Annotated in this window: 99 protein-coding genes and 2 tRNA genes (1 of these 101 running past the window's edge); 41 read left to right on the forward strand and 60 right to left on the reverse strand. The window is 70.4% G+C overall.

Features of this window, described 5'->3' with window-relative positions; genetic code table 11:
- The 4 genes from AC3A46_RS03360 to AC3A46_RS03375 all read left to right on the forward strand — a co-directional run.
- A protein-coding gene (locus AC3A46_RS03360; RefSeq protein WP_487663798.1) for a VIT1/CCC1 transporter family protein crosses the window boundary here: on the forward strand, window positions 1–148 show its 3' end. It extends 941 nt beyond the left edge of the window; the window shows 148 of its 1089 coding nt (coding positions 942–1089); the start codon falls outside the window, past its left edge; it ends in the stop codon at window positions 146–148.
- Window positions 149–229: 81 nt separating this feature from the next.
- Window positions 230–314, forward strand: a tRNA-Leu gene (locus AC3A46_RS03365).
- Window positions 315–372: 58 nt separating this feature from the next.
- A complete protein-coding gene (locus AC3A46_RS03370) occupies window positions 373–1668 on the forward strand; it encodes a M20/M25/M40 family metallo-hydrolase (RefSeq protein ID WP_487663799.1) in 1296 nt (431 codons plus the stop codon).
- A 57-nt stretch (window positions 1669–1725) separates the two neighbouring features.
- Complete coding sequence (locus AC3A46_RS03375; protein WP_487663800.1) at window positions 1726–2547, forward strand: undecaprenyl-diphosphate phosphatase; 822 nt, start codon at window positions 1726–1728, stop codon at window positions 2545–2547.
- A gap of 19 nt (window positions 2548–2566) precedes the next feature.
- On the opposite strand, the gene AC3A46_RS03380 is transcribed toward AC3A46_RS03375, so the two are convergent.
- Window positions 2567–3442: a PAC2 family protein gene (locus tag AC3A46_RS03380; RefSeq protein WP_045302364.1), complete on the reverse strand. Its 876-nt coding sequence runs from the start codon at window positions 3440–3442 to the stop codon at window positions 2567–2569.
- A gap of 92 nt (window positions 3443–3534) precedes the next feature.
- Between AC3A46_RS03380 and AC3A46_RS03385 the strand changes: the two genes are divergently transcribed.
- The 9 genes from AC3A46_RS03385 (at window position 3535) to lnt (ending at window position 13505) form a co-directional block, all read left to right on the forward strand.
- Window positions 3535–4242: an HAD family hydrolase gene (locus AC3A46_RS03385; protein ID WP_487663801.1), complete on the forward strand. Its 708-nt coding sequence runs from the start codon at window positions 3535–3537 to the stop codon at window positions 4240–4242.
- Window positions 4239–5267, forward strand: coding sequence for a tRNA (adenine-N1)-methyltransferase (locus AC3A46_RS03390; protein ID WP_487663802.1), 1029 nt, complete (start codon window positions 4239–4241; stop codon window positions 5265–5267). Before AC3A46_RS03385 ends, AC3A46_RS03390 begins: the two co-directional genes overlap by 4 nt.
- Before the next feature lie 9 nt (window positions 5268–5276).
- Window positions 5277–6242, forward strand: coding sequence for an FKBP-type peptidyl-prolyl cis-trans isomerase (locus AC3A46_RS03395; protein ID WP_487663803.1), 966 nt, complete (start codon window positions 5277–5279; stop codon window positions 6240–6242).
- A 44-nt stretch (window positions 6243–6286) separates the two neighbouring features.
- Entirely contained in the window at window positions 6287–7282 is a 996-nt protein-coding gene (locus tag AC3A46_RS03400) for a helix-turn-helix transcriptional regulator (RefSeq protein ID WP_487663804.1), read from the forward strand.
- Complete coding sequence (locus AC3A46_RS03405) at window positions 7279–8241, forward strand: helix-turn-helix transcriptional regulator (protein WP_487663805.1); 963 nt, start codon at window positions 7279–7281, stop codon at window positions 8239–8241. Before AC3A46_RS03400 ends, AC3A46_RS03405 begins: the two co-directional genes overlap by 4 nt.
- A 70-nt stretch (window positions 8242–8311) precedes the next feature.
- Window positions 8312–8575, forward strand: coding sequence for a Sec-independent protein translocase subunit TatA (tatA, locus tag AC3A46_RS03410; RefSeq protein WP_487663806.1), 264 nt, complete (start codon window positions 8312–8314; stop codon window positions 8573–8575).
- A gap of 66 nt (window positions 8576–8641) precedes the next feature.
- Window positions 8642–9403 (forward strand): twin-arginine translocase subunit TatC, encoded by a 762-nt coding sequence (gene tatC / locus AC3A46_RS03415; protein WP_487663892.1) that lies wholly within the window; start codon window positions 8642–8644, stop codon window positions 9401–9403.
- Window positions 9400–11898 (forward strand): DEAD/DEAH box helicase, encoded by a 2499-nt coding sequence (locus AC3A46_RS03420; RefSeq protein ID WP_487663807.1) that lies wholly within the window; start codon window positions 9400–9402, stop codon window positions 11896–11898. The genes tatC and AC3A46_RS03420 overlap by 4 nt, the downstream gene beginning before the upstream one ends.
- A 50-nt stretch (window positions 11899–11948) precedes the next feature.
- Window positions 11949–13505, forward strand: coding sequence for an apolipoprotein N-acyltransferase (gene lnt, locus AC3A46_RS03425; RefSeq protein ID WP_487663808.1), 1557 nt, complete (start codon window positions 11949–11951; stop codon window positions 13503–13505).
- Between the two features lie 24 nt (window positions 13506–13529).
- Here the strand turns inward: lnt and AC3A46_RS03430 are convergent, their stop codons facing one another.
- From AC3A46_RS03430 to AC3A46_RS03445, 4 genes are all read right to left on the reverse strand, one after another.
- Window positions 13530–13907, reverse strand: coding sequence for an RNA polymerase-binding protein RbpA (locus tag AC3A46_RS03430; RefSeq protein WP_487663809.1), 378 nt, complete (start codon window positions 13905–13907; stop codon window positions 13530–13532).
- A 126-nt stretch (window positions 13908–14033) separates the two neighbouring features.
- The gene (locus tag AC3A46_RS03435; protein WP_487663810.1) at window positions 14034–14822 is read right to left on the reverse strand and encodes a glycerophosphodiester phosphodiesterase family protein; all 789 of its coding nucleotides are present in this window, start codon (window positions 14820–14822) and stop codon (window positions 14034–14036) included.
- A complete protein-coding gene (locus AC3A46_RS03440) occupies window positions 14819–15820 on the reverse strand; it encodes an SPFH domain-containing protein (protein WP_487663811.1) in 1002 nt (333 codons plus the stop codon). The genes AC3A46_RS03435 and AC3A46_RS03440 overlap by 4 nt, the downstream gene beginning before the upstream one ends.
- Window positions 15817–16311 (reverse strand): NfeD family protein, encoded by a 495-nt coding sequence (locus AC3A46_RS03445; protein WP_487663812.1) that lies wholly within the window; start codon window positions 16309–16311, stop codon window positions 15817–15819. Before AC3A46_RS03445 ends, AC3A46_RS03440 begins: the two co-directional genes overlap by 4 nt.
- Before the next feature lie 42 nt (window positions 16312–16353).
- Between AC3A46_RS03445 and AC3A46_RS03450 the strand changes: the two genes are divergently transcribed.
- Together AC3A46_RS03450 and AC3A46_RS03455 are read left to right on the forward strand one after the other, a co-directional pair.
- Entirely contained in the window at window positions 16354–17127 is a 774-nt protein-coding gene (locus AC3A46_RS03450) for an SDR family oxidoreductase (RefSeq protein ID WP_487663813.1), read from the forward strand.
- Window positions 17128–17131: 4 nt separating this feature from the next.
- Window positions 17132–19111: a S9 family peptidase gene (locus AC3A46_RS03455; protein WP_487663814.1), complete on the forward strand. Its 1980-nt coding sequence runs from the start codon at window positions 17132–17134 to the stop codon at window positions 19109–19111.
- Window positions 19112–19179: 68 nt separating this feature from the next.
- Here the strand turns inward: AC3A46_RS03455 and AC3A46_RS03460 are convergent, their stop codons facing one another.
- The gene (locus tag AC3A46_RS03460) at window positions 19180–19737 is read right to left on the reverse strand and encodes an HdeD family acid-resistance protein (protein WP_487663815.1); all 558 of its coding nucleotides are present in this window, start codon (window positions 19735–19737) and stop codon (window positions 19180–19182) included.
- A 180-nt stretch (window positions 19738–19917) separates the two neighbouring features.
- Here AC3A46_RS03460 and AC3A46_RS03465 point away from each other — a divergent pair, with 180 nt between their 5' ends.
- Genes AC3A46_RS03465 through AC3A46_RS03475 form a run of 3 tightly spaced genes read left to right on the forward strand, consistent with a single transcriptional unit; the run spans window position 19918 to window position 21502 of the window.
- Complete coding sequence (locus tag AC3A46_RS03465) at window positions 19918–20511, forward strand: sulfite oxidase-like oxidoreductase (RefSeq protein ID WP_487663816.1); 594 nt, start codon at window positions 19918–19920, stop codon at window positions 20509–20511.
- The gene (locus tag AC3A46_RS03470; protein ID WP_487663817.1) at window positions 20508–21233 is read left to right on the forward strand and encodes a ferredoxin reductase; all 726 of its coding nucleotides are present in this window, start codon (window positions 20508–20510) and stop codon (window positions 21231–21233) included. Before AC3A46_RS03465 ends, AC3A46_RS03470 begins: the two co-directional genes overlap by 4 nt.
- Window positions 21230–21502 (forward strand): DUF6510 family protein, encoded by a 273-nt coding sequence (locus AC3A46_RS03475; RefSeq protein WP_487663818.1) that lies wholly within the window; start codon window positions 21230–21232, stop codon window positions 21500–21502. The genes AC3A46_RS03470 and AC3A46_RS03475 overlap by 4 nt, the downstream gene beginning before the upstream one ends.
- A 14-nt stretch (window positions 21503–21516) precedes the next feature.
- Here AC3A46_RS03475 and AC3A46_RS03480 read toward each other — a convergent pair whose 3' ends face one another.
- Window positions 21517–22437 carry an AEC family transporter gene (locus AC3A46_RS03480; protein ID WP_487663819.1) on the reverse strand — a complete coding sequence of 307 codons (921 nt, stop codon included), beginning with the start codon at window positions 22435–22437 and terminating at the stop codon, window positions 21517–21519.
- A gap of 89 nt (window positions 22438–22526) precedes the next feature.
- Here AC3A46_RS03480 and AC3A46_RS03485 point away from each other — a divergent pair, with 89 nt between their 5' ends.
- From AC3A46_RS03485 to AC3A46_RS03520, 8 genes are all read left to right on the forward strand, one after another.
- Window positions 22527–22976, forward strand: a complete 450-nt coding sequence (locus AC3A46_RS03485; RefSeq protein WP_487663820.1) for a pyridoxamine 5'-phosphate oxidase family protein — start codon at window positions 22527–22529, stop codon at window positions 22974–22976.
- A complete protein-coding gene (locus tag AC3A46_RS03490) occupies window positions 22973–23101 on the forward strand; it encodes a hypothetical protein (RefSeq protein WP_487663821.1) in 129 nt (42 codons plus the stop codon). The genes AC3A46_RS03485 and AC3A46_RS03490 overlap by 4 nt, the downstream gene beginning before the upstream one ends.
- Before the next feature lie 380 nt (window positions 23102–23481).
- Window positions 23482–24021, forward strand: a complete 540-nt coding sequence (locus AC3A46_RS03495) for a LysM peptidoglycan-binding domain-containing protein (RefSeq protein ID WP_487663822.1) — start codon at window positions 23482–23484, stop codon at window positions 24019–24021.
- A 10-nt stretch (window positions 24022–24031) separates the two neighbouring features.
- Window positions 24032–24541 carry a hypothetical protein gene (locus AC3A46_RS03500; RefSeq protein ID WP_487663823.1) on the forward strand — a complete coding sequence of 170 codons (510 nt, stop codon included), beginning with the start codon at window positions 24032–24034 and terminating at the stop codon, window positions 24539–24541.
- Window positions 24542–24856: 315 nt separating this feature from the next.
- On the forward strand, window positions 24857–25021 hold the full coding sequence (locus AC3A46_RS03505; RefSeq protein WP_487663824.1) for a hypothetical protein: 165 nt from the start codon (window positions 24857–24859) through the stop codon (window positions 25019–25021).
- 139 nt (window positions 25022–25160) lie between these two features.
- On the forward strand, window positions 25161–25304 hold the full coding sequence (locus tag AC3A46_RS03510; RefSeq protein WP_487663825.1) for a hypothetical protein: 144 nt from the start codon (window positions 25161–25163) through the stop codon (window positions 25302–25304).
- 153 nt (window positions 25305–25457) lie between these two features.
- The gene (locus AC3A46_RS03515) at window positions 25458–26822 is read left to right on the forward strand and encodes a DUF222 domain-containing protein (protein ID WP_487663826.1); all 1365 of its coding nucleotides are present in this window, start codon (window positions 25458–25460) and stop codon (window positions 26820–26822) included.
- Window positions 26823–26907: 85 nt separating this feature from the next.
- Window positions 26908–27777, forward strand: a complete 870-nt coding sequence (locus tag AC3A46_RS03520; protein ID WP_487663827.1) for an AraC family transcriptional regulator — start codon at window positions 26908–26910, stop codon at window positions 27775–27777.
- A gap of 22 nt (window positions 27778–27799) precedes the next feature.
- Here AC3A46_RS03520 and AC3A46_RS03525 read toward each other — a convergent pair whose 3' ends face one another.
- From AC3A46_RS03525 to AC3A46_RS03540, 4 genes are all read right to left on the reverse strand, one after another.
- Window positions 27800–28366, reverse strand: a complete 567-nt coding sequence (locus AC3A46_RS03525) for a TetR/AcrR family transcriptional regulator (protein ID WP_487663828.1) — start codon at window positions 28364–28366, stop codon at window positions 27800–27802.
- Window positions 28367–28496: 130 nt separating this feature from the next.
- Entirely contained in the window at window positions 28497–28937 is a 441-nt protein-coding gene (locus AC3A46_RS03530; protein WP_487663829.1) for a hypothetical protein, read from the reverse strand.
- A gap of 71 nt (window positions 28938–29008) precedes the next feature.
- The gene (locus AC3A46_RS03535) at window positions 29009–29770 is read right to left on the reverse strand and encodes a hypothetical protein (protein WP_487663830.1); all 762 of its coding nucleotides are present in this window, start codon (window positions 29768–29770) and stop codon (window positions 29009–29011) included.
- Between the two features lie 223 nt (window positions 29771–29993).
- Entirely contained in the window at window positions 29994–30257 is a 264-nt protein-coding gene (locus tag AC3A46_RS03540) for a DUF6458 family protein (protein WP_310246442.1), read from the reverse strand.
- A 264-nt stretch (window positions 30258–30521) separates the two neighbouring features.
- Here AC3A46_RS03540 and AC3A46_RS03545 point away from each other — a divergent pair, with 264 nt between their 5' ends.
- From AC3A46_RS03545 to AC3A46_RS03555, 3 genes are all read left to right on the forward strand, one after another.
- Window positions 30522–31811 carry an MFS transporter gene (locus tag AC3A46_RS03545; protein ID WP_487663831.1) on the forward strand — a complete coding sequence of 430 codons (1290 nt, stop codon included), beginning with the start codon at window positions 30522–30524 and terminating at the stop codon, window positions 31809–31811.
- A gap of 71 nt (window positions 31812–31882) precedes the next feature.
- Complete coding sequence (locus AC3A46_RS03550) at window positions 31883–32803, forward strand: pseudouridine-5'-phosphate glycosidase (protein WP_487663832.1); 921 nt, start codon at window positions 31883–31885, stop codon at window positions 32801–32803.
- On the forward strand, window positions 32803–33639 hold the full coding sequence (locus tag AC3A46_RS03555) for a carbohydrate kinase family protein (protein ID WP_487663833.1): 837 nt from the start codon (window positions 32803–32805) through the stop codon (window positions 33637–33639). The genes AC3A46_RS03550 and AC3A46_RS03555 overlap by 1 nt, the downstream gene beginning before the upstream one ends.
- A 6-nt stretch (window positions 33640–33645) precedes the next feature.
- Here AC3A46_RS03555 and AC3A46_RS03560 read toward each other — a convergent pair whose 3' ends face one another.
- Together AC3A46_RS03560 and AC3A46_RS03565 are read right to left on the reverse strand one after the other, a co-directional pair.
- The gene (locus AC3A46_RS03560) at window positions 33646–34092 is read right to left on the reverse strand and encodes an SRPBCC family protein (RefSeq protein WP_487663834.1); all 447 of its coding nucleotides are present in this window, start codon (window positions 34090–34092) and stop codon (window positions 33646–33648) included.
- Entirely contained in the window at window positions 34085–34474 is a 390-nt protein-coding gene (locus AC3A46_RS03565) for an ArsR/SmtB family transcription factor (protein WP_487663835.1), read from the reverse strand. The genes AC3A46_RS03560 and AC3A46_RS03565 overlap by 8 nt, the downstream gene beginning before the upstream one ends.
- 88 nt (window positions 34475–34562) lie before the next feature.
- Between AC3A46_RS03565 and AC3A46_RS03570 the strand changes: the two genes are divergently transcribed.
- Window positions 34563–35141 (forward strand): dihydrofolate reductase family protein, encoded by a 579-nt coding sequence (locus tag AC3A46_RS03570; protein WP_487663836.1) that lies wholly within the window; start codon window positions 34563–34565, stop codon window positions 35139–35141.
- 7 nt (window positions 35142–35148) lie between these two features.
- Here AC3A46_RS03570 and AC3A46_RS03575 read toward each other — a convergent pair whose 3' ends face one another.
- Genes AC3A46_RS03575 through AC3A46_RS03585 form a run of 3 tightly spaced genes read right to left on the reverse strand, consistent with a single transcriptional unit; the run spans window position 35149 to window position 38385 of the window.
- Window positions 35149–35910, reverse strand: coding sequence for an SGNH/GDSL hydrolase family protein (locus AC3A46_RS03575; protein ID WP_487663837.1), 762 nt, complete (start codon window positions 35908–35910; stop codon window positions 35149–35151).
- A 42-nt stretch (window positions 35911–35952) separates the two neighbouring features.
- Window positions 35953–37305: an MFS transporter gene (locus AC3A46_RS03580; RefSeq protein WP_487663838.1), complete on the reverse strand. Its 1353-nt coding sequence runs from the start codon at window positions 37303–37305 to the stop codon at window positions 35953–35955.
- 36 nt (window positions 37306–37341) lie between these two features.
- Window positions 37342–38385, reverse strand: a complete 1044-nt coding sequence (locus tag AC3A46_RS03585; RefSeq protein WP_487663839.1) for an LLM class flavin-dependent oxidoreductase — start codon at window positions 38383–38385, stop codon at window positions 37342–37344.
- Between the two features lie 91 nt (window positions 38386–38476).
- Here AC3A46_RS03585 and AC3A46_RS03590 point away from each other — a divergent pair, with 91 nt between their 5' ends.
- Window positions 38477–39106, forward strand: a complete 630-nt coding sequence (locus AC3A46_RS03590) for a phosphoribosyltransferase (RefSeq protein WP_487663840.1) — start codon at window positions 38477–38479, stop codon at window positions 39104–39106.
- Here AC3A46_RS03590 and AC3A46_RS03595 read toward each other — a convergent pair whose 3' ends face one another.
- Together AC3A46_RS03595 and polA are read right to left on the reverse strand one after the other, a co-directional pair.
- Window positions 39107–40780, reverse strand: coding sequence for a DUF885 domain-containing protein (locus AC3A46_RS03595; RefSeq protein ID WP_487663841.1), 1674 nt, complete (start codon window positions 40778–40780; stop codon window positions 39107–39109).
- Window positions 40781–40858: 78 nt separating this feature from the next.
- Complete coding sequence (gene polA, locus AC3A46_RS03600) at window positions 40859–43516, reverse strand: DNA polymerase I (RefSeq protein ID WP_487663842.1); 2658 nt, start codon at window positions 43514–43516, stop codon at window positions 40859–40861.
- A 65-nt stretch (window positions 43517–43581) separates the two neighbouring features.
- Between polA and AC3A46_RS03605 the strand changes: the two genes are divergently transcribed.
- Window positions 43582–44013: a hotdog fold thioesterase gene (locus AC3A46_RS03605; RefSeq protein WP_487663843.1), complete on the forward strand. Its 432-nt coding sequence runs from the start codon at window positions 43582–43584 to the stop codon at window positions 44011–44013.
- Window positions 44014–44081: 68 nt separating this feature from the next.
- Here the strand turns inward: AC3A46_RS03605 and AC3A46_RS03610 are convergent, their stop codons facing one another.
- On the reverse strand, window positions 44082–44705 hold the full coding sequence (locus tag AC3A46_RS03610; RefSeq protein WP_109209425.1) for an ANTAR domain-containing response regulator: 624 nt from the start codon (window positions 44703–44705) through the stop codon (window positions 44082–44084).
- Between the two features lie 47 nt (window positions 44706–44752).
- Here AC3A46_RS03610 and AC3A46_RS03615 point away from each other — a divergent pair.
- The 5 genes from AC3A46_RS03615 (at window position 44753) to AC3A46_RS03635 (ending at window position 47279) form a co-directional block, all read left to right on the forward strand.
- Window positions 44753–44835: transfer RNA gene (locus AC3A46_RS03615), tRNA-Leu, on the forward strand.
- 170 nt (window positions 44836–45005) lie between these two features.
- On the forward strand, window positions 45006–45365 hold the full coding sequence (locus AC3A46_RS03620) for a PadR family transcriptional regulator (protein WP_487663844.1): 360 nt from the start codon (window positions 45006–45008) through the stop codon (window positions 45363–45365).
- Between the two features lie 2 nt (window positions 45366–45367).
- A complete protein-coding gene (locus AC3A46_RS03625; protein WP_487663845.1) occupies window positions 45368–45736 on the forward strand; it encodes a DUF1048 domain-containing protein in 369 nt (122 codons plus the stop codon).
- Window positions 45733–46515: an ABC transporter ATP-binding protein gene (locus AC3A46_RS03630; protein ID WP_487663846.1), complete on the forward strand. Its 783-nt coding sequence runs from the start codon at window positions 45733–45735 to the stop codon at window positions 46513–46515. Before AC3A46_RS03625 ends, AC3A46_RS03630 begins: the two co-directional genes overlap by 4 nt.
- Window positions 46512–47279, forward strand: coding sequence for an ABC transporter permease (locus tag AC3A46_RS03635; RefSeq protein ID WP_487663847.1), 768 nt, complete (start codon window positions 46512–46514; stop codon window positions 47277–47279). The genes AC3A46_RS03630 and AC3A46_RS03635 overlap by 4 nt, the downstream gene beginning before the upstream one ends.
- A gap of 66 nt (window positions 47280–47345) precedes the next feature.
- On the opposite strand, the gene AC3A46_RS03640 is transcribed toward AC3A46_RS03635, so the two are convergent.
- From AC3A46_RS03640 to rpe, 15 genes are all read right to left on the reverse strand, one after another.
- Entirely contained in the window at window positions 47346–47735 is a 390-nt protein-coding gene (locus AC3A46_RS03640) for an SHOCT domain-containing protein (RefSeq protein WP_487663848.1), read from the reverse strand.
- A gap of 75 nt (window positions 47736–47810) precedes the next feature.
- Entirely contained in the window at window positions 47811–49259 is a 1449-nt protein-coding gene (pyk, locus tag AC3A46_RS03645; protein ID WP_487663849.1) for a pyruvate kinase, read from the reverse strand.
- A gap of 48 nt (window positions 49260–49307) precedes the next feature.
- The gene (locus AC3A46_RS03650) at window positions 49308–50774 is read right to left on the reverse strand and encodes a glutamate synthase subunit beta (protein WP_487663850.1); all 1467 of its coding nucleotides are present in this window, start codon (window positions 50772–50774) and stop codon (window positions 49308–49310) included.
- The gene (gene gltB, locus AC3A46_RS03655) at window positions 50767–55374 is read right to left on the reverse strand and encodes a glutamate synthase large subunit (protein ID WP_487663851.1); all 4608 of its coding nucleotides are present in this window, start codon (window positions 55372–55374) and stop codon (window positions 50767–50769) included. The genes AC3A46_RS03650 and gltB overlap by 8 nt, the downstream gene beginning before the upstream one ends.
- A 75-nt stretch (window positions 55375–55449) precedes the next feature.
- On the reverse strand, window positions 55450–56421 hold the full coding sequence (lgt, locus tag AC3A46_RS03660; RefSeq protein WP_310246485.1) for a prolipoprotein diacylglyceryl transferase: 972 nt from the start codon (window positions 56419–56421) through the stop codon (window positions 55450–55452).
- 65 nt (window positions 56422–56486) lie between these two features.
- The gene (gene trpA / locus AC3A46_RS03665; protein ID WP_487663852.1) at window positions 56487–57281 is read right to left on the reverse strand and encodes a tryptophan synthase subunit alpha; all 795 of its coding nucleotides are present in this window, start codon (window positions 57279–57281) and stop codon (window positions 56487–56489) included.
- Entirely contained in the window at window positions 57278–58543 is a 1266-nt protein-coding gene (gene trpB / locus AC3A46_RS03670; RefSeq protein WP_487663853.1) for a tryptophan synthase subunit beta, read from the reverse strand. Before trpB ends, trpA begins: the two co-directional genes overlap by 4 nt.
- Window positions 58540–59316 (reverse strand): indole-3-glycerol phosphate synthase TrpC, encoded by a 777-nt coding sequence (trpC, locus tag AC3A46_RS03675; RefSeq protein WP_487663854.1) that lies wholly within the window; start codon window positions 59314–59316, stop codon window positions 58540–58542. The genes trpB and trpC overlap by 4 nt, the downstream gene beginning before the upstream one ends.
- 2 nt (window positions 59317–59318) lie before the next feature.
- The gene (locus AC3A46_RS03680; RefSeq protein WP_045302461.1) at window positions 59319–59549 is read right to left on the reverse strand and encodes a DUF6704 family protein; all 231 of its coding nucleotides are present in this window, start codon (window positions 59547–59549) and stop codon (window positions 59319–59321) included.
- Between the two features lie 46 nt (window positions 59550–59595).
- Window positions 59596–60231, reverse strand: coding sequence for a Trp biosynthesis-associated membrane protein (locus AC3A46_RS03685; protein WP_487663855.1), 636 nt, complete (start codon window positions 60229–60231; stop codon window positions 59596–59598).
- Window positions 60228–60593: a phosphoribosyl-AMP cyclohydrolase gene (gene hisI, locus AC3A46_RS03690; protein WP_487663856.1), complete on the reverse strand. Its 366-nt coding sequence runs from the start codon at window positions 60591–60593 to the stop codon at window positions 60228–60230. Before hisI ends, AC3A46_RS03685 begins: the two co-directional genes overlap by 4 nt.
- Window positions 60590–61363, reverse strand: a complete 774-nt coding sequence (hisF, locus tag AC3A46_RS03695; protein WP_487663857.1) for an imidazole glycerol phosphate synthase subunit HisF — start codon at window positions 61361–61363, stop codon at window positions 60590–60592. Before hisF ends, hisI begins: the two co-directional genes overlap by 4 nt.
- Window positions 61363–62205, reverse strand: a complete 843-nt coding sequence (gene hisG, locus AC3A46_RS03700; protein ID WP_487663858.1) for an ATP phosphoribosyltransferase — start codon at window positions 62203–62205, stop codon at window positions 61363–61365. The genes hisF and hisG overlap by 1 nt, the downstream gene beginning before the upstream one ends.
- A gap of 43 nt (window positions 62206–62248) precedes the next feature.
- Window positions 62249–62512, reverse strand: a complete 264-nt coding sequence (locus AC3A46_RS03705) for a phosphoribosyl-ATP diphosphatase (RefSeq protein WP_045302883.1) — start codon at window positions 62510–62512, stop codon at window positions 62249–62251.
- 52 nt (window positions 62513–62564) lie between these two features.
- Window positions 62565–63260 carry a ribulose-phosphate 3-epimerase gene (gene rpe / locus AC3A46_RS03710; protein ID WP_487663859.1) on the reverse strand — a complete coding sequence of 232 codons (696 nt, stop codon included), beginning with the start codon at window positions 63258–63260 and terminating at the stop codon, window positions 62565–62567.
- A gap of 20 nt (window positions 63261–63280) precedes the next feature.
- On the opposite strand from rpe, the gene glsA reads away from it, so the two are divergent.
- Window positions 63281–64453 (forward strand): glutaminase A, encoded by a 1173-nt coding sequence (glsA, locus tag AC3A46_RS03715; protein WP_487663860.1) that lies wholly within the window; start codon window positions 63281–63283, stop codon window positions 64451–64453.
- Between the two features lie 29 nt (window positions 64454–64482).
- On the opposite strand, the gene AC3A46_RS03720 is transcribed toward glsA, so the two are convergent.
- The 20 genes from AC3A46_RS03720 to AC3A46_RS03815 form a co-directional block, all read right to left on the reverse strand.
- Window positions 64483–65853 carry an RsmB/NOP family class I SAM-dependent RNA methyltransferase gene (locus tag AC3A46_RS03720; protein WP_056368243.1) on the reverse strand — a complete coding sequence of 457 codons (1371 nt, stop codon included), beginning with the start codon at window positions 65851–65853 and terminating at the stop codon, window positions 64483–64485.
- Entirely contained in the window at window positions 65850–66773 is a 924-nt protein-coding gene (gene fmt, locus AC3A46_RS03725) for a methionyl-tRNA formyltransferase (protein ID WP_487663861.1), read from the reverse strand. The genes AC3A46_RS03720 and fmt overlap by 4 nt, the downstream gene beginning before the upstream one ends.
- 21 nt (window positions 66774–66794) lie before the next feature.
- Window positions 66795–68810, reverse strand: coding sequence for a primosomal protein N' family DNA-binding protein (locus AC3A46_RS03730; RefSeq protein WP_487663862.1), 2016 nt, complete (start codon window positions 68808–68810; stop codon window positions 66795–66797).
- 10 nt (window positions 68811–68820) lie between these two features.
- The gene (gene metK / locus AC3A46_RS03735; protein ID WP_487663863.1) at window positions 68821–70014 is read right to left on the reverse strand and encodes a methionine adenosyltransferase; all 1194 of its coding nucleotides are present in this window, start codon (window positions 70012–70014) and stop codon (window positions 68821–68823) included.
- Window positions 70015–70132: 118 nt separating this feature from the next.
- Window positions 70133–70387, reverse strand: coding sequence for a DNA-directed RNA polymerase subunit omega (gene rpoZ, locus AC3A46_RS03740; RefSeq protein WP_018170775.1), 255 nt, complete (start codon window positions 70385–70387; stop codon window positions 70133–70135).
- A 91-nt stretch (window positions 70388–70478) separates the two neighbouring features.
- On the reverse strand, window positions 70479–71432 hold the full coding sequence (gmk, locus tag AC3A46_RS03745) for a guanylate kinase (RefSeq protein ID WP_487663864.1): 954 nt from the start codon (window positions 71430–71432) through the stop codon (window positions 70479–70481).
- A 1-nt stretch (window position 71433) separates the two neighbouring features.
- Complete coding sequence (gene pyrF, locus AC3A46_RS03750) at window positions 71434–72267, reverse strand: orotidine-5'-phosphate decarboxylase (protein ID WP_487663865.1); 834 nt, start codon at window positions 72265–72267, stop codon at window positions 71434–71436.
- Window positions 72264–75548 carry a carbamoyl-phosphate synthase large subunit gene (carB, locus tag AC3A46_RS03755; RefSeq protein ID WP_487663866.1) on the reverse strand — a complete coding sequence of 1095 codons (3285 nt, stop codon included), beginning with the start codon at window positions 75546–75548 and terminating at the stop codon, window positions 72264–72266. Before carB ends, pyrF begins: the two co-directional genes overlap by 4 nt.
- Window positions 75548–76705 (reverse strand): glutamine-hydrolyzing carbamoyl-phosphate synthase small subunit, encoded by a 1158-nt coding sequence (gene carA / locus AC3A46_RS03760; RefSeq protein WP_487663867.1) that lies wholly within the window; start codon window positions 76703–76705, stop codon window positions 75548–75550. Before carA ends, carB begins: the two co-directional genes overlap by 1 nt.
- Entirely contained in the window at window positions 76702–77211 is a 510-nt protein-coding gene (locus tag AC3A46_RS03765) for a PH-like domain-containing protein (RefSeq protein ID WP_487663868.1), read from the reverse strand. The genes carA and AC3A46_RS03765 overlap by 4 nt, the downstream gene beginning before the upstream one ends.
- Window positions 77208–78518, reverse strand: coding sequence for a dihydroorotase (locus AC3A46_RS03770; protein WP_487663869.1), 1311 nt, complete (start codon window positions 78516–78518; stop codon window positions 77208–77210). The genes AC3A46_RS03765 and AC3A46_RS03770 overlap by 4 nt, the downstream gene beginning before the upstream one ends.
- The gene (locus AC3A46_RS03775; RefSeq protein ID WP_487663870.1) at window positions 78515–79528 is read right to left on the reverse strand and encodes an aspartate carbamoyltransferase catalytic subunit; all 1014 of its coding nucleotides are present in this window, start codon (window positions 79526–79528) and stop codon (window positions 78515–78517) included. The genes AC3A46_RS03770 and AC3A46_RS03775 overlap by 4 nt, the downstream gene beginning before the upstream one ends.
- A complete protein-coding gene (gene pyrR, locus AC3A46_RS03780) occupies window positions 79525–80055 on the reverse strand; it encodes a bifunctional pyr operon transcriptional regulator/uracil phosphoribosyltransferase PyrR (protein ID WP_487663871.1) in 531 nt (176 codons plus the stop codon). The genes AC3A46_RS03775 and pyrR overlap by 4 nt, the downstream gene beginning before the upstream one ends.
- A gap of 124 nt (window positions 80056–80179) precedes the next feature.
- Window positions 80180–80713 carry a DoxX family protein gene (locus AC3A46_RS03785; protein WP_487663872.1) on the reverse strand — a complete coding sequence of 178 codons (534 nt, stop codon included), beginning with the start codon at window positions 80711–80713 and terminating at the stop codon, window positions 80180–80182.
- A gap of 174 nt (window positions 80714–80887) precedes the next feature.
- Window positions 80888–82465 (reverse strand): Rieske 2Fe-2S domain-containing protein, encoded by a 1578-nt coding sequence (locus tag AC3A46_RS03790; RefSeq protein WP_487663873.1) that lies wholly within the window; start codon window positions 82463–82465, stop codon window positions 80888–80890.
- A 102-nt stretch (window positions 82466–82567) separates the two neighbouring features.
- On the reverse strand, window positions 82568–85840 hold the full coding sequence (locus AC3A46_RS03795) for a DEAD/DEAH box helicase (protein ID WP_487663874.1): 3273 nt from the start codon (window positions 85838–85840) through the stop codon (window positions 82568–82570).
- A gap of 52 nt (window positions 85841–85892) precedes the next feature.
- A complete protein-coding gene (gene nusB, locus AC3A46_RS03800; protein WP_487663875.1) occupies window positions 85893–86303 on the reverse strand; it encodes a transcription antitermination factor NusB in 411 nt (136 codons plus the stop codon).
- 19 nt (window positions 86304–86322) lie between these two features.
- Window positions 86323–86883, reverse strand: coding sequence for an elongation factor P (gene efp / locus AC3A46_RS03805; protein ID WP_487663876.1), 561 nt, complete (start codon window positions 86881–86883; stop codon window positions 86323–86325).
- 118 nt (window positions 86884–87001) lie between these two features.
- Window positions 87002–87460: a type II 3-dehydroquinate dehydratase gene (gene aroQ, locus AC3A46_RS03810; protein ID WP_487663877.1), complete on the reverse strand. Its 459-nt coding sequence runs from the start codon at window positions 87458–87460 to the stop codon at window positions 87002–87004.
- Window positions 87457–89292 carry a bifunctional sugar phosphate isomerase/epimerase/4-hydroxyphenylpyruvate dioxygenase family protein gene (locus tag AC3A46_RS03815; protein WP_487663878.1) on the reverse strand — a complete coding sequence of 612 codons (1836 nt, stop codon included), beginning with the start codon at window positions 89290–89292 and terminating at the stop codon, window positions 87457–87459. The genes aroQ and AC3A46_RS03815 overlap by 4 nt, the downstream gene beginning before the upstream one ends.
- An 84-nt stretch (window positions 89293–89376) precedes the next feature.
- Here AC3A46_RS03815 and AC3A46_RS03820 point away from each other — a divergent pair, with 84 nt between their 5' ends.
- The 3 genes from AC3A46_RS03820 to AC3A46_RS03830 all read left to right on the forward strand — a co-directional run bounded on the left by AC3A46_RS03820 (window position 89377) and on the right by AC3A46_RS03830 (window position 92360).
- Window positions 89377–90009: a TetR/AcrR family transcriptional regulator gene (locus AC3A46_RS03820; protein WP_487663879.1), complete on the forward strand. Its 633-nt coding sequence runs from the start codon at window positions 89377–89379 to the stop codon at window positions 90007–90009.
- Window positions 90010–90134: 125 nt separating this feature from the next.
- Window positions 90135–91010 carry a shikimate dehydrogenase gene (locus tag AC3A46_RS03825; protein ID WP_487663880.1) on the forward strand — a complete coding sequence of 292 codons (876 nt, stop codon included), beginning with the start codon at window positions 90135–90137 and terminating at the stop codon, window positions 91008–91010.
- A 24-nt stretch (window positions 91011–91034) separates the two neighbouring features.
- Window positions 91035–92360: an MFS transporter gene (locus AC3A46_RS03830; RefSeq protein ID WP_487663881.1), complete on the forward strand. Its 1326-nt coding sequence runs from the start codon at window positions 91035–91037 to the stop codon at window positions 92358–92360.
- Between the two features lie 53 nt (window positions 92361–92413).
- On the opposite strand, the gene AC3A46_RS03835 is transcribed toward AC3A46_RS03830, so the two are convergent.
- The 6 genes from AC3A46_RS03835 to mltG all read right to left on the reverse strand — a co-directional run.
- Window positions 92414–92947: a GNAT family N-acetyltransferase gene (locus AC3A46_RS03835; protein WP_487663882.1), complete on the reverse strand. Its 534-nt coding sequence runs from the start codon at window positions 92945–92947 to the stop codon at window positions 92414–92416.
- Entirely contained in the window at window positions 92944–94020 is a 1077-nt protein-coding gene (aroB, locus tag AC3A46_RS03840; protein WP_487663883.1) for a 3-dehydroquinate synthase, read from the reverse strand. Before aroB ends, AC3A46_RS03835 begins: the two co-directional genes overlap by 4 nt.
- Complete coding sequence (locus AC3A46_RS03845) at window positions 94017–94550, reverse strand: shikimate kinase (protein WP_487663884.1); 534 nt, start codon at window positions 94548–94550, stop codon at window positions 94017–94019. Before AC3A46_RS03845 ends, aroB begins: the two co-directional genes overlap by 4 nt.
- Window positions 94534–95763, reverse strand: coding sequence for a chorismate synthase (aroC, locus tag AC3A46_RS03850; RefSeq protein ID WP_487663885.1), 1230 nt, complete (start codon window positions 95761–95763; stop codon window positions 94534–94536). The genes AC3A46_RS03845 and aroC overlap by 17 nt, the downstream gene beginning before the upstream one ends.
- 30 nt (window positions 95764–95793) lie before the next feature.
- Window positions 95794–96645, reverse strand: coding sequence for a shikimate dehydrogenase (locus tag AC3A46_RS03855; protein ID WP_487663886.1), 852 nt, complete (start codon window positions 96643–96645; stop codon window positions 95794–95796).
- Window positions 96639–98142 (reverse strand): endolytic transglycosylase MltG (gene mltG / locus AC3A46_RS03860; RefSeq protein WP_487663887.1); only part of this gene is annotated, 1504 nt, incomplete at its 5' end. The genes mltG and AC3A46_RS03855, both read right to left, overlap by 7 nt.

Here is a 98142-nt window from a genome sequence, read left to right on the forward strand (position 1 = left end):
GATCGCGCTGATGTCGACCGGTGCCGCGGTGGGCCTGCTGTCGGGCGCACCGCCGCTCAAGCGCGCACTGCGCCAGCTCGCGATCGGCTTCGGCGCCGCCGCGGTGACGTACGTCCTCGGCCTGCTGTTCGGCGTTTCGATGGGATGACGCGCCCGGGCGTCCGTCGATTCGTTGAACCTCCGGTGACGTGGTAATGTCATTCCTCGGTTGCGAAACCGAAAACCACCTGCGCGGGTGGCGGAATAGGTAGACGCGCTAGCTTGAGGTGCTAGTGCCCGTATAGGGCGTGGGGGTTCAAGTCCCCCCTCGCGCACAGTGAAGAAGGCCCCCGAAAGGGGGCCTTCTTTCGTCGAGAGGATAGGTTTGTCCGCATGCCCGAAGCCGAACTCCCCGAAGTCGCCGCGATCGCGCGCGATCTCATCCGCTTCGACACGACGAACCACGGCGGCGGCCGCGCCGCCGGCGAGCGGGAGGCCGCGGAGTACGTCGGCGCCTACCTCGAGACGCTGGGCCTGAAGCCCGAGTTCTATGAGCCCCTCCCGCGCCGCACCAACGTGATGGCGAGGGTTCCCGGCCGCAACCGCGACAAGCCCGCGCTCGTGCTCCATGGCCACCTCGACGTGGTCCCGGCGATCGCCGAGGACTGGAGCGTCGACCCCTTCGCGGGCGTCGTGAAGGACGGGATGCTGTGGGGCCGCGGCGCCGTCGACATGAAGGACATGGACGCCATGATCCTGACGTCGGTCGCCGACATCCTCCGTGCCGGCGAGCAGCCCGAGCGCGATCTCGTCCTGGCGTTCTTCGCCGATGAGGAGAACGGGGGCGTCGAGGGATCCGCGCTCGTGGTCGAGAACCGCCCCGAGTGGTTCGACGGCGCCACCGAGGCGATCAGCGAGGTCGGCGGCTACTCCATCCCCATCGGCGACCGCCACGCGTACCTGCTCCAGGTGGGGGAGAAGGCGCTCATCTGGATCCGCCTCGTCGCGCGCGGCCGCGCCGCCCACGGGTCCAAGCTGCACGACGAGAACGCCGTGACGAGGCTCGCCGAGGCCGTCGCGACGCTCGGGCGCACCGCGTGGCCCGTGACGCTCACCGACACCTCGCGCGAGATGAGCGAGCGACTCGCGGAGCTCACCGGCCGGTCCGCGGGCGACCCCGACGCCGTCGCAGCAGCCACCGGCGCAGCATCCGGATTCCTCCGCTCGACGCTGCGCACCACCACCAACCCGACCGGTCTTGCGGCGGGCTACAAGCACAACGTGATCCCCGACCGGGCCGAGGCGCTCATCGACGTCCGGACCCTCCCCGGCACCGAGGACGCGACTCTCGCCGACATCCGCCGCATCGTCGGCGACGGCGTGGAGGTCGAGATCGTCCACCAGGACATCGGCCTCGAGGTCCCGTTCTCGGGCGACCTCGTCGACGCGATGGTGGCGGCGCTCGGCCGCCACGACCCGGGCGCACCCGTCGTGCCGTACCTGATGGGCGGCGGGACGGACAACAAGGCACTCGCGACGCTCGGCATCGCCGGTTACGGCTTCGCGCCGCTGCGCCTTCCGGCGGACCTCGACTTCACAGGCATGTTCCACGGCGTCGACGAGCGCGTGCCCATCGATGCCCTGGTCTTCGGCCAGACTGTCCTCACCGATCTGCTCCGCACCTACTGATTCGTCGGCGGATGCCTCGCCCCCCGGCATCCGTCACTGCACGGCTGAAAGGCGCCCATGCTTCTCGAAGCGATCATCCTCGGCTTCGTCCAGGGACTGACCGAATTCCTGCCGATCTCGTCGAGCGCGCACCTGCGCATCCTCGGCGAGTTCCTGCCGTCGGCACAGGATCCGGGCGCCGCGTTCACCGCGATCACGCAGATCGGCACCGAGGCGGCCGTCGTGGTGTTCTTCTGGCGCGACATCGTGCGGATCATCGGGCACTGGTTCCGGGCGCTGTTCGGCCGCATCCCGCGCAACGACCCCGACGCGAAGCTCGGCTGGCTCATCATCGTCGGCTCGATCCCGATCGTGGTGCTCGGCCTGCTGTTCCAGGACCAGATCGAGACCGTGCTGCGATCGCTCTGGATCACCGCCGGCATGCTGATCTTCTTCGGCGTGCTGCTCGGCATCGCCGACCACGTCGGCGCCAAGAAGCGCAAGCTGCAGGAGATCACGGTCGGCCACGGCGTGATCTACGGCTTCGCGCAGTCGCTCGCCCTGATCCCGGGCGTTTCGCGGTCCGGCGGAACCATCACCGCCGGCCTCTTCATGGGCTACGAGCGGGCGGCCGCGGCGCGCTACGCGTTCCTGCTCGCGATCCCGGCCGTCTTCGGCAGCGGGTTCTTCCAGCTGTTCAAGAGCCTCGGCGAGCCTGGCGTGTTCACCCTCGGCGAGACCGCGGTGGCGACGGCCGTCGCATTCGTCGTCGCGCTCGGCGTGATCGCGTTCTTCATGAGCTGGATCTCCAAGCACAGCTTCCTGCCGTTCGTGGTCTACCGCGTCGCGGTCGGCTCACTCCTGCTGGTGCTGCTGAGCATGGGCGTCATCAACCCCTGACGCGGGGGACGGATGCCGCTCAGCGGCGCGGGTCGTCGCGACCGGGCTTGCTCGGCCCGTCGCCCGGCTTGCCGTCGGTGCGGCGCAGGTACCGCTCGAACTCCTGTGCGATCGCGTCGCCCGAGGCCTCGGGGGAGTCCCACGTGTCGCGCGTGCGCTCGAGCTGGTGGATGTACTCGGTCATCTCCTCGTCGTCGGCCGCGGCCGCGTCGATGGATGCCTCCCATGCCGCCGCCTCCGTGGCGAGATCGCCGCGGGGGACAGGAGCGCCGGTGAGGTCCTCGAGCCGGTCGAGGAGCGCCAGGGTCGCCTTCGGCGACGGCGTGTGCCCCGCGACGTAGTGCGGCACGCTCGCCCACAGGCTCGCGGTCGGGATCCCGGCGCGCTCGGCGGCGTCGCCGAGGACGCTGAGGATGCCGACAGGGCCCTCGTAGGTGCTGCGCTCGAGCTCGAGCGCCGTGCGCAGGTTCTCGTTGTCGCTGCCGGAGAAGACCGAGATGGGCCGCGTGTGCGGCACGTCCGACATCATCGAGCCGATGGCGACGAACCCGGTGATGTCCTCGCGGAGAGCGATGTCGATGAACTCCGACGAGAACGCCTGCCACGCGCGGGCGGGCTCCACGCCGGTCAGCAGCCACAGCTGGGTGCCGCGCGTCGCCTGTGCGGGGCGCAGCAGCGTGGCCTCGGGCCAGCGGAGCGTGCGACGGCCGTCGCCGTCCGCGGCGATGTGCGGACGCGTGTACTGGTAGTCGAAGTAGAGCTCGGGATCGACCGAGAACACCGTCTCGTAGGAGCCGCCTTCGCGCAGCTGCGTGATCGCGGAAGACGCGGCTTCGCCCGCGTCGTTCCAGCCGTCGAACGCTGCGACGAGAACACGACGACCCAATCCGTCCACGAGACCCCCTTCGCCCGCATCCGCTGCGGGTTCCTTCCAGGATATGCCCCCGCCCCCACGGAGGGCCGGAGACCCCTCGGTAGGATTGCACGGTGAACGCGCCCCGACTCGCCGCCGTCCTGTGGGACATGGACGGCACCCTCGTCGACACCGAGCCGTACTGGATGGCGGCGGAGACGCCCCTCATCGAGAGCTACGGCGGGACGTGGTCCCACGAGCAGGCGCTCGGACTGGTCGGCCTCGGCCTCGAGGACTCCGCCCGTATCCTGCAGGGCACCGGCGTGCGCATGAGCACCGACGCGATCATCGACCACCTCACCGAGGACGTCATGCGTCAGCTGTCCGCCACGGGCGTCCCTTTCCGCCCCGGCGCCCGCGAACTGCTCGCGAGCCTGCGCGAGGCCGGCGTCAAGACCGGACTCGTGACGATGTCGATGCGCCGCATGGCGCAGACGGTCGTCGACCTCATCGACTTCGACGCGTTCGACATCGTCGTCGCGGGCGATGACGCCACGAGGCCGAAGCCCTTCCCCGATCCCTATCTGCAGGCGTGCGAGGCGCTCGGCGTCACGCCCGACGAGGTGGTCGCCATCGAGGACTCGCCCAACGGGCTGCGCTCCGCCGTCGCCTCGGGCGCATCGGTCATCGGCGTGCCGCTCATGGTGTCGCTCACCGGCGCCGGCGCGCACACGCTCTGGGAGAGCCTCGAAGGCCGCACGGCCGTCGACGTCGCCGAGTTCCACGCCGCGCACCGCGCCCGCGTCCACGCCCCGCACCCCGCCGAGGAGACCTCCCGATGACCGACGACCAGGAACTCGCCGGCGAGCGCCCGAGCGGCCCCTTCCGCCTCGGCGACCGCGTGCAGCTCACGGGGCCCAAGGGCCGCCTGCACACCATCACGCTGCGCGAGGGCGGCGAGCTGCACACCCATCACGGAGTGCTGCGCCACTCGCAGCTGGTGGGGCAGCCCGACGGGTCCGTCGTCGCGAACAGCGGCGGGCACGAGTACCTGGCGCTGCGCCCGCTGCTGCGGGACTTCGTGATGTCGATGCCGCGCGGCGCGGCCATCGTGTACCCGAAGGACGCCGCGCAGATCCTCGCCGAGGCCGACATCTTCCCCGGTGCCACGGTCGTCGAGGCCGGCGTGGGCTCGGGAGCGCTCTCGCTCTGGCTCCTCCGCGCGATCGGCAGCGAGGGCCGGCTCGTCTCCTTCGAGCGCCGCGACGACTTCGCCGCGGTCGCGCGGGCGAATGTCGAGACCTTCACCGGGCATGTGCCGGCGAACTGGGACGTGGTCGTGGGCGACCTCGCCGAAGAGCTCACCGACACGGTGGCCGAGGCATCCGTCGATCGTGTCGTGCTCGACATGCTCGCACCCTGGGAGTGCATCGACGCCGTGGCCGAGGCGCTCACGCCGGGCGGCGTCGTGGTCTGCTACGTCGCGACGGCGACCCAGCTCAGCCGCGTCGCGGAGTACATCCGCGCGACGGGGCTGTTCACCGAGCCCGATGCGAACGAGACCATGGTGCGGGGCTGGCACGTCGAGGGCCTCGCCGTGCGCCCCGACCACCGCATGGTCGCGCACACCGGCTTCCTCGTGTGGGCGCGCCGGCTCGCTCCCGGCGCCATCCCGCCCGAGGTGAAGCGCCGCGCGTCGAAGTCGAGCTACGGCGACGAGGACGTGGAGCTGTGGACGCCCGGCGCCGTCGGCGATCGTCAGATCACCGACAAGAACCTGCGCAAGCGCGTCCGGGAGGCCGAGCGTGCCGCCGAGGGCGCTCGCCAGGCGTCCGGACGGTCCGACGCGCCCGGCGAGTCCGCCTAAACTAGCCCGGTGCGCAAGATCCCCGTTGCCCTGGTTGTCCTGGGACTCGTGACCGTCGGCCTGGCCGGATGCTCGCTGCCCGGCGCGTCCGCGTCAGAGTGCTCGCGTCCTGAGGTGTCGAACCCCGACGTGATGGACCTCATCACCGTCACGGGCGACGCCGCGGAGGAGCCGAAGGTCGACCTGTACACGCCCGTGAAGGCTCCGGAGCTCGCCTACGAGGACGTGGTGACGGGTGAGGGCACCGCCGTCACCTCGGTCAACCAGCCGCTCGTGCTCGATGTGGCGCTGTTCAGCGGCACGACCGGTGAGCAGCTCGCCGCGACCCCGTACGACGGCGACATGTCACGGGTGGGCTCGGTCGCGCAGTTCGCCAACTTCCCGGGCTTCGAGGACGCTCTGCACTGCGCCACCGAGGGTTCGCGCGTCGCTGTCGCGCTGTCGTCCGACGACCTCGCCGACGGCGTCGCCGAACAGGCCGGGCTCGAGGACGGAGACGCCCTCGTCGCGGTCATCGACCTCCGCAAGGTGTACCTCGCGGCCGCCGACGGCCAGAACCAGTTCAACAGCGGCTTCGGGCTGCCCAGCGTCGTGCGTGCGCCCGATGGGCGCCCGGGCCTCATCATTCCCGACGGTGCCGCGCCGGGCGACGTGACGATCCAGACGCTCAAGAAGGGCGACGGTGAGAAGGTCACCGGAGACCAGCCGGTGCGCGTCCACTACACCGGCGTGGTCTGGGGCGAGAACGAGCCCTTCGACTCGACGTGGGACGGCGAGCCGGCATCGCTCACGCTCGACGGCGTGGTGCCCGGGTTCGCGCAGGCGCTCGAGGGGCAGACCGTCGGCTCCCAGGTGATGGTCGTCGTGCCGCCCGAGCAGGGCTACGGCGACCAGGCGCAGGGCAGCATCCCGGCCGGCTCGACCCTGGTCTTCGTGATCGACATCCTCGGCCTCGACGCGGTGCCTGCGCAGTAGCGGGGGTTCGACGACGCCGGCGCGGGCGGCCATAGGATAGGCGGGTGCCTGCCACTGCCGCCGCGAAGATCCCGCCCGAGGAGCGTCTCGTGAACCTCGTGGTGGCGCTCATCGCGACCGATCAGGGTCTCACGAAGGACACCATCCTGACCTCGGTCGCGGGCTACCGCGAGCAGAGCGAGGCGGGCGCGTCCAAGGACGCGCTCGAGAAGATGTTCGAGCGCGACAAGGAGTCGCTGCGGGGCCTCGGGGTTCCGATCGAGACGATCGGCGACTGGGCAGACCCGGACGATCTCCGCGAGGCGCGGTACCGCGTGCCGAGCGCCGAGTACGAGCTGCCGGAGGACATCGAGTTCACGCCGGCCGAGCTGGCGCTGCTGACCCTCGCCGGCGGGGTGTGGAGCGAGAGCTCCCTGTCGGATGATGCCCGCAGCGGCCTGCGAAAGATCCGCGCCCTCGGCGACCTGGTCGACGAGCCGATCATCGGGTTCTCGCCGCGCCTGAGCCTGCGCGATCCCGCGTTCCCGGCGCTGCAGCAGGCGATCGAGTCGAGCCGCGTCGTCACCTTCCCCTATCTCAAGCCGGGGGAGACCGCACCCCGCACCCGGCGGGTGCAGCCGCTCGCCCTCGTCGAATACGAGGGTCGGTGGCACGTGTTCGGCATCGACCTCGACGTCCGCGAGGACCGCACGTTCCTCCTCGCCCGCATCGTCGGGCCCGTCGCCGTCACTCGGGCATCCTTCGACCCGGCGCTGCGCGAAGGCGCCGGCGACCGTGCGCTCGCGGGCCTCGACGCGGTCGCCGCGCGCAACTCGGCGCTGCTGGAGGTGAACCCCGGCACAGAGGCGGCGCTTCGCCTCGCACGCCGGGCGCAGCCGGCCGAGCAGGGGATCCGCGTGCCGTACGTCGACGTGCACATCTTCGCCGACGAGCTCGCCTCCTACGGACCCGAAGTGCGGGTCGTCGCGCCTGCGGACCTGCGGGATCGCGTCATCGACCGGCTCGCGGCGACCCGCGACCTCCACGGGGGGGACTCATGAGCGACCGCCGCCAGCTCGTCGCAACCGATCGCGCGGCCCTCATGCTCCAGCTCGTGCCGTACCTGATCGGCAAGGGCGAGGTCTCGCTCGCCGAGGCGGCCGACGAGTTCGACGTCTCGGCCGAGCAGATGCGCTCGATGGTCGAGAAGCTCACCGTGATCGGGCTGCCCGGCGACCGCGGGTACTGGCAGATGGCGAACGACCTGTTCGACATCGACTGGGACCTGCTCGACCAGCGCGACCTCATCGTCATCACGAACTCCGTCGGGCTCGAGCGGGCGCCCAAGCTCACGGCACGCGAGGCCGCCGCCCTTCTCGCGGGTCTCCAGCTGGCACGGTCGATCCCCGGAGTGGGCGACACCGCGCTGTACGCGGGGCTGCTCGCCAAGCTCGCGCGGGGGGCCTCGGGGATCCCGGCCGAGGTGATCCTCGCCACGGAGCCCGTCGACGCCGTGCGCGACCTCGTGTCCGACGCGCTGCGGCGCGGAGTGGCCGTCTCGTTCACCTACAAGGCGCCGGACGCGGCGCCCACGACGCGTACCGTCGACCCGGTGAAGGTGCACATCGCGAGCGGGCAGTGGTACCTGCAGGGCTGGTGCCACCTCCGTGAGGCGATGCGCACGTTCCACCTCGACCGCGTCAGCGACCTCGAGCTGACCGGCATCCCGAGCACGCACGCGGGCGAACAGGCCCCGGACTGGTTCGACACCGACGCGGGGGACGTGGTCGCGCGCATCCGCTTCGCCGAGGATGTCGCGCCGCTCGTCGGCGATTACCTCGACCGCGCGGCACTCGAGACCGCCGACGGCGTCACGGTCGCGACTATGCGCGTCGCCGACGAGCTCAGCCTCCGACGCCTGGCGGCGCGCCGCGGCGGCCTTGTGGAGGTGTTCGAGCCCGCGGCCGCGCGCCGCGCCGTCGCCGATTGGGCCGACGCGGGCTTGGCGCAATACCGGTGACGAGGGGCGACGGCCTCGCGGGCATATTAGACTTGCGGCATCCCCGCTGAAGCGAACGACGGAGCACCTCATGTTCGGCAATCTGAACGGCTGGCACCTGATCATCCTGCTCGTCGTCATCCTTCTGCTGTTCGGCGCGGCGAAGCTGCCGGCACTCGCGAAGAGCATGGGCCAGTCGGCTCGCGTGTTCAAGGGCGAGATGAAGGCGATGAAGGACGACGACAAGGCCGCGGAGGCATCGACCACCGCGAACGTGGCGGACGCACCCGTCGCCGATACGACGACCCCCGCTGCCCCCGGCACCACTGACGGCTCCCGCGATCAAAAGTCGTAGCGGATGGTGGCCGCAACCGGCTCCGCTTCCGTTGACGGACCGGAGCTGCCGAAGCGTGACAAACGGATGTCGCTCGGCGCGCATCTCCTCGAGCTGCGCAGGCGTCTTGTCATCGCGGCGATCGGGCTGCTCGCAGGTATGGTGGTGGCTTTCGTCATCACCGACCCGATCATCCACTGGATCACCGAACCGATCCGCGTCATCGCCGAAGAGCGAGGCGACGATTTCTCGGCGCTGAACTTCGGCACCGTCACCTCCGCCTTCGATCTGCGCATGCGGATCGCGTTCTCCATCGGCTTGTTCCTGTCGGCGCCGGTCTGGCTGTGGCAGGTCTGGGCATTCATCATGCCGGGGCTGACCCGCAAGGAGATCAAGTACACGGTCGGCTTCGTCGCCGCCGCGGTGCCGCTGTTCTTCATCGGCTGCTATGTCGGGCTGCTGATCGTGCCGCATGTCATCGAGCTGATGTGGGGATTCACCCCCGATGGCGCCGTGAACTTCTACGCGGCCGCGGAGTACTACGACTTCGTGTTCAAGCTGATGATCGTCATCGGCGTCTCGTTCGTCCTGCCCGTCTTCCTCGTCGCGCTCAACCTGGCGGGGATCATCTCGGGCCGGGCGATCCTCAAGGGCTGGAGAGTCGCGGTCATCGTCGCGACCGCGTTCGCCGCCCTCGCCACGCCGGCCGCCGATGTCGTGAGCATGCTGATGCTGGCGGGCATCCTGATCGTGCTCTTCATCGGGGCAGCCGGGCTGTCGATGCTGTTCGACCGCAGCCGGGCCAAGCGAGACCGCGCCGCGGGGCTGCTTCCGCCCGAGGTCTCGTGAGCGAGCCCGCTCCCGCCGAACGCTACGCACGAGCGAGCGCGTCGGCGCGCCTGGACCGGACGCACCCGATCACGGCCGACTTCGCCGCGTCCCAGCGATTCACGCTCGACCCCTTCCAGATCGAAGGATGCCGCGCCCTCGAGGAAGGCCGCAGCGTCCTGGTGGCCGCGCCCACCGGTGCCGGCAAGACGATCGTCGGCGAGTTCGCGGTGCATCTCGCGATGCGCGAGCCCGGCGACAAGGCGTTCTACACCACGCCGATGAAGGCGCTGTCGAACCAGAAGTTCCGCGAGCTCCAGGAGGTCTACGGCGAGGGCGAGGTCGGACTCCTCACCGGCGACACCAACATCAACGGCAACGCGCGCATCGTCGTCATGACGACCGAGGTGCTGCGCAACATGCTGTACGCCGACTCCCCGGCGCTGCGCGGACTCCGCTATGTGGTCATGGACGAGGTGCACTACCTCGCCGACCGCTTCCGCGGCGCCGTGTGGGAGGAGGTCATCATCCACCTCGCACCCAGCGTGCGGCTGATCTCGCTGTCGGCAACCGTCTCGAACGCCGAGGAGTTCGGCGACTGGCTCGACACCGTGCGCGGCGACACCGAAGTCATCGTCTCGGAGACCCGCCCGGTACCCCTCGAGCAGCACGTGCTCGTGCGCGGCGACCTGCTGCCGCTCTTCGACGACCGCGCCGGCATCGCGACGGCCCAGGTCAACCAGGAGCTCATGCGCATCCGCTCCTTCAAGGGCCAGAACTTCGAGCGCAACCACCGGGTGCAGGCGTCGAACAGTGCGCGGCAGGCGGGGTACGAGGCATCCCGTCGCCGTCCGAACCGCGGCGGCAAGCGGCCGGTGCGGTCCGCGAACGTGCAGCGGATCGAGCGCCTCGACCGGCCGGACGTCGTCGAGCTGCTCTCGCGCGCCAACCTGCTGCCGGCCATCTTCTTCATCTTCAGCAGAGCCGGCTGCGACGCCGCGGTGCAGCAGGTGCGCCGCGCCGGTGTGCGGCTGACCTCGCAGGAGGAGCGCCGCGAGATCCGCGCGGTGATCGAGGAGCGCACGCGCACCCTCCTCGAGGAGGACCTCGCCGTGCTGGGGTTCTGGGACTGGCGCGACAACCTGGAGCGCGGTGTGGCCTCGCACCACGCGGGGCTTCTGCCGGCGTTCAAGGAGGTCGTCGAGGAGCTCTTCCAGCGCAAGCTCGTGAAGGTCGTCTTCGCCACCGAGACGCTCGCGCTCGGCATCAACATGCCCGCGCGCACCGTCGTGCTCGAGAAGCTCGAGAAGTTCAACGGCGAAGCCCGTGTCGCCATCACGTCGGGGGAGTACACCCAGCTCACCGGCCGTGCCGGCCGCCGCGGCATCGACGTCGAAGGCCACGCGGTCATCCAGTGGACGGAGGGCCTCGACCCGCAGGCGGTGGCAGCCCTCGCCTCGCGTCGCACCTACCCGCTCAACTCGAGCTTCCGGCCGACGTACAACATGGCGGTCAATCTCATCGATCAGTTCGGCCGGGCCAAGGCACGCGAGATCCTCGAGTCGTCTTTCGCCCAGTTCCAGGCCGACCGTGCCGTCGTCGGGCTCGCCCGGCAGGTCAAGGAGCAGGAGGGGTCGCTCGCCGGCTATGCGAAGGCGATGACGTGCGATCGCGGCGACTTCGCCGAGTATTCGCGCATCCGCCGTGAGCTGAGCGATGTCGAGAAGCTCAACCGCAAGGACGCCAACGCGTCGCGGCGCACGCGCGACGAGCGGCTGCGCCACATCGCGACGCTGCGCAAGCAGATGCAGCGGCATCCGTGCCATCAGTGCCCCGACCGCGAGCACCACGCGCGGTGGGCCGAGCGGTACTGGAAGCTCAAGCGCGAGATCGACAAGCTGCGCCGCCAGATCGAGACCCGCACCGGCACCGTCGCGCGCATCTTCGACCGCGTCGTCGACGTGCTCGGCGCGCTCGAGTACGTGTCGATCGACACAGACGGCGCGACGGCGCTGACTCCCGCAGGCCGCACGATGCGCCGCATCTACGGCGAGCGGGACCTCCTCGTCGCGGAGTCGCTGCGGCGCGGCATCTGGAAGGACCTCGATGCCGCCTCCCTTGCGGCGCTGGCGTGCTCGCTCGTGTACGAGCCGAGGCGCGACGACGGCGGCCCGGGGGAGCGGGGACTGCCGCGCGGCGCGTTCCGTGCGGCGTTCGAGGCGACGCTGTCGCTGTGGCAGGAGCTCGACGACCTCGAGCAGGAGCACCGGCTGCCCGGCACCGAGCCGGTCTCGGCCGGTCTCGCGCAGGCTATGCACACCTGGGCACGCGGCGGCATGCTCGACCGCGTGCTGATCGAGGCCGACATGGCCGCCGGCGACTTCGTGCGCTGGTCGAAGCAGACCATCGACCTGCTCGACCAGCTGTCGATCGTCGCCGATCAGCCGATCGCCGGCACGGCTCGCAAGGCGCTGGATGCCGTGCGCCGCGGCATCGTCGCGTACTCGGGCGTCTAGCGGCGCCGACGCGGCGAAGGATCGCCGTTCCGCTCGCCTAGGCTGATCCCGTGCCACCTCGCCCGATCCTCCCGCTGTGGGCGGCGGTTCCCCTCTCGGTGCTGGCCGGGGTGCTGTTCGACCTGGCTTTCCCCTCGGTCGCGTGGTGGCCGATGGCCTTCGTGTCGGTCGCGCTGGCGCTCGTGACGCTCATCGGGCGCCGGGTGGGCGGAGCGTTCCTGACAGGGCTCGCCTACGGTCTCGCGTTCTATCTGCTCAACGTCGACTTCACCGCCGAGTGGGTGGGTCCGCTTCCGTGGCTCGCGCTCTCGGTCCTCGAATCGCTGTTCGTCGCGGGCGGCGCCGTGCTCATCTCGCTGGCCTATCGCTGGGTGCCGCAGGTCGTTCCCCGGCGCGGGCGGATCCTGCTGTCAGCGGTGCTCGTCGCGGGGCTGTGGACCGCGAAAGAAGCGGTGATCGGCGGTTTCCCGTACGGCGGATTCCCGTGGGGGCGCGTCGGCACCTCCCAGGTGAACGGCCCATTCGCCGAGGTGGTCTCGTGGACCGGCACCGCCGGACTCACCTTCCTCATCGTCGCGCTCGTCGCCGCCGCGGTGGAACTCGTCAGATCTCCGCGGCGGGCGCGGGGTGGCGGCATCCGTCCCCTCCTCCCGGTCGCGGTGCTCGCCCTCGTCGCCACCGCGCTCGTGGTCGTCCCCGCGTGGGCGACGACCCCCGCGGGCTCGATGCGCGTCGCCAGCGTGCAGGGCAACGGCCCCGCCGGCTACTTCGACGAGCGAGAGGCCGGAGACATCCTCGAATCCCAGTACGAGGCCACGAGGCCGCTGTTCGGCGCCGAGGACGTCGACGTCGTGCTGTGGCCGGAGGGCAGCGTCGACGTCGATCCCGACGCGTCACCCGTCGTCGCGGCCGCCCTCGACCGCGTGGCCAGGCAGGTGGGCGCGCCGCTGATCGCCAACCGCATCGACAAGCGCGGCGACGAGTACTTCAACATGTCGTTCCTCTGGCGCGAGGGCACCGGCATCGAGCAGACGTACGACAAGCGCAACCCGGTGCCTTTCGGCGAGTACGTGCCCGATCGGCAGTTCTACGCGTCGATCGCCCCCGACCTCATCGGGATGATCGGCCGTGACTACACGCCTGGCACGACGCCGCCGGTGTTCGACGTCGACGGCACCTTCGTCGGGCTCGCCATCTGCTTCGACGTCATCTACGACGCGCTCGTGTGGGAGGGCGCGCGCGAGGGCGCGCGCGTCTACCTCTTCCAGACCAACAACGCCGACTTCCGTGGCACCGACGAGAACCTGCAGCAGCTCGCGGTCGCGCGGCTGCGCGCGATCGAGACCGGGCGCTCCGTCGTCAACCTGTCGACGGTGGGCACGAGTCAGGTCATCGCGCCGGACGGATCCACGATCGACGGACTCCCGGCCGATGAACCGGGACACATGCTCACCGACGTGCCTCTGCGGACGGGTCTCACGCCCGCGGTCGTCATCGGGTCGTGGCTGAATGCGCTCGTGTCCTGGGGCAGCGTCATCGTGCTCGCCGGGCTCGGCATCGTGGTGCGACGCCGCTCCGGAGGGAACGCGAAAACGCCGGCCCCGTAGGGCCGGCGTCGCGCGAAGCGCGGGTCAGGCGCTGAGCTTGTCGACCGTCGCGCCGGCGCCGCGGCGGGCGCGGACGTAAGCGAGGCGCTCCTCGAGCAGCTCTTCGAGCTCGGGGATGGTGCGGCGCTCCAGGAGCATGTCCCAGTGGCTGCGAGGCGTCTTGTCGCCGGAGTGGTCGACGGTCGCGGTGCCCTCGCCCATCCGCAGCAGCGCCTCGGCACCGCACGTGCGGCACTCCCAGGCGGGCGGAACCTCGGCGTCGGCCGCGAAGGTCAAAGTCGTGTCACGTCCACACGACGTGCACGAGTAGATGTGCTGTGCGCGCTCATGGAACACGACGCCCTCTTCGCTCTGTAGGCTCTGGGCGCCGAGTCGGATGCCGCGCAGACTGCGGTCTGCCATTTTGTGGTCCTCTCGTCGCTGTACAGGTATAACGAAGTGACCTGAGCGGATCATCCGAAGGACCCCTGTTCATCGACCTTTCACGGTGAATGCACAGGGGGAGATGCGGACCGTTACCACCCCATGTTAGGCGAGAGCGGCGAGCGCGACGTCCGCGCGGTCGGTGACGATGCCGTCGACACCCATCTCGACCAGCCGGACCATGTCGTCGGGGCTGTTCACCGTCCAGACGTGCACTTCGACGCCATGCCGGTGCGCCGCCTCGATGAGCCGCGGTGTGACGATGCGCAGGCGGCCCTGCCGCTCGGGGACCTGGAGTGCGTCGACGCCGGCCAGAGCCCGCGCGACCAGCCGATCCGAGCGCGCCGACACGGCGGCCAGCACGCGTCCGATGGTGCCGCGGCCACCGGAGGTGGCGGGACGGATGCTGCGCCCCGACGTCTCGCCCGCGGCCCGAGCCGCGCCCAGCGCGGCGCGCCGCCGTTCGTCGGAGAAGCTCGTCACCAGCACCCGGTCGGCGAACGGCGCGATCGCGGTGCCGATAGCGGTCGCGGCATCCGCCGCCTTCACGTCGAGGTTGAACCTCATGGCCGGGAAGGAGTGCAGGGCCTGTGCGAGCGTGATGAGCCCGCCCCGGGCGGCCATCAGATGCTCGAGCTCGCGCACCGTCACGTCGGCGATCCTGCGCGGGTCGCCGGTGACGCGCGACAGGTCGTCGTCGTGGAACAGGACGACGACGCCGTCGGCGGTGCGGTGGCAGTCCGACTCGACGTAGTCCGCTCCGGCCGAGTGCGCCGCGGCGACCGCGGCGAAGGAGTTCTCGACGATGCCGCCGCGCGCCGCATCGGGCGTCACAAGGCCCCGGTGCGCGAGGACGCGCGGCGTCGCGACTCCCTCGAACCAGGGGTGGGTCACGGGGTGGGCGGGGTGACCGCGGGCGGCGCACCGCCGATCGCGGGACCGCCGGTGGCCGAGCCGCCCGCGGCAGGGGCACGACCCTTGGCTGCAGCATCCGTCATCACACCGGCGAAGGAGCCGGTGAGACCCTTCAGCGCTTCCGTGAACTCGCTCGGGATGATCCAGAGCTTGCTCGACGCGCTGTCGGCGATCTTCGGCAGCGTCTGGAGGTACTGGTAGGCCAGCAGCTTGTCGTCGGGGTTGCCGGAGTGGATGGCGTCGAAGACGGTCTGGATGGCCTCGGCCTCGCCCTGCGCGCGGAGCACGGCAGCCTGCTTGTCGCCCTCGGCCTTGAGGATCTCGGCCTGCCGCCGGCCCTCGGCCTCGAGGATCTGCGACTGCTTCGACCCCTCCGCGGTGAGGATCGTCGCGCGGCGCTCGCGCTCGGCGCGCATCTGCTTCTCCATCGAGTCCTGGATCGAGTGCGGCGGGTCGATGGCCTTGAGCTCGACGCGCGACACGCGCAGGCCCCACTTGCCGGTCGCCTCGTCGAGCACGACGCGCAGCTGGCCGTTGATGTTGTCGCGACTGGTCAGCGCCTCCTCGAGGTTGAGCCCGCCGACCACGTTGCGCAGAGTGGTGGTGGTCAGCTGCTCCACCGCGCTGAGGTAGTTGGCGATCTCGTACGTCGCCGCGCGGGCATCGGTGACCTGGAAGTACACGACCGTGTCGATGGACACCACGAGGTTGTCTTCGGTGATCACCGGCTGCGGCGGGAACGAGACGACCTGCTCCCGCATGTCCATGAGCGGGCGCAGCCGATCGATGAACGGAACCAGAAGGTTCAGACCGGGGCTGAGCGTCTTGTGATAGCGCCCCAGGCGCTCGACGATCCCCGCGCTGGCCTGCGGGATGATCCGGATGGAGCGGAAGATCACGACCAGCACGAAGATGAAGACCGCGATCGCGAGGATCCACCCGATCGCCGTCGGGATGGCCGAGGTGAAGTCGTTCATGCGAGCGGGTCCTCCGGTGCGGGGGCGAGGGGGGCAGGGGAGTCGGAGCGGACGACCGCCGTCGCGCCCTCGATGCGGCTGACGCGCACCCGCGTGCCGGGCTCGAGGTCTCCGGCCTCGGTGCGCGCGGTCCACACGTCGCCGTTGGCGAGCTTGACCTGGCCGCGGTGCGCGCCGACCGACGAGACGACCGTGCCGCCCAGGCCGATGAGAGCGTCGACGTTCGACGGCGTCGGGTCCTCGCCGCGGCGCAATCGCCGCAGCAGGGGCGGGCGCAGCAGGAGCACGAGGGCGGCGGCGACGCCGGCGGCGATGATCACCTGCAGCCAGATCGGAGCGCCGAGCAGATCGGTGACGAGGCCGGCGAGGCTGCCGATGCTCAGCATCAGGAACGTGAAGTCGAGAGTCAGCATCTCGATCACGAGGAACACGAGAATCAGCACGAGCCAGCCGATCCATGCCCACTGTTCGACGACCTCGATGAGCTCCACGGTGCGCCTCCTCAGTCCGAACCTAGCAGGTAGGGTCTACACGTGACTGAGACACTGACCCCGCTTCCCGAGAGCTCGCTGAGCGGCAAGACCGCCCTCGTGACGGGCTCGTCCCGCGGCATCGGCGCCGACACGGCCCGCTACCTCGCACAGGCCGGGGCGAACGTCGTCATCAACTTCCGCAACAAGGCTCCGCGCGCCGAGAAGCTCGCCGGCGAGCTGCGCGAGCTGGGCGTCCAGGTGCTCGTGGTCGGCGCCGACCTCACCGACCCCGCATCCGTCCAGGCGATGTTCGACGAGGTCGCGAACACGTTCGGCTCGCTCGACATCCTCGTGCTCAACGCGTCGGGCGGCATGGAGTCCGGCATGGCCGAGGACTACGCGCTCCTGCTCAACCGCGACGCCCAGGTGAACGTGCTCGAGACCGCCCTGCCCCTGCTCGGCGACGGCTCGCGCGTCGTCTTCGTCACGAGCCACCAGGCGCACTTCATCCGCACCACCCCGACGATGCCCGAGTACGAGCCGGTCGCGCTCTCCAAGCGCGCCGGCGAGGACGCCCTGCGCGAGCGCATCCCCGCGCTCACCGAGCGCGGTGTCGAGTTCGTCGTCGTCTCGGGAGACATGATCGAGGGCACCATCACGGCCACGCTGCTCGAGCGGGCCAACCCGGGCGCGATCGCCGCCCGCCGCGAGGATGCGGGCAAGCTCTACAACGTGTCGGAGTTCGCGGCCGAGGTCGCGCAGGCCGCGCTCGAGCCGGTGCCGGCGGACAACACCCGTCTCGTCGGCGACGTCTCGTCGTTCGAGACGGAGTGACCCGATGAAGGCGAACGACATCGAGACCCTCGTCTCGGTCGGGCGTCCCGAGATCGCCGGCGACGGCTCGTTCGCCGTCTTCGCGACCTCGCGCCCCGACATCGCCGCCAACCGCAACGTCGGACAGGTGTGGCGCGTCGATCTGCCCGACGGCACGCCGCGCCGCCTCACACGCGGCACCGCCGACGGCGCCCCCCAGCTCTCACCCGACGCCACGCACATCGCGTTCGTGCGCGGCGACGCCAAGGGCAAGCCGCAGGTGCATGTGGTCGCCGCGGTCGGTGGCGAGCCGGTGCAGGCGACCGACGCGGTGCTGGGCGTCGAGGACTTCGCCTGGTCGCCGGACGGTGCGACCATCGCGTTCGTCGCGCGCGTGCCCGAGAAGGGCCGCTACGGCAGCGTGGAGGGATTGGATGCTGCGGCCGAGGCACCACGGCACATCACCGGTGTGCGGTGGCACGCGAACGGCCTCGGCTACATCGGCGACCGGCCCGCCCACATCTTCGTGATCGCCGCGCCCGCGGTGGACGCCGAGCCGTTCTACAAGCCGGCATCGGCGGTGCGCCCCGATGACGAGACGCCGCCCAAGAAGACGCTGGTCGCCGCGGAGGCGCGCCAGCTCACGGAGGGCACGGCATCCCACGGCAGGGTCGTCTTCACGGTCGACGGACGCGAGATCCTCACCGTTCCCGACGAGATCGAGTCCGACCGCCGCGATCTGCGCGACCGCCTCATCGCCCTCGCGGTGGACGGTTCCGGGCAGCGTGAGGTGCTGGGAACCGACACCGGCATCGCGATCTACGAAGCGGTCGTCGCCCCTGACGGCACGATCGCCCTCCTGGCGCACGAGGTCGGCGACGGCGTGGACTTCATCGCCCCCGGCGTCGGACTGTGGCTTCTCGAGGACGGCGGTGCGCGTCGCGTCACCGATGCCGACGCGCTGAACCTCGGCGAGGGGCACCTGCGGGTGGACGGCGACGGCTTCCTCGTGCAGGATGCCGCACGCGGCCGCGTGCGACTGCTGCGGGTCACGCGCGACAGCGGGGTCACCGAGCTCCTCGGCGGAGACGTCGAGGTCGGCGGCCACGCCACCGGCGGCGGCCGCATCGTGGCCGCCGTGTCGCAGCCCGACTCGTTCGGCGAGCTCGTGCTCATCGAAGACGGCGCCGCGCGCACGCTGACCGCGTTCGGGGCTCGCGCCGCAGCATCCGGAATCGCCCTCCCGCGGGAGCTGACGGTCACCGGGCGCGACGGCTACCCGGTGCACGGATGGGTCGCGACGCCGGAGGGCGAGGGACCGTTCCCGGTCATCCTGCAGATCCACGGCGGGCCCTTCGCGTCGTACGGGGTGCACCTGTTCGACGAGACGCAGGTGCTCGTCGATGCGGGATACGCGGTCGTCTACTCCAACCCCCGCGGATCCGCGGGGTACGGAAGGGCGCACGGGCGCAGCATCCGCCAGCAGATGGGCACGGTCGACTTCGCCGACGTCATCGACTTCCTCGAGGGGGCGATCGCGGACGACGCGCGCCTGGACGGAGAGCGGGTCGGCGTGCAGGGCGGCTCGTACGGCGGCTACCTCACGGCGTGGGTCATCGCGCACGACCACCGCTTCGCCGGCGCGATCGTCGAGCGCGGCTTCCTCGAGCCGCTCTCGTTCCAGGGCACGAGCGACATCGGCTCGTTCTTCGGTGACGAATACGTCGGCGTCTCGGTGGAGGACATCGCGCGCCAGAGCCCGATGGCCGTCGTCGGCCAGGTGACGACGCCGACACTGGTCATGCACTCGGAGCTCGACTTCCGCTGCCCGCTCGAGCAGGCGACGCGGTACTACTCGGCGCTCAAGCGCCAGGGGACCGAGGCCGAACTGCTGGTGTTCCCCGGCGAGAACCACGAGCTCACGCGCGCCGGTCAGCCGCGGCACCGCGTCCAGCGCTTCGACGCGGTGCTGGACTGGTGGAACCGGCATCTGCCGGTCGGCTGATCCGATCACAGACACGAGTCGGCCCCGGGAGCTTGCGCTCCCGGGGCCGACGACGTTTCAGGCGCGGATCAGATGTCGCCCTTGAAGGTGAAGGCGCGGACGACGTTGATGATGCCGAGCACGACCAGCGAGATGCCGAGGATCCACCAGAGGATCGCGACACCCCAGACCGGCGCGAAGAGCACGACGATACCGGCGATGATGCTCAGGATGGCGAAGAAGATCGACCAGCCCTTCGACGACGCGTCGCCGAGCGTCGACAGCGCGACGATGCCTTCGACGATCCACATGATTCCGATGAGGATGCCGAGGAACAGCGCGAGCCACGCGGTGGTCTGACCCAGGTTGAAGAGGGCCACGACGCCGGCGATGATGAACAGGATGCCGAGCGCGATGTGGCCGACGCGGGCCCAGCCGCCCTTGGTCTTCGAGAAGATCCCGAGACCGGCGTAGACCAGGCCGGCGGCGATCGCATAGATCGCGATGATCGCCGTGACGACCGCAGCGGTCTTGCCCGGCCAGACCAGGATCAGGATGCCGACGATGATGGCGAGGACGCCGCCGACGCCGAGCGCCGTGCGGATTCCGTTGACGGCCGACTTCTCGGCTTCGGATGCAGTGGACATGGGGGGCCTTTCTGAGAGTTCCCTGTACGTGGTGCGGCTAAAGCTTAGACCCCACATCGAACATGCAAGCGACCGTGAACGTGTGTTGCCCGATGCCCATCGCCCCGATGGGCCGCACCGCGCTAGCGTGAGCGTGCGTGACCGTGCGCGTCCGGTGCGGCGTGCAGGAGGAGGGTTTCGATGGCCGTCGTGTCGAGAGGGTTCGGAGCGCGTCGCCGCGAGAGCGATCCACGGCTTCCGCCCGGGCAGTACCTGACGGAGGATTTTCCGGTGCTCTCGGCCGGTCCGACGCCGCGCATCGAGCAGGTGGACTGGCGCTTCGGCATCCGCACCGAAGCAGGCGACGCGGTCTCGTGGACGTGGGACGAGTTCATGGCCCTGCCGATCGAGGACGTCGACACCGACATCCACTGCGTGACGCGGTGGTCGAAGCTGGGCACGTCCTGGCGCGGCGTGTCGCTCGACACGCTGCTCGACACGGTCGACACCGATGCCGAATTCGCCATGGCGCACTCCTACGGCGGCTATACGACCAACGTGCCCATGGAGGATCTGCTGGGCGGGAAGGCGTGGGTCGCTTTCGAGTTCGAGGGCGAGCCGCTCGACCCCGAGCACGGCGGTCCGGCGCGGCTGCTCGTGCCGCACCTGTACTTCTGGAAGAGCGCGAAGTGGGTGCGCGGACTCACCCTCATGCAGGACGACGAGCCCGGGTTCTGGGAGCAGAACGGCTACAACATGCACGGCGACCCCTGGACCGAGGAGCGGTATTGGTGACGGTCGGAGGCTGGCGGCCGGGCCGCGTCGCCGAGGTCCTTCCCGCGACACCGTCGGCGCGCATCCTGCGGCTCGAGGTGACCGGCTGGCCCGGAAACATCGCGGGCCAGCACGTCGACATCCGGCTCACCGCTGAGGACGGCTACCAGGCGGTGCGGTCGTACTCGCTCGGCTCATACGGTGCCGCCGAGACGATCGAACTGGCGGTCGACGAGATCCCCGAGGGTGAGGTGTCGCCGTACCTCGTGGAGGATGTGCTCCCGGGCGACGAGCTCGAGGTCAAGGGCCCCCTCGGAGGCTATTTCGTGTGGCGACCCGGGGGAGAGGCGCCCGTGCAGCTCATCGCCGGGGGGTCGGGAATCGTGCCGCTGATGGCGATGGTGCGGGCTGCGACGGATGCCGGGGCGGCAGCATCCCTCCGGCTGCTCTACTCCGTCCGGACGGCGAGAGACGCGATATATCGCGATGACCTCCAGCAGCTGGCCAAAGACGGGGGAGTGGGGGTCACGTGGCGGTACACCCGCGCGGCGCCCGACGGCTGGAAGGATCCGGTCGGGAGGCTGGACGACGACGCACTGCGCGCGGCGACCTGGGAGCCGTCGCAGGAGCCGATCGTGTACGTGTGCGGACCCACGGGGTTCGTCGAGCACGTCGCCGACGCGCTCGTCGGGTTGGGCCATGAGCCCGCCCGGATCAGGACTGAACGCTTCGGAGGTGCATGATGCGTGCCGCGAACGCCGCGAGCGTCGTCGACGGCAACGCCGCGGCGGGGATGCTGTGGGATGTGTTCGGCGCCGACGTCACCGCGCTGGTCGGCGTGTGCGGCGGATGCGGCGACGCCGCACCGCTTGCGGAGGCCGTCGTCGAGATCGACGAGACGGCGGCGATCGTCCGCTGCCGCTCGTGCACCCACACGCTCTTCACCGTGCTGCGCGACGGGGACGAGGTGCGGCTCGTGCTGGGGATGCTGCACGAGATCGCGCGGCCCTAACCCGGTGAGACGGGTCAGCCGAGCAGCAGTGTGACGAGGATCAGCACCGGGACACAGCCGATCGTCGTGAGGAACACGGTGTCGCGCGAGATCGTCTCGCCGACGTCGTAGCGCTGCGAGTAGTTGAAGACGTTCTGCGCCGTGGGCAGCGCGGCGAGCACCGTGACGATGAGCACGTCCTGCGGCGAGAGGCCGAACACGAACTCGGCGACCGCCCACGCGATCACGGGCATCGCGACGAGCTTCAGGGTCGTGGCGAGAACGATGTCGCGCCGGCGCCCCGACGATCCCAGCACGCGCTGCCCGTGCAGCGAGATGCCGTACGCGATCAGGAGGATCGGCACGCACGCGTTCGCGATGAGCATCGCCGGCTCCATCACGACGGGGGGCAGGTCGATGTCCAGTACCGACACGAGTGTGCCCAGCACGGACCCGACCACGATCGGGTTGGTCGCCACCCGGGCCACCGCGCGCCAGAGCGATGCGCGGGCGGTGGTGACAGCATCCAGGATCGCCATAGTGATCGGGGTGAACACCAGCAGCTGCATGAGGATGACCGGCGCCGGGTACGCCGCGCTGCCGAGGAGGTACAGCGACAGCGGGATGCCGATGTTGTTCGAGTTGACCTGACCTGCGCTCAGGGCGCCGATCACCGTCTCGCCGGCGGAGCGCCGCCAGAGGAGACGGGCGATGACCGCGTAGACGAGGATGACCGCCACGGCCGCGATCGCCGACACCGGCAGGAGCGCCGAGAACAGGGTATGGACGTCGGCCTGCGCGAGGACGACGAACAGCAGGAACGGCGAGAGCACGAAGAAGGTCAGGCGCGCGAGCACGGGCCGCGCGTGCTCGCCGAGCAGATCGATGCGCCCGAGGATCCAGCCCACGAGGATCGCCACGCCCACGACGACGAACCCGGTGAGCGATTCCAGCATGCTTCGAGCCTAGGAAATCGTTCCCTGGGGAGCGAATCGCGCGTCACCCTCTGACAGACTGACCCCCGCCGACACCAAGGGAGAAACGGATGCCTGAACCCCGTGACCGCGTGACCCGCAAGGCCGATCTGCTCACGGCGCTGACGGCTCCGGCGGCCGACGTCTGGGTGGCGACGGCATCGGCGGAGGCGGCACCGCATCTCGTGCCGCTGTCGCTCGCGTGGATCGAGGACCGGGCGGTCATCGCGCTGGAGGGCGGATCGGTGACGGCGCGCAACCTCGGTGCGTCCGGGGTCGCGCGACTGGCGGTCGGTCCGACGCGTGACGTCGCGATGATCGACGTCGTGCTCGAGCGGTCGGCGGGCGTGGACGACGACGCACCGCTCGGCGAGGCCTACGCGGCGCAGGCGGACTGGGACCCGCGCGGGCTCGCCGGCTACGTGTTCCTCGTGCTGCGGCCGACCCGGATCCAGGCGTGGCGCGAGTCGAACGAACTGGCGGGCCGCGTGCTCATGCGGGACGGCGACTGGGTCGTGTGACCGTGGCCGCCTTTGAGGACACGGCGCTGGCGCGCATCCATGCGTCCGACGAATCGGTCGACCCGAAGCAGATCGAGCGGATGATCGTCGCGCAGACGCTGTTCATCCGCGAATCCGCCGGATGACGACGGATGCTGCGACCCCCGGTGCCTGACGGAACTACAGCGGTGTAACACGATCAGGGAAAGTCATCCGGTTGACACTGACTCGTCTGCGCGGCGATTCAGCGCGCGGGCAGGAGCGCGTGGGCGAACTTCGGTGGTGGACCCCTTCTGGGAACCCCTTCTGGCGCGGGGGCCCGGAAGGGGTTCCGTTCGCGCGCCTTCTCCGTTGCGCCGATAATGCACATTATGTCAACTCCAGACGACATCTTCGCGTCTGATGCGAATTGACCTCTCCCCTCGACCTCCTTTGTTTGGCGTCGAACGAGCCCGCTCGTCGGTGGCTACTCCCGCAGGTTCCGGCGTCCTGGTTATGGAACACGCAGTCCACTAACGTCGTCCGCATGGACCGCGCCGCGAAGATTGCTGCTGGGATCTCCGTGCTCGTCATCGCCGGACTCGTCGCTGTCGCCGCACCAGCCGTCGCGACAGCCACGGGCGCGTTGTCAGAGTTGGCACTGTTCAGCCCGGGTGGTGAAGCCGAGCCCGCATCTGCGGCGCAAGCTGACGATGTCGTTGCCGCGGAGGAGGATGTCGTTGCCTCTGAGAAGGAACCCCTGATCTCTGCGGGCAACGGGACCTGGTTCTCGGCGGAGGGTCCCGGCGACTGTGCAACGAACGCAGCGATCCACCCCTACGGCGCGCACGACCCCAGCGCGAGACTGGCGGGAGAGCTGACCGATATGGGCGTGACGGCGTCCGCGTCCGGCGAGGTTGGGTACACCGCTGACGGCCTGATCGAGACGTACACTGTCGCGCCCGGTGACTCGCTGATCGCCATCGGCGAGCGATTCTGCGTCGACTACGTCACGGTCGGCGCGTACAACGACCGCTTCGGCTCGAAGGTGATCCAACCAGGCGACGTTCTCGTCCTGCGCCCGTAGCACTGCCTGTATGACGATGGCACCTCCCGCCACCTCCCCAGACGCGACGCCATTCACATTCCGTGACGTCACGCTCCACACGCTGACGGTCTGGGTGACGTTCATGGTTCTCTCCCTGGCATACGGCTCCATCAGATATCCGGACACGTTCCGTGACACCGGGGTGTACCCCCTCCTCGCCTACACGGCCGTCGTCTACGCCGTCATCGCATTGGCCCTCACCTGGCTTGGCGCGCCGTTCGCGTGGCTGCTCGGGTGGGCGCTGCGCAGGGTTCGCCGTCGCTGGGTTCACGTGGTCGCGTTCGGCCTGCTCGGTTTCGTTGCGGCCGCCGTGGTCGCGTTGGCTGCAGCGGCTGGAGCGCCGCTCGCCGAGCCGATCCAGCTTCTCGCGCTGTTCTTCGCCGCGGTCTGCGGCGGGTGCACCGCGTTCGCGCGCTGGGTGGCCTTCCGTCTCCGTAGCCGGCGCGAGCGCGTGTCCGAACGGACGGGCGTGAGCGCAGGCGAAGTCGCAGGCTCATAACGATCTCCTCGCGCGAGGCCCGATCGGCCCGAGACTGGGCTCCATGCGACGCCTCGCCTCTTCGATCGTCGCGGCCGCACTGATTCTCGCGCTCACTGGCTGCACATCGTTTCCGATCCCGTTCGCGTGCCCCGCGATCGGGTACAGCAGCGCCGCATCGATCCAGCTGTCAGCACCCACAGCCGGGCTGAGCCTTGAGCTCTGCAGCGGGGAGGATTGCACACCGGGGCCTGTCGAGGAACCAGTCGAGGTCGGATCCACGGCGACACCTCTCGCAACCGGGATATTCGGCCTCGAAGGCGACAGCATCGCTGGGTGGACCGCAACACTGCTCGACTCCCCGCGCTGATGGGATACCGCGTCTCTGACGCCGCCGGGGCGATCGTCCAGGAGAGCATCCTCGACCTCGACTGGGTACGCATCGACGGCACCGAACAGTGCGGCGGCAATCGGCACGCCGACGTCGTCATCGAGCTGTAGCTCCCGTGAGCACAGGTCGAATGCGGGGCCAGCGAGCTTCGCGTGGACGTCAGCGCATCAGCTCAAAGCGTCGCGCGAGGCCATGTCGCGCTTATCAAGGAAGGCCGCAACTTCGTCGGCGTTGAGCATGCTGTGTCGTGTGCACGCGCTGGATGCGGACGACACGGTAACTGTCAAGGGCGGCCGCCGACTCCACACGCTGGAAGCTCGCGACGCGGCGCCGAGCCTCCCGGCGGCCCGGTTCGACGGCGTCGACACGCGGTTCGGCCTGGAGGGCATATGAGCTTCTCCCCCGCCGAGAGGTTTTCGAGCGGCGGATCCACCGTAGCGGCGCGGTCGGCGTGAGGATCGCTGGAGGCGCGATCAGACGTCTTATCTTCGATCAACCTTCACGTCAGATCTATGCATAATCGAAGAGATGTACTAAACTCGACTCATGGAAGCCCTCTCGCCGACCGTGGAACATGTGGGCCATGCGTTCGTGCTCAGGGAGTTGTTCGCGGACGCGGAATCAGCGCAGTTCGAGATGAACCGGCGTGCGGCGCGGCAGAGCGAGCATCTCGCCGAGGTGCTCGACTTCGCGCGCGCACATCCTGAGCTGTACGTGAACGTGGACTTCGATCCGCGCCTGACCGGAGGATTTCCATCGCTCGGCGGCGATGCCACGCTGGCGGAGCGGTGCGCAGCTCTCGAGGCGTCTTCGCGGCTGCGGCTCACGGAGGGCGAAGTGCGGTCGTCGGCGGCCGTGGCGCAGCGGGCGCTCGCGCAACTCCCCCGCGTTTGGCAGGCCGCGCGCGATGGGCTGATATCGATCGCCCATGTGAAGGCCGTACTCGCCCAGTTGCCGCTCATCGAGCGCGTGCCCGATGCGAGCGGCGGGTTCGATGAGCTGATGCGCGATATCGCCGTGTCGTCCACCGTCAGCGGCACCCGCCGGCAGGCTCGCCTGGTCGCCGACCGGGTGACGGCGTGCACCCGCACGCAGCGGCACGCAGCCGCCTTCGCTCGACGCACGGTGTACGTCGAGGACGTCGCTGACGGCATGTCGTGGGTATATGCGATGGTCACAATAGATCGTGCACAGGCTTTCGACCGCGAGCCCTCGCTGACGGCGAAGCAGATGCCTGCGGTCGAGCGCGACGGTCGCACGACAGGGCAGATCCGTGCGGATCTGTTCGCTGACATGTTGATCGGCGGCGACGTCACTCGAGTGAAGTCGAAGGTGCTCGTGACCGTTCCTCTCGACCGGCTCGTTCCCGCGGCGAGGGCGAGCGTGCGCCTCCCGGCGATCTCCACCGAGGTGGCGGGTCTCGATCTGAACAGTGACTGCCTGATCCCCGGACTCGGAGCGATCGACGATGCCACCGCCCGGCAGATGCTCCTCGACGCCGGCGCATTCACAAGGGTGATCACCGACCCGGTCGCCGGCGTCATCCTCGATATGGACCGGCGAGCCCGCAAGGCCACCCGTGCGCAACGAGAATGGCTGGCTCTGGTGCATGGCACGTGCGCACGCGACGGCTGCGACCGCCTCGCGATCGACGGAGACATCGATCACCATTGTGCCTTTCACGGTCCTGGTCGCGGCGAAACCGACATTGCGAACCTCGATCCGCTGTGCGACCCCGACCACGCGCTGAAAGACACCACGCTGCTCCGGCATCAGAGGCGGGAGGACGGCAGCATCGAGGTCGAGTTTCCCAGCGGGCATCACACCACGAACCCGTTCGCGGGCCTGCGAGAACGCGTCCGCGCGTTGCTCGACCGGATCCCCGAACCGCCGGAGAACCCGCCCTTCTGACATCCGGTACGGCACGATCGAATCGAACCGGGATAGTCGGGCGCGTCCGTGCGCGCCCGACGAGGCTGGTGTGGAAGGAGGAACCGTGATCGCGATTCTCAACCGGGTGATCGAGCTCGTCGAAGCCGACCTGTCGGACGACGTCGACGTCGCCGGGCTCGCCGCCGGCCTCGGCACCACCGAGTACCACGTACGCCGCATGTTCTCCTCGCTCGCTGGCATGCCGCTGTCGGAGTACATCCGCCGCCGGCGGATGACCGTCGCTGCCGCTGATGTGCTCGGCGACGGCGAGATGCTCGACATCGCGGTGCGCCATGGCTACGGCTCCACCGAGGCGTTCGGTCGTGCGTTCCGTGCGGTGCACGGGGCGAGCCCTGCTGAGGTGCGCCGCGACGGCGGTCCCCTTCGATCGCAATCGCAGCTCAGGTTCCGCCTGACCGTACAAGGGAGCACACCCATGGACACCCGTATCGCCGACCGACCGGCCTTCCTGCTGATCGGTCGTGCCGCACGCGTGCCCCTCATCCACCAGGGGGTCAATCCGCACATCCAGGCCCACATCGCCGCTCTGCCCGTCGCCGAGCACGCGCGGCTCAAGGACCTCAGCAGTACCGAGCCCGCGGGGCTGCTGCAGGTGAGTGTCGACATCGACCCCGACTACATCGAGGGCAGCGAGCTGACCTACCTCCACGGTGTCGCGGTCGGTGAGGACGTCTCCCCGCCCGATGATCTCGATGTGATCGAGGTTCCGGCCGGCGCGTGGGCGGTCTTCCGCACGGAAGGCCCATACCCCGCCGCACTTCAATCGACCTGGGCCGCAACGGCGAGCGACTGGTTCCCGTCCAACCCCTGGCGACTGCGGCCGGGTCCGTCGATCGTGGCGGTGCTCGACCGCTCCCCTGACTTCAGCACGGCGACGTGCGAACTGTGGTTGCCGGTCGAGCGCGAGCAGTGATCGGGTCGGTCTTCCGGCGGGTTCAGAGGGACGCCGCGAGGATCGACTCGACGACGTCTGGCACGGCGTCGTGATCCGGGAGGGCGCCCGACGCTCCCGCCGACAGGAGGTAGGCGCTGCCCGCGAGCGCCAATGCCAGAACGGGGACGTCGGCGTCCTTCCGGATCCACCCGACCTCGCGTCCTGCGGCCAGGACGTCCGCGACCGCGGTCGTCGCATCGCCGAGCAGCGGAATGCCGGGCGAACCATTGCCGACACGCCGACGCACCCCGTCGCGGCCGATGACGAGGCTCACGAGCCCGAGCATCGTCGGTGTGAAGGTCTGCTCGATCACATCCGTGGTCGCAGCCGCGGCGGAGTCCGCCACACGCGGCTCGATCGCCTGGATGCGGACGGCCTCGTCAGCCACGAGGGCTGCGACGTAGGCGTCGAAGTCCTCGAAGTGGCGATGCAGCACACCCTTGGCGACGCCGGACGCCTTGGTCACCGACCTGCTGGTGAGCGCGTCGGCCCCGTGTGCCGCGAGAACTTGCCGTCCTGCATCCAGCAGGACGCGGCGAGCATCCTGAAGCGCGTGACCGGTGGGCATCCGACCTCCAATGGGCGACCGCCCATTCAAAGTGGGCGCGTGGTCACTCTACCTCTGGAGCAAGCCGTCGCCGCACTTCGGACATGTCGCACACCGAGCAACGCTCCGATGAGTCGGACGCGCAGCAGCACTAGCGACCGGCCGTCTCCGCCGGACGGTGAACCGTTACGTCGACCGCGTCCCCGCGGAGTTGGAACCTGATGATCGTCCCGTCGGGAAGTCCCTCGGCGAAACTGTCGTTGTACACCGGCCACGCGCCGACGTCGACGATGAGGTCTGCCTCCTGAGGAGTGCACGCGCTCCCCTGAAGGTAGTCTGTCGACGGCTCGACGATGAAGAGGCAGGGGGTGCCCAGCGAGTCCGAGGCGAACCAGGGTTGGAGCCCTCGGAACTCCTCGTATGGTTTCAGCGTGGCCGGTTCGACCTCGACGGACGAGTAGTCCAGGAGACTCGTGATATTCCACGGTGTCTCGCCGTCGGTTCGTTGGAGCGTGGCGTCGGGGTGCGGGCTCAAGACCCACCCGACTCCGTACGCGATGGCGAGTCCGATCCCGGCGGCGATCCAGACCATGCCCCACCGGGACGGCATTCCCCGTCGCCGCGACGCCGCACCGCGGGCGGCGTCCTGCGCTGTCTCGGCCATCACCCGACCCCCTCCGACACCAGCACATGGACGTCGACGGCGTCCGCGCGCAGGAAGAAGCGCAGTACCTGGCCTTCGGGGAGAGCGCGTCGGACGTCGTCGCCGTGGTGGACGTCCCAGTGCATGTCCATGAACAGGTCGGCACTTGTCGGCATGCACCGCCGAGCGACGACGTCTTCCGTGGTCCGATGCACCCCGATCAGGCAGGGCGACCCGAAGACGTTCCTCGCCGACCACACTTCGACCTCCAGGTAGGTCCCGAATGCGCGCAACGTCGACAGGTCGATCTGCATGTCCGAGATCCCCTCCGCGTTCGGGCCGAGTCGCGGGCCCTCTGCTGCCAGGAGCGTCAAGAGCGGGTCGTCGGGCTCGGCGCCGGTCGGATGCATGACGGCGTCCGGCGGCGGCTCCCATGCCACGACGACCGCGGCGAGGACGCCGGTCAAAGCGATCGCCGCGCCGACTGCCGGAGCGACGAGTCCCCATCGGCGCGTCGGCGCGGAAGGGGCCTTCTTCGGCGGGGGCGACGGCGGCTCCGTCGTGAGAATCGCGGTGACCGTCGGCGCGGGCTCAGGCGTCCCGGCGAGTGGCACCGCCATGGGTTCGATGGGATCACTCGACCCGTGCTGCGCGGCCTCGAGCTCGATCAGTCGGGCCAGTGCCGCCGGGTCTTCCTCGATGTCGGGGCGGGGGCCGTACGCGCGCTTGCGCAGTTCGGTGAGCTCGCCGCCGGTGTCGGAGCCGATCGCGGGTTCGTCCATCCAGGCCACCCCCCAGAGGAAGCCTTCGGCGGCTCGGGCTCGTCAAGGAAGTGCCTCGGCCGTCGAGTTCGTGCGTGTCGGGTGACGCTCCGCGGCCTGCTGGATGCCGGGGATCGCTGGGGTCATTGTCCCGCGAAACCGCGCGGAGTGCGAGACCACCTCCGAACACCCGCGCACATGACTCCGGCTGCGGGCACCGCAGCGCCCGCAGCCGGAAAGTCGTTCAGAGACCGGCGGCGTCGTCCGTCGTGCTCGTGCTCCGGCGGGTGACCTGCTCGTTGACGTTGGGGTCGACCGCGGTGCGCGTGACGGACTCCGTGCGGCGGCGACGCGCCAGCAGCACGATGCCGATCAGGAAGATGACGGCTCCGGCACCCATGAGGATGTAGCCGATCATGTCGAGATTCACCCACTCGACCTCCACGTTCACCGCGAACGCGAGGATCGCTCCGATGGCGAAGAGGGCGATGCCTGCTCCGATACTCATGCGAGGTGTCCTTTCCGGGGCACGGCGAGCGGCCCTCCCCTGTATCGGGACGAGTGGTCCCGCCCCTACGCTCCCGCATCCCACCCGTTTCAGGGAGGGGGTTGACAGGCGACGGATGCTGCCGCCCTGCCCTGCTCGGCTCAGACTGCACGACTGCCCGGTGAGTGGGCGGGCGCGGGCGGCAGCATCCGTCGCGGTGACTACTGTGGAAGGGTGCACAGTCTGTCCCGTCCTCGCGCGACGGGGCCGGGAGCATATGCCTGGGTGATCTGGTCGGTCGGCGTCGCCGCGTACGTCCTCGCGATCACGAACCGCTCGTCGCTGAGCGCCGTGGGCGTGGATGCTGCCGCGCGCTTCGACGCGGATGCCGCGACGCTGTCGATGTTCGCGGTGGTGCAGCTGGCGGTGTACGGCGGGATGCAGATCCCGATCGGCGTCCTTCTCGACCGGTACGGCGCGCGGCCGATCATGACGGTCGGGATGCTGCTGATGGCGGCGGGACAGCTCACCATGGCGATCTCCCCCAGCGTCGGCGTGGCGATCCTCGCGCGCATGCTGCTGGGGGCCGGAGATGCGGCGATCTTCCCGGGCGTGCTGCGCCTGATCGCGACGTGGTTCCCCGCGCAGCGCGGCCCGATCATGGTGCAGCTCACCGGCATCGTGGGCCAGGCGGGGCAGCTGGTGGCGCTGATCCCGCTCGCGGCGCTCCTGCACGCCACCAGCTGGACCATCACGTTCGGCAGCATCGCCGGGCTCGGCGTGCTGTTCGCGATCCTCGTCTTCCTGCTCATCCGCAACCACCCGCCCGACCGCGACGAGGACGTGTCGGTCGACACCGACACGGGCGCGATCCGGGTCGTGACGTCGTCGGTCGACACAGGGGTCGGCATCCGCGCGGCCTGGGCGCACCCGGGCACCCGCTTGGCCTTCTGGTCGCACTTCACCACGCCGTTCGCGGGAACCGCGTTCGTGCTGCTGTGGGGCATGCCGTTCCTCACCGCGGGCGAGGGGCGCACGACAGCCGAGGCCGCGTCGATCATGTCGCTGTACGTCGTGGTGGGCATGGCGCTCGGACCCATCATGGGCGAGCTGTCGCGACGCATCCCGCATCTGCGGTCGCGCGCGCTCGTGCTGCCCACCGTCGCCGTGCAGGCGGTCGCCTGGCTCGTCGTGATCGCCTATCCGGGACCGGCGCCGCTGTGGCTCCTGCTCGCGCTCGCCGTGGCCCTCGCGACCGGCGGACCCGCGTCGATGATCGCGTTCGACCACGCCCGCACGCACAATCCGTCGCACCGCCTCAGCACCGCTACCGGGGTGACGAACGCGGGCGGATTCCTCGCGGCTCTCCTCGCGATCCTCCTCATCGGCCTCGCGCTCGACCTGCAGGGTGCGGGAACGCCCGCGACGTACAACCTGGACGCCTTCCGCGTCGCGTTCCTGATGCAGGTGCCGCTGTGGGCGCTCGGCAGCATCTTCATCGTCATCGAGCGCAAGCGCACGCGGATCCGCCTCGGAATGGACCCGCCCCGCGCGCCGCGCCGCCCGCGCGGCTGAGCGCCCGGGTGGAGGCATCCGCTCGATACTGTGTCCCTGTCCGGGTCGGATGAACTGCCCGGATCGAAAGGATGCCCGTGTCCGATCCCCTCGTCATCGCGCCGGAGGTGCGGGACGCCGTCGCCTCGGGCGATCCCGTGCTCGCGCTCGAGTCCACGATCTTCACGCACGGCCTGCCGCGCCCACGCAATCTCACGGTCGCCCTCGAGGCCGAGGCCCGCGTCCGGGCGCTCGGCGTCGTGCCGGCGACGATCGGCCTCGTCGACGGACGACCTACGGTGGGCCTGTCGCCCGACGAGATCGAGCGCCTCTCGACCGCCGACGGTGTCGTGAAGGCGAGCGTGCGCGACGTGCCCGTCGCCGTGGTCAAGGGGCTCAGCGCGGGGACGACCGTGGCCGCGACCGCGCACCTCGCGGTGCGGGCAGGCCTGCGGGTGTTCTCGACCGGCGGGCTCGGCGGCGTGCACCGCGGAGCCGCGCAGACCTTCGACGAGTCCGCCGACCTGCCGACCCTGGCGGGGCTTCCGCTCGTGGTGGTGAGTGCCGGCGTCAAGTCGATCCTCGACATCGCGCTCACTCTCGAGCGGCTCGAGACGCTGAACCTCGCCGTTGTCGGCTACCGCACCACCGACTACCCCGGCTTCTACGTCGGCGACTCAGGCTACGACGTCCAGTACTCGGTGGACTCCCCCGCCGAGATCGCCGCGATCGCGCGCACCCGCGACGCGCTGGGCATCTCGTCGACCCTGTTGGTCGCGAACCCCGTCGGCGCCGATCGCCAGCTCGACCCGGCACTGCACGACGACGTGCTGACGCGGGCGCTCGCCGCGGCCGACGCGCAGGGGGTGACGGGACACGACACGACACCGTTCCTGCTCGACTTCTTCCAGCGTGAGACGGCAGGGCGGAGCCTGGACGTGAACGTCGCGGTGTACCGGGGCAACGTCGACCTCGGCGCCCGCATCGCGCGGGCGCTCGCCGGCGACGACTGATGCTCGTCGTCATCGGCGACCTCGTCGCCGACCTCATCGTCCTCGGCGGCGCGACGCTCGAGCGCGGCACCGACAATCCCGCCGAAGTGCGTCTCACACGGGGCGGAAGCGCCGCGAACGTCGCAGCGGCGGCTGCGGCGCAGCATCCGTCCCGCTTCATCGGCCGTGTCGGCGATGACACGCTCGCCGTCGCGCTCGTGGGCGAGCTCGAGGCCGCCGGCGTCGACGCCCGGGTGCAGCGGCACGGTCGCACCGGCTCGATCGTCGTGCTCGTCGACGCCGTGGGCGAGCGCACCATGATCACCGACCGCGGCGCGGCAGCCGAGCTCGACCGCATCGATCCGGAGTGGATGTCCGGCGCCGAGTGGGTGCATCTGCCGCTGTACGGCTTCGCGGCGCCCCGCTCGGCGCGGGCGGTGACGGATGCTGCGATCCACGCGGCAGCGCGGGGCGCCCGCGTGAGCCTCGACCTGTCGAGTGTCGCGACGATGCGCGCGCTGGGCCGCGAACGGCTGCGTCGCCTGCTGGAGGAGCTCCAGCCCGATGTCGTCTTCGCGAACGCGGACGAAGCGGCCGCAGCGGACGAGCTCGGGGTCGCGCCGGCGGGCGTGTACGTCGTCAAACGCGGCGCGGAGCCCGTGCACGTCTGCGCGGGCGGCGAGACGACCGCGGTGCCCGTCGACAGGGTCGACGACGTGATCGACTCGACGGGCGCGGGCGACGCCTTCGCCGCGGGGTACATCGTGGCGGCGCTGGCCGGTGCCGGCCCACGTGAGAGCGCCCGGGCGGGCAGCGTGCTCGCGATGAGCGCGCTGCGCCGCCCGGGCGCGCTGTGACGGCGCTCAAGCGCTCTGGAGGCGCTCCAGCACGCGCTCGATGTCGTCGATGAACGAGTTGTAACCGGCGATCGTCGCGGCGACCTGCTCGTCGGAGAAGTCGCTGCGGTCCTGGCGGATGGTGAGCACCGTGCCGTCGCCGGACTCTTCCAGGTCGAAGAGCACGGGCAGCCCCGCGTCGTCGCCGGGCTGGTCGGTGAGCGTCATCGCGAGGTGCGAGGGCGGCTCGACCACCTTGTACTCCCCCGCCCAGTCGATGCGGTTGCCGTCGGGCAGCAGCATCACGGCGCGGAAGGCGCCGCCGGGACGCACATCCATCGTGAGGCTTTCCTGCGGCACCTCCACGGCCGCGGTCCCGAACCACACGGCGAAGTGCTCGGGCTTGGTCAACGTCTCGAACACCAGCTCCCGGGGAGCCTGCAGGGTGCGGGTGACGGTGAAGTACTCACTCATGGTCGTTCTCCTTCTCAGTGGGTGCGGCGGGGCCGCCGGTCGGTGTCGTGCGAGGAGCGCCGAGCTGCTGCAGGGCGTTGAGGTACTGATCGAGGGCGCCGAGACTGTCTTCCCAGAACTGCGCATAATCGCCGATCCAGACGGATGCCGCCGCCAGCGGTCGCGCGTCGAGCCGGGCCGGCCGGTACTGGGCGTTGCGGCCCCGCGTGACGAGCCCCGCTCCCTCGAGGACGCGGAGGTGCTTCGACACGGCGGCGAACGTCATGTCGAACGGCTCGGCGAGCTCCCCCACCGTCGCCTCGCCTTCGCTCAGTCGTGCGAGCATCGCGCGACGGGTCGGGTCGGCGAGGGCCGCGAACGTGCGGCTCAGCGCATCGGTCATCTCGCCTCCGTATTCAACTGATCAGTACAGTACTACTTGGTTGAATAAGGGTCAACCTCTTGTCGGAGATGCGCGCTACCGTGTCCGCATGCCTCGCGTCGTCTTCTACACCGCCACCACGCTCAACGGCTTCCTCGCCGACGACCACGACTCGCTGGAGTGGCTCTTCGCCGCACCGGGCGGCGAAGGCGGCGATGAGGACTTCCAGCGGTTCCTGGCGCGCATCGGCGTGCTGGTGCAGGGGTCATCGACGTACCGGTGGGTGCTCGAGCACGAGGACCTGGTGGCGCACCCCGAGAAATGGCCGTCGTACTACGGCGACCGCCCCACCTGGGTGTTCACGAGCAAGGAGCAGCCCGTGGTTGCGGGCGTCGACATCCGATTCGCATCGGGCGACGTGCGCGAGGCGTGGCCGCAGATCCGCGACTCGGCAGGCGACCGCGACGTGTGGATCGTCGGCGGCGGCGACCTCGCGGGCCAGTTCGCCGATGCCGGCCTCCTCGACGAGATCCGCGTATCGATCGCGCCCGCGACGCTGCCGTCGGGAAAGCCCCTCCTCCCCCGCAGCCTCGGCGCCGACCGGCTGAAGCTCACCGCCGTGCGGCAGGCCGGGGCCTTCGCCGAGCTCACATACGCGGTGACACGGGTCGATGCGGCCGCGCCGTGATCGTCGCTCAGCGGGCGGTCGGGGCGATCTCGGTCCACTGACCGTACTTGGGTTCGCGGCCGTCACCGGATGACGTGCCCGCCAGACGCCGCCGCACCCACGGGCCGACGTGCTCGCGGTAGTAGGCGGCGCCACGGGGACCCATCGGGGGCAGGGGCGGCTGCGACCACCACTCCGGCACCGGCTCGACGCCGAGTGAGCTCAGCACACGCGCGGCGACGCGGTGGTGTCCGCGTGCGTTCATGTGCAGGCGGTCCTCGGACCAGTACGGCGGCGTCGCCAGCTCCTCGTCGAACCAGTTGTACGCCTGCACGACGTCGGCGCGGGTGGCGAGATGCGCCTCGACGGCGTACGACAGGAGGTCGCCGCGTCGCTGGATCACCCGCTTCAGCGGCAGCTGGGACGTCGGATTCGCCCCCGAGAGCACGATGAGCTGGACGCCCTCCTCGTCGCAGCGGCGCAGCACCGTCTCGAAGGCGGCGAGCACGTGGGCGACGCTCGTGCGGGGGCGCAGCATGTCGTTGCCGCCGCCGTTGAACGACAGGTGCGTCGGCTCGAGCGCGAGCGCCGGCTCGAGCTGCTCCTCGACGATGGGCCACACGAGCTTGCCGCGGATCGCGAGGTTGGCGTACTCGACGCTCTCGCCGGTGGTGTCCGCCCAGCCCTGTGCCACCAGGTCGGCCCAGCCGCGCACGTGTCCGTCGGGGAGCTCGTCGCCCACGCCCTCGGTGAAGGAGTCGCCGATCGCGACGTATCGAACGGATGCCACGGCCTCAAGCCTACGTCCGGCTCAGCGTGCGGCCGGTCATCGTCAGCGGTCGTCGAGCGCGACGCCGCGCCGGTCCACGAGCCCCCACGCCGCCGCGGCAGCCACCGCGAAGAAGACCGCGAACACGACGAACAGCACGGGGGCACCACCCGCGACGAGCAGCGGGGGCACGACCAGCGGGGCCACGATCGATGCGATGCGCCCGACGCCGGCCGCCCAGCCCGAGCCGGTCGCACGCAGCGACGTCGGGTACATCTCGGGGGTCACCGCGTACAGGGCCCCCCACGCGCCGAGGTTGAAGAATGACAGGGCCATGCCGGCAGCGATGACCCCGCCCGCCCCGGTGGCGGTGCCGAAGAAGATCGCCGACATCGCGGAACCCACGAGGAAGACCGAGAGCGTCGCACGGCGCCCCCACACCTCGATCAGCCACGCGGCCACCGCGTAACCGGGCAGCTGCGCGAGCGTGATGATCAGGGTGAAGCCGAACGACCGCACGAGGTCGTACCCCTGCGCCACGAGGATCGACGGGATCCAGATGAACGCGCCGTAGTAAGAGAAGTTGACGCAGAACCACACCAGCCACAGGCAGGCCGTGCGCACGCGGAACTCGGCCGACCACAGCGTGCCGAGTCGCTGCCCCAGCGAGGTCGCCGCGGCGGGAGGAGCCATGGGCCGCCCAGACGCGGCCACGGGCGCGGCACCGCCGGCATGCTCGAAGGAGCGCACGATCGACTCCGCCTGGCTGAAGCGCCCGCGCCGCTCGAGCCAGCGCGCCGATTCGGGCAGGCCCCAGCGCACGACGAGCGCGTACGCCGCGGGGATCGCGCCGAGCGCGAACGCCCAGCGCCACCCGTTCTCCGATGCGGGGATCACGAAGTAGCCGATGAGCGCCGCCAGCGTCCACCCCACGGCCCAGAAGGCTTCGAGGATCACGATCAGGCGCCCCCGCATGCGCGCGGGAGCGAACTCGCTCACGTACGTGCTCGCCACAGGCAGCTCGGCGCCGAGCCCCAGACCCACGAGGAACCGCAGCACGAGGAGTGCGGCGAGGCCGCCGACGAGCGCGCTCGCACCCGTCGCGACCCCGTACACGAGGAGCGTCAGCGCGAACACCTGGCGGCGCCCGAACCGGTCCGCGAGGAGGCCGCCCACGCTCGCACCGATCGCCATGCCCACGAACCCGACGGACGCGATCCAGCTCGCCTCGGTCGGCGTCAGACTCCACTGCGCCGCGAGCGCCGCGATGATGAAGGAGATGAGCCCGACGTCCATCGCGTCCAGCGCCCACCCGATGCCCGATCCGGTGAGCACGCGCAGGTGCTTGCGGGTGAACGGCAGGCGGTCGAGGCGCTCCGAGAGCGTCGACGACGCGTGGGTTGCGGCATCCGTCATAGCGTCATGCTACGGATGCCGGAACCCGGGCGGGGCTCACGACAGCATGTCGCGCACGCGAGGCACGACCTCGGTGCCGAACAGCTCGATCGAGCGCATCATCTTCTCGTGCGACAGCGTGCCCGTCGAGAACTTCATGTCGAAGCGGGAGGCGCCGAGGGTCTGCACCGTGTCGGCGATCTTGCGGGCGACGGTCTCGGGCGAGCCCACGTAGAGCGCGCCTTCGGGTCCGACATCGTGCTGGAAGCGCAGGCGATTGTACGTCGGCCAGCCGCGTTCGCGCCCGATGGAGTTGTTCATCGCCTCGAAGCCCTCATACGCCTCGTCCCACGCCTGCTGATCCGTCTCGGCGACGTGGCCCGGTGAGTGCACACCGACCGGCAGTTGCGGCTGGTCGAAGGTGTCGAGCGACCGGCGGTACAGCTCGGCGAAGGGCGCGAAGCGCCCGGCGGGCCCGCCGATGATCGCGAGCATGAGGCCGTACCCGTAGCGTGCGGCACGCACCGCCGACTCCGGGGTGCCGCCCACGCCGACCCACGCGCGCAGGCCGTTCTCGGTCTTGGGGAACACGTCGGCGGCGTCGAGGGACGCCCGCGGCGTGCCGTCCCAGGTGACGGGCTTCTCCGTCAGCAGGTGTGAGAAGAGGTCGAGCTTCTCGTCGAACAGCGTCTCGTAGTCGCGCAGGTCGTAGCCGAACAGCGGGAAGGACTCGATGAACGACCCCCGGCCGAGGATGACCTCGGCGCGGCCGTTCGAGACCGCGTCCAGGGTCGCGAACCGTTCGAAGACGCGCACCGGGTCATCGCTCGAGAGCACGGTGACGGCGGTGCCGAGGTGGATGCGCTCCGTGCGCGCCGCCGCGGCCGCGAGCACGATCTCGGGACTGGACACGGCGAACTCGCGCCGGTGGTGCTCCCCCACTCCGAAGAACGACAGCCCGACGCGATCGGCCAGCACCGCCTGTTCGACGACATTGCGGATCGTCTGTGCGCCGCTGATCAGCTCGCCGGAGAGGTCGCGGGTCACGTCGCCGAAGGTGTCGAGTCCGAGCTCGATGGTGGCGGGATCGACAGAGGTCATGTGTGCTTCTCCTTCTATGCGCTTGCATGAACCGGCGGAGTGCGCGCGGCATTCCCGAGACGCCCGGACCCCGCGAGCGTAGCGTGGTGGGATGATCCCCTTCGCGGATCGCCGGTCCGCCGGGCGCGAGCTCGCCGCAGAGCTCGAACGATGGCGGGGAACGGATGCCGTGGTCCTCGGCATCCCGAGGGGCGGCGTGGTCGTCGCCGCAGAGGTCGCCGAGGCGCTCGGACTCGACCTCGACGCGGTCGTCGTGCGCAAGCTCGGCGCCGCGGGCCATGAGGAGTACGCCGTGGGCGCGATCGCCGACGGCGTGCGCATCGTCACGCCCGGCGCGATGCGGTGGGCGGGGATGTCGCCGGAAGACCTCGAACGCGTGGAGGCGGCGGAGCGCGACGAACTGGCACGGCGGACGGATGCCTTCGGCTCGGCGTCCGTCGATATCTCGGGGCGGACCGCGATCGTCGTCGACGACGGCGTGGCCACCGGCGCGACCGCGATCGCCGCGTGCCGCGCGCTGCGCGCCCGCGACCCGGAGCGGATCGTGCTGGCCGTCCCGGTCGCCCCGGAGCGGTGGGAGCCGCCGGCGGACGCCGTGGACGGGTTCGTGTGCCCGTACCGCGAAGCAGACTTCTGGGCCGTGGGCGAGTACTACGACGACTTCCGCCAGACGACGGACGCCGAGGTCGTGGCGCTGCTGCGCCACGACCCCGGCGACTGATCAGCGCGAGAGCGCGGACCGCAGGGTGTCGAGTCCGACACCGCCGAGGTCGAGGGCGCGCTTGTGGAACTGCTTGATCGAGAAGGCGTCGCCCTCACGCTCGGCGACCTCGTCGCGCAGCTGCTCCCAGATGCGCTGGCCGACCTTGTACGAGGGCGCCTGGCCCGGCCAGCCGAGGTAGCGGTTGACCTCGAACTTCACGAACTCGTCGGGCATGTTGACGTTGCGCAGCATGAACTCGAGCGCGAAGTCGGCGTCCCACGGGCCCTGGCCGTCGGGACGCGGCTTCTCGAGATGCACGCCGATGTCGAGCACGACGCGGGCGGCGCGCATGCGCTGGCCGTCGAGCATGCCGAGGCGGTCGGCGGGGTCCGAAAGGTAGCCCAGCTGCTCCATGAGGCGCTCCGCGTAGAGCGCCCACCCCTCGGCGTGGCCCGACGTGCCGCCGAGGAGCCGGCGATAGGTGTTGAGCTGCGCGCGGTTGTACACCGCCTGTGCGATCTGGAGGTGATGGCCGGGGACGCCCTCGTGGTAGACCGTGGTGAGCTCGCGCCAGGTGTCGAAGTCCTCGACGCCCTCTGGCACCGACCACCACATGCGGCCGGGACGCGAGAAGTCGTCGGTCGGGCCGGTGTAGTAGATCCCGCCTTCCTTGGTGGGCGCGATCATGCACTCGAGCTTGCGGATCGGCTCGGCGATGTCGAAATGGGTCTTGCCGAGCTCGGCGACGGCGCGGTCGCTGGTCTCCTGCATCCACTTCTGCAGCGCGTCGGTGCCGTAGAGCTTGCGGCTCGTGTCCTGCTCGAGGAGCGCGACGGCCTCCTCGACGGTCGCGCCGGCCTTGATCTCGTTCGCGATCGCCTCCTGCTCGGCGACCATGCGCGCGAGCTCCTCGACGCCCCACTCGTAGGTCTCGTCGAGGTCGATCGTGGCGCCGAGGAAGCGCCGTGAGTGCAGCGCGTACAGCTCGCGGCCCACGGCGTCCTTCTCCGTGGCGGCCGGGGCGAGCTCGTTCGTGAGGAACGCCGCGAGCTCGTCGTACGCCACGCGGGCGGCGTTGGCGTTGTCGGCGAGATCGCGCGCGAGCGAGGCGGGCAGCTGTCCCTCCTCGGGAGCGGCTTCGGCGGCGAAGCTCGCGAAGAAGCCGTTCTCCGCGGTGTAGCGGGCGATCTGCGTCGCCACCTCGGTGACCTGCCGGCGGGCGGGCACCACGCCCTGCGAGATGCCCTCGCGAAGAGTCGCGACGTAGCCGTCCACGGCGCTCGAGACGGCGCCGAGACGCTTCGCGATGACCGACCAGTCGTCGCTGGTCGCGGTGGGCATGAGGTCGAAGGCGGAACGGATGTTCTGCGCGTGCGAGGCGATCACGTTGAGGTCGCGCAGGTGCCACTGGGCATCGTGCAGGTCGAGCTCCAGCTGGAGCTCGCGAGAGAGATCCTCCTTGGTCACGACATCGACGTCGTCGTCGGCGGTCGCGGCATCCAGCGCGGCGAGGGTCTTTCGGCCCTCCTCCACGAGCCTCTCCTGGCCGGCGGGGCTGTAGTCGCCGAACCGGTCGTTGTACTCGGAACGACCGATGTAGGTCGCGAGCGTCGGCTCGAGTTCGGCGAGGGTGTCGACCCACGCATCAGCGATCTTGTCGATCTGCGTGGGCGTGCGGGTTTCGTCTGTCATAGCACCGAGCCTAGGCATGGGACGCGGTGCCGACAAACGAGGATCCCGGTGCCGGGAGGTGCCTCCGCGGGGCTGCGCTCAGTGGCCTGCGACGTCCCAGTCGTCGCCGCGGCCGATCTGCACGTCGAGCGGCACCGACAGCTGCGCGGCATCGCCCATCCGGCTGCGCACGATCTGCTCGGCGGCGTCCCACTCCCCTGGAGCGACCTCGATCACGAGCTCGTCGTGGATCTGCAGCAGCACGCGCGAGCCGAGCTGCTGGGCGGCGAAGTCGTCGTGGATGTGGAAGAGCGCGATCTTCATGATGTCGGCGGCGCTGCCCTGGATCGGGGCGTTGAGCGCCGCGCGCTCGGCGTTCTCTCGCAGCACGCGGTTGGGGCTCGCGAGGTCGGGGAACGGGCGCCGGCGGCCGAAGATCGTCTCGGTGTACCCGTCGATGCGCGCCTGCTCGACCGAGGAGCGCAGGTAATCGCGCACCGCGCCGAAACGGGCGAAGTACTCCATCATGAGCTGCTTCGCCTCGGCCTGCTCGATGCGCAGCTGCTTCGACAGGCCGAAGGCCGAGAGTCCGTACACGAGACCGTACGACATCGCCTTGACCTTGGTGCGCATCGCCGGTGTCACGTCCTCGGGCGCGACGCCGAAGACGCGCGACCCCACGAAGCGGTGCGTGTCTTCTCCGGAGTTGAACGCCTCGATGAGGCCCGGATCCTCTGAGAGGTGCGCCATGATGCGCATCTCGATCTGCGAGTAGTCGGCCGTGAGCAGCGTCTCGTAGCCCTCGCCGACGGTGAACGCCGAACGGATGCGGCGGCTCTCCTCCGTGCGGATCGGGATGTTCTGCAGGTTCGGATCGGTGCTCGACAGGCGGCCGGTCTGGCTGCCCGTCTGCACATAGGTCGTGTGGATGCGGCCGTCGGCTCCGCTCGTGCGGTCGCCGCCGATGGCGCTGTCGAGGGACTCGATGATCTGGCGCAGCTTCGTCGCCTCGCGGTGCTGGAGAAGCAGGTCGAGGAAGGGATGAGGGTTGGTCTCCTGCAGATCGGCGAGGACCGCGGCATCCGTCGAATAGCCGGTCTTGGTCTTGCGGGTCTTCGGCAGCTGCAGCTCTTCGAACAGCACCTCCTGCAGCTGCTTGGGCGAGCCGAGGTTCACCTCGCGGCCGATCGCCGCGTACGCCTCCTGCGCGAGCGCGTCCGCGCGGGTGGCGAGTTCGCCGGAGAACTGCGACAGCGTCGCGTGCGACACGGCGACGCCCGCGAGCTCCATGTCGGCGAGGGTGTGCAGCGTCGGCAGCTCGATGTCGGTGAGGACGGCTGCCACGCTCTCGGGGAGTTCTGCGCGCACCGCGGCTGCCACGCGCACCAGGTACCAGGACAGCTGGCCGGTCGTCGCGCCCTCGGTCTCGGGCACGAGCTGCGACGGGTCGGACTCGGGCAGCTTCTCGTCGAGGTAGCGGTCGACGAGGTCGGCGAGCGTCTTGTCGGGGAAGCTCGGACGCAGCAGCCAGCCGGCGAGGATCACGTCGAACGCGAGCCCGCCGAGGGCGAGCCCCGCACGCCGCAGCGCCTTCACCTGCGGCTTCGCGTCGGCGAAGACCTTGGGGGCATCGGAGGTGAGCCACGGTGCGAGGGCCGCCGCGAGCTCGGGGGTCCATGACGACTCGGCGGCGGCATCCGCCGTCGCGACGCCGATGCGAGCGGGGAGTCCTCCCTCGACCGCGATCGTCACCCCCAGTTCGCCGGTCGCGCTCTCGAGCCACGCGGCGAACTCTGCCGGGGCCGGCTCCTTCGCGACGGGTGCGAGCTCGGCCGCAGCCGACGTGACCGCGGCCATCTGCTGCTCGATGCCCGCCAGCTCGGCCACGCGCGGGATGAGGGTCTTGAACTCGAGACGAGAGAAGATGTCGCGCACCGCCTGCGCGTCCATCGGCTGCACTTCGAGATCCTCCGGGCCGAGCGGCAGTTCGACGTCGGTCAGAAGCCGATTGAGGCGGCGGTTGCGACGGACGTCCTCGATGTGCTCGCGCAGGTTGCCGCCCACGACGCCCTTGATCGAGTCGGCGCCCTCGAGCAGCGCGTCGAGCGAGCCGAACTGGGTGAGCCACTTCACGGCGGTCTTCTCGCCGACCTTCGGCACGCCGGGCAGGTTGTCGCTCGTCTCGCCGACGAGTGCCGCGATGTCGGGGTACTGCTCGGGCGGCACGCCGTAGCGCTCGATGACGGCGTCGCGGTCGTAGCGCTTGAGCTGCGAGACGCCCTGCACGTTCGGGTAGAGGAGCGTGACGTCGTCGTTCACGAGCTGGATCGTGTCGCGGTCGCCCGAGCACACGAGGACGTGGAACCCCTGCGACGAGCCCTGCGTCGCGAGGGTCGCGAGGATGTCGTCGGCCTCGATGTCCTCCTGCTGGAGGACGCGGATGCTCATCGCCGCAAGGCAGTCCTGCAGGAGCGGGATCTGCCCCTTGAACTCGGACGGCGTCTCGGAGCGGTTCGCCTTGTACTCGGTGTACTCGCGGGTGCGGAAGGACTGCCGGGAGGTGTCGAAAGCCACTGCCAGGTGGGTCGGCTTCTCCGCCTTGATCAGGTTGATCAGCATCGCGAGGAACCCGTAGATCCCGTTCGTGTGCTGGCCGTCCTTCGTCGAGAAGTTGTCGACCGGGAGGGCGTAGAACGCCCGATAAGCCAGCGAATGGCCGTCGACGACGAGAAGGGTAGGCTTTGCGGAGTCCGTCACCCTGCAAGCCTAGTCAGGGCCGGCGACACCCGATCTCCCGTCCCGCACCCCCCCGAAGGCGACGCATGCCCGAGCACTCCCCCTCCTCCGTCGACGGTCTTGAGTGGGCCGCGAATCGCGGCATGGGCGCGCTCGCCGAGAAGATGGGGATCGTTTTCACCGAGTTCTCCGTGGAGCGTGCGGTGGCCACGATGCCGGTGGAGGGGAACACCCAGCCGGTCGGCCTCCTGCACGGTGGCGCCTACGTGGTGCTGGGTGAATCGCTCGGCTCGATGGCGGCGAACCTGTACGCCGGCCCGGGCAGGCTCGCGGTCGGCGTCGACATCAACGCGACCCACACGCGCTCGGCGACCTCGGGCATCGTGACCGGCGTCTGCACGCCCGTCCATCTCGGTCGCACGCTCGCCGTCCACGAGATCGTCGTCACCGACGAGGCCGGCCGCCGCTGCTCGACCGTGCGCATCACGAACCACATCAAGGAACTGCCGCCCGTCTGAACCCGCACGGGAATGGGAGAAGCGGATGCCTCGTCACGAGGCATCCGCTTCTCTTGAAGTCGTGAGGGTCAGCCCTTCTTGGGCGCCAGCTGCTCGATGATCGCCTTCGCGACGTCCTGCATGGTCAGGCGGCGGTCCATCGACGCCTTCTGGATCCAGCGGAACGCCTCGGGCTCCGAGAGGCCCATCTTCTCGTTGAGAAGGCCCTTCGCGCGGTCGACGAGCTTGCGGGTCTCGAAGCGCTCGACCATGTCGGCGACCTCCGCCTCGAGCGTGATGATCTGCTCGTAGCGGGCCAGCGCGATCTCGATCGCGGGCAGCAGGTCGTTCGGCGTGAACGGCTTGACGACGTAGGCGAGGGCGCCGGCCTCGCTCGCGCGCTCGACGAGCTCCTTCTGGCTGAAGGCGGTCAGCAGCACGACCGGGGCGATGTGGTTCTTGCTGAGCTTCTCAGCCGCCGAGATGCCGTCGAGCTGCGGCATCTTGACGTCCATGATCACAAGGTCGGGACGCAGCTCGGTGGCGAGGGCCACAGCGGTCTCTCCGTCTCCGGCTTCGCCGACGACGTCGAATCCGTTGTCGCGGAGGATCTCGACGATGTCGAGTCGGATGAGCGACTCGTCTTCGGCGACCACGACGCGGCGGGGGGTGGATGCCGTCGATGCGGCGGTCTGCTCCTGCTCAGTCACCATTGAATCCTACGGTATGGTCAATCGCGGACGCGCGCCGCGGCGCGCAGGCCGGTGTGGCGGAATGGCAGACGCGACCGACTCAAACTCGGTTGCCCGCAAGGGCGTGTGGGTTCGACTCCCACCACCGGCACTCCCCTGACATCCACAAGAGCGGATGCCTCGACTCGAGGCATCCGCTCTTCGTCGTTTCACGACCCTCCGAAGATTCTCGGTATTCGGTGTTGCTAAGTACCGGTACCTAGTGTTACCGTCTACCAGTAGTCAACAACACTGAGTAGTCAGAAGGAAAGGAGGTGCGCCATGGGCAAGCAGGAGACCGAGATGCTCAAGGGCACGCTGGAGGGCATCGTGCTCGCGATCCTCTCCGGACGCCCGGCCTACGGATACGAGATCACCTCGTGGCTGCGGGACCAGGGCTTCTCCGACATCGCCGAGGGCACCGTCTACGCCCTCCTGGTCAGGGTCGAGCAGCGCGGCCTCGTCGACGTCGAGAAGGTCCCGTCGGAGAAGGGACCGCCGCGCAAGGTGTACTCCCTCAACGCGCAGGGCCGCGAGCAGCTCGCGGAGTTCTGGAGGACCTGGAGCTTCCTCGCAGAACGCATCGAACAGCTCCACCGCGAAAACGCAGACAGCAACGCCAACCCCCAGGAAGAGGACTGATCATGGCCGCCAAGTGGTACGAAGTCGTCACCGGCTCGCTCGAGCAGAAGAAGCAGTACCGCCAGTACAAGGCGCGCATCGACGCGCTGCCCGAGCCCTACCGCGGCGCCGCCAAGGCGCTGGACCGGTACTTCATGACCGTCGGCGGCATGACCGACGGCGTGACGATGATGCAGATGCTCGGCGACTCCGCCGACCTCTGGGAGCGCGCGGCCGCCGACGGAACGCCCGTCCGCGACATCGTCGGCGAGGACGCCTCGGCGTTCGCCGAGGAGTTCACCGCCGCCTACTCCGGCAAGCAGTGGATCGACAAGGAGCGCGCACGCCTCAACAAGGCGATCGACGACGCAGAAGGAGGAGCCGAGAAATGAGCGTGGACACCGCTATCCGGGTCCAGGGGCTCGAGAAGTCCTACAAGGACCTGAGTGTGCTGAAGGGCGTCGACTTCGACGTGGCGCGGGGCAGCATCTTCGCGCTGCTCGGCTCGAACGGCGCGGGCAAGACCACGGTCGTGCGCATCCTGTCGACGCTGCTCAAGGCCGATGCCGGCACCGCCGCCATCGCGGGCTTCGACGTCGCCGCCCAGGCTCAGAAGGTGCGCGAGACGATCAGCCTCACCGGGCAGTTCGCCGCCGTCGACGAGGTGCTGAGCGGCCGCGAGAACCTCGTGCTCATCGCGCAGCTGCGTCACCTCCCCGACCCCGGTGCGATCGCGGACGGCCTGCTCGACCGCTTCTCGCTGACGGACGCCGGCCCGCGCAAGGTGTCGACGTACTCCGGCGGCATGCGGCGCCGGCTCGACATCGCGATGAGCCTCATCGGAGACCCGCCGGTGATCTTCCTCGACGAGCCCACGACCGGTCTCGACCCCGCGGCGCGCCTCGAGGTCTGGGATGCGGTGCGGGAGCTGGCGCGGGGCGGCACGACCGTGCTGCTGACCACGCAGTACCTCGAAGAGGCCGAGCAGCTCGCGGACCGCATCGCGATCCTTCACAAGGGCCGCATCATCGTCGACGGCACGCTGGCCGAGCTCAAGCAGCTGCTGCCGCCGGCGAAGGTGGAGTACGTCGAGAAGCAGCCGAGCCTGGAAGACATCTTCTTCGCCCTCACCGGCGAAGACGACACCGCATCCGCGAAGGAGGAATCATGACCACGCACGTCATCGGCGACACCGCCGTTCTCACCAGCCGGTCGCTGCGGCACATCCTGCGCAGTCCCGACACGATCATCACCACCGCGGTCACCCCGATCGCGCTCATGCTGCTGTTCGTCTACGTCTTCAGCGGAGCGATCGACACCGGCGGCGCGAAGGGGTCGTACATCGACTACATGCTCCCCGGCATCCTGCTGATCACGATCGCGTCGGGCATCGCCTACACGGCGTACCGGCTGTTCCTGGACATGCAGGGCGGCATCTTCGAGCGGTTCCAGTCGCTGCCGATCGCGCGGTCGGGAGTCCTGTGGGCGCACGTGCTGACGTCGCTCGTCTCGATCCTCGTCTCGCTCGCCCTCGTCATCGGCGTGGCGCTGCTGATGGGGTTCCGCACCGGAGCGAGCTTCGGCGCCTGGATGGGCGTGATCGGCATGCTGGTGCTGTTCACGCTGGCGCTCACGTGGCTCGCGGTGATCCCGGGCCTGACGGCGAAGACCGTGGACGGCGCGAGCGCGTTCTCCTACCCGCTCATCTTCCTGCCGTTCATCAGCTCGGCCTTCGTCCCGACCGAGAGCATGCCGGGCCCGGTGCAGTGGTTCGCCGAGAACCAGCCGGTCACCTCGATCGTCGACTCGATGCGCGCGCTGTTCGCCGGCGAGCCGGTCGGCACCGACATCTGGGTCGCGATGGCCTGGCTGGTCGGCATCCTCGTCGTCGCCTACATCGCGTCGATGGCGATCTACCGCAAGAAGATCAGCTGACGCCGGCAGCACAAAGGGAAGAGCGGATGCCTCGAATCGAGGCATCCGCTCTTCCCTTTGTGACGGCTACGCGCCGAAGTACTGGTTGCCGAGCGCCTTGCTCTTCAGGGCGTCGAACTCGCCCTGTGAGATCGCACCGGCGTCGAGGAGCGCCTTGGCCTGTGCGATGTCCTGCGCGGGGCTCGACGAGGCAGAGGGACGGTAGTCGTCGGACTCGGCCACCACTCCCCCGCGCGCGGACTGTGCACGCGCGGCCATGCCCTTGCCGCGGGCGATGATGTAGATCAGTGCCGTCAGGAACGGCACGAAGACGAGGGCGATGATCCACAGCGCCTTGAGCCAGCCGTTGAGCGCCTCGTCACGGAACAGGTCCGTGATGATCACGATCACCACGTACAGATACGCGATGAAGTAGAAGCTCCACAGCAGGAACCACCAGAAATCACCGAACCACATCGGCGTCACCTCTTTCGAAAAAACCGGACGGCTGCGACCACAGTAGTGGTCGCAGCCGTCCGGATGAGGGACGTGTCAGTCCCGTGTCTTGTAGATCGGCGCCTTGCCGTGCACCGCGTCGCCCACCTTGTGGATGCGGATGTCGTTCGTCGAGCCGATGATTCCGGGAGGGGATCCCGAGATCACGACGACCTTGTCGCCGACCTTCGCGAGGTCGTTCGACAGCAGGTAGTCGTCGACCTGGATGAACATCAGGTCGGTGTGCGCGACGTGCTCGACGAGCGTCGACTGCACCCCCCACGTCAGCGCCATGCGGCGGCGGATCGCCGGCTCGGGTGCGAACCCGATCATGGGGATGCGGGGACGCAGGCGAGACATGCGGCGCGCGGTGTCGCCCGACTCGGTGAAGATGCAGAGGAACTTCGCGTCGACGAACTCGGCGACCTCCATCGCGGCCAGCGTGATCGCGCCGCCCTGCGTACGGGGCTTGGTGGTCAGCGGCTGGATGCGGTCCAGGCCGTGCTCCTCGGTCGAGTCGACGATGCGCGCCATGGTCTCGACGACCACGACCGGGTACTTGCCGACGCTGGTCTCGCCCGAGAGCATGACCGCGTCCGCGCCGTCGAGGACGGCGTTGGCGACGTCGCTCGTCTCGGCGCGGGTGGGCACCGGGTTCTCGATCATCGACTCGAGCATCTGCGTCGCGACGATGACGGGCTTGGCCATGCGGCGGCAGAGCTCGACGGCGCGCTTCTGCACGATCGGCACCGCCTCGAGAGGCAGCTCGACGCCGAGGTCGCCGCGGGCGACCATGATGCCGTCGAACGCGTCGATGATCTCCTCGAGGTTGTCGACGGCCTGCGGCTTCTCGATCTTGGCGATGACGGGCACGTGGCGCCCCTCTTCGGCCATGATCACGTGGACGCGCTGGACGTCCTTCGCATCGCGCACGAACGACAGGGCGATGATGTCCGCCCCGGCGCGCAGACCCCAGCGGAGGTCGGCCTCGTCCTTCTCGGACAGCGCGGGCACGTTGACCGCGACGCCCGGCAGGTTGATGCCCTTGTTGTTCGAGACCGGGCCCGCGACGATCACCTTGGTGGTGACGACGGTGCCGTCGGTCTCGACGACCTCGACGCGGACCTTGCCGTCGTCGATGAGGAGGAAGTCACCCGGCTTGACGTCGTTCGGGAGGCCCTTGAACGTCGTGCCGACGATCTCCTTGGTGCCGAGGATGTCCTCCGTGGTGATCTTGAAGGTGTCGCCGACCGCCAGCTCGTGCGGTCCGTTCTCGAACTTGCCGAGGCGGATCTTCGGACCCTGGAGGTCGACGAGGATCGCGACCGCCCGTCCGGCGTCGTCGGCGGCCTTGCGCACGTTGGCGAAGTTGTTGTCGTGGACCGAGTAGTCCCCGTGGCTCAGATTGAAGCGGGCGACGTCGACGCCGGCATCGATGATCGCGCGGACCATCTCATACGACGACGTGGCGGGCCCCAGGGTGGCGACGATCTTGGCGCGTCTCATCCGTGGTTTTCTCCGGGTGGGTTGAAGGTGGCGAGTGCCTCGGCCAGCCTACGCGGGCTGCAGGCCGATGGCGACATCGGTCGGGCGGACCGGAGCAGGCAGCTCCGTCTCCCCCATGAGGAAGCGGTCGACGCTGGCTGCGGCGGCGCGTCCCTCGGCGATCGCCCACACGATGAGCGACTGGCCGCGGCCGGCGTCGCCGGCCACGAACACGCCCGGGGCGGTCGTCTGGTAGTCGTCCTCGCGGCGGACGTTCCCCCGCTCGGTGAAGCGGGCGCCGAGCTGGTCCTCGAGGAGGGCGCGCTCCGGGCCGGTGAAGCCCATCGCGATCAGCACGAGATCGGCGGGGATCTCGCGCTCGGTGCCGCTCTTGGGCACGCGGCGGCCGTCGACGAACTCGGTCTCGGCGACGCGCAGCGCGCGCACCTCGCCGGCGTCGTTCGCGAGGAACTCGACGGTCGAGGCGAGGAAGGCACGCTCGCCGCCCTCTTCGTGCGCGGACTGCACCTCGAACACGAGGGGGTCCATCGGCCACGGCTGGTGCTCGGGACGCTCGCCCGGGGGGCGGCGGCCGATGGCGAGGTTCGTCACGCTCAGCGCGCCGTGACGGTGCGCCGTGCCGATGCAGTCGGCGCCGGTGTCGCCGCCGCCGATGACGACGACGTGCTTGCCCTCGGCCGTGATCTGGTTGGCGACCGCATCACCTGCGACGGCCTTGTTCGACTCGACGAGGTACTCCATCGCGAAGTGCACGCCGGCCAGGTCGCGTCCGGGGATCGGGAGCTCGCGCGGCACCGTCGCACCGGTGGCGATGACGACCGCGTCGTAACGGGCGCGCAGATCGGCCCAGGTGATGTCCTTGCCGATCTCGACGCCCGCGCGGAAGCGGGTGCCCTCGTCCTGCATCTGGCGAAGACGCGACTCGAGGTGCTTCTTCTCCATCTTGAAGTCGGGGATGCCGTAGCGCAGGAGGCCGCCGATGCGGTCGTCGCGCTCGAACACCGCGACGGTGTGGCCGGCGCGCGTCAGCTGCTGCGCGGCGGCGAGACCGGCAGGACCCGACCCGACGACGGCGACCGTCTTGCCGGTGAGGCGCCCCGGGGGCTCCGGCTCGATCCAGCCGTTCGCGAACGCCTCGTCGGCGATCGAAACCTCGACCTGCTTGATGGTCACCGCCGGCTGGTTGATGCCGAGGACGCAGGAGCTCTCGCAGGGAGCGGGGCACAGCCGCCCGGTGAACTCCGGGAAGTTGTTCGTCGCGTGCAGACGCTCGCTGGCGGCGCGGCCTTCGCCGCGCCACGTCAGATCGTTCCACTCCGGGATGAGGTTGCCGAGCGGGCAGCCCTTGTGGCAGAACGGCACGCCGCAGTCCATGCAGCGTCCGGCCTGCCGGCGCAGCACCGCCGCGTCGCCCGGCTCATAGACCTCTTTCCAGTCCATGATGCGCACCGGCACCGGCCGCCGCGGGGGCAGCTCGCGCTCGGTGACCTTCAGAAAGCCCTTCGGGTCAGCCACCCGTCACCTCCAGGATGCGGTTCCAGACGACGTCGCCGTCGGGGTCGAGCCCCTCGGCCACGGCCTCCTGGCGGGTCTGCAGAACCGCGGCGTAGTCGCGCGGCAGGACCCGGACGAAGTTCGCCAGCTCGGCCTCGAAGTCGTCGAGGAGAGCCTGGGCGAGGGTTGATTCGGTCTCGGCGACGTGCTGCTCGAGCAGGTCGCGGAGGATCTCGGCGTCGCCGGAGCCGAGCTCGCCGAGCTCGAGCTCGCCGGAGGCCAGTGCCTCGCGGTTCACCAGCTTGCGGTCGAGCTTGTACACGTACGCGGTGCCGCCGGACATGCCGGCGCCGAGGTTGCGTCCGGTCGCGCCCAGGATGACCGCGAGACCGCCGGTCATGTACTCGAGCGCGTGGTCGCCCACGCCCTCGACCACCGCGGTGGCGCCCGAGTTGCGGACGAAGAAGCGCTCGCCCACGACGCCGCGCAGGAACATGGTCCCGAGAGTGGCGCCGTAGCCGATCACGTTGCCCGCGATGACGTTCTGCGACGCGTCGAACGTGGCTGCGCGCGGCGGACGGACGACGATCTGCCCTCCCGAGAGCCCCTTGCCGACGTAGTCGTTGGAGTCGCCCTCGAGGCGCAGGGTGATGCCCGCGGGCATGAACGCACCGAACGACTGGCCCGCCGACCCCGTGAGGTTGACGACGATGCTCCCCGAGCGCAGTCCGTTCTCACCGCGTGCCTTGGTGACGTGGTGGCCCAGCAGCGTGCCGACCGCGCGCTCCGTGTTGCGGATCGGCAGATCGATCGTGATCTCGCCGCCGTTCGCGATGACGTCCTGCGCGCGCTCGATGAGGGCGACGTCGAAGTGCTCGTCGATCTCGTGCAGCTGCGCGGTCGTGTTGCGGCGCGGCTCGTCGTCGGCGAAGACCGGGCCGTGGAGCACAGGACCGAGGTCCAGGCCGTTCGCCTTCCAGTGGTTCACCGCACCGTCGATGTCCAGCAGGTCGCTGCGGCCGATCGCCTCGTCGAGCGAGCGCAGGCCGAGGGACGCGAGGTACTCGCGCACCTCTTCGGCGATGAACTCCATGAAGTTCACGACGAACTCCGGCTTGCCGTTGAAGCGCTCGCGCAATGCGGGGTTCTGCGTCGCGACGCCCACGGGGCAGGTGTCCAGGTGGCAGACGCGCATCATGATGCAGCCCGACACGACGAGCGGCGCCGTGGCGAAGCCGAACTCCTCTGCGCCCAGCAGCGCGCCGATGATGACGTCGCGACCGGTCTTGAGCTGGCCGTCGACCTGCACGACCACGCGGTCGCGCATGCCGTTGAGCATGAGCGTCTGCTGCGTCTCCGCGAGGCCGAGCTCCCACGGCGTGCCCGCGTGCTTGAGCGAGTTCAGCGGGCTCGCACCGGTGCCGCCGTCGTGGCCCGACACCAGGATGACGTCGGCCAGCGCCTTGGCGGTGCCGGCCGCGACCGCGCCGATGCCGGACTGGCTCACCAGCTTCACGTGGACCCGCGCGCCGGGGTTGGCGCGCTTGAGGTCGAAGATCAGCTGCTTGAGGTCCTCGATCGAGTAGATGTCGTGGTGCGGCGGCGGCGAGATGAGACCCACGCCGGCGGTCGCGTGGCGCGTCCGCGCGACCCACGGGTACACCTTGGTCGGCGGCAGCTGGCCACCCTCGCCGGGCTTGGCGCCCTGCGCGAGCTTGATCTGGATGTCGTCGGACTCCGTCAGGTAGAGGCTCGTGACGCCGAAGCGGCCCGACGCGACCTGCTTGATGGAGCTGCGACGCTCGGGGTCGAGGAGGCGGTCCACGTCCTCGCCGCCCTCGCCGGTGTTCGACTTGCCGCCGATGCGGTTCATCGCGATCGCGAGCGTCTCGTGGGCTTCGCGCGAGATGGAGCCGTAGCTCATCGCACCCGTCGAGAAGCGCTTGACGATCGACGCCACCGACTCGACCTCGTCGATCGGCACGGGCGTGCGCCCCTCGGTCTTCAGCGCGAACAGGCCGCGCAGCGTCTTCAGCTCGTTCGCCTGGTCGTCGACGAGCTTGGTGTACTCCCGGAAGATGTCGTACCGGCGCGTGCGCGTCGAGTGCTGCAGGCGGAACACCGTGTCGGGGTTGAACAGGTGGGGCGACCCGTCGCGGCGCCACTGGTATTCGCCACCCGTCCAGAGCCGCTCGTGCGCCCGGACCGCAGCATCCTGCGGGTACGCGTACGCGTGCCGGGCGGCGTTCTCGGCGGCGATGACGTCGAGTCCGACGCCGCCGAGCTTGGACTCGGTGCCGGTGAAGTACGTGTCGACGAAGTCCTGCGACAGGCCGACGGCCTCGAACACCTGGGCGCCGGCGTAGGACGACACGGTCGAGATGCCCATCTTCGACATGATCTTGAGCACGCCCTTGCCGAGCGCGTAGATCAGGTTCTTGACGGCCTTCTCGGGCGCGATGCCGGTGATGAATCCGGCGCGCACCAGGTACTCGACGGTCTCCATCGCGAGGTACGGGTTGACGGCGGATGCCCCGTACCCGATGAGGGTCGCGATGTGGTGCACCTCGCGCACGTCGCCCGCCTCGACCACGAGACCGCACTTCATGCGGGTCTGCTTGCGGATGAGGTGGTGGTGCACGGCCGCGAGCATGAGCAGCGACGGGATCGGAGCCAGATCCTTGTTGGAGTCGCGGTCCGACAGCACGATGAACTCGGCGCCGTCCTCGATGGCCTGGTCGACCTCCTGGCACATCTGCTCGAGGCGCTTCTTCATCCCCTTGTGGCCGGCCTCGACGCGGTACAGGCCGCGGATCGTGACCGACGTGCGGCCCGGGAGCGCGGTGTCGATGTGCTGGATCTTGGCGAGCTCGTCGTTGTCGATCACGGGGAAGTCGAGCGTCACGACGCGCGTGTGCTCAGGCCCCCACTCGAGGAGGTTGCGCTCGGGGCCGAGGCCCAGTCCGAGCGACGTGACGACCTCTTCGCGGATGGAGTCCAGCGGCGGGTTGGTGACCTGCGCGAACTGCTGGGTGAAGTAGTCGAACAGCAGGCGAGGGCGCTCGCTCAGCACGGCGACCGGAGTGTCGGAGCCCATGGCACCGAGCGGCTCGGCGCCGTTCTGCCCCATCGGAGTGAGGAGGATCTTGACCTCTTCCTCCGTGTAGCCGAAGGTGCGCTGACGCCGCGTGATCGAGGCGATGGGGTGCACGATGTGCTCACGCTCGGGCAGGTCCGCGAGGCGGACACGGCCGGAGTCGAGCCATTCCTGCCACGGCTCCTGGTCGGCGAGCTGTGCCTTGATCTCGTCGTCCTCGATGATCCGGCGCTGCGCGGTGTCGACGAGGAACATGCGTCCGGGGCGCAGGCGGCCGCGACGCTTGATCCGCTCGGGCTCGAAGTCGAGCACACCGGTCTCGCTGCCGATGACGATGAGGCCGTCGGTCGTCTCGGTCCAGCGGCCCGGGCGCAGGCCGTTGCGGTCGAGCGTGGCCCCGACGAGCGTGCCGTCCGTGAAGATGAGCGCGGCCGGGCCGTCCCACGGCTCCATCTGCATGGAGTGGAACTCGTAGAACGCCCGCAGCTTCGGGTCGATGTCGGCCTGCTTCTCGTAGGCCTCGGGCACCATCATCATGATGGCGTGCGGGAGGCTACGGCCCGTCAGCGTGAGGAGCTCGAGCACCTCGTCGAACGAGGCCGAGTCGCTCGCACCGGTGGTGCAGATGGGCAGCAGCGGCTGGATGTCGCCGAGCAGCTCGGACTCGAGCTGCGACTGACGGGCGCGCATCCAGTTGCGGTTGCCGTTGACGGTGTTGATCTCGCCGTTGTGCGCGAGCATGCGCAGCGGCTGCGCGAGCGGCCACGACGGGAAGGTGTTGGTCGAGTAGCGCGAGTGCACCACCGCGAGCTCGGAGGCGAAGCGCTCGTCCTGCAGGTCGGGATAGAACGGCTCGAGCTGGAGCGTCGTGACCATGCCCTTGTAGCCGAGCGTGCGCGACGACAGCGACACGAAGTACGCGTCGAGCTCGGTGCGCGCCCGGGCCCGGAGGCGGTAGGCGCGGCGGTCGAGCGCGATGCCCGAGAGCGCCGCGGCGTCGCCGGTCGCGGGACGTGAGATGAAGAGCTGCTCGAAGGCCGGGCGCGCCTCGAAGGCGAGCTTGCCCAGGTTCTCGTCGGAGGTCGGGACCTCGCGCCAGCCGAGCACCGTCAGACCCTCGGATGCTGCGATCCGCTCGATCCCGCTCTTCTGGGTGGCGCGCGCCTCGGCGTCGCGCGGCAGGAAGACGAGGCCGGCGGCGTACTCGCCCACCGGCGGCAGGTCGAAGCCGGCCACCGCGCGCAGGAACGCGTCGGGCATCTGCGTCAGGATGCCCGCGCCGTCGCCGGTGCCGGCATCGGAGCCGATGGCGCCTCGGTGCTCGAGGTTGCGCAGGGCGGTCAGCGCCAGATCGATGATGTCGTGGCCTGCCTCACCCCGCAGGGTGGCCACCATCGCCAGGCCGCAGGCGTCCTTCTCGAAGGCCGGGTTGTACATCCCCTGCTTCTGCGGGAACCCGGCACGGCCGGACGCAGCGGGGAAGTTCGCCTCCGCAGAGGCGACGGAACGGGGGCTCGAAGCCATACCTACCGTCCTCACGTTGATAGTCAAGATGGGACGACGTCGGCCCTGGGCGCGCTCTTCGGGGGGAGAGCTGCGTTACTTGGTGGCAGGAGTGCTTGTGGCGCTGACCCCTTCGGCCTCGGACGTCGGGGGTTCGCTGACGTCGACGAAGTCGTCGGTCTCCTGAGATTGTACAGCCTGTCCGGCCTTCCACTCGCGGCCGGACACATAGGGCGACGGCTCCAGGCCGGGGTGGCGGCGCTTCTGGAGGAAGAAGATCACGAGACCGATCACCACGCCGAAGATGGCGGCCCAGACGTTGGTGCGCAGACCGAGGAAGATGTCGCTCGGGTCGATGCGGATCGACTCCCACACGATGCGGCCCGCGCTGTACCAGACGAGGTACAGGCCGAAGAGGCGGCCCCACTGGAGCGTGAAGCGGCGACCCACCCACACGAGGAAGAGCACGCCGAGCGTGTTCCAGATGACCTCGTAGAGGAACGTCGGGTGGTACAGGGTGCCCTCGGGCAGGCCGATCGGCCACGCGGGGTTCGGGTAGTCGATCTCGAGGCCCCAGGGCACGTCGGTCGGAAGGCCGAACAGCTCCTGGTTGAACCAGTTGCCGAAGCGGCCGATCGCCTGTGCGAGGAGCAGTCCGGGAGCGAGTGCGTCGGCGAAGGTCCAGAAGCGGATGCCGGTCCACCGGCAGCCGAGCCACGCACCGACGGCGCCGCCGATGAGCGCGCCGTAGATGGCGATGCCGCCCTCCCAGATGAAGAGGGCCGACCAGGGGTTCGCCCCCTCGCCGAAGTAGAAGTTCCAGTGCGTGAGCACGTGGTAGATGCGCGCCGTGATGATCGCGAGCGGGACGGCGAGCAGGGCGATGTCGATGACGACCCACGGCTCGGCGCCGCGCTTGGTGAGGCGGGCGTTGGTCCACAGCGTCGCGACGATGATGCCCGTGATGATGCACAGCGCGTAGATGTGGATCCGCAGGGGGCCGATGTCGAAGTAGCTGATCGACGGGCTCGGGATGCTGGCGACGACGCTCGCGGCGGCGTTGATCATGGGAGAACCGTGTCCTTGCTGGATCCGTGCTGGGGGTGGCGGCGGTGGACGCCGACCTCAGAAGTCTAGTTCGCGCCGCGGGCGGTGCCTGCGGCGAGGCTCTGCGCGGTCTCGGCGAGCCCCTCGAGGCCGCCATCGCGCAGCGCGCGCACGAGCGCCGTGCCGACGATCGCGCCGTCGGCGTACTCGAGCACGCCGGTGACCTGCTCGGCGTTCGAGATGCCGATGCCGACGCACGCGTGCTCGACCCCGTGCTCGCGCAGGCGGGCGACGAGGGTGCGGGCCGCAGCATCCAACTGCGCGCGCTCCCCCGTGATGCCCATGGTCGAGACGGTGTAGACGAAGCCGGTGGAGTTCTGTGCGATGAGCTCGAGGCGCTCGTCCGTCGACGTCGGCGCGGCGAGGAACACCCGGTCGAGGCCGGTGCGCTCACTGGCGGCGATCCATTCGGGCGCCGCCTCCGGCGTGATGTCGGGCGTGATGAGACCTGCGCCCCCGGCGGCGAGCAGGTCATCGGCGTAGCGGTCGACGCCGTACTGCAGCACCGGGTTCCAGTACGTCATGACGAGCACGGGCACGTCGACGCGGCGCGTGATCTCGCGCACCGCCGTGAACGTGTCGCGCAGGCGGAACCCGCCGGCGAGGGCTGCCTGTGTCGCCTCCTGGATGACCGTGCCGTCCATCACCGGGTCGGAGTACGGCGGGCCGAGCTCGAGGATGTCGGCGCCGTTCTCGGCCAGCGCGACCGCCGCGTCGATGCTCGTCTGGAGGTCGGGGAAGCCGAGCGGCAGGTAGCCGACGAACGCGCCGCGTCCCTCGGCACGGGCGGCGTCGATCGCAGCGGCGACGCGCGAGGTCACAGCTTCTCCCCCTCGCCGTGTGCGGCGTCGTCGTGCGGTGCGGAGGCGGCAGCCGCGGCATCCGCGCCGTCGTCGTACAGCTGGAAGTACCGTGCCGCGGTGTCCATGTCTTTGTCGCCGCGGCCCGAGAGGCACACCGCGAGGATCGCGTCGGGGCCGAGCTCGCGGCCGATGCGCAGCGCCCCGGCGAGGGCGTGGGCCGACTCGATGGCGGGGATGATGCCCTCCGTCTCGGAGAGCAGACGCAGCGCCTGCATGGCCTCGTCGTCGGTCGCGGGGATGTACTCGGCGCGGCCGATCGAGGCGAGCCAGGCGTGCTCCGGGCCGACGCCCGGGTAGTCGAGACCCGCCGAGATCGAGTGTGACTCGATCGTCTGGCCGTCCTCATCCTGCAGCACGAAGGTCTTCGCGCCGTGGAGCACACCGGGGTGGCCGCGCTCGATCGACGCGGCATGCCGCGGCGTGTCGACGCCGTCGCCGGCGGCCTCGACGCCGTAGAGCTTGACGCCCTCGTCGTCGAGGAACGCGTCGAACATGCCGATGGCGTTCGAGCCGCCGCCGACGCACGCGAGGACCGCGTCGGGCAGCCGCCCCGCCTGTTCGAGGAGCTGCGCGCGCGCCTCCTCCGAGATGACCTTCTGGAAGTCGCGGACCATCGCGGGGAACGGGTGGGGCCCGGCGGCCGTGCCGAAGATGTAGTTGGTCGTCTCGACGCTCGCGACCCAGTCGCGGTAGGCGTCGTTGATCGCGTCCTTGAGGGTGCGCGAGCCGGTCTTGACGGGGATCACCTCGGCGCCGAGCAGGCGCATGCGGGCGACGTTGAGCGCCTGGCGCTCCGTGTCGACCTCGCCCATGTAGATCGTGCACTCGAAGCCGAAGAGCGCTGCGGCCGTCGCGGTCGCGACGCCGTGCTGGCCCGCGCCCGTCTCGGCGATGACGCGCGTCTTGCCGAGGCGCTGGGTGAGCAGCGCCTGGCCGAGCACGTTGTTGATCTTGTGCGAGCCGGTGTGGTTGAGGTCCTCGCGCTTGAGGAAGACGCGGGCGCCGCCGGCGTGCGCGGCGAACCGGGCGACCTCCGTGATCGGCGACGGGCGACCGGCGTACGAGTGCAGCAGCCGCACGAACTCGGCCTGGAAGGCCGGGTCGGCCTTCGCCGCCTCGTACTCGGCCGTCAGCTCGTCGATCGCGGCGATGAGGGATTCGGGCATGTACCGCCCGCCGAACTCGCCGAACAGGGGTCCGGGCGCCTCACGAAGACTCATGCGCCTGCCTCCAGGAATGCGCGCAGGGTGGATACGGGATCATTCGTGACCAGCGCCTCGCCCACGAGCACCACGTCTGCGCCGTCGCGGCGGTAGTGGGCGACGTCGTCGGGCGTCAGCACGGCCGACTCGGCGATCTTGATCGCCCCCTCCGGGATGCGCTCGGCGAGGCGGCCGAAGAGGTCGCGGTCGAGCTGGAAGGTCGACAGGTCGCGCGCGTTGACGCCGATGAGCTCCGCCCCGAGGTCCACGGCACGGTCGACCTCGTCGGCCGAGTGCGTCTCGACGAGCGCCGTCATGCCCAGTTCACGCGTGAATGCGTACAGACGCGCGAGCACGTCCTGGTCGAGCGCGGCGACGATGAGCAGGACCAGGTCGGCGCCGGACGCGCGGGCCTCCAGCACCTGGTACTCGGTCGCGATGAAGTCCTTGCGCAGCACCGGCAGCGCGACCGCGGCCTTCACGGCCTCGAGGTCGGCGAGGCTGCCCTTGAACCTGCGGCCCTCGGTGAGGACGGAGATCGCCGACGCGCCGCCCTCTTCGTAGCGACGGGCCTGGAGCGCGGGGTCGGGAATGGCGGCGAGGTCGCCGCGCGAGGGGCTCGCACGCTTGACCTCCGCGATGATCTTGACGCGGTCGGACGGGGCGAGCGCGGCGAGGACGTCGAGAGCGGGACGCCGCGCGAGGGCTGCGGACTCGACCTCTGCCAGGGGACGCTGCGAGGCGCGTGCCTCCGCGTCCTCCACCGCGCCGGCCGTGAGGTCGGCGAGCATGCTCAGTGCTCTTTCGCCGCGACCTTGGAGCCGCCCACGCCGTAGCCGGCGCGCTTCATGATCCAGCCCACGAGCAGTCCGATGACCAGGAGGCCGGCCGACGCCCAGACGAAGATCGGCATGTCGAGGAAGAAGAAGAAGGTGCCGATCGAGACCGCGATGAGCATGATCACGACGGCCGTCCAGGCTGCGGGCGAGTGTCCGTGGCCGGGGTCGCCGATGTTGTTGCTCATGGGTGTCTCCTCGTGAAACCTGGGCGGGATGCCGCCAGTCTAGCGGTCAGGCGGTCGGATCCTCGCCACGCGACAGGTCGTCCCAGTCGTCGATGGCGCGCGATCCGGCAGCGTCGTGGGGGCGCGGGCCGTCGCCGGCGCGCGCGGGAGAACCGGTCGCCGGGGCGGCCTTCGCGGGCTCGTCCGTGCGGTAGCGGCGACCGGTGCGCGACCAGGAGTGCGCGGTCGCGACCACGAACACGCCGGCCGCGATCAGCACCACCCAGACGACCAGCGTCACCGCCGGCCACGCGGTCGCGTCTATGGACGCGACGAGCTTCGCGACGGAGGTCTCCCCCGCGATGCCGGTGGATTCGGTGACGACGGAGGCGACGGCGGAGACCGGGTGCTCGAGCACGACGCGGGCGGTCAGCCACGCGAGGACGGCGCCGATGAAGAACGCCAGTGCGCCGAAGACGTAGCGCAGCATCAGCCCGACGATCGACAGCGCGGCCCCCAGGGCCAGCACCGCGAGGCTGAGCGGCGCGAGCACCGGCACGGCGGAGGCGCCGGGCACCTCCAACGTGTGGTGGGCGGCGTCCTGGAGCTCGACCGTCAGCCATGTCTGCGTCGACGAGATCACGCCCAGCGCCCCGCACAGCACCGTGAGGACGACCGAGAGGAGTCGCGCCCTGCGGATCACGCGTCCGGCTCCGGGCCGCGCACGGCGCCGAGGTCGCGGCCGTCGAAGCACGTGCGGGTGCCGGTGTGGCACGCCGCGCCGACCTGCTCGACTTCGACGAGGATCGTGTCGCCGTCGCAGTCGAGGCTCGCTCCGCGGACCAGCTGGATGTGGCCGGATGTGTCGCCCTTGCGCCAGTACTCCTGCCGGGAGCGCGACCAGAAGGTGACGCGGCCCTCGGTGAGCGTGCGACGCAGGGCCTCGGCATCCATCCATCCGAGCATGAGCACCTCGCGCGTGTCCCACTGCTGGATCACTGCGGCGACCAGGCCGTCGGCGGTGAATCTCACGCGCGAGATGCGCTCGTCGAGCGTCTCGGTCATGCGGTCACCTCGCGGACGGCGATCCCCTCGGCGCGCATGGCGGCCTTCACGTCGCCGACGGTGAGCTGGCCGGAATGGAAGACGGATGCGGCGAGCACGGCGTCCGCGCCGGCCTCGATGGCGGGGCCGAAGTCCTCGGCGCGGCCGGCGCCGCCGGACGCGATGACGGGCACGCTCGCCACCTCGCGCATCAGGGAGACGAGCTCGAGATCGAAGCCCTGCTTGGTGCCGTCGGCGTCGATCGAGTTCACGAGGAGCTCCCCCGCACCGCGTTCGATCGCCTCGCGCGCCCACTCGAGCGCGTCCAGGGTCGTCTCGGTGCGGCCGCCGTGGGTGGTGACGACGAAGCCGGAGTCGGTGGCGGGCGACCGCTTCACGTCCAATGACAGCACGAGCACCTGAGCGCCGAACCGGTCGGCGATCTCGTCCAGGAGCGGCGGGCGGGCGATCGCCGCGGAGTTGACGCCGATCTTGTCGGCGCCGACCGACAGCAGCCGGGCGACGTCGTCGGCCGAGCGCACTCCCCCGCCGACGGTGAGCGGGATGAAGACCTCTTCGGCGGTGCGCCGGACGACGTCGTAGGTCGTCGAGCGCTCGTCGACCGTCGCGGTGACGTCGAGGAAGGTGATCTCGTCGGCGCCCTGGCGGAAGTACTCCCGTGCGAGCTCGACCGGGTCTCCCATGTCGCGCAGGTTCTGGAAGTTCACACCCTTGACGACGCGCCCTGCGGCGACGTCGAGGCACGGGATGACGCGGCAGACCAGGCTCATCAGAGTCTCGCGTTGTGGATCGCGGTGACGAGGATCGCGCGGGCGCCGATCGCGTACAGCGCGTCCATCACGTTGTTGACCCCCTTGCGTGGTGCCATCACCCGAACCGCCACCCATGCGGGATCGCGCAGCGGCGAGATCGTGGGCGATTCGATGCCCGGGGCGATCGCGACGGCCTGGTCGACCAGGTCGGCGGGGAGGTCGTAGTCCACGAGCACGTACTGGCGCGCCACGAGAACTCCGCGCAGTCGACGCAGCAGCGTGTCGGTGCCGGGGACGTCCGAGGGACCGGCGATCAGCACCGCCTCGGAGCGCAGGATGGGCGGGCCGAACACCTCGAGGCCGGCCTGACGCAGCGTCGTGCCGGTCTCGACCACATCGGCGACCGCGTCGGCGACACCGAGGCGCACCGCGGATTCCACGGCGCCGTCCAGAGGCACCAGATCCACCGCGATCCCGCGCTCGTCGAGGAAGGCGTCGACGAGCCCCGGATAAGATGTCGCGACGCGCTTGCCCTCGAGGTGCTCCACCTCGGTCAGCGTCCCGGTCGGGGCGGCGAAGCGGAAGGTCGATCCTGCGAAGCCCAGGGCCTCGATCTCGCGGGCGCCGGGCATGCGGGCGTCCAGCAGCAGATCGCGCCCCGTGATCCCGACGTCGAGGGCGCCGGATCCGACGTAGGTCGCGATGTCCTTGGGGCGCAGGTAGAAGAACTCGACCTCGTTCTGAGGGTCGATGATGTGCAGGTCCTTGCTGTCGCGACGGCCGGTGTATCCGGCCTCGCTCAGCATCTCGGCAGCGGTCTCGGCGAGCGAGCCCTTGTTCGGCACGGCGATTCGCAGCATGGCAGCGGGACTTTCGGGTTCGAGGACGGGTGGGGACGCGCGCTCAGAGATGTCGGTAGACGTCTTCGAGGCTCAGCCCCTTCGCGAGCATCAGCACCTGCAGGTGGTACAGGAGCTGCGAGATCTCCTCGGCTGCGGCATCCGTCGATTCGTACTCGGCCGCCATCCAGACCTCGGCCGCCTCCTCCACGATCTTCTTGCCGATCGCGTGGACGCCCGCGTCCAGCTGTGCGACGGTTCCCGATCCCTCGGGGCGCTCAGCCGCTTTCGCGGCGAGCTCGGCGTACAGCGTGTCGAACGTCTTCACCATGCCAGGGTATCGAACCGAGCGGATGCCTCGGCGCCGCGTGACACGACGCTCAGTGGATGTGGTGCTGGGCGGCGGACGCGCGAAGGCCCGCGATGGCGTTCGACGGGTCGCCCGCGCCGAACACGGCGGAGCCCGCGACGAACGTGTCGGCGCCCGCCTCGGCGGCCTGCGCGATCGTCGACTCGCCGATGCCGCCGTCGACCTGGAGCCACACCGACGATCCGCGCCGGCGGGCTTCATCGGCCAGGCGACGCAGCTTCGGCATGGTCTCGGGCATGAACGACTGGCCGCCGAAGCCGGGTTCGACCGTCATCACGAGGATCTGGTCGAAGTCGTCGAGGAGGTCGAACAGGCTCTCCACGGGGGTCGCCGGCTTGACCGCGACCCCGGCGCGTGCGCCGATGTCGCGCAGCCGCCGGGCGAGCGCGACCGGCTCGGTCGCCGCCTCGAGGTGGAACGTGACGGATGCCGCACCGAGCTCGGCGTACCCGGGTGCCCAGCGGTCGGGGTCGGAGATCATGAGGTGCACGTCGAGGGGCACGGGGCTCGTCGCCTGGATGCGCTCGACCATCTGCGGGCCGAACGTCAGATTGGGCACGAAGTGGTTGTCCATGACGTCGACGTGGACGAAGTCCGCCGTCGCGATCCGCGCGAGCTCGGCCTGCATGTTCACGAAGTCGGCGGCCAGGATGCTGGGATTGATGCGGATGCCGCTCTGGCGGGCGGTGTCGTCGATCGGTGGCACGCGTCCATTATGGTCGAGCCGTGGATCCGATCACGGCGCTGCTGCACGACGTCCTCGAAGACGTCCGACCCCATGACCGCGGCGCCCCCGCGGGCTACATCCCCGAGCTCGCCGCCGCCGATCCCGATCGGCTCGCGCTCGCGGTCGTCGGCCCGCGCGGACGCGTCCGCGCCGTCGGCGACGTCACGCACGAGTTCACGATCCAGTCGATCTCGAAGCCGTTCGTGCTCGCGCTCGCCCTCGCCGATCGCGGGCGGGACGCCGTGCTGCGCAAGGTCGGCGTCGAGCCGAGCGGCGAGCCGTTCAACGCGATCAGCCTCGAGCCCGGCACCGGGCGACCGGCGAATCCCATGGTCAACGCCGGGGCGATCGCGACGTCCGCTCTCATCCCCGGCGACGGCGTCGACGACCGGATGACCCGCATCGTCGAGGGACTCTCCGCTTTCGCGGGGCGCTCGCTGTGGGTCGACGAGCAGGTCTACGCCTCGGAGTCGGCGACCGGCGACCGCAACCGCGCGCTGGCGCATCTGCTGCGCTCGCACGGGATCATCGAGGGCTCGGTCGAGATCGCCGTCGAGACCTACTTCCGGCAGTGCTCGCTGCTCGTCACGGTGCGTGACCTCGCCGTGATGTCGGCGACCCTCGCGTTCGGTGGCCTCAACCCCGTCACCGGCGAGCGGGTCGTCTCCGAGGCCGTGGCCCGCGACGTGCTGTCGATCATGGCGAGCTGCGGCATGTACGACTACTCCGGCGAGTGGCTGCTGCGCGTCGGCCTGCCGGCGAAGAGCGGTGTGAGCGGCGGACTGCTCGCCGTCGCCCCGTCGCAGTTCGGCGTGGCGGCGTTCAGCCCCCGGCTGGACGAGCACGGCAACTCGGTGCGCGCCATCGCGCTCCTCGAGACGCTCGGCGAGCGGTTCGGCATGCACCTGCTCGAGCCGCACGAGAGCGTCGCCGTGCCCGCGTTCACGGTCGAGGACACCGACCAGGGACGGGTGCTGAGGCTCGCCGGCGAGCTCGGCCTCGCCGGCACCGAGCGGGTCGTCGCGGTGCTCCGCGAGATCGCCGAAGCGCTCCCCGAGGGCGCCGAGGTGATCGTCGACGCCCGCGACCTCGCCCGTGCCCACAGTGCTGCGCTGGTCGCGCTGCGGGTCGAGTTCGAGCAGATGCCCCACGGCATCCGTCTGCGGGAATGACGTCGCGAGCCGGAGCGGGATGCTGCGGCTCAGACCCTCCGCAGCAGTGAGATCGACATCGCGTCGGTGTTGTGACGGTGCGGCCACAGCTGTGCGCGCCCGCTGCCGTCGGCTTGCGGCGGCAGGCCCGGGTCGGCGTCGGACAAGGACGTGATCACGTCGCGCGCGGAGATCTCCTCGAGCGCGGCGCCCCACTCCCGGCGGATGTCGGCGACGACGCCCGACGTCTCGGCGAGGTGCGGCGAGCACGTCACGTAGGCGACGACGCCGCCGGGCTTGAGCGCACCGACCGCGGCGCTGAGCAGCTCCCGCTGCAGCTCGGTCAGCGCCGGGACGTCGCTCGGCGCCTTGCGCCAGCGCGCCTCGGGACGACGGCGCAGTGCGCCCAGCCCGGTGCACGGCGCGTCGACGAGGATGCGGTCGTACGTGTCGGGCGCGTCCGCCGCGCGGGTGCGGCCGTCCTCTTCCGACACGGGCACCTCGACCGGGACGCCCGCAAGAGCCTGCCGGACGAGCCCGGCGCGCGCCGGTGAGATCTCGTTGGCCTCGAGTGTGGCGCCGCCGACGCGGGCCTCGGCGGCGAGCACGGCGGTCTTGCCACCGGGACCCGCGCACAGATCGAGCCAGCGCTCCCCCTCCGTGATCGGCAGGGCGCGCGTGAGCGCCAATGCGGCGAGCTGTGAGCCCTCGTCCTGCACACGGATGCGCCCGCGCGAGGTGCGCACGAGCGGGTCGGGGTCGCCGCCGCCCAGGCGGAACCCGATCGGCGAGAACGGCGTGCGCCGGGCGTCGTCGGGCACACCCGCGAGATCGGGCAGCGCCGCCATCGTGACGCGCGGCGACGCGTTGTCGGCGGTGAGCAGCGCCTCGAGCTCTTCGGCGCGGCCCTCCGCGGCCAGCGCGCGCCGGAAGGCGCGCACCACCCACACCGGGTGCGAGAACAGCAGGCCGAGCTGCTCGTCGTCGGACCGCGCGCTCGCGGCGACATGCGTCATCCAGTCGCCCGGCGTGTCGCGCGACACCCGGCGCAGCACGGCGTTCACGAACCCGGCGGCACCGCGGCCGCCCGCACCCCGGGCGAGCTCCACGGATTCGTTCACCGCGGCGTGGGAGGCCACTCGGGTCGACAGGAGCTGGTGCACGCCGAGACGCAGCGCGTCGAGCACGGCCGGGTCGACATCGGAGACCGGGCGATCGGCGGCGATCGCGATCACCGCGTCGTAGGTGCCCTGGCGCCGGAGCGTGCCATAGGTGAGCTCGGTCGCGAGGGCGGCGTCGGCCGTCGACAGGCCCGCGCGCGAGATCGCGGTCGGCAGCAGCAGGTTGGCGTACGCGTCGGATTCGTGGACGGCTCGCAGCGTCTCGTAGGCGACGCGGCGCGCCGCGACCGTGCGGCTCACGATCCCGCCACCGGCGTCGCGTCGCGCAGCCCGCGCCACCAGTCGGCGGCGCGCATCGCGCCTTTGCCGGCGGGCTGCACCGTCTCGAGCGCGATCGGCGCGGATGCCGTCCCGGCGATCACCTGCTTGCCGTGCAGAGCGAGAGCGCCCGGTGCGAGCGACGGCGCATCGCCGGGAGCAGGCGCGACCGCGAGCACTTTGAACCGCGCGCCGTCGATCGTGGTGTGCGCACCGGGCTCGGGCGTCACCCCGCGGATGCGGCCGAGCACCGCGCTCGCGGGCTCGTTCCAGCGGATGCGGCCGTCGTCGTCGCCGAGCTTCGACGCGTACGTGGTGTCGCCTTCCTGCGGGCGGGCGACGGCGGCGCCGGCGGCGATCGCGTCGACCACGTCGGAGAGCAGTCCGGCACCGTCGTCGGCCAGCGAGGCGAGGAGGTCGCCGGCGGTCGCGTCCGGCGGCACGTCGACCGCGAGCTCGCCGAACACGTCTCCGGCGTCGAGCTCGGGCACCAGCTGGAACACGCTGGCCCCCGTGCGCGCGTCACCGGCGATGAGCGCGTGCTGCACCGGCGCGGCGCCGCGCCAGCGCGGCAGCAGCGAGAAGTGCAGGTTGATCCAGCCGTGCACCGGGGTCGACAGCAGCGGCTCCCGCACGAGCCCGCCGTAGGCCACGATCACGCCGAGGTCGGGTTCGAGCGCCGCGATCTCGGCCGTGACGGCCGCATCGAGCCGGTCGGCGCGGACCACGGGCAGCCCGAGCTCCTCGGCCGCCGCGGCGACGGGTGACGGCGTCAGCACTCGCTTGCGCCCGAGCGGGGCGTCCTGGCGGGTGATGACGGCGGCGATGTCGTGACCGGATGCCGCGAGCCGGCGCAGCGATGGCACAGCCGGCGCCGGTGTGCCGGCGAAGACGAGACGCATGACGTTCCTGGGAGTCGAGGGTCAGAGATCGAGATCGGGTACGTCGACCCGAACCTTCAGTGTATGGGCGGCTCCGGGCGCGCGACCCTTCGCGGGACGGCGCCCCTTCATCGCGTGGCTGACCACGGACGCGCGCAGGCTCTCGGTCACCCGCGCCCCGAGGCCGTAGTCGAACCGCACGAGAGCACGAACCGAGTCCTCGTGCGCGATCGGACCGAGCACGGCCTCTGCGTCGAGCTCGGGGACCGCGGTGCGCAACGCCGCGAGGGCGGTGTCCACCGCGCGACGCGGGCCGTCCACGGAGGCCACCCGCACGGTCGGCGGCATGCGCAGCGGGGCGCGGTCGGCGAGCTCGGAGCGGGCGTACGCGGCCTGCGTCCAGGTGGCGAGCGCGCGAGCGACCTCGCCGCCCACGCCGACGAGATGGACCGGAGCACCGGGGGCGGCCAGGGCCGCCGCGTTCGACCACCACCGCAGGCACGACTCGCCGATGCGCAGGTCGTCGGCCATCAGCATCCGATCCCCGTCGAGCAGGATCACGGCACGGTACCCGCCGGCCGCGAGCGGCTCGGCGCCGCGGGTCGCCACCACGAGGGCGGGACGGGTGTCGACCTCGGCCACCGGGTGGTCGCCGTCGGCGAGGATCACGCGCGTGCCGGGAAAGGCGCGGCCGAGCTCGTCGGCGGTGCGCTCGCTGCCGGACGAGGCCATGCGCAGCAGCGTCGACCGGCACTCGGGGCAGGCCCACGCGTGGGCGGCGCGTCCGCACCACGTGCATGTCGGGACGGCGCCCTGCCGCGCCGCGTGCAGCGGACCGCCGCAGTGCGCGCAGCGCGCAGGATGGCGGCATTTCGCGCACACGAGAACGGGTGCGTAGCCCGGACGCGCCACCTGGACGAGCACGGGTCCGTCGGTGAGCGCTGCGCGCGCGGCCGCGAACGCCGACGACGGCACGCGCGCCGCGCGAGACTCCCCCTCGCGGTTCGCGCTCAGCACGACGCGAGGGCTCGCTCGCCGTGCCGCCGGGAGGTCGCGCACCCAGCCGACGGCGACCAGACGCTCGACGTCGGTGGTGCGGGTGTGCCCCGCGAAGACGAGCGCTCCGCCGTGCAGCTCCTGACGCAGCAGCGCCGCGTCGCGGGCGTGGACACCGGGGCTCAGCGGCTCCCCCAGCAGGGGATCCCCATCGTCCCAGAGCGCGACCAGCCCGAGCTCCGACACCGGCGCGTACACGGTGGAGCGGTTGCCGATCACGACGCACGGCGCGTCGGCGAGGGTCCGCAGGAACGCGGCGTACCGGGTGGGGCCGCTCTGCTTCGCATCGTCGCGGACCAGGGCGTCGGCGGGGATGCGGGCCGCGAGCGCGGCTTCGAGCTGGGCCCGGTCACGATGATCCGGCACGGCGATGACCGCGCTGCGCCCGGCGGCGAGGGTGTGCGTCGCCGCCGCGGCGAGGAGGATCGCCCAGGACCCGACGACCGTGCCGTCGTCGAGCGTCGACGGCATCGGCGGCGCATCGACCGCCAGGCGCTCGTCGCGGTCGAGCGCCTCGGCGAGTCCCGGGTACGCGTCGAGCACGCCGTCGGCCCACCCGCGATCCGCGTCGTCGACCACCGGTCGCGGCGGCGGGTCTGCCGCCAGCCACGCCTTCTCGGCGCGCACCATGCGCTTGGGGATCGCGAGGCGGAGGATGTCGCCGGCCGACCCTGCCGCCCGGTCCGCGGCGCGCCGGGCGAGCGCATAGAGCGCCGGCGTCAGCACCGGCACCGGCGACACGACGGCCTCGAGCTGCGAGAGCGGGCGGTCCGAGGCATCCGGCTCCCCCACCTGGACGAGGAGCGCGTCGACCACTCGCCCTGCGCTGCGCAGGGGCACGCGCACGCGGACGCCCGGCACGGCGTCGGGGACGAGCTCGGCGGGGATCTCGTAGTCGAAGAGGCGGTCGAGCTGCGGCAGCGGCGAGTCGATCAGCACGCGCGCGACGCGCCGCGGGCGCTGCTCGCCGGGGCCGGGCGCGTCGTCGTCCACCGCGGTCACGCGGCGGGTGTCAGAGCCCCGCGGCGGCGCGCAGCGCGTCCGCGCGGTCGGTGCGCTCCCACGTGAAGTCGGGCAGCTCGCGGCCGAAGTGGCCGTACGCCGCGGTCTGCGCGTAGATCGGCCGGAGCAGGTCGAGCTGGTCGATGATCGCCTTGGGGCGCAGGTCGAAGACCTCGAGGATGGCGTTCGTGATGACGTCGTCCGCGACGCGGCCGGTGCCGAACGTCTCGACGTAGAGCCCGACGGGCTTCGCCTTGCCGATGGCGTAGGCGACCTGCACCTCGAGGCGGTCCGCGAGTCCGGCGGCGACGGCGTTCTTCGCGACCCACCGCATCGCATACGCGGCCGAGCGGTCGACCTTCGACGGGTCCTTGCCGCTGAACGCGCCGCCGCCGTGGCGGGACGCGCCGCCGTACGTGTCGATGATGATCTTGCGGCCGGTGAGGCCGGCGTCGCCCTTGGGGCCGCCGATGACGAAGGGCCCCGCCGGGTTGATGTAGTACTTCACGTCGGGCAGCTCGAGTCCCGTCGCCTCGAGCACCGGGTCGATGACCTCGGCGCGGACGGCGGCGCGCAGCGCCTTCTGAGAGATATCGGGGTGGTGCTGCGTCGACAGCACCACTGACTCGACCGTCTTCGGCGTGTGGCCGTCGTAGCCGAGCGTCACCTGCGTCTTGCCGTCGGGGCGCAGGAACGGCAGTTCGCCCGACCGGCGCACCTCGGCGAGCCGCTCGGCCATGCGGTGCGCCGTCCATGCGGCCATCGGCATGAGCTGCGGCGTCTCGGTGGTGGCGTAGCCGAACATGATGCCCTGGTCGCCCGCTCCCTGCAGGTCGTGCGGGTCTTCCGAGCCGTCCTCCCGGCGCTCGAACGCCTTGTCGACGCCGGCGGCGATGTCGGAGGACTGCGCCCCGATCGAGACGCTCACGCCGCACGAGTCGCCGTCGAAGCCGGTGTCGCTCGAGGTGTAGCCGATGCGGTTGACGACGCCGCGCACGATGGCCGGGATCTCGACGTACGCGGAGGTCGACACCTCACCGGCGACATGGACGAGCCCGGTGGTGACGAGGGTCTCGACGGCGACGCGCCCGTTCGGGTCGGCGTCCAGGATCGCGTCGAGGATCGAGTCCGAGATCTGGTCGCAGATCTTGTCGGGGTGGCCCTCGGTGACGGATTCGGACGTGAACAGGCGCAGGTCGGTCATCGGTACTCCAGTTGTCGTGGCTCCGGTCATCGTGGCGTCCGGTCGTCGAGGGGGCGGACACCAGTATGCCCCCGACGACGGACAGGGCCGTCGTCGGGGGCATCGAGGATGTGACGGATTACTCCGCGCGGCGCAGGCGCAGCTTGTCCTCGTGGATCTCGTGCATCGCGATGGTGAGCGGCTTGTCCTCGACGGTCGAGTCGACGAGCGGGCCCACGTTGTCGAACAGGTTGCCCTCGTGGAGGTCGGAGTAGTAGTCGTTGATCTGGCGCGCGCGCTTGGACGCGAAGATCACGAGCTGGTACTTCGAGTCGACCTTCTCGAGCAGGCTGTCGATGGGGGGCTCGATGATGCCCTGGTTCGTTCCGGCCATGGCGAAACCTCCTGGATCGGATGAAAGGAATGGGAGTCGATGGAGCCTCGGGGTGCCGAGGCATCCCCCCAGTCTACGTGACGGGATGCTCTCAGCGCGCGAGGCGTGCGACCTGGTCGGCCGCGTGGGCGACGTCGTCGTTCACGACCCGGTAGTCGAACTCGCCCTGCGAGGCCAGTTCGGTCTTCGCGGTGCGCAGGCGCCGGGCGCGTTCCGCGGCATCCTCGGTGCCGCGGCCGACGAGGCGCTGCACGAGCTCGTCCCAGCTCGGCGGCAGCAGGAAGACGAGCGTGGCCGAAGGATCGGCCTCGCGCACCTGACGGGCCCCCTGCAGGTCGATCTCGAGGAGCACGGTGCGCCCCTCGGCGAGGGCCTTCTCGATGGGGCCTCGCGGCGTGCCGTAGCGGTAGGCGTTGTGCACCGTCGCGTGCTCGAGCAGCTCGCCGTCCGCGATCATGCGGTCGAACTCCGCGTCATCGACGAAGAAGTAGTGCTCACCGTCGACCTCGCCGGGGCGGGGCGCGCGCGTCGTCGCCGACACCGACAGCAGGATCTCGGGGTGGTGCTGCTTGATGTGGGCGGCCACGGTGCCCTTGCCCACCGCGGTGGGACCGGCGAGGACGACCAGGCGGCTGCGGCCGGCACGGGGTTCGGACTCGGGCCACCGGCTGTCGAGGAACTGGCGCAGGTCCTCGCGCTGGCGCGAGCCGAGGCCGCCCAGACGCTTGACCGGTGAGATCTCGAGGTCCTGGAGGATGCGGTCGCGCTTGCCCTCGCCGATCGCCGGGATCGCGGTCAGGAACTCGGGCACGCGCATCGCGCCCGCGGGCGAGGTGGGCTCGGCGAGGGCGCGCCGCAGGAGCTCCTGCGGCGTGATCACGCGCATCGCGACGTCCTTCTTGAGGGCGGCGCGCTCGCGGCGCGCGGCGACGGCGCGCCTCGAGGCGGCGACACGGTCGACCTCGGGGGGCCTCCCCTGCGCGCCAGGGACGTGGGGCGGGGCTTCATCAGGGGTTTCCTGAAAAAGGGTGCGCGAATCGGACATATCAATCACCACGGTAGAGAAGGGCGCGCTCGGATATGCGCGCGGCGAGCCGGTCGGGTCCGGCAGCCAGGATGCTGCGGCTCTCAGACGCTACCACCGCTTCCTGCAGGACGCCGAAGCGCTCACCGAGATGACGTGGTTCCGCGCCCTGGTGACCGAAGCCCGGGCCGAGGATCGGCGCAGCCGGCGCGAAGGGCCGGAGGCCGGCATCCGTCCAGTCGACGGTGCCGCCGATGACGAATCCGAGGCTCCCCCACTCGCCGTCGGGCGTCGTACGGCCATTGCGCTCGGAGACCTCGCGGACGATCCCGGCCGAGACCGTGTCGCCGTCCGCGTGGCGTGCGCGCTGCAGCCCGAGCGCCTCCGGGTTGCTGGTCGCGGCCAGGACGAACACGCCCTTGCCGTGGCGCAGGGCGAGGTCGAAGGTGCCGTCCAGCGCACCCACGCCGAGGTACGGGCTCACGGTGAGCGCATCGGCCTCGAGCGGTGAGCCGGGCGTGAGCCAGGCCTGCGCGTACGCGTCCATGGTGGTTCCGATGTCGCCGCGCTTGGCGTCCGCGATCACGAGGAGTCCGGCGTCGCGCGCCGCCGCGAGCACGTCCTCCAGCGCGGCGAAGCCCGCCGAGCCGTGCACCTCGAAGAACGAGACCTGCGGCTTGACGACGGCGACCCGGCCTGCGGCGGCCTCGACCACGCGCAGGCCGAACTCGCGCACACCGGCGGCGGAGGCATCCATTCCCCACTCCGCGAGGAGGTGGGCATGCGGATCGATGCCGACGCACAGCTGGCCGTGCCTCGCCATCCCCGCGCGGATGCGCTCGCCGAATGAGGTCATGCGCCCGCCCGATCGGCCGCGTACTCCTGCAGGCTCTTGACCTTGAAGCCCTCGCGCAGCACCGGCAGGGCGCTGACGGCGGCGCCGAGCACGGCCATCGTGGTGAACAGCGCCTTGTCGCCCGCGACGGCGGCCGCGCGGATCTCGTAGCCGTCGGCGCGGGTGGCACCGCCGGACGGGGTGTTCACGACGATGTCGATCTCGCCCGCGTTGATCAGGTCGACGATGTTGGTCTCGCCCGAGTCCTGCGTCTCGGAGTACTTGCCCACCACGCGCACGTCGATGCCGTTGCGCGAGAGGATCTCGGCCGTGCCCTCGGTCGCGACGAGATCGAAGCCGAGCTCCTGCAGGCGGTGGGCGGGGAGGATGACGGCGCGCTTGTCGGCGTCGGCGACCGAGATGAACACGGTGCCCGACTGCGGCATGCCGCCGTACGCGGCCTCCTGCGACTTCGCGAACGCGGTCGGGAAGTCGCGGTCGATGCCCATGACCTCACCCGTCGAGCGCATCTCGGGGCCGAGCACCGAGTCGACGGTCTGGCCGTCGCGCGTGCGGAACCGCTTGAACGGCAGCACCGCCTCCTTGACGGCGACGGGGGCGTCCAGCGGCACGCGCGAGCCGTCCTGCTCGGGCAGCAGCCCCTCCGCCTTCAGCTCGGCGATGGTGGCACCGGCCATGATGCGCGACGCCGCCTTCGCGAGCGGGATGCCGAGGGCCTTGGAGACGAACGGCACGGTGCGGCTCGCGCGGGGGTTGGCCTCGATCACGTAGAGCACGCCGGCCGAGATCGCGAACTGCACGTTCAGGAGCCCGCGCACGCCCACGCCCTCGGCGATGGCGCGCGTCGCCTCGCGGACGCGGTCGATCTCGGTGCGACCGAGGCTCACGGGGGGCAGCGTGCACGACGAGTCGCCGGAGTGGATGCCGGCCTCCTCGAGGTGCTCCATGACGCCGCCGATGTACAGTTCTTCGCCGTCGTACAGCGCGTCCACGTCGAGCTCGATCGCGTCGTCGAGGAAGCGGTCCACCAGCAGCGGCAGCCCGGGGCCGATGATCGCCTCGCCGGCGACGCGGACGAAGTAGTCGCGCAGCGCCTCGGTCGAGTACACGATCTCCATGCCGCGGCCGCCCAGCACGAAGCTCGGGCGCACCAGGACGGGGTAGCCGATCTCCTCGGCCACCGCGACGGCGCCGTCGACGTCGATCGCGGTGCCGTTGCGCGGTGCGACGAGCCCGGCGTCGTCGAGCAGGCGCGAGAAGAGCTCGCGCTCCTCGGCCAGGTCGATCGCGGCGGGCTTGGTGCCGAGGATCGTGTAGCCGGCCTCCTCGATGCCCTTCGCGAGCCCGAGCGGGGTCTGGCCGCCGAGCTGGCAGATGACGCCCAGGATCTTCCCCGACTGCGCCTCGGCGTGCAGCACCTCGAGGACGTCCTCGAGGGTCAGGGGCTCGAAGTACAGGCGGTCGGACGTGTCGTAGTCGGTCGACACCGTCTCGGGATTGCAGTTGACCATGACCGTCTCGTAGCCCGCGTCCGACAGCGCGAACGACGCGTGCACGCAGGAGTAGTCGAACTCGACGCCCTGGCCGATGCGGTTCGGGCCCGAGCCGATGATGACGACCTTCGTGCGTTCGGACGGCGTGACCTCGGTCTCGAAGTCGTAGCTCGAGTAGTGGTACGGCGTCAGCGCCGGGAACTCCCCCGCGCACGTGTCGACGGTCTTGTAGACGGGACGGATGCCCAGACCGTGACGGATGCCGCGCACCTGGGTCTCGCTGTCGCCGCGGAGCTCTGCGATCTGGGCGTCGCTGAAGCCGTGCTCCTTCGCGATGCGGAGGGTGGCGGCATCCAGCTCTCCCGCCTGGGCGACGAACTCGGCGACCTCGTTGATGAGGACGATCTGGTCGAGGAACCACGGGTCGATCTTGGTGGCCTCGAAGGCCTGCTCCACCGTGGCGCCCTTGCGGAGCGCCTGCTGCAGGACGACGATGCGGCCGTCGGTCGGGGTCTTCGCGATCTCGAGGAGCTCGTCCACCGACCGAGGCTCGTCGCCCCAGTGGAAGCTCGAGCCGCGCTTCTCGAGCGAGCGCAGCGCCTTCTGCAGCGCGGTCGCGTAGTTGCGGCCGATCGCCATCGCCTCGCCGACCGACTTCATGGTGGTGGTGAGGGTCGTGTCGGCGGCAGGGAACTTCTCGAAGTTGAAGCGCGGCACCTTGACGACGATGTAGTCGAGCGTGGGCTCGAAGCTCGCCGGCGTCACCTTGGTGATGTCATTGGGGATCTCGTCGAGGCGGTAGCCGATGGCCAGCTTCGCGGCGATCTTCGCGATCGGGAAGCCGGTGGCCTTCGACGCCAGCGCCGACGAGCGCGACACGCGCGGGTTCATCTCGATCACGATGATGCGGCCCGTCTTCGGGTCGACCGCGAACTGGATGTTGCAGCCGCCGGTGTCGACGCCGACCGCGCGGATGATGTCGATGCCGATGTCGCGCAGCTTCTGGTACTCGCGGTCGGTGAGCGTGAGCGCCGGGGCGACGGTGATCGAGTCGCCGGTGTGGACGCCCACCGGGTCGACGTTCTCGATCGAGCAGACGACGACCGTGTTGTCGGCGGTGTCGCGCATGAGCTCGAGCTCGTACTCCTTCCACCCGAGGATCGACTCCTCGAGCAGCACCTCGTTGGTCGGCGAGTCGTGCAGGCCGGCGCCGCCGATGCGGCGCAGGTCCTCCTCGTCGTACGCGAAGCCCGAGCCGAGGCCGCCCATCGTGAAGGACGGGCGCACGACGAGCGGGTAGCCGAGCTTCTCGGCGCCGGCGAGCAGCTCGTCCATCGTGTGGCAGATCACCGAGTCTGCGACGTCGGCGCCGGCGTCGAGCACCAGCTGCTTGAAGATCTGGCGGTCCTCGCCCTTGTTGATCGCCTCGAAGTCGGCCCCGATGAGCTCGACGTCGTACTTCTCGAGGATGCCGTGCTTGTGCAGGTCGATCGCGGCGTTGAGCGCCGTCTGACCGCCGAGCGTCGGCAGGATCGCGTCGGGCTTCTCCTTCGCGATGATCGTCTCGATCACACGCCAGTTGATCGGCTCGATGTAGGTCGCGTCGGCGAAGTCCGGATCGGTCATGATCGTCGCCGGGTTGGAGTTCACGAGGATGACGCGGACGCCCTCGTCACGGAGCACGCGGCAGGCCTGCGTGCCGGAGTAGTCGAACTCGCACGCCTGACCGATGACGATCGGGCCGGAGCCGATGACGAGGACGGAGTTGATGTCGTCGCGCTTGGGCATTACTTCGCGGCCTTCTTCTCGAGGTTCGCGACAACCAGGTCGCGGAAGCGGTCGAACAGGTAGTTGGCGTCGTGGGGTCCTGCGGCGGCCTCGGGGTGGTACTGCACCGAGAACGCCGGGATGTCGAGAGCGCGCAGCCCCTCGACCACCTGGTCGTTGAGGCCGACGTGGCTGACCTCGACCTTGCCGTAGCCGTTCGGGCTGTCGAACGAGCCCTCGACGGGCGCGTCGACGGCGAAGCCGTGGTTGTGCGCGGTGATCTCGACGCGGCCGGTGGCCTTGTCGAGGACGGGCTGGTTGATGCCGCGGTGGCCGAACGGGAGCTTGTACGTGCCCAGGCCCAGCGCGCGGCCGAGCAGCTGGTTGCCGAAGCAGATGCCGAAGAAGGGCAGGCCGTCGTCGAGCACGCCGCGCAGCAGGTCGACATGGTCGCCCGATGCGGCAGGGTCGCCGGGGCCGTTGGAGTAGAACACCGCGACCGGGTCGATCGCGCGGATGCCGTCGATCGTGACGTCCTGCGGGAGCACGTGCACCTCGAAGCCGCGGGCGGCGAGGTTGTCGACCGTCGCCTGCTTCACGCCCAGGTCGAGCACGGCGAGGTTGCCGATGCGCTCGCCCTGCGCCGGCGTGATCTCGGCCGCGGCCACCGAGACCTGCGCCGAGAGGTTCTGGCCGGCCATCTCGGGGGCCTCGCGCACCAGCCGCAGCTGCTCATCCGGGTCGATCGCCGCGGCCTCGCCGGAGAAGATCGCGCCGCGCATGCTGCCGGCCGAGCGGATGTGACGCGTGATCGCACGCGTGTCGATGCCGCTGATGCCGATCACGCCGTCGTTCACGAGGGCGTCGTCGAGCGACTCGTCGGCACGCCAGTTCGACACCACGCGGGAAGGGTCGCGGACGATGTAGCCCGACACCCAGATGCGCCGCGACTCGGGGTCCTCGTCGTTCATGCCGGTGTTGCCGATGTGGGGTGCGGTCTGGAGCACGATCTGGCCCGCGTACGAGGGGTCGGTGAGGGTCTCCTGGTAGCCCGTCATGCCGGTGGCGAAGACCACTTCGCCGATGGTCGTGCCGAGGGCGCCGTAGGCGCGTCCGACGTGGCGGGTCCCGTCCTCGAGCACGAGGACGGCCGGATCGGTCTGGAACAGAGAGGTCATGCGTCGGTTCCCGTCTGGGTCGGGGGAAGGATGCCGGCCACCGCGTCAGCGAGGGCGCGGGCCGAGGCATCCTGGGGTCGGAGATAGGAGTCGACGACGGTCCCGTCGTCGAGGCGCCACGCGAGACGCACGAGGCCGTCGGGCTCGACCACGCGGTCGATCGCGACTGTCGCCTGCGCGACGTCTTCGATGCGTTCGGCCGCCAGGAACACGCGGGGCTTGCCGGTGAGATCGAGCGCGACGCCGGCATCGGTGACCGTCACGTCGGAGCGCGAGCGGAAGGCGAGGCCGCCGATGGCGAGACGCTCGAGCGGCTCGCCGTGACGCGTCGTCGCGACGTAGAGCGTCGGGAACGCCGAGAGCGTCGCGGCCCCCGCCGGGATCTCGCCGACGGGCGCGACCAGCGCGGCGTCGCGCCGCGTTCGTCGCCACCAGGCCCACACCAGCACGCCGAGCAGCGCGATGGTGACTGCGACCATGACGCCGAGCGCGGCCTCGCGGGTCATGCGCGCACTCCCGGCGTGTCGAGGAGGGCGCCGTCGGCGACCGTGACCGTGCCCTGGTGCAGGGTCCAGCGGACGTCGCCCGGGAGCTCGCGGCCGAGGTACGGCGAGTTCATGCTGCGGCCGCGCAGGTCGTCGGTCGTGAAGGTGCGGCGCGGCGACGGGTCGTAGAACGCCAGGGACGCCGGCTGTCCCTCCGTGAGCGGGGTGCCGTGGCCGGTGAGCCGGCCGATGCGGGCGGGCTCGCGCGACATGACGCGTGCGACATCGCCCCACGTGATGAGGCCCGTGTCGACCATCGACTGCTGCACGACGCGCAGCGCGCTCTCGAGGCCGACCATGCCGTTCGCGGCCGCCTGCCACTCGCATGCCTTGGCTTCGGCGGGGTGCGGCGCGTGGTCGGTCGCCACGATGTCGATCGTGCCGTCGGCGAGGCCCTCGCGCACCGCGAGCACGTCCTCCTCGCGGCGCAGCGGCGGGTTGACCTTGAAGCGGGCGTCGTAGTCGCGCACGAGCTCGTCGGTGAGGAGCAGGTGGTGGGGGGTGACCTCCGCCGTGACGTTCACGCCGCGGCGCTTGGCCCAGCGGATGATCTCGACCGACCCGGCGGTCGAGAGGTGGCACACGTGCAGGCGCGAGCCGACGTGCTCGGCCAGGAGCACGTCGCGCGCGATGATCGACTCCTCCGCGACCGCCGGCCAGCCCGCGAGGCCGAGCTCGGCCGACACGGCGCCCTCGTTCATCTGCGCGCCCTCGGTGAGGCGGGGGTCCTGGGCGTGCTGAGCGATGACGCCGTCGAACGCCTTCACGTACTCCAGCGCTCGCCGCATGATCAGCGGGTCCCACACGCAGAAGCCGTCGTCGCTGAAGACGCGGACCCGCGCGCGCGAGGCGGCCATGGCGCCGAGCTCCGCGAGCCGCTCGCCCTTCTGGCCCACGGTGACTGCGCCGATCGGCTGCACCGTCACGAACCCGGCGGCCTCGCCCAGCGCGAGCTCCTGCTCGACGACGCCTGCCGTGTCGGCGACCGGGGAGGTGTTCGGCATCGCGAACACGGCGGTGTACCCGCCGGCCGCGGCGGCGCGGGAGCCGGTGAGGATCGTCTCGGATGCCTCGTACCCGGGCTCGCGCAGATGAGTGTGGAGATCGACCAGACCGGGCAGCAGCACCAGGCCGTCGACGTCGATCTCGGTGGCGCCGGCGCGGCTGATGGCGCCGCCGATAGCGGCGATGACGCCGTCCTCGACGAGGACGTCGGCGGCGGTCGATCCTTCGACCAGCGCCCCGCGGAAGAGAAGGGTCTCGCTCATCGGGTGTTCTCCTTCTCTGTGCCGTCCGCGGCGGGGCCATCCGCGGTGGACGTGGTCTCGGCCGGGGTGCGCTCCGCGCCCGCCAGCAGCAGGTACAGCGCGGCCATGCGCACCGAGACGCCGTTGGCGACCTGCTCGAGCACGGTCGAGCGCGGCGAGTCAGCGGCTTCTGCGGAGATCTCCAGGCCCCGGTTCATGGGTCCGGGGTGCATGACAATGCTATCCGCTCCCAGTGCCTGAAGTCGGCGTGCGTCCAGGCCCCAGCGGCGCGAATACTCCCGTTCAGTGGGGAAATACGCCGCATTCATGCGTTCCAGCTGGATGCGCAGCATCATGAGCGCGTCGGGGCCGGCGGCGATCGCCTCGTCGAGGTCGTACCGCACCTCGACCGGCCAGCCCGACATGTCCTGGGGCACGAGCGTGGGCGGCGACACCAGGGTGACGCTGGCGCCGAGCGTGTTCAGCAGCCACACGTTCGAACGCGCGACACGCGAGTGCAGCACGTCGCCGACGATCGTCACCTTGACCCCTGCGAGGTCCCGCCCGCGGCTGTCGTCGCGGAAACGGCGCTTGCGGATGGTGAACGCATCGAGCAGGGCCTGCGTCGGGTGCTCGTGGGTCCCGTCGCCGGCGTTGACGACGCCCGCACTGATCCAGCCGCTGGTGGCGAGGGTGCGCGGCGCACCGGACGCGCCGTGGCGGATGACGACGGCGTCGGCGCCCATCGCCTGCAGCGTCTGCGCGGTGTCCTGGAGGGACTCGCCCTTCGAGACGCTCGAGCCCTTCGCGGAGAAGTTGATGACGTCGGCCGACAGGCGCTTTGCGGCCGCCTCGAACGAGATGCGCGTGCGCGTGGAGTCCTCGAAGAACAGATTGACGACGGTCTTGCCGCGCAGCGTCGGCAGCTTCTTGACCTCGCGCTGCTGCGTGTCGGCCATGTCCTCCGCGACGTCGAGGATGCGCAGCGCGTCCTCGCGGGAGAGGGTCTGGGTGTCGAGCAGGTGCCTCATGACTCGATCGTCACCTCCTCGACGCCGTCGGTCTCGGCGAGACGCACGTTCACGCGCTCGTCGCGCGAGCTCGGCAGGTTCTTGCCGACGAAGTCCGGCCGGATGGGCAGTTCGCGGTGGCCGCGGTCGACCAGCGTCGCCAGTCGCACGGCGGCGGGGCGGCCGATGTCCTGCAGGGCGTCGAGGGCGGCACGGATGCTGCGACCCGAGAAGAGCACGTCGTCCACGAGGACGACGACCTTGCCGTCGATCCCGCCGGCAGGGATCTGCGTCGGCTGTGGGGCGCGGGTCGGGTTGCGGTGCAGGTCGTCGCGATACATCGTGACGTCGAGCGATCCGATCGGGATGGGGACGCCGCCGAACTCGGCGACGAGCGCGCCGACGCGGTGGGCGAGGGTGACGCCGCGAGTGGGGATGCCGAGGAGGACCAGTCCTTCGGGGCCCTTGTTGGACTCGAGGATCTCGTGGGAGATCCGAGTCAGGGCCCGGGCGATGTCGGCCTCGTGCAGCACGGTGCGCGTGCTCATCCGCCGCTCCCTTCTCCGCCTCACGGGACGGTGTTAAAGGTTGCTGTGATCGCCGACCAGTCTACGACACGGCGAAGGCCGGACCCGAATCGGGTCCGGCCTTCGCCGAGTCGTGCGCGGCGGGTCAGCGGCGCGCGGGTCCGCGCAGCACGCGGGAGGCCACGACGAGCGCTGCCGCGATCAGCACCACGTTCTTGAAGATGTACTGGCCCGTGAGCGTCGGGCCGACCGGGCCGAAGACCTCTGCGGGCAGCAGCACGATCGGCGACAGGATGCCCACGAAGGCGAGCGCGAGGACGACGAGGCCCACGCGGGCGAAGGCGCCGCCGGCGATGAGGAGCGCACCCGCGGCGACCTCGATGACCGCCGTGGCGACGAGCGCGGCCTGCCCGTTCACCAGGCCGAACGTGAGCTTCTCCCACGTGCGGCTGACGAGGGCCTCGACCGGGCTCACGCCGGGGAAGAGCTTGAGCGCACCGAAGACGAGGAAGACGGCGCCGAGGGCGAGGCGCAGTGCCGGGATGCTCCAGCGCTGCAGCGAGGCCTTGACGGCGGCCTCGGCGCGGGCCTCCCACGCCAGGACGGCGCTGAGCGGGTTCGGGCGAGCGGTGGACGCGGGGACGACGCCGCCGGCGCCGTGGATGGGAACGGTGGTCATGGCGTGATTCCTTCGGGTTCTGATCGCCCGCGATCGCGGGCACGGTGATCAGGACCCTCCGGAGACACGGGGTGATACGAACCGGCGCAGATCAGCGCCCACTCCACACAAGACGCGATGGGAGAACGCCGACCCGTTGTGGAGGATCTACAACAAGCCGGCGTTCCGGGTTCGTCAGGCCGCGGGGGTCGTCGCCGCGCGGTACAGGTCGTCCTCGACCTGGGACGCCCGGATCGGGTGCCCCTGGCTCGTCAGGCACTTCCCGCTCGCGAGGTCCCACTTCCAGTCGTGCAGCGAGCACGTGAGCACGCCGTCCTCGATCTTCCCGGTCTTGGTGAGATCGGCGCGCAGGTGCGGACAGCGGCGCTGCACGATCCAGTCGCCGAGCTGGGCGTCCTCGGTCTGGTCGGTCTGCTCGGCGTACCAGTTCTCGACGTACTCGATGCGGTCCCGCGAGAGGCACTTGAGGAAGGTGGTGAGGAACTCGTTGAACTTGCCGCTGCGGCCGACGGCGAACTGCATCGACAGGAAGATCGAGTTGGACCAGTCGATCTCGTGGTCGGCGATGTTGGTGGAGACCAGATCTGCGGGGATCGTGTACCAGTAGATGCACTCGTCGCCGTCGGCGTACTCGCGCACCTTGGCCTTCGGGAAGTCCACGACCATGTCGAGCTCGCCGATGCGGAAGCGCACCACACCGCCCACGCCGTTGCGGATCGTGCGGGCGCGGCGCAGCAGCGGCTCCCACCACTCCTTGATCGCGGCGAGCATCTCATCGGGCGCGAGCACGGCCGCGCGCGAGGCCTCCTCGGCGCGGATCTCATCCTGGCGCGAGTCGCGCTGCTCGGCCAGGTACGCCCACTTGTCGTCGAAGATGCGGTCGATCTCGGCCTGCGTGTAGAGCGTCTGGGTGACCGAGATCTCGCCGCCGTTCAGCTCCACGACCGTGCCGGGGACGAACTCGTAGCCCTTCTGCTCGGGACGCAGCTGCGCCATGTGCGCGAGGAACTGGCGCTGGTCGGTGAAGATCGAGTCGTTGTCGATGCCGTAGCCGTTGTACCTGAAGAGCTCCTCGCGCAGGAACATCGGCGGCCCCGCCATCGGGAAGACGTGCTCGGCGTCGACCTTCTCGATGTAATACATCGCGCGCTTGTTCTGCGCGTCGCGCTTCAGCTTCGCGAAATTCTGCTTGGCGTCCTGGGGCAGGTCGTAGACCATCGGCCACCAGATCGCACCCGACACCTGCGTGAAGTACGCCTCGGGCTTGGAGAACGACATCAGCTTCTCGAGGTCGAGCGGGTGCGAGTCGTTCTGGTTCAGGATGCTGGCGGTGCCGTCGTCCACCGACAGCGACGAATCGCCGATCGGGCCGTCGCTCGGTGCCCGCAGCGGCGTGACCATGACCTTGAGGTCGCCGAACTCCAGCGGCACGCCGGCCTGCGTGTAGACGATGTTGTCGTAGCCGAGACGGCGCAGATCCTGCTCGAGGTCGTCCGTCGGGTAGTCCGGCAGCAGCACTTTGATGGTCTTCGGCACATGCCTCTGCATGAGCGCCGGGTCGAAGTGGTCGCGGTGGCGGTGGGAGATGTAGAGGAAGTCGGCCTTGCCGTAGGTCGACCAGTCGAGCGCCCGGTTGTCGGGGAACGGGAACCACGACCCGAAGAAGGTCGGCCCGATCACCGGGTCGCAGAGGATGCTTCCTCCCGCCGTCTCGATGAACATTCCGGCGTGGCCGAGGCCCGTGATGCGCATGGGGTTGCCCTCCTGTCGAACCAGACGAGTCTAGGTGAGGCTCGCAGCGAGCACCGGACCGACCGCCGTGCAAAACCGGATCCGGCGCGGGGCGATGCCGGATCAGTCGTCGAAGAGCCCGCGGATGTCGTCGGCGCTGAGCGCCTGCCCGAACAGCGCGTCGTCGTCCATCACCGACCGGAACAGCCGCGCCTTGCGCTGCTGCAGCGCCATGACCTTCTCCTCGATCGTGCCGTTCGCGATGAGCCGGTACACCATCACGCTGCGGTGCTGGCCGATGCGGTGCGCGCGGCCTGTGGCCTGCGCCTCGGCGGCGGGGTTCCACCACGGGTCGAGCAGGAACACGTAGTCCGCCTCGGTCAGCGTGAGACCGAACCCTCCGGCCTTGAGGCTGATGAGGAACACCGGCGCCTCTCCCCCGCGGAACGCGGCGACGGCGGCGTCGCGGTCGCGCGTCGATCCGTCGAGGTACGCGTACGGGATGCCGCGTGCCTCGAGTTCCTTGGCGACCAGGCCCAGAAACGACGTGAACTGGCTGAAGACGAGGGCGCGGTGCCCCTCGGCCAGTGCCTCGTCGAGCTGTTCGAAGAGCGCGGCGAGCTTGCTCGGGGCGATGCTCGCGTGCGCCGGGTCGACGAGCTCGGGTGCCAGGCTCAGCATGCGCAGGAGCGTCAGGGAGCGGAAGACGATGAACCGGTTGCGGTCGAGGTCGTCGAGGAGTCCGAGCACCTTCTGGCGTTCGCGCTGCAGCACGGTGTCGTACAGGGCGCGGTGTGCGGCGCCCAGCTCGATGCGCACCTCCTGCTCCTGCTTGACGGGGAGGTCGGCGGCGACGAGCTCCTTCGTGCGCCGCAGCACGAGCGGACGGATGCGGCGCCGCAGTCGCGCGAGGCGACCGGCGCGGTACTCGCCCCCCTCCTGGTTCTCGGGGACCTTGCCCTTCTCGATCGGCCCCACGTACTCCTCGCGGAACCTCCGGCTCGAGGCGAACAGGCCCGGCGCCGTGAGCGAGAGCAGCGCCCACAGCTCGGTGAGGCTGTTCTCGAGCGGCGTGCCGGTCACGGCGAAGACGACGTCCGCGGACAGATCCCGCGCGGCGCGATACGCCTTGGTCTGGCTGTTCTTCACGAACTGCGCCTCGTCGAGGATGAGGCCCGCCCACGGCACCGCGGCGAACTCGCGCTCGTCGAGCCGGAGCAGGGTGTACGACGTGACGACGATGTCGGCGGAGGCCGCGGCATCCGTCACCGTCGTTCCGCGCTTCGCGCGCGTCGCGTCGATGACGGCGACCCGCAGATCGGGCGTGAAGCGGGCAGCCTCGCTGCGCCAGGTCGAGAGCACCGACGTCGGCGCCACGACGAGGAACGGCCGCCTTTCGCCGGACTCACGGGCACGGGCGATGAGGGCGAGCAGCTGAAGCGTCTTGCCGAGTCCCATGTCGTCCGCGAGGATGCCGCCGAGCCGATGCTCCCAGAGGAAGGCGAGCCAGTCGTACCCCACCCGCTGGTAGGGGCGCAGCTCGGCGTGGAGCGCCGACGGCAGAGGCGCGACGGGCACACCGTCTGCGTCGCGCAGCGCCTCCACGGTCGCGCGCCAGGAGACCGCAGGCTGGGCCTCGTCGGCGAGATCTTCGAAGTCGGCCCACAGCGCCGTCTGGTACCGGCTGATGCGGGGTCCGCTCTCCCACTCCTCGAGCTCTCCGGCTTCGTCGATGAGGTCGCGCAGGCGCTGCAGCGACGGGTGCGACAGGGAGAAGTACGCACCGTCGCTCAGCAGGATCTTCTTGCGCCCCCGTGACAGCGCGGTGAACAGCGTGCCGAACGGGATGCGTCGGCCGTCGATCGTCACCATGACCCCCAGGTCGAACCAATCGGGATCGTTCGTCTCGACCGTCGTGACGTCGATGCGCGGGTCGCCGGCGAGCTCCCGGTACTGCGGCCGCTTCCCCGAGATCTCGACGGTGACGTCGGTGTCGGCTTCCAGCAGCGGCAACAGGCGCGACGCGAACTCCGCCGCGTCGAGGCCCGTCAGCGTGTCGGCGGAGGCGAAGGCGACGGGCGCGTGATCTTCCCACAGCGACTCGACGCGGTCGCGGATCGCCGTCTCGGCCGCGGGGTCACGATCCGCTCCGGTCGAGTCGAGTCCGAGCAGGTCGTCGTCGCCGTACCGCCACGAGAGCGTGTAGACGAGCCGGTGGTTCGGCTCGAAATGCACATGGGCGACGAGCCGCGGCCGCGGTGGCGGGGCGACGTCGAGGCCGGGCGCCTCGATCTCGACCCGGCGCGCGATCCGCGGCAGATGGTCGCGGACGAACTCCTCGGCCTCCGGCCCCGGCACGACGACGGCTTCACGCGCCGTGAGGAGCGCGCCAACCGGGTCCGGCAGTTGCACAGCGGCCAGGACGAGGGCGATGCGCTCGCGCTCGACGGAGAACCGGTACACGCCTGTGCGGCCGACCGGGCGCAGGGCGGCGGCATCCGCGCGCTCGCCGTCGATCGTGACCACGGGCGCGATCTCGAGCCCACGGCCGGTGCGGTGCGCCTGCACGGTCACCGACGCCGACGTCGCGAGGGCGACCGCCGCGGTGCGCTTGGTGGCGACGAGCGGGACGCCGCGATCCGCCGCCGCCGACAGATGCGGCCAGAGCAGGCTCGACTCGATGTCGTCGAGGGTCAGCCACTCCGAGACGTCGGAGAAGGCGCCGAACGAGCGCACGTCGCGGCCGATGCTGTGCAGCTCCGCGAACCAGCGCGCCTGCGCGGGGTCGTAGGCGGTGGTCGGCCGGCGCAGCGCGTCCCACGAGACGCCGCCCTTGATCCACGTGTCGGAGCGGGCCGAGCGCTCGAGCGGGCGCAGGCCGACGAGCACGTCCGCCCCGTGCTGGTGGAGGCTGCGCGGTGTCGCGGACTCGACGCGCGCCGGCGCCCAGGTCGACGCGCCGCGCCGGATGCGCTGGCGGAGTTCGACGCCGAGGGCGAGCGCGGTGCGGGCCCGCTCCGCCGGAGCGGCAGGGAGGAGCACGTCGCGCCAGGACGAGCCGCGGTCGGGTGCGGGCGTGGCGGACGCGAGCCGGTTGCTCGCGAGAAGGGTCGCGACCGTGTGCTTGCAGTCGAACTGCACCGGGCATGTGCAGGACGTCGCCGCGATGGGGTGATCGACGCGCTGCGGGTCGAGCCGCACACGGCAGCGGTACGTCCGGCCGCCGCTGCCGGCCACCACCGCCTCGATGACCGACGTGAGCGGGTCCCACTCGAGGCGCTCGACGGCGCCGTCGGCGAAGTAGCCGACGCCGCGCTCGTACGTGCCGCTGTCGACGAACCGGCGGATGTGCCCGGGGTCGACGAACGGAGGGGGTCCGACAGACGGCGGGGTCACGGCATCCATCCTGCCCGCTCCCGCCGACACCCGGACGGGCGCCTGCTCGTCGTCAGCTCGCGCGCGCGATGCGGGCGAGGACGCCGTGCACGAAGGGGCCCGACTCGTCGGACGAGAACTCCTTCACCAGCTCGACCGCCTCGTCGATCGCGACCGCGGTGGGCACCTCGTCGTTGTAGAGGATCTCCCACGCGCCGATGCGCAGCACGGCACGGTCCACCGCGGGCATGCGGGCGAGCGTCCAGTCCTTCGCGAACGTCGTGATCTGCTCGTCGATGGCGTCCTGGTTGTCGATCACGCCGTCGACGATCTCGCGCGCGTACAGCCACGAGGCCTGACGTGCGGGCTCGTTCGCCGCGCGCTGGGCTTCGGCGGCGAGGACGGTCGCCGGCGCGTCGCCGCGGACGTCGGCCTGGAACAGGATGTCGAGCGCGCGCTTGCGCGCCTTCGTACGGGCACTCATCAGTCAGCGACCGCCGACGTCAGTTGACGCGGCCGAGGTAGTCGCCGGTGCGCGTGTCGACCTTGACCTTGGTGCCGGTCTCGACGAACAGCGGGACCTGGATCTCGTAGCCGGTCTCGACGGTGGCGGCCTTGGTGCCGGCCGACGAGCGATCGCCCTGCAGACCCGGCTCGGTGTAGGTGATCTCGAGCACGACGGATGCCGGCAGCTCGACGTACAGCGGGTTGCCGTTGTTGAGAGCGATCTGCACCTGCTGGTTCTCGAGCAGGAAGTGGGCGGCGTCGCCGACCGTCGTCGCGCCGACGTTGATCTGGTCGTAGTCCTCGACGTCCATGAACACGAAGTTGTCGCCGTCGTTGTAGAGGTAGGTGAAGTCGCGGCGGTCGACGTTCTCGATGTCGATCTTCGCGCCCGCGTTGTAGGTGCGGTCGACGACCTTGCCCGAGACGACGTTCTTGAGCTTCGTGCGGACGAAGGCGCCGCCCTTGCCCGGCTTGACGTGCTGGAACTCGATGACGTTCCAGAGCTGTCCGTCGATCGACAGGACGACGCCGTTCTTGATGTCTGCGGTGGAAGCCATGAGGGTACGAATCCGTTTCGTTGAAGTGCGTGGAGGCGACCGCTGCCCCGTGAACGAGATCAGGGGTCGGAAATGCCGACGTTCGATTCTACGGGATGCCTGGTCCCCGGCCGATTCGTCAGCCCTCGGCCTGCCCGGTGAGGATGTCGATGAGGCGGGCGACCGCCGTCGCGTAGCCGGGCACGCCCTCTCCGATCACGTGGACCACGGCGACGTCGGCGACGTACGAGTGGTGGCGGAACTCCTCGCGCGCCCTCACATCCGAGATGTGCACCTCGGCCACCGGCAGGGCGACGCCCGAGAGGGCATCGCGCAGCACGACGGAGGTGTGGGTCAGACCGCCGGGGTTGATGACGATGCCGGCGCAGTCCTGTCGCGCGTCGTGGATCGCGTCGAGGAGAACCCCCTCGTGGTTGCTCTGGACGGCCCGCACCTCGAAGCCGCGCCGGGCGGCAGCATCCGTCGTCACGCGCACGACGTCCGCCAGTGTCTCGGTGCCGTAGATCCCGGGCTCCCTGGTGCCCAGGAGGTTCAGATTGGGGCCGTTGACGAGCAGGAGGCGACGAGGGGCGGTCATGCTCGCACGATATCAGCGCGCGCGGCGCCGGCTCTCTGGGCGGAGAGCCGGACGGGCGCGTTGCCGGCGCCGTACCCGTCGTAGCGGCCGCGGCGCTCGACGAACTCGCAGAACAGGTCGCCGACCGTGGCGGTGTAGAAGTGCAGGTACTCGCCCTGTGCGTCGCGGTCGAAGACGAGGTCGAGCTCGCGCAGCGTCGCGAGGAACCCCTCGTCGAGGTCGAATCGTGCCGCGAGATCCTCGTAGTAGTTGCGCGGGATCGGCAGCGGGTGCAGGCCCCTCGCCTTGGCGGCGCGCGCGAGCGCCACGATGTCGTCGCACGCGAAGGCGACGTGCTGCGGCATGGCGGCCGGTCGCCCCGACAGGATCGGCGGCGACACGTTGAGCGGGATGCGGATGGAGCCGTCCGGGGACTGGATGACGCGGCTCTGCACGAGGCCCTGAGGGCTCGCCACCTCCGTCGAGCTCGCCGTCGGAAGCTCGAGCACCGAGGAGAAGAACAGGATCGCCTCATCGACGACCTGCCAGGGCTGGCCGAGGCTCACGTGATCGACGGCGGTGATGGGGCTGTCGCGCAGGGGCGCGCCGTGCTCGAACTCGGCGGCCCACGTCGGTTCGACCTCCGTGCCGCGCGACGACCAGAAGATCTCGGTGCCGTCCGGCGCCGTGCCGCCGTCGAGCAGCTGCTCCCCCGCGTAGGTGCGTCGGTAGGCGAGCGGCGTGCCCAGCTCTGCGGCCCGCGCGGTCAGCGCGACGGCGTCGGGGACGTCGAACCCGACCGCCGCGATGTGCGGGTCGAGGTCGCGGGCGTGCTGCTCGTTGAGCACGACGCGCGCGTCGCCGGCCGTCCACAGCGTGACGGGCTTCGTGCGGTGCTTGCCGCGCGGCGTGAACCCGACGGTCTCCAGGAGCGCCTCGATGCTCGAGGTGTCCTCGGCCTTGATCTCGACGAAATCGAATCCCACGGGCGTGCCGCCGTCGGCGAGCGTCTCGAAGTCTGCGGGCGCGGCGCTTCCGAGCTCCCGTGCGACGGCGTCTTCGAGCCAGCGCAGGGACCGCCGCGCGTGGACGGCGGTGCCTGTCACGTCGACCTGCCGGAAGGTGTCGTTGAAGACCTCGAGCGACACCGGGCCGTCGTAGCCGGCGCGCAGGACGTGGGTGAGGAAGCGCGTCAGATCGAAGCTCCCCTCGCCGGGGAAGAGGCGATGGTGCCGGCTCCATGAGAGGACGTCCATCGAGAGCGCGGGCGCATCGGCGAGCTGAAGGAAGAAGATGCGGTCGCCCGGGATCTGTTCGATCGCCACCGGGTCGTGGCCGCGGGAGAGGATGTGGAAGGAGTCGAGGCACACGCCGACGGCCGGGTGGTCCGCCAGCTGTACGATCCGCCACGCACGTCGGTAGTCGTCGATGTACCTGCCCCACGCCAGCGCCTCGAAGGCGATCCGGACGCCGTGCTCCTGGGCGAGATCACCGAGCCGGCGAAGCTGGGACGCCGACACCGCGTCGTCGTCGACCGTCGCGGTCGCCACGTTGCTGCAGCAGAGCACGACCTCGATCCCCATCCGCCGCATGAGGGAGAACTTCGCCTTCGCGCGCCGCAGCACATCCTGGAACGCCGGTTCGTCGACGCCCTCGACGTCGCGCATCGGCTGATACAGGTCGAGCGTCAGCCCGAGGCGCTCCGCGAGAGCACGCACCTCCTCCGGGCTCTCCGGCGCCGACACGAGGTCGGGCTCGAAGATCTCGACGCCGTCGAAGCCCGCTGCGGCGGCAGCGTGCAGCTTTTCGACGAGCGTCCCGCTCATGCACACCGTCGCGATGGAGGTCCTCATGGCGTCACAATGTACCAGTTGGTACATTGTGACGCACCCCCTCCCTCGCGAGCGCCGCGTGCGCCGCCCACTATCCTGGCGATCGTGCCCCCCGTTACACGCGATGCCGAGAGGACGCGAGCCGAGCTCCTCGCGGTCGCGACGGAGGTGTTCGCCGAGGAGGGGTACTCCGGAGCCCGCGTAGACGACATCGCCGAGCGCACGCGCACGACGAAGCGGATGATCTACTACTACTTCGGCGGCAAGGAGCAGCTCTACCTGGCGGTGCTCGAGAAGGCCTATCAGGGCATTCGGGAGGCCGAGCAGGCGATCGATGTGGACCACACGGATCCCGTCGCGGCGATCCGCCGGCTCGCTGAGCTCACCTTCGACCACCACGTGACGCACGACGCGTTCATCCGGCTCGTGGCCATCGAGAACATCCATCGCGGCGAGTTCATCCGGCGGATCGACTCGCTCCGCACGCTCGCCCAGCCCGCGAAGACCCTTCTCGACGAGATCCTCGAACTCGGCCGCGCGGCAGGTGTCTTCCGCGACGATGTCGACGCGATCGACGTCCACCTCGTCATCAGCGCGTACTGCGTGTTCCAGATCGCCAACCAGTACACGTTCGGCTACCTCTTCGACGTGTCGTTCACCGATCCCGAACGCCGCAGTCACCTGCGATCCCTCATCGGCGACGTCGTCGTCGGCTGGCTCACGAACACCGCGCGGTAACCGGCGCACCCGCCGTCGCCTGCTCGATCCCGGGACGCGGTCGCTCTTGACATCGGCGTTCTCTCGTGGTTTTCTCTGAACGTACCAGTTAGTACATAGCCGTACCGGTCGGACGAAGGAGTGCCATGAGCCAGACACCGCCGTACCTCGTCGGGCTCGTCGGAACGGGCGTGACCCCTTCCCTGACGCCCGCTATGCACATGGCCGAAGCCCGTGCGCTCGGCCTCGACTACGTGTACCGGACGATCGACCTGACGACTCTCGGCCTTGCGCCCGACCAGTTGCCGGACATCCTCGCGTGGGCGCGTCGCCTCGGGTTCGACGCCCTCAATGTGACCCACCCGTGCAAGCGTCTTGTGCTCGAGTACCTCGACCGCGTCGACCCGCTCGCCCAGGCGCTCGGGTCGGTCAACACCGTGCTCTTCACCGACGAAGGGCTCGTCGGTCACAACACCGACACCACCGGATTCGAGACGGCGTTCCGCACGGGCCTTCCGCGCGCGTCGGTCGATGACGTGACGCTGCTGGGGGCGGGCGGTGCCGGCTCCGCCGTCGCAGACGCCCTTCTCCGCGTCGGGACCCGCCGGCTGACGGTCGTCGACATCGACGCCGAACGGGCGGAGGAGCTGGCCGGCGACCTGACGCGTCGTCATGCGGTCGAGGTGGGCCACGCCACGACGGACGCGCTCCCGAACCTCCTCGCGTCGGCCTCGGGGCTGGTGCACTGCACGCCGACCGGCATGAAGGAGCACCCCGGAACGCCGTTCTCCCCCGATCTGCTGCGGCCCGGGCTGTGGGTAGCCGACATCGTCTACCGGCCCCTCGACACCGCGCTCCTGCGCGCTGCCCGCGACGCCGGCTGCGCCACGCTCGACGGCGGAAGCATGGCGGTCCACCAGGCCGTCGACGCCTTCCGACTCATCACGGGCCACCAGCCCGACCCCGCCCGCATGATCCGCCACTTCCACGACCTCGTTGCTCCGCACCCCGTGCCGGCGTGACACTCACATAGAGAAGGACGACCGATGACCACCACCGCAACGACGCGGAAGACCCCCGTGAAGGCGGCTGTCGCCAGCTTCATGGGCAGCGCCGTGGAGTACTACGACTTCTTCCTGTTCGGCTCCGCCGCAGCGCTCATCTTCCCCACCGTCTTCTTCCCGTCCGACAATCAGGCCGCCCTCGTCATGTCGTTCGCGACGTTCGGCTTCGCCTACATCGCGCGGCCCGTCGGCGCCGTCATCCTCGGCCACTTCGGTGACCGCATCGGTCGGCAGAAGGTCCTCATGTTCACCCTGCTGCTGATGGGGATCTCGACCTTCACGATCGGCTGCCTTCCGGGCTACGAGCAGATCGGCTGGGCCGCCCCGGCGCTGCTGGTGCTGTGCCGGCTCATGCAGGGCCTCTCGGCCGCCGGCGAGCAGGCGGGTGCGTCGTCGCTCACGCTGGAGCACGCGCCCGACGACCGCCGGTCCTTCTTCACGTCATGGACCCTCACGGGAACCCAGGGCGGCCAGATCCTCGCCGCACTGATCTTCATCCCGGTCGTCGCGCTCCCTGACGAGATCAAGTACACGTGGGGCTGGCGCGTGCCGTTCTGGCTGAGTGCGGTCGTGGTGCTGGTGGCCTTCTTCATCCGGCGGACGCTGCACGAGACGCCCGAGTTCGAGCAGGCGAAGGCGGAGGGCAGGATCGCACGGATGCCGCTCATCCCGCTTCTGCGCGACCACTGGCGCGACGTGCTCCGTGTCATCTGCTGCGCGTTCATCGCCGCCGTCTCGACGGTGTTCGGCAACCTCGCCATCGCGTACGGCGTGGAGGTCGGACTCAACGCCGCCATCACGCTCTGGCTCGTCGTCGTCGCGAACCTCGTCGCGATCGGCACGCAGCCCCTGTTCGCCGCTCTGGCCGACCGCATCGGCCGCAAGCCGGTCTTCATCTACGGCGCGCTCTCGTCAGCGGTGTTCATGCCCTTCTACATGCTGTCGATGGGGGCGGGGAACGAGTTCGTCACGTTCCTGCTCGCAGTGCTCACCTTCTCGTTCGGGTATGCCGCCGCGAACGCCGTGTGGCCGTCGTTCTACGGCGAGATGTTCAGCACGCGCGTGCGGTTCTCGGGCATGGCGATCGGCACGCAGCTCGGATTCCTCATGGCGGGCTTCGCCCCGTCCATCGTCACGGCGCTGGGCGGCGTGCAGGAGGGCGGCTGGGTCGTGATCAGCGTCTTCACCGCGGTGATCTCGCTCATCGCGACCGTCAGCGCCCTCACGGCACGCGAGTCGAAGGGCATCCCCACGGCCGAGCTCGGTCTGCGCTCCGAGAAGCACGAGGCGCTCGTGCCGACTCACTGAGCACCGCGGCTGTCACAGGCCCCGTCCCGCTGAGCGGGGCGGGGCCTTCGCGGTCACGGCAGCGGGCGGGCCATCACGATCTCGGGACCGATGACGCTGGTGAACGTCTCGCCCGTGGGCACGAAACCCGCTCGGCGATACGCCCCCTGGGCACGGGGGTTGTCCCGGTGCACGTCGAGGCTGAGCCGGGTCAGCCCGAGCGACGTCACCCAGTCCGCGGCGGCGGCCAGCAGGAGGTCGATCGCTCCCGTGCCGCGATGAGCCGGGTTGACGTAGACCCCGACGACATCCGCCCGACGGTCGTCGACGAAGCGGCCCAGGTGATCGGTCTGCCCGGTCGCGCGGATGAGCACGGAGAGGCTGCCCACCCACACGTCGTCCACCACCGCCACGAACTGCGCGGCCGTCTCGCTCCCGGCGGCCAGCTCGGCGCGCTCGCGCCAGAACTGCTCCGTGCGGGCCGCGACCTGTGCCGGCGTCTCAAGGAACGCGATGTTCGCGTCGGGATCGCCCGTGGACTCGAGCCGCAGCTCGCGCACCGCCTGCCACTCATCGGGACGGACGCGGCGCACGGCTACACTGCTCACCCCGCGACCTCCTGGTACGCGGCGAAGAGCAGCGACTCGTCCGGCGCCTGCAGCACGGTGGGCTTGGCGATGTCGTCGAGCACGATGAATCGCAGCATTGCGCCGCGGCTCTTCTTGTCGCGCTGCATGGTCGACAGCAGCTGCGGCCACGCGCCGGCGCGGTAGCTCGTCGGCAGGCCGAGGGACTCGAGGATGTCGCGGTGGCGTTGGGCGGCGGCATCCGGAAGCCGGCCCGCGAGGCGCGACAGCTCGGCGGCGAAGACCATGCCCACGGAGATCGCGGCGCCGTGGCGCCAGCGGTAGCGCTCGGCGTGCTCGATCGCGTGGCCCAGGGTGTGGCCGTAGTTGAGGATCTCGCGCAGGCCCGCCTCGCGGAGGTCCTCCCCCACGACGCGCGCCTTCATCTCGATGGCGAGCTCGATGGTGCGACGGAACGCGGCGCTCTGCGGGTCGACCGCGTTCTCGGGGTCGGCCTCGATCAGCTCGAGGATCTCGGGGGCCCAGATGAAGCCGGCCTTGACGACCTCGGCGTAGCCGGCGACGCGCTCGTTGCGCGACAGGCCGTCGAGCAGGTCGAGGTCGCAGATCACGGTGCGCGGCGTCCAGAACGCGCCCACGAGGTTCTTGCCCTCGGCGGTGTTGACTCCGGTCTTGCCGCCGACGGCGGCGTCGACCATGCCCAGCACGGTGGTCGGCACCTGCACGACCTCGACGCCCCGCAGCCACGTCGCGGCCACGAATCCGGCGAGGTCGGTCACCGCTCCCCCGCCGAACCCGACGACGGCGTCGGTGCGGGTGAAGTCCGCCTTGCCCATGACCTGCCAGCAGAAAGCGGCCACTTCGATGCGCTTTCCCGCTTCGGCGTCGGGGATCTCGGCGAGAAGCACCTCGCGATCGGCCATGAGCTGGGCGCGCAGGCGCTCCGCCTCGGCGGCGAGGGTCGGCGGGTGGATCACGAGCACCTTGCGCGCGGCGGGCGGCAGCGCCTCGCCCACGGACGACAGGATGCCGTGTCCCACGGTGATGTCGTAGCTCGCGTCTCCGCTCACGGTGATGGTCGTGGCATCCGTCACTTCGGGTCCTCCTGGTCGTTCCCGCCACGCAGCCACGCGATCAGGGCGTCGACGACGTCCTGCAGCGGACCGGTGGAGGTGTCGAAGGTGATGTCGGCGAGTTCCTCGTAGACGGGCCGGCGCTCTTCGAAGATCGCGGTCCAGCGCTCGATCGCATCGTCGCCGCCCTGCAGCAGCGGCCGGTTCGAGTCGCGGACACGGCCCGCGACGACGCGCGGGGAGACGGTGAGCAGCACGACGCGATGCCCGGCGAGGTCGGCCCGCGTCTCGGGGTTCAGCACGGCGCCGCCGCCCAGCGAGACCACCCCGCCGCTCGCGAGTCCTTCGACCACGGCGGCGCGCTCGGCGGCGCGGAACTGCGCCTCACCGCGCTCCACGAACAGCTTGTCGATCGGTCCGTGGTCGCGGACGACCGCGGCGTCGGTGTCGAAGAACGGAAGGCTCAGCGCGCGCGCCACCTTCTTGCCGATGCTCGTCTTGCCGGCCCCCATGGGACCGATGAGCACGACGGCGTCAGCGGGCGTTGTCATGGTCGGCGAGGCCGGCGTCGCTGGCCGCCGCACTGCGCAGCGCGTCGGGGATCGCCGCGAGGTAGCCCTCGATGTTGCGGCGCGTCTCGGCGACGCTGTCGCCCCCGAACTTCTCGAGCACGACGTCGGCCAGCACGACCGCGACCATCGCCTCCGCGACGACGCCCGCTGCGGGCACGGCGCACACGTCAGAGCGCTGGTGGTGGGCCGATGCGGCGTCGCCGGTGGCGACGTCGACCGTGCGCAGCGCCTTCGGCACCGTGGCGATCGGCTTCATGCCGGCGCGCACGCGCAACACCGTGCCGGTCGACATGCCGCCCTCGGTGCCGCCTGCCTTGTCGCTCGAGCGCGTGATGCCGTCGTCGGCGACGAACAGCTCGTCGTGCGCGGCGGAGCCGCGGCGGCGCGTGGTCTCGAAGCCGTCGCCGACCTCGACGCCCTTGATGGCCTGGATGCTCATGAGCGCCTGCGCGAGCTTCGCGTCGAGGCGGCGGTCCCAGTGCACGTGCGAGCCGAGCCCCGGGGGCAGCCCGTAGGCGAGCACCTCGACGATGCCGCCCAGCGTGTCGCCGTCCTTTCGGGCGTCGTCGACCTCGGCGACCATGGCCGCGCTCGTGGCGGCGTCGAAGCAGCGCAGCGGGTCGGCGTCGAGCGCGTCGACGTCATCGGGAGTCGGCAGCGCCGAGCCCTCGGGGACCTGCACCGGCCCGATCGAGAGGGTGTGGCTGACGAGACGGATGCCGAGCTCGGCCAGGAACGCTCGTGCGAGTGCGCCGAGGGCGACCCGTGCGGCGGTCTCGCGGGCACTCGCGCGCTCGAGGATCGGGCGAGCCTCGTCGAAGCCGTACTTCTGCATGCCGACGAGGTCGGCGTGGCCCGGGCGGGGGCGCGTGAGCGCGGCGCCGCGTCCGCGGGACTTCTCCGTGAGGTCCGCGGGCTCGGCGCTCATGACCTCGACCCATTTCGGCCACTCGGTGTTGCCGATGCGCAGCGCGATGGGGCTGCCCAGGGTCGTGCCGTGCACGACGCCGGACGAGATCGTGAGCTCGTCCTCCTCGAACTTCATCCGCGAACCGCGGCCATAGCCGAGCTTGCGGCGCGCGAGATCCGCCTGGATCGCGGCGCGGGAGATGGGGACGCCCGCAGGCAGGCCCTCCATGACGGCGACGAGTTCGGGGCCGTGCGATTCGCCGGCCGTGAGCACGCGGAGCATTGGTCCAGTCTCCCACGCCCCGGGGGGCCGTTACGCCGCGGCGGGCTCCCCGAGCGCCTGGCGCATCGCCTCCAGCGCCTCCGCCTCGCGATCGAGGGGCGTGTCGGAGGCGCCGTGCCGGAAGATCCGGATCTGCAGCAGGGCCTGGTGCAGCAGCATCCCGAGTCCCGATCGGGCGGTGCCGCCCGTGCGCTCCCACGCGGCCGACAGCGCCGTCGGCCAGTGCCCGTACACGACGTCGAGCAGGTGGCCGCCGGAGCGGGCGAGGGCGTCGGCTGCGGCATCCGGAACCGGTGCGTCGCCCGGCAGGGTCGCGATCGTGAGCGGCACGTCGGCACGAACGGATGCGGCGAACGGCGTGGGCGTCACGGCGATGCCGATGCGGCGGCCGAGGTCGGCGAGCGGCGCGACGGCCTCGGGGCGGCGGGCGACCACGTCGACCTCGCGCGCGCCGAGCTCGGACACGGCGACGAGCGCCGAGGTCGCGGTGGCGCCGGCGCCGACGATGCGCGCCCGCGGCACCGTCACGATGCCGTCGTCGGCGAGGGCGCGGACGATGCCGCCCACGTCGGTGTTGAAACCGCGCGCGCCGTCGGTGTCGAGCAGCAGCGTATTGACCGCGCCGGTCAGTTCGGCGCGGCGGTCGAGCACCGCCGCGGCCGCGAACGCGACGCCCTTGAGCGGCATCGTGAGCGACAGGCCCCGCCAGGCGTCGTCGAGCCCGGCGAGCTCGCCGGCGAAGGACCCCTCGTCCACCTGACGGCGTCCGTAGGTCCAGCCGAGCCCGAGAACGTCGTACGCCGCGGCGTGCAGCTGCGGCGAGCGGCTGTGCGCGATCGGGTCGCCCCAGACCTCCAGGCGCGACGCGTGGGGGTTCAGCACCCCTGGTCCGGGTTGTCGCGGCACCACTGCTGCCACTGCTCGACGTACTTCAGATGCTCGCTGTAGGTCGCGCTGAACTGCGTCTCGCCGGTGAGGAGGTTCACCGTCACGAAGTAGAGCCAGGGGCCGTCCGCCGGATGCATCGCCGCGTCGATCGCCACGTCTCCCGGGTTGGCGATCGGGCCGACGGGCAGTCCCGTGTTGACGTAGGTGTTCCACGGGTTGGGATCGTTGAGGGCCTCCTCGGACGAACTGACCGTGCCGTCGTGCATCTCGCCGTAGCCGTACTGCGCCGTGGAGTCCATCTGGAGCTTGCCGAATGTCTCCTGGTTGTTCGCGTCCAGCCGGTTGAGGATGACGCGCGCCACCTTCTGCATGTCGGCACCCGAGCTGGCCTCACGCTGAACGACTGAGGCGGTCGTGAGGATCTCCTGGCGCCGCTCGGCCGGCACGCCGGCGGCGTCGAGCGACTGGATGGTGCGGTCGACGAGCGTCTGGATGGCCGACTGCGCGGTGACCGTCGGGTCGAAGGTGTAGGTCGCCGGGAAGAGCCAGCCTTCGAGCGGCTGTCCGCCTGCCGCGACGACGTCCGGGTCTGCGGGCACGCCGTACGCGGACGAGTCGGCGGCCGCCGCGGTGAGCTCTTCGAGCGGGATGCCGGTCCCCTCCGAGATCCGTGCGAGGGTCTGCTCGACGGTGTAGCCCTCGGGGATCTGTGCGGTGAACTCCTGCTTGTTGGCGGAATCCATGAGAGCGGCGAGGGCTGCTTCGCTCGTCATCTGCTTCTGGAGCTTGTAGACCCCCGGCTGAAAGGTGGGGTTCTGCCCGCTCGTGATGAGGAAGTCGTAGAACGCGTCGGGCGTCTTCGTCACCCCTGCGTCGTACAGCGACTGCGAGATGGGCGAGCCGGTGTCGCCCTCGGCGATCGTGACGAACGTCTCGCCGTTCGCCAGCCCCGCTTCGTAGTCCTTGGGCTCTTCCCAGCCCATCACCTCGCGGATCTTGTCTTCGTAGGTGTTCCAGACGTACAGGCCGCCGGCGGCGATGCCGCCGAGGATCAGCAGCACGACGCCGAGCGCGATCCAGCCGCCGATGCGCCGGCGCTTCTTGTTCGGCGGCGGCGGGGCGTGCCCGATCTCGCTCGTGGACGCCGACCCGCTGAAGAGGTCCTCGAGCGAACCGGTGGAGGGCACGGGCTCGTCGGCCGATTCCCGCGCGGGCCCTGCGGATGCAGCTGCCGCCATCGAGGGCGCGGGAGCGGCTGCCGGCGCGGCCCCTCCGCGGCTGTACGGCATCGCCGGGCTGACGCCCGCCGATGCGAAGATCCACGGGTCGTCTTCGACGTGGGCCTCGACGTCGATCGGCTCGGTGGTCGGGCGCGGGGTGCGCAGCGGCACCGGCTGGAAGCCGCTGCCCTGCGCCGGCTGGGCGGACGGGGCCGGCTGGGCGGACGGGGCCCCCGCGGCAGAGGCCGCGGCGGGAGCGGCCTCGACGACG

This window comes from Microbacterium sp. Soil_C_42 (assembly GCF_057656735.1).

Bases quoted from the DNA above. Each gene is read 5' to 3' on its own strand.
- AC3A46_RS03430 (WP_487663809.1), bottom strand. From the start codon at position 13,907: ATGGCAGACCGCAGTCTGCGCGGCATCCGACTCGGCGCCCAGAGCCTA.
- AC3A46_RS03515 (WP_487663826.1), top strand. From the start codon at position 25,458: ATGGAAGCCCTCTCGCCGACCGTGGAACATGTGGGCCATGCGTTCGTG.
- AC3A46_RS03495 (WP_487663822.1), top strand. From the start codon at position 23,482: ATGGACCGCGCCGCGAAGATTGCTGCTGGGATCTCCGTGCTCGTCATC.
- pyk (WP_487663849.1), bottom strand. From the start codon at position 49,259: ATGAGACGCGCCAAGATCGTCGCCACCCTGGGGCCCGCCACGTCGTCG.
- AC3A46_RS03475 (WP_487663818.1), top strand. From the start codon at position 21,230: ATGATGCGTGCCGCGAACGCCGCGAGCGTCGTCGACGGCAACGCCGCG.
- AC3A46_RS03605 (WP_487663843.1), top strand. From the start codon at position 43,582: ATGCCCGAGCACTCCCCCTCCTCCGTCGACGGTCTTGAGTGGGCCGCG.
- AC3A46_RS03485 (WP_487663820.1), top strand. From the start codon at position 22,527: ATGCCTGAACCCCGTGACCGCGTGACCCGCAAGGCCGATCTGCTCACG.
- trpB (WP_487663853.1), bottom strand. From the start codon at position 58,543: ATGAGTCTTCGTGAGGCGCCCGGACCCCTGTTCGGCGAGTTCGGCGGG.
- AC3A46_RS03625 (WP_487663845.1), top strand. From the start codon at position 45,368: ATGGCCGCCAAGTGGTACGAAGTCGTCACCGGCTCGCTCGAGCAGAAG.
- pyrR (WP_487663871.1), bottom strand. From the start codon at position 80,055: ATGAGCACGCGCACCGTGCTGCACGAGGCCGACATCGCCCGGGCCCTG.
- nusB (WP_487663875.1), bottom strand. From the start codon at position 86,303: ATGAGTGCCCGTACGAAGGCGCGCAAGCGCGCGCTCGACATCCTGTTC.
- AC3A46_RS03770 (WP_487663869.1), bottom strand. From the start codon at position 78,518: ATGAGCGAGACCCTTCTCTTCCGCGGGGCGCTGGTCGAAGGATCGACC.
- AC3A46_RS03680 (WP_045302461.1), bottom strand. From the start codon at position 59,549: ATGAGCAACAACATCGGCGACCCCGGCCACGGACACTCGCCCGCAGCC.
- AC3A46_RS03845 (WP_487663884.1), bottom strand. From the start codon at position 94,550: ATGACAACGCCCGCTGACGCCGTCGTGCTCATCGGTCCCATGGGGGCC.
- efp (WP_487663876.1), bottom strand. From the start codon at position 86,883: ATGGCTTCCACCGCAGACATCAAGAACGGCGTCGTCCTGTCGATCGAC.
- AC3A46_RS03465 (WP_487663816.1), top strand. From the start codon at position 19,918: ATGGCCGTCGTGTCGAGAGGGTTCGGAGCGCGTCGCCGCGAGAGCGAT.
- AC3A46_RS03535 (WP_487663830.1), bottom strand. From the start codon at position 29,770: ATGGACGAACCCGCGATCGGCTCCGACACCGGCGGCGAGCTCACCGAA.
- pyrF (WP_487663865.1), bottom strand. From the start codon at position 72,267: ATGACCTCATTCGGCGAGCGCATCCGCGCGGGGATGGCGAGGCACGGC.
- AC3A46_RS03480 (WP_487663819.1), bottom strand. From the start codon at position 22,437: ATGCTGGAATCGCTCACCGGGTTCGTCGTCGTGGGCGTGGCGATCCTC.
- AC3A46_RS03555 (WP_487663833.1), top strand. From the start codon at position 32,803: ATGCTCGTCGTCATCGGCGACCTCGTCGCCGACCTCATCGTCCTCGGC.
- AC3A46_RS03825 (WP_487663880.1), top strand. From the start codon at position 90,135: ATGAGCCAGACACCGCCGTACCTCGTCGGGCTCGTCGGAACGGGCGTG.
- AC3A46_RS03370 (WP_487663799.1), top strand. From the start codon at position 373: ATGCCCGAAGCCGAACTCCCCGAAGTCGCCGCGATCGCGCGCGATCTC.
- lgt (WP_310246485.1), bottom strand. From the start codon at position 56,421: ATGATCAACGCCGCCGCGAGCGTCGTCGCCAGCATCCCGAGCCCGTCG.
- AC3A46_RS03500 (WP_487663823.1), top strand. From the start codon at position 24,032: ATGACGATGGCACCTCCCGCCACCTCCCCAGACGCGACGCCATTCACA.
- AC3A46_RS03585 (WP_487663839.1), bottom strand. From the start codon at position 38,385: ATGACCTCTGTCGATCCCGCCACCATCGAGCTCGGACTCGACACCTTC.
- trpC (WP_487663854.1), bottom strand. From the start codon at position 59,316: ATGCTCGCCGACCTCACGGCCGGCGCGGTGGAGGACGCGGAGGCACGC.
- AC3A46_RS03550 (WP_487663832.1), top strand. From the start codon at position 31,883: ATGCCCGTGTCCGATCCCCTCGTCATCGCGCCGGAGGTGCGGGACGCC.
- AC3A46_RS03455 (WP_487663814.1), top strand. From the start codon at position 17,132: ATGAAGGCGAACGACATCGAGACCCTCGTCTCGGTCGGGCGTCCCGAG.
- AC3A46_RS03785 (WP_487663872.1), bottom strand. From the start codon at position 80,713: ATGACCACCGTTCCCATCCACGGCGCCGGCGGCGTCGTCCCCGCGTCC.
- AC3A46_RS03530 (WP_487663829.1), bottom strand. From the start codon at position 28,937: ATGGTCTGGATCGCCGCCGGGATCGGACTCGCCATCGCGTACGGAGTC.
- AC3A46_RS03630 (WP_487663846.1), top strand. From the start codon at position 45,733: ATGAGCGTGGACACCGCTATCCGGGTCCAGGGGCTCGAGAAGTCCTAC.
- carA (WP_487663867.1), bottom strand. From the start codon at position 76,705: ATGACCTCTCTGTTCCAGACCGATCCGGCCGTCCTCGTGCTCGAGGAC.
- AC3A46_RS03580 (WP_487663838.1), bottom strand. From the start codon at position 37,305: ATGACGGATGCCGCAACCCACGCGTCGTCGACGCTCTCGGAGCGCCTC.
- AC3A46_RS03375 (WP_487663800.1), top strand. From the start codon at position 1,726: ATGCTTCTCGAAGCGATCATCCTCGGCTTCGTCCAGGGACTGACCGAA.
- tatA (WP_487663806.1), top strand. From the start codon at position 8,312: ATGTTCGGCAATCTGAACGGCTGGCACCTGATCATCCTGCTCGTCGTC.
- AC3A46_RS03460 (WP_487663815.1), bottom strand. From the start codon at position 19,737: ATGTCCACTGCATCCGAAGCCGAGAAGTCGGCCGTCAACGGAATCCGC.
- aroC (WP_487663885.1), bottom strand. From the start codon at position 95,763: ATGCTCCGCGTGCTCACGGCCGGCGAATCGCACGGCCCCGAACTCGTC.
- hisG (WP_487663858.1), bottom strand. From the start codon at position 62,205: ATGCTGCGAATCGCCGTGCCGAACAAGGGCTCGCTCGCCGAGACCGCT.
- AC3A46_RS03830 (WP_487663881.1), top strand. From the start codon at position 91,035: ATGACCACCACCGCAACGACGCGGAAGACCCCCGTGAAGGCGGCTGTC.
- AC3A46_RS03790 (WP_487663873.1), bottom strand. From the start codon at position 82,465: ATGCGCATCACGGGCCTCGGCCACGCCGGAATGTTCATCGAGACGGCG.
- AC3A46_RS03590 (WP_487663840.1), top strand. From the start codon at position 38,477: ATGATCCCCTTCGCGGATCGCCGGTCCGCCGGGCGCGAGCTCGCCGCA.
- AC3A46_RS03775 (WP_487663870.1), bottom strand. From the start codon at position 79,528: ATGAGGCACCTGCTCGACACCCAGACCCTCTCCCGCGAGGACGCGCTG.
- AC3A46_RS03525 (WP_487663828.1), bottom strand. From the start codon at position 28,366: ATGCCCACCGGTCACGCGCTTCAGGATGCTCGCCGCGTCCTGCTGGAT.
- AC3A46_RS03815 (WP_487663878.1), bottom strand. From the start codon at position 89,292: ATGAGGACCTCCATCGCGACGGTGTGCATGAGCGGGACGCTCGTCGAA.
- AC3A46_RS03560 (WP_487663834.1), bottom strand. From the start codon at position 34,092: ATGAGTGAGTACTTCACCGTCACCCGCACCCTGCAGGCTCCCCGGGAG.
- AC3A46_RS03610 (WP_109209425.1), bottom strand. From the start codon at position 44,705: ATGGTGACTGAGCAGGAGCAGACCGCCGCATCGACGGCATCCACCCCC.
- AC3A46_RS03570 (WP_487663836.1), top strand. From the start codon at position 34,563: ATGCCTCGCGTCGTCTTCTACACCGCCACCACGCTCAACGGCTTCCTC.
- rpoZ (WP_018170775.1), bottom strand. From the start codon at position 70,387: ATGGCCGGAACGAACCAGGGCATCATCGAGCCCCCCATCGACAGCCTG.
- AC3A46_RS03595 (WP_487663841.1), bottom strand. From the start codon at position 40,780: ATGACAGACGAAACCCGCACGCCCACGCAGATCGACAAGATCGCTGAT.
- hisF (WP_487663857.1), bottom strand. From the start codon at position 61,363: ATGAGCCTGGTCTGCCGCGTCATCCCGTGCCTCGACGTCGCCGCAGGG.
- gmk (WP_487663864.1), bottom strand. From the start codon at position 71,432: ATGTCCGATTCGCGCACCCTTTTTCAGGAAACCCCTGATGAAGCCCCG.
- aroQ (WP_487663877.1), bottom strand. From the start codon at position 87,460: ATGACCGCCCCTCGTCGCCTCCTGCTCGTCAACGGCCCCAATCTGAAC.
- hisI (WP_487663856.1), bottom strand. From the start codon at position 60,593: ATGACCGAGACGCTCGACGAGCGCATCTCGCGCGTGAGATTCACCGCC.
- AC3A46_RS03565 (WP_487663835.1), bottom strand. From the start codon at position 34,474: ATGACCGATGCGCTGAGCCGCACGTTCGCGGCCCTCGCCGACCCGACC.
- AC3A46_RS03405 (WP_487663805.1), top strand. From the start codon at position 7,279: ATGAGCGACCGCCGCCAGCTCGTCGCAACCGATCGCGCGGCCCTCATG.
- AC3A46_RS03390 (WP_487663802.1), top strand. From the start codon at position 4,239: ATGACCGACGACCAGGAACTCGCCGGCGAGCGCCCGAGCGGCCCCTTC.
- AC3A46_RS03540 (WP_310246442.1), bottom strand. From the start codon at position 30,257: ATGAGTATCGGAGCAGGCATCGCCCTCTTCGCCATCGGAGCGATCCTC.
- fmt (WP_487663861.1), bottom strand. From the start codon at position 66,773: ATGCGTCTCGTCTTCGCCGGCACACCGGCGCCGGCTGTGCCATCGCTG.
- AC3A46_RS03765 (WP_487663868.1), bottom strand. From the start codon at position 77,211: ATGACCCGCGAGGCCGCGCTCGGCGTCATGGTCGCAGTCACCATCGCG.
- AC3A46_RS03440 (WP_487663811.1), bottom strand. From the start codon at position 15,820: ATGAACGACTTCACCTCGGCCATCCCGACGGCGATCGGGTGGATCCTC.
- AC3A46_RS03635 (WP_487663847.1), top strand. From the start codon at position 46,512: ATGACCACGCACGTCATCGGCGACACCGCCGTTCTCACCAGCCGGTCG.
- metK (WP_487663863.1), bottom strand. From the start codon at position 70,014: ATGACCGACCTGCGCCTGTTCACGTCCGAATCCGTCACCGAGGGCCAC.
- AC3A46_RS03620 (WP_487663844.1), top strand. From the start codon at position 45,006: ATGGGCAAGCAGGAGACCGAGATGCTCAAGGGCACGCTGGAGGGCATC.
- gltB (WP_487663851.1), bottom strand. From the start codon at position 55,374: ATGGCTTCGAGCCCCCGTTCCGTCGCCTCTGCGGAGGCGAACTTCCCC.
- tatC (WP_487663892.1), top strand. From the start codon at position 8,642: ATGTCGCTCGGCGCGCATCTCCTCGAGCTGCGCAGGCGTCTTGTCATC.
- AC3A46_RS03640 (WP_487663848.1), bottom strand. From the start codon at position 47,735: ATGTGGTTCGGTGATTTCTGGTGGTTCCTGCTGTGGAGCTTCTACTTC.
- carB (WP_487663866.1), bottom strand. From the start codon at position 75,548: ATGCCCAAGCGCGACGACATCAACTCCGTCCTCGTCATCGGCTCCGGC.